Here is a 109,849-nt window from a genome sequence, read left to right on the forward strand (position 1 = left end):
GGCTGCAGGACCCGGAACTCCAGCTCACGCTCGCCGATGGACATGTGGTCGGCCTCGACGACGGACATCAGGGACGGCAGGTCCTCGGGGACGGTCAGGCCGAGCAGCGTCTCGACCCGGCCGTCGAAGTCCGCCGGGTCGAGACCGAACAGCTCCAGGATGTCGTCGCCGATCTCGACGCGACCGCTGTCCATGGCGAGGCTGAACTCGCCCGAGGGCAGTTCGCCGCCTTCGGCGGACGCCGTCGGCACGGGAGAGACGACGGCGTCGGCGATCAGCTCGAGGCAGGCCCGGTCGTCGGTGTCGTAGCCGTCGGGGTTGTCACTCAGGGCGACGAGCGCGCCACCGCCGTCGCCGTGCACGGGCAGGGCGGCCAGGAAGAACTCCCGGGAGGGCACGCGCCGTGACTCGGCTCCCTCGGCGAGTTCCTGCGGGCCGAGCCACACGGCCCGCCCGGAGCGGTGGGCGTCGGCCAGCGGGGACCGTCCGGACACCGGATAGCTGTCGCGCAGTCCGTACAGCGTCCTGGGCACACCTGCCGACTCGACCAGGCACAGCGTTTCGCCGTCCCCGCTCGGGGTGTACACGGCGGCGAACGAGGCCCGCGCGAAGACGAGGATCTGTTCGAGGATCCGGCGCAGCCGGTCGGGGGACTCGGCATCGGCCGTCAGCGTCTTGAGGGCGGTTTCGGCACGCAGGGTTCGCGTGCCGCGTTCCGCATCGCCCTCAGTGACCACGTCCGTCATTACAGCGCGTATGGGGCGCGTGCGCAGCCCCTTGTGACCGTTCGGCGGCTACGCGCCGTCCCCTGCGCGTGCCGCGCCCGGCTCGTGGGGCGCTCGCCGTGCGCGACGGCCCGGCAGGAGAGAGATTTGATCCCGGGAACCCGTCCGCGCGGCCTGCGAGGAGGTGGTCGGCGTGTCCGAGGGCCAGCGGCCGCCCGCACAGGCGCCGGCGGCCGCCAGGACGCGGGTCGGCCGACCGCTGCTGTCGCTCGCGCTGGCCTCGATGATGGACGAGGTCCACGCGCACTCCGGCGCGGTGTATCTGCTGGCCGCCGACGAGCCGGTGCTGGAGATGGCGGTCATGGCAGGGCTGCCCCGGGCGTTCGCCGCCCCGTGGGAGCGGGTCGGCCTGAGCGCCCCCATCCCGGTGGCGGACGCGCTGCGGGAGCGGCGGCTGGTGTGGGTCGGCGGCGAGGAGGAGATGGCACGCCGCTATCCGCGTATCGCCGTGGTGCTCCCCTATCCGTTCGCGCTGGCGGCGCTGCCGGTGGCGACGCCGACCACCCAGTACGGGGCCGTGTTCGTGACCTGGCCCGGGGCGCACGCGCCGGAGCTGTCCGACCGGGAGCGGGACCACTTGACGGCCGCCTGCGACCGGCTCGCGGTACGTCTGGAGCGTGCCGTGCAGGACAGCCGCCCGCCCCATCCCGAGCCGGATCTGCTGGCGGCGCCGCTGCTCGGCGGGCCGGCGGGCACGCTCGGCACGGTCGAGGCGGCGCGGATGGTGGCGCGGCTGCCGTACGGCCTGTGCTCGCTCGATCTGCACGGCCGGATCTGCTTCGCCAACGCGGCGGCCGCCGAGCTGATCGGGAAGCCGGTGAGCGGGCTGCTGGGCACGCAGCTGTGGGCGGCGGTGCCCTGGCTGAACGACCCGGTGTACGAGGACCGCTACCGGGCCGCGCTGTTCAGCCAGCAGTCCACGTCGTTCGTGGCGCTGCGCCCGCCGGGCGACTGGCTGTCGTTCCGGCTGTATCCGAGTACGACCGGGCTGAGCGTGCGCATCAGCCGGGCGCGGGCGGTGGCCGAGATGAGCAGGGCCGGGCCGAAGCCGGGCGGTGCGCCGGCCCGGCTGGTCACCATCTCCCAGGTGCTGAGCCTGGCCGGCGCGCTCACCGAGGCGGTGAGCGTGCAGGACGTGGTGCAGCTGGTCGCCGACGAGATCGCGCCGGCCGTGGGCAGCCAGGCCCTGGTGGTCCTCGGCTCACGCGGCGGCCGGCTGCATGTGCTGGGGCATCGCGGCTATCCGGACCCGCACGTCGTGGAGCGGTTCGACGGGCTGCCGATGACCGAGCGGACGCCGGGCACCCACGCCCTGACCAGCGGTGTGCCCGCGTTCTTCGAGTCCCGGGAGCAGCTGGAGCGCCTGTACTCGCTGCCGCACCCGCCCCCGGACACCTTCGCGGCCTGGGCGTATCTGCCGCTGATCGCCTCCGGCCGGCCGGTGGGCACCTGTGTGCTCGCCTATGCCGAGCCGCACCCCTTCCCCGCCGACGAGCGGGCGGTGCTCAACAGTCTGGGCGGGCTGATCGCGCAGGCGCTGGAGCGGGCCCTGCTCTACGACGCCAAGCACCAGCTCGCCCACGGACTGCAGGCGGCGCTGCTGCCGCACACGCTGCCGCGGCTGCCCGGCATCGACGCCGCCGCGCGCTATCTGCCCGCGACGCGGGGCATGGAGATCGGCGGCGACTTCTACGACCTGGTGCCCAGCCTGCCGCTGGCCGCAGCGGTGATCGGGGACGTGCAGGGGCACAACGTCACGGCGGCGGGGCTGATGGGACAGCTCCGTACCGCCGTACGTGCGTACACGGCCGTCGGGCAGGCGCCCGAGGAGGTCATGCGCAGCACCAACCGGCTGATGATCGACCTGGGCGCCGATCTGTTCGCCAGCTGTCTGTATCTGCGGCTCGATCCCGCGCGCGGGCGGGCCGTGATGGCGCGGGCGGGACATCCGCCGCCGCTGCTGCGCCGGGCGGACGGCCGGGTCCGGGTGCTCGACCTGGCGGGCGGTCCGCTGCTGGGCATCGACGCGTCGGCCACGTATCCGACGACGGAGGTAGACCTCGCCCCCGGCTGTGTCCTCGTCCTCTACACCGACGGGCTGATCGAATCCCCCGGCATCGACATCGAGGACGCGCTCGCCGATCTCGGGGAGCGGCTCGGCGAGGCCGGGGACCTGCCCCTGGACGAGCTGGCGGACCGGCTGGTGGAGCGGAGCGCGGCGACGGAGGAACGCCTGGACGATGTGGCGTTGCTGCTGTTGCGGGCGCGGGGGTGACGGGGCCTGTGCCCCGCCCCTGCGCACAGGCGGTCCGGCCCTCCCGCCGGAGGGCCGGACCACGTTCCTGCGGATCGGCTCGGATCCGTGCGCCGGAATCGGTGCGTCAGTTCACGCCGACGCCGTTGCCGACAATCTCACCGAGGCCGTTGCCCGTGCCCTCGGCGTTGCCGGCACCGGCTTCCTCACCGGCTCCGGCCTCTTCACCGGCACCGGCTTCCTCACCGGCGCCCGCTTCCTCGCCCGCTCCGGCACCCTCACCGGCACCGGCGTCCTCGCCCGCTTCGTCGCCGGCGCCCGCGCCGCCGCCCGCGGCGTCGCCGAGGGTCGCGCCGACCGCTTCCAGCGCGGTGGTGACCGGCTGGAAGAACGTCTCGCCGCCGACGGTGCAGTCACCGCTGCCGCCGGAGGTCAGGCCGATGGCGCTGCCGTCCTGGGTGAACATCGAGCCGCCACTGTCGCCGGGCTCGGCGCAGACGTCGGTCTGGATGAGCCCGGTGACGGTGCCCTCCGGGTAGTTCACCGTGGCGTTCAGGCCGGTGACGGTGCCGTCGGCGAGGCCGGTGGTGCTGCCCATCCGGAAGACTTCCTGGCCTACGGCGGCCTCCGCGGCCTGGGCGATCGGGACGGTCTGGTCGCCGAGGTTGACCTCGCTGGGGGCCTCGGTCGCCGGGTCGTCGTACTTGACGAGCGCGAAGTCGCCCTCACCGGGGAAGACGGCCTGGTCGACGGTGGCGATCGGCGCCCCGGCCTCGGAGTCCGACCACGCCTCGGCCGCGACCCCGCAGTGACCCGCGGTGAGGAAAGCGGGGGTGCCGTCGCCCGCGGTGACGTTGAAGCCGAGGGAGCAGCGCGAGCCGCCGGCGAAGATGGCGTCGCCGCCCGACGCGAACGTCTTGAAGGTGCCGGCGGACTTCTTGATGGTCGCCATGTCTCCGCCCAGGTCCTGGACGGTCGACTCCAGTCTGTCCCAATTGGCGCCGGTGACCGTGGAGTCGGCGGTGACCTGGATCTTGTTGGTGCGCGGGTCGACGGCCCAGGCCGTGCCCGGGATGGTCGCCTCGGACTTCAGCGTCGCCGCGCCGGACTCCAGCTCGGCCATGCTGTTGTCGACCTGGCGGACCTCCGCGCCGGCCTTCTTGGCCTCCACGATCACGTTGTTGTTGTCGCCGACCACGTTGACGACCAGCTGCTGATCGGCTTCGTCGTAATAGGAGCCGGCGAAGGCGTCGCCGAGCAGCCCGGCGAGCTGCGAGGCGAGATCCGAGGCGTCCGCCGCCTTCAGAGTCTTGGGCGCGGCGCCGTCCGACGCGCCGTCCTGGGACGCGTTCGCGTTGGGCAGCAGGATCGCGGCCGCGCCGAGCGCCACGACGCTGCCCGCCGCTATCGCGGCCTTGCGCTTCGGAATTCGCTTGTGACTCAAACTTCTCGACCTCCCGGGGACGGGGTCTGTGCTGCCGTGCGGCAACTGTTGGGGCGCCTGGATGGCCATGGGTACGCAGAGGGCGCTCGGGGCGTTCAATTCCGCTTACCGGGTACGCCGATTCGGCCACGGTCGGCGTCCCGCACGCCGACGCCGGGAACAACACCCCATATGACGATGACAACCGCCGAAGCCGACAAGATCCTCGCCGACAACTTCGCGCCCTGGGTCCTCGAACTGGGCCTGTCCGTGGAGACGTTGGGCGACCACCGCGCGATCCTGCGACTTCCCTGGTCACAGCGGCTGGCCCGGGAGGGCGGCGCGCTGTCGGGGCAGGCCCTGATGGCCGCCGCCGACACAGCCACCGTGATCGCCGTGTCCGCGGCGCGGGGCGGCTACGGGCCGATGACGACGGTGCAGCAGTCCACGTCGTTCCAGCGCGCGGTGACCGGCGCGGATGTCTTGATCGAATCGGTGGTGACCAAGCTGGGCCGCCGGATGGCGTTCGCCGACATCACGATGACCGACGGGAGTTCGGGGGAGCTCGCGGCCCGCGCGAGCACCGTGTACGCCCTCCTGGGCTGACACGGTCAGTATTCGATCAATTACGGTCTGCTTGGAATCACGATCGGAATCCCGGCTTCAGCGAATCTGCACATTGAATACGCAACCAAGTCACGGTGGGCGAGGGTTCTGCACATACCCGCGCCCCCCGGCACGCCTTTGTGGCCGGAGTGTCGGATTCTGCCGCGCGACCGGAAGGGGGTCGTGCGCGCCGATGCGGTGCCGGATGTGAAGAACTCGCCGCCGAGCCGTGCGCACGCCTGCACGGAACGGGGCTTGTGGGACTCAAGTGCCCTGGTGAGGCCAATGGTTGATTGGAAGCCCACGGTGGCCGCGTGCTTTGATCCGTTGCACCGCGGGGGCCGCGAAGGGACCTCGGAAACGGGTGCCCGGCACCTGCGGTTTGCGGCCTTCGGTCTGTCCCCAGAAGGGGGCCGCTCCCCCCTTGTGAAATATCCATACGAAGGGAAGTTCCATCATGAACTCCACCCCCCAGGTTGAGACCGTCGAGATCTCCGACGCCGAGCTGGACAACGTCTCCGGCGGTCTGTCCGTGAACGCCCTTGGCACCGTCACCGGCATCGTGGACGGCATTGCTCCGGTTTCCGGCCTGGTCGACACGGTCGTCGGCACCGTCGAGGGCGCCACCGGCCTGAACACCGCGCCGGTCACCAGCCTGGTCGCCGGTCTCTGATCGCAGCCTGTGCCGTAGAGTCCCGGAGCCGTACACCGGTTCCGGGACTCTCGGATGCCATCCTTCAGCCGGTTCGGGAGAGCCGGTCCGTTGTCGTTTGCAGGTGAGGGAAAGTTCCGTGCAGTTCCGCCAGCAGGCCCTCGCCAAGCTCCAATCGCCGGAGGAACTCGACCTTCCGGTGCGTTTCGCCCGCCCCCAGGGCTGGCTCGTCCTCTCCGTGACGGTGATCGTCATGGCGGCCGCCTCGGTATGGGCGGTGACCGGCTCGGTGGCCTCCACGGTCAGCGCGCCCGCCATCCTCACGCACGGACAGGGCAGTTACATCCTGCAGAGCCCGGTCGCCGGCCAGGTCACCGCGATCCTCGCCGAGGAGGGCGAGCAGCTGCCCGCGAACTCGCCGGTGCTGAAGGTCCGTACAAGTGAGGGCGACACCGTCGTCCGTACCATTGCCGCCGGCCGGCTCACCGGGCTCGCCGCCACCATCGGGCAGATCATCTCGACCGGCGCGAACGTCGCCGCCGTAGAGAAGGTCGCCCGCGCCAAGGACCCGCTGTACGCGACGGTGTACGTGCCCGCCGAGAACGCGGCCTCCATCCCCGCGAACGCGGCCGTCGACCTCACCGTCCAGTCCGTGCCGACCCAGGAGTACGGCGTGCTGCGCGGCCATGTGAAGTCGGTGGACCGCTCCGCGCAGTCGGCGCAGCAGATCGCCGCGTTCCTCGGGGACAGCCAGCTGGGCGAGCAGTTCACCAAGGACGGCAGGCCGGTGGCCGTGCTGGTCAGGCTCGACAAGAAGAAGAGCACGAAGAGCGGTTACAAGTGGTCGTCCGCGGACGGTCCGCCGTTCGCCCTCACCTCCATGACCGCGGCCGAAGGCCAGATCCGGCTGGACGATCAGCGTCCCGTGGATTGGCTGCTGCCGTGAGCGCCGCGCAGGAGACGCGCAGCAGGCGCCGGGCCGCGCCGCCGAAGCGCCGGCCGGTGCCCAAGGGCCGGGGCAAGAGCGTCCGTACGCCTACCGTGCTCCAGATGGAGGCCGTCGAGTGCGGCGCCGCCTCCCTCGCCATGGTGCTCGGCCACTTCGGTCGGCATGTCCCGCTGGAGGAGCTGCGCATCGCGTGCGGCGTGTCCCGGGACGGCTCGCGCGCCAGCAACCTGCTGAAGGCGGCGCGCAGTTACGGCCTGACCGCCAAGGGCATGCAGATGGACACCGCGGCCCTCGCCGAGGTGAAGGCGCCCGCGATCCTGTTCTGGGAGTTCAATCACTACGTCGTCTACGACGGCATGGGGCGCCGCTTCGGCCGCCGCGGGGTGTACATCAACGACCCCGGCAAGGGCCGCCGTTTCGTGCCGATGGAGGACTTCGACTCCAGCTTCACGGGCGTCGTCCTGGTCATGGAGCCGGGCGAGGAGTTCGCGATGGGCGGCCGGAAGCCGGGCGTCCTGGGTGCGATGCCCGCCCGGCTGCGCGGCACCGCGGGCACGATGCCCGCCGCGGTGCTGGCGAGCCTGCTGCTGGTGGTGGTCGGCGCGTCGGTGCCGGCGCTGAACCGCACGTACATCGACATGTTCCTCATCGGGGGCCAGACGTCCCTGCTCGGCGTGCTGTTCGCGTCGATGGGGACGTGTGTGCTGCTCACGCTCGTGCTGACGTGGCTGCAACAGGCGAACCTGCTGCGCGGCCGCATCATCTCCTCCACGCTCTCCAGCGCCCGCTTCCTGCGCCATCTGCTGCGGCTGCCGGTGACGTTCTTCTCCCAGCGCAGCCCGGCCGACCTGGTGCAGCGCCTCCAGTCGAACGACCAGGTGGCCGAGACGCTGGCCCGCGACCTCGCTGCGGCGGGCGTGGACGCGGTGGTCGTGGTCCTCTACGCCATCCTCCTCTACACGTACGACCCCCAGCTCACCTTCGTCGGCATCGGCGTCGCCCTGCTGAACCTGGTGGCCATGCGGGTCGTCATCCGGGCGCGCGCGACCCGGACGGCGAAGCTGCGCGCGGACAGCGCCCGGCTCACCAACACCGCGTACACGGGCCTGCAGTTGATCGAGACGATGAAGGCGACCGGCGGTGAGGACGGCTACTTCCGCAAGTGGGCCGGGCAGCACGCCACCACGCTGGAGGAGCAGCAGCGTCTCGGTGTGCCGAGCGCCTGGCTGGGCGTGGTCGCGCCGACGCTCGCGACCCTCAACAGCGCGCTGATCCTGTGGATCGGCGGCATGCGGGCGGTCGAGGGCGGTATATCCGTCGGCCTGCTGGTCGCCTTCCAGGCGCTGGTCACCCGCTTCACCGCGCCGATCACCCGCCTCAACGGCGTCGCGGGCCGCATCCAGGACTTCGCGGCCGACGTGGCCCGTCTGAAGGACGTCGAGAACTTCCAGGCGGACCCGCTCTACGGCCGCTCCGGCACCGGCGACTCGACGCGCCGCCTGCACGGACACATCGAACTGCAGAACATCACCTTCGGCTACAACCCGCTCGACAAGCCCCTGCTCACCGGCTTCGACCTGACCGTGGGCCCGGGCCAGCAGGTCGCGCTGGTCGGCGGCTCCGGCAGCGGCAAGTCCACCGTGTCCCGCCTCATCTCGGGCCTCTACACCCCCTGGGACGGCGTGATCCGCATCGACGGACAGCGCCTCGACGACATCCCGCGCGGCGCGCTCGCCGCCTCCGTCTCCTTCGTCGACCAGGACGTCTTCCTCTTCGAGGGCACCGTCCGGGACAACGTGGCGCTGTGGGACCCCTCGATCCCGGACGAGGCGGTGGTGGACGCGCTGCGGGACGCGGCGCTGTACGACGTCGTCATGCGCAGGCCGGGCGGGATCCAGAGCCGGGTCGAGCAGGACGGCCGGAACTTCTCCGGCGGACAGCGGCAACGCCTGGAGATCGCCCGGGCGCTGGTGCGCAGGCCGAGCATCCTCGTCCTCGACGAGGTGACCAGCGCCCTGGACGCCGAGACCGAGCTGACGGTGATGGACAACCTGCGCAAGCGCGGCTGCGCCTGCGTGGTCATCGCCCACCGGCTCAGCACCGTGCGCGACAGCGACGAGATCGTCGTACTCCAGCACGGCACGATCGTGGAACGCGGGCGGCACGACGCCCTGGTGGCGGCGGGCGGCGCCTACGCCGCGCTGGTCAAGGAGCGGTGAGATGACGTCCGTTCACGAGGGCGACCTGGTCCTCGGCGCGCTGGGTCAGATGGGCACGCCGATCGACTGCACCGGGCTCAACCGCCTCGATCTCGAAGGCCCGCAGGTGCTGTGGCTGGTCGCGTCCGGCGCCATGGACCTGTTCGCGGTCGACGCCGAGCAGCAGGGCCACTGGCACCACCTCGGCCGCCTGGAGACCGGCTCGCTGCTGCTCGGCCCGGTGCCGGGGCCCCAGCACACCCTGGTCGCCCGCCCGTCCCGCGGCTGCGTCGTCCACCGCATCGGGCTGCGCGAGCTGTACCAGCCCGCGAACACCCAGACCTGGTCGTACGACGAGTACGGCAACCCCCAGTACGTCCCGCCCACGACCAGCCCGCTGGAGTACGCCCTCGCGCTCGGCGTCGGCCGCAGCCTGTCGATCCTCTTCCAGGCGCCGATGGCCGGCGACAACGCCGCAGCGCCCACCGACGACGACGTGTTCTGGATGCAGGTGCCGCCGGGCAGTGTGCAGTACGGCTCCCTGTACGGCGCGGAGGCCGCCGCCGACCTGCTGATGGACCCGGGTGTCTGGCAGGGCATGGTCGACCAGCAGTACCGGCTGCTGGCGACGCTCGACCGCTGGATCGAGCAGCTGGAGCGCACCCACGAGACGCGGACGGCGGCCGGTATCAAGGCCGGTGAGGCGGTTCGCGCCGAGGCCGACCGGACGCTGCTCGCGTCGATCGGCAAGTCGTCGGCGAAGCGCGCGACGGCCGCCGACGCGGACGCCTCCTACGCCGCGTGCAAGCTGGTCGCCCAGGCCTCCGGGATCACTCTCGCGGAGCCCGCGCAGACCGGCACCGGAAGTGACCGGCTCGATCCCGTCGAGCAGATCGCCGTGGCCTCCCGCGTCCGCACCAGGGCCGTACGCCTGGACGGCCGCTGGTGGCGGGACAACGTCGGCCCGATGGTCGGCCACCGGGCGCTGTCCGGAGCGCCGGTCGCTCTGCTGTGGCGGCACGGCGGCTATGTCGCCGTCCATCCGGCGACCGGCCGGGAGACGCCGATCGAGAAGGCAAACGCGGAGGAGTTCGAGCCGCGTGCGGTGATGTTCTACCGTCCGCTTCCGGACCGCGGGCTCAGCCCCCTGCGGCTGCTGCGGTTCAGCATGCGGGGCACGAGCGGCGATCTGACGAGCCTCATCATCAGCGGACTGGTCACGGTGGCCATCGGCGCGCTGGTGCCGATCGCGACCGGCAAGGTGCTCGGTGAGTTCGTGCCGAAGGCGCAGACCGGGCTGATCGTGCAGGTCTGTCTGGCGGTGATGGTCAGCAGCGTGGTGGCGGCGGCGTTCATGCTGCTGCAGAACCTGACGATCCTGCGCCTGGAGGGCCGTATCGAGGCGACGCTCCAACCGGCCGTGTGGGATCGTCTGTTGCGACTGCCGACCAAGTTCTTCACCGAGCGGTCGACGGGCGAGCTGGCCAGCGCCGCCATGGGCATCAGCTCGATTCGCCGGCTCATGGCGGGAGTCGGCCCGGTGGTCGCCCAGTCGCTGACTGTCGGCGTGATGAACCTGGCGCTGCTGTTCTGGTACAGCGTCCCGATGGCCCTCGCCGCGATCGGCATGCTCGTGGTCATCGCCGCGGTGTTCCTGGGGCTCGGGCTGTGGCAGGTGCGCTGGCAGCGGCGGCTCGTCGTACTCGGCAACAAGCTGAACAACCAGGCCTTCCAGACGCTGCGCGGGCTGCCCAAGCTCAGGGTCGCGGCGGCCGAGAACTACGCGTACGCCGCCTGGGCGTCCGAGTTCGCCCGCAGCCGCGAGTTGCAGCAGAAGGCGGGCCACATCAAGAACCTCAACGCGGTGCTGAGCGCGGTGTATCTGCCGCTGTGCACCCTGCTGATGTTCATGTTGCTGGCCGGCCCGGCGCGCGGCGAGATGTCGGCGGCGGCCTTCCTCACCTTCAACACGTCGGTGACGATGCTGCTGACCTCCGTCACCCAGCTCACCGGCGCCTTCGTCTCGGCGGTGGCCGCGCTGCCGCTGTTCGAGGAGATCAAGCCGGTGCTCGACGCGACACCCGAGGTGCGCACGGCGAGCACCCGGCCGGGACCGCTGACCGGAGCGATCGAGACCCGACGGCTGTCGTTCCGGTACTCGGACGACGGCCCACTGGTCCTGGACGATGTGTCGTTCGAGGTGCGGCCGGGCGAGTTCGTGGCGATCGTCGGCCCCAGCGGCTGCGGCAAGTCGACGCTGCTGCGGCTGCTCATCGGCTTCGACAAGCCGGTCTCGGGCAGTGTGCTGTACGACGGTCAGGACCTGGCGGCGCTCGACCAGTCCGCCGTACGCAGACAGTGCGGGGTGGTGCTCCAGCATGCGCAGCCCTTCACCGGCTCCATCCTGGACGTCATCTGCGGCACCGAGCCCTACACGCCCGAGGAGGCGATGGCCGCCGCGGCGATGGCGGGGCTCGCCGAGGACATCCAGCGGATGCCGATGGGTCTGCACACGATCGTCGCGGGCAACGGAGCGATATCCGGCGGCCAGCGGCAGCGGCTGATGATCGCGCAGGCGCTGATCCGCCGGCCCCGCATCCTCTTCTTCGACGAGGCGACCAGCGCCCTCGACAACGAGACGCAGCGCACGGTCATCGAGAGCACGAAGGCCCTCAACGCCACCCGCATCGTCATCGCGCACCGCCTGTCGACGGTGCTGGACGCCGACCGCGTCATCGTGATGGAGGACGGGAAGGTCGCCCAGCAGGGCCCGCCCGCGCAGCTGCTGGCGGACACGGGCGGGCGGTTGCATGAGCTGGTTCGGCGGCAGATGGCGTAGCGGTCCGCTGGGTGGTGCCGCGTTGTGCCGTCTGTCGTCTGCGGCTGCGTCGTGGCTGGTCGCGCAGTTCCCCGCGCCCCTGCGGGGCGCGGTTCAGTCCGTACCTGGGATGAGCGCGCCAGACGGAACCCCAGCCTCGACCCAGCTCGCGTAGACCTCCTCCCAGGGTGCGTTCACCCCGGCGTGCGGGCCCTCGAAGTGGTCGCCCCTGGCTCGGGCGTCGAGGGCGGCGAGGCAGACGTCCCAGCCGGCGCCGTTGCGGGCGGCGGTGTTTTCGGCGGCGAGGATGTTGGTGAGCGTGAAGCGGGTGCGCTTGTCGTCCAGGGCTTCGAGGTCGAAGTGGAGTTCGTCGCCGCCCCACTCGAAGGAGAGGTGCCGGGGCTCGTCTACGGCTAGCACGGTGCCCGTGGTGTCCTCCATGGCCGGGTCGCCGCTGAACTTGATCGTGCCGCCGGGGCGCAGCTCGATCTCGGCGCGGGACGGGAACCAGTGGACGAGTTCGTCGGCGTCGGTCACGAACTGCCAGACGCGGTCGACGGGATGGTCGTAGGTACGGGTGAAGCGGACGGCGGGGCGGCCGTCGTCCAGGGTCAGATAGGTTCCGGTGCGTTCGACGGACATGGTGGATCAGTCCTTCGGAGAGGGTTCCTCGGTGGAGTCGTCCGACGTCTCGTCCAGGCGGCGGCCCAGGGCGTCCAGGCTGCGGTTCCACAGCTTGCGGTACGGGGCCAGCCAGGCGTCGAGTTCCTCGATCGGCGCCGGGTCGAGGGCGTAGACCCGCCGCTGCGCGTCCTGCCGGACCCGCACCAGACCAGCATCACGCAGCACCCGCAGATGCTTCGACGTGCTCGGCTGGCTCAGCCCGCATGCCTCCACGATCTCCCCGACGGGCCGCGGCCGCTCCAGGAGCAGCGCGACGATGGCCCGCCGGTGCGGATCGGCGAGGGCGGTCCAGAGGGCGGCGTCGGACATGAGTCCAATATGCCTCTGCGGTTATATTCCCGTCAAGGAATGTACGTGCCATCGCTTCCGGGTGCGGGCTCCCGTTGCGCACGTCACACGCCCCCTTCCCAGCGAAACGTTGCCGTTTCGCAGAAACGGATCTAACCTCGACGTGTACGAAACAGTTTCGTTTACGGACTCTTGACCTTCGACGATCCTGTTGACCTTCGAACGACTTCCCTGGGTGGTTCCCGATGTCCCAGAAGACCCTGTCCCAAGGCGCCCGCGCGGGTGCCGCGGCGACGACCGAGGCGGCCTCCGGCAAGCGGTGGTGGATCCTCGCGATCGTCGCGCTCGCCCAGTTGATGGTCGTCCTCGACGCCACGATCGTGAACATCGCCCTGCCGTCGGCCCAGGCCGACCTCGGCTTCTCCGACGGCAACCGGCAGTGGATCGTGACGGCGTACGCGCTCGCGTTCGCCTCCCTGCTGCTGCTCGGCGGGCGGATCGCCGACCTGTTCGGCCGCAAGACCGCCTTCCTCGTGGGGATCGTCGGCTTCGGTGCCGTCTCCGCACTCGGCGGCGCCGCGACCAGCTTCGAGATGCTGGTCGTCGCCCGTGCCCTCCAGGGTGTCTTCGGCGCCCTGCTCGCGCCCGCCGCGCTCTCCCTCCTCAACACCACGTTCACCGACGCCCGCGAGCGCGCCAAGGCGTTCAGCGTGTACGGCGCTATCGCGGGTGCCGGCGGTGCGGTGGGCCTGCTGCTCGGCGGCATCCTGACCGACGCGTTGGACTGGCGCTGGACGCTGTACGTCAACGTGGCCATCGCCCTGGTCGCCTTCGTCGGCGGCTGGATGCTGCTGAGCAACCACCGCGACGCGGCCGGCTCCAAGCTCGACGTGCCGGGCACGATCCTGGTCGCCGGTGGTCTGTTCGGGCTGGTCTACGGCTTCTCCAACGCCGAGACGCACGACTGGTCCTCGCCGCAGACCTGGGGCTTCCTGCTCGCGGGCGGCGTTCTGCTGACGGCCTTCGCCTGGTGGCAGACCCGTGCGTCGCACCCCCTGCTGCCGCTGCGCATCCTGCTGGACCGCGACCGTGGGGCCTCGCTCCTCGCCGTGCTGATCAGTGGCGCCGGGATGTTCGGTGTGTTCCTGTTCCTCACCTACTACCTCCAGCTGAACCTGGGCTTCAGCCCGACGAAGACCGGCGTGGCCTTCCTGCCGATGGTCGCGGCACTGATGGTGTCGGCGCAGGTCGGCACCACGATGCTGGTGCCACGGCTGGGCCCCAAGGCCGTGATCCCGCTGGGCTTCGCGATTGCCACGGGCGGCATGGCCTGGCTGACCGGCATCGGGCTCGGCTCGGACTATGTGAGCGCGGTGCTGCCGCAGCTGATCGTCATCGGCGTGGGCCTCGGCCTGGTGATGCCGCCGGCCATGCAGATGGCCACCGGCGGGGTGGCCGCCGAGGACGCGGGCGTGGCCTCCGCCACCGTCAACGCCATGCAGCAGGTGGGTGGTTCCATCGGTACGGCGCTGCTCAACACGCTCGCCGCGAGCGCCGCGACGAACTACCTCTCCGGCCGGGACGCCACGAACAAGCTGGTACAGGCACAGTCCACGATCGAGAGCTACACCACCGCGTTCTGGTGGTCGGCGGGCTTCTTCGCGGCGGGCACGGTGATCGCGTTCCTGCTCTTCCGCCGCGGGGTGCCGCAACAGGACCCGGACGCCGCGCCGGTCGTCCACATGTGAGCTGTACCGCCTCCCTACCGAGGGGCCGCCGTCTGCAGGGAGACGGCGGCCCCTCCCCGCCGTCAGAGTGGCAGGATGCGCAAGCGGACGGCGGCACTTGGCAGCACGCTCTTCCTCGCGCTCGCCCCCGGCACCGTGGCCGTGCTGATCCCGTGGTGGCTCACCGGTTGGCGGGCCGGTGACTGGTGGCCGCCCGTGCGGCTGCTCGGCCTCATCCCGCTCGCCGCGGGGACGGCCGTCCTGCTCCTCGCCTTCACTCGGTTCATCGTCGAGGGCCTGGGCACGCCCGCTCCGGTCGCGCCCACCGAGCATCTGGTGGTGGGCGGGCTGTACCGGTTCGTACGCAATCCGATGTACGTCGCGGTGGACGCGACGATCGCCGGCCAGGCACTGCTGCTGGCCCGGCCGGTGCTGTTCTGGTACGGGGCCTTCGCCGGGCTCGGGATGTGGGCGTTCGCGCGATGGTATGAGGAGCCCGCCCTCGCAAGCCGGTTCGGCGCCGAGTACGAGCGCTACCGACAGGCCGTCCCGGGCTGGTGGCCGCGGCTGATGCCGTGGCGCGCGGAGTGATCCCGTTCGTCCCACCGCCGGCTGGGTACTCGTCAGGCCATGCGAATCAGCGTGGTGGATGTGGGGTCGAACACGGTCCGGCTGGTTGTGGCGGATGCGATGGGTGGGGCGCCGCTGCCGGTCCACACCGCCAAGTGGCGCCTGAGGTTGTCCGACGAGGTCGGGCCCGGCGGCCGCATTCCCGAGGCGGCCGTGGAACGACTCGTCGGCGCGGTGGCAGAGGCGAGCGCGACCGCCTCGAAGTGGGGCGCCGCGGGTCCGCTGGCCTTCGCCACGGCTGTGGTGCGCAACGCCCCGAACCGGCAGGACATCCTGCGCGCCGTGCGGACACGTACCGGGGTCGAGCTGTGCACCCTGCCGGGCGAGCTCGAGGCCGAGCTGACGTTCCTGGGCGCCCGGCGCTGGATGGGCTGGCAGTCGGGGCCGCTCGCGCTGCTCGACATCGGCGGCGGCTCCCTCGAAGTGGCCTTCGGCCGCGGCCGGTTGCCGGACTTCGCGGCCTCACTGCCGCTCGGCGCGGGACGGCTGACGCGTGAGTTCTTCGACGGCCAGGATCCCCCGCCGCCGGAGCAGGTGAAGGCGCTGCGCCGCAAGGTCCGGCACCAGCTGCGGGACGTGGCGGCCCGGATCCGCTGGGAGGGGCCGCGCAGCGCGGTCGCCACCTCCCGTACGTTCCAGCAGTTGGGGCGGCTGTGCGGAGCCGCGCCCGGCCGGAAGGGCCCGTTCACCGAACGGCTGCTGCACCGCTCGGACCTGCGCGCGGCGATCGACCGGCTGGCCGCGCTGCCTGCCGCCGAACGCGCCGAGCTGCCCGGCATCTCCGCGCCGCGCGCCGAGCAGAGCCTGGCAGGCGCGGTGGTCGGGCACACCGCGATGAAGCTGACCGGCCTCAAGGCGGTCACCCTCTGTCCCTGGGCACTCCGCGAGGGCATCCTGCTGCGGCACCTCGAGGACGGCTCCGCCTGGTGGGCGGAGATCACCCGCCGCGCCGAGGAGCCCCCTCCCCCGGAGCCGGTGCCCTTGCGGGTCGCGACCGCGACGGACTGACGAGCCGAACGAACAGCACAGAACCGTACCGACCGAGGAGACACCGTGCCCCAGCACGATCACCGGCCCGACGAACCCCCCGAGCGGGCACTCGACGAGGTCCTCCGCGAGATCAGGGAGGCAGAACAGCGCGTCGAGGACCCCGAGGAATCCGAGCGGCAGCGCCACCGCAGGGGTGAGGCCGGCGAGGCCATCACCCCCAACACGCAGGCGCAGGAAGAGTCCCAAGGCGACTGACCTGCAGCCGACTCCAGCCGGACGGGTCGTACAGCACCGCCGGGGTACCCGGGCCGCATGGAGCAGCACCGTACGGAACCCTCGCTGCCGTCGGCACGCGGCCGGATCTCCGCAGCCGTCGAGGAGTACCTGCTGGGCGCCGGACCGCTGCCGCGCGCCGAGGACATCACCGCCGCACCCGTCTACGGCGACGACCTCCAGCTCGCCCTGTACCTGTGCTACGAACTGCACTACCGAGGCTTCGCGGGTGTGCCCCCGGACCGTGAGTGGGACCCGGATCTGCTGCGCGTCCGCGCGGCGCTGGAGCACCGGTTCCTGTCCGCCCTGCGCGCGGACACCCCGGTCCACGACACCGTCGACGGCTCGCTGGCGGAGCTCCTCGTCGAGCCCGTCGACGGCTCGGGGGTCACCCATTACCTCTGCGACGAGGGCGAGTTGTGGCAGCTGCGCGAGTACGCGGCCCAGCGTTCCCTGTACCACCTCAAGGAGGCCGACCCGCACGCCTGGGTGCTGCCGCGGCTGTCGGGCCGGGCGAAGTCGGCGATGGCGGCGGTGGAGTTCGACGAGTACGGCGGGGGCCGCCCCGAGCGGCTGCACGCGCGGCTGTTCGCCGACCTGATGACGGACCTCGGACTGGACCCGACGTACGGCCGCTACCTCGACGCGGCCTCAGCCGACACCCTGGCCACGGTGAACCTGATGTCCCTCCTGGGCCTGCACCGGTCCCTGCGGGGCGCCCTGGTGGGCCACTTCGCTGCGGTCGAGATCACCTCGTCGCCCGGCTCCCGGCGACTCGCCGATGCCCTGCGCCGCACCGGAGCCGGTCCCGCCGCCGTGTTCTTCTACGACGAGCACGTCGAGGCCGACGCGGTCCACGAGCAGGTCGTACGCCACGACGTGATCGGCGGGCTGCTGGAGGCGGAACCGCACCTCGCGGCGGATGTGGCCTTCGGTGTCGATGTCACCGGACACCTGGAGGACCGTCTCGCCACCGCCCTGCTCACCGAGTGGCGCGCGGACCGGTCGTCGCTCCGTCGGCCGCTGAAGCATGACATTTCCGGTATCTCATGACATGAGGGGTACCTGGAGTGCATGGACGCTCTGGCGTTTCCGCTCGCCCCGCCCGGCGTGTACGCCCCGCAGGACGACACCGCGCTACTGGCCGGAGCCCTGGCCCAGGAACGGCTCCCGCCGGACGCGGAGGTCCTCGACGTGGGCACCGGGACGGGTGCGCTGGCGCTCCAGGCCGCACGCCGGGGCACCCGGGTGACCGCGGTGGACGTGTCCTGGCGGGCGGTGTGGACGGCACGGCTGAACGCCTGCCTGGCCGGACTTCCGGTCCGTATCCGGCACGGGGATCTCTTCGCCCCGGTGCGCGAGCAGACGTTCGACCTCATCCTCGCCAACCCGCCGTACGTACCGGCACCCGACGCTCGCCCGCGGCCTCGTGGCAGGGCGCGGTCGTGGGACGCGGGCCGCGACGGCCGGTTCGTCCTCGACCCGCTCTGCCGGGAGGCACCCGCCCTGCTGCGCCCCGGCGGAGTCCTGCTGGTCGTGCACTCCGCGCTGAGCGATCCCGGCCGCACCCTCGCGCATCTGCGTGCATCGGGCCTGAGGACCGCCGTGACATTGCGGCGGCGCATCGCGTTCGGCCCGGTGCTGCGCGCCCGGCAGGGCTGGCTGCGTGAGCGGGGCCTGCTGACCGCGGCCCAGGACAAGGAAGAGCTGGTGGTCATCCGTGCCGAACGCCCCCGCTGACAGAACGCGTCGCCTCACCTTCCACGAGCCCGGCCCACTCCTCGTGGACGGACCGGTCGAGGTGGAACTGGAGGACGGCACCACCGTCACCTCCGACCGCTTCCGGGTCGCCCTGTGCACCTGCCGGCGCAGCCGCCGTTACCCCTGGTGCGACACGAGCCACCGCAGGCGGGTTCGGCGTACGGCCGCGGACTGACGGAAAGTCAATGCCCTCAAGCGAAATTCACCGGGTCGGGTGAACCAGATCTTGCGGGCCGCTCCACAGGGATGGTCAAGACCGCGGCGGGGTACCTACCGAGATCGAATGCGCCCCCCGTCGAGGTGGAGCGGACATGACGCCGGAAGCAGACGACCGCGCCCGAGAGCGGGCCGAGGGCACGGTCATGGACGCCTTCAGGGCGGCGCGGCCCGCGCCGAGCGCCCATGCCCGAACCCGCCCGCACGGCCCGTTCGCCGTGGTCGAGGCGGCCGGTGACATCGATCTGGCGACCGCGGGGTTCCTCGCGGAGCATCTCGACGCGGCGACCGCGGGGCCGGAGCCGGACGTGCTGGTCGATCTGCGGAGCGTGGACTTCTTCGACTGCTCCGGCCTGCGTGTGCTGTGCCGGGCCGAGGAACGCGCCGCGGCGCGCGGTGGCCGGCTACGGATCGTCGCGGACGATCCACGGCTGCGCCGGCTGCTGCGCGCATCGGGCTTGCTGGACCGGTTCCCTCCGCTTCCCGGTGTCCCGGAGGAACGGGAATGAACTTGAGGGCCGGCGGGCGGCCCCACTCCGCCCGCCGGCCTTGTGCGAGATCACAGGGGCCCCGTCACAGGGTCCGCACTCCCCAGCTACGTGCCCTGCTGGTGATCACGGGGGCCGTGCGATCCCGGTCTCTCAGAACGCGAAGACACCAGTCCCGTAGGAGTTCTTCACGCACTCGTTCCCGAAGGTGCGCTCATAGGAGACGCGCTTGCCCTGCCAGACGCCCTCGACGGTGACGACCACCGGGTCGTACTGCTTGGTGCACAGCACACCGTCCTTGCTCTTCAGTGCGTCGAAGTCACCGTCCGTGCCGCGCAGTTCGGCGCAGGCGTCGGCGGCCGCCGGATGGGTGCCGGAGGCCTTCGGGGCGCAGGTCAGGGTGACCGCGCGTTCCGGGATGACGGTGGCCGCGCTCTCGCCGTGGCCGGCGGTGAGTACCAGCGCCGAGGGGGCGTAGAGCGAGGCGGGGGCGGCCGGGGTGGCGATCGCGGCCCCGGTAAGGGGTCCGCAGACGGCGGTGGCCGTAAGGCCGAGAGTCGCTGCCCAGCGCGCGGTGTTCCGCATTGTGTGCATCCTTCCGCTCGAAAAAGAGGGTGTGCCTCAGCCGGCTCGATCGGTGCCGGATCGGCGAGCGCGAGTCTGCCGAGTCCGCCGCCGGAGGTCACATCGGACCCACGGGTTTCAGTAACCTTGCGTATTGAATCAGTGGCGTGAAGTAACGGAATTCGAACGTTTCATGCCCATGACTAAGCCACTCTTGATCGCTGAAAGCGCTTGAGTGGCCGATTTCCCGGTGCTCGTTAATCGTCCTGAAACATTCCGGTTCAGCCCGGGGCGCACTCCGCCGTGGCCCCTTGCCTTCCTGTCAGAACGGAGTAATGGTCATTACATGATTACGACAGAGCAACGAGAGAAGCTGCGCGGCTGGTTCGCCGGCCGGCTGCCCGACGACCTGTTCGAAGAGCTGGTCGAGGTGGCGGTGGACCGCGAGGAGATCACCGTGATCGGCCGTATCCCCGAACCGCGCCTGGCGGAGGACGCCCCGGCGGCCGAGCGGGAAGCGGCCGTGCAGGGCCGGATCGAGGAGTTCCGGGAGCGCACCCGCGAGGCCCGGATCGCGGTGGCCCGCGAGGCCGAGCACCGGTTCCGCCGGAAGGTGTCCTGGGGCGTGGAGTGCGGCGGTGAGCGCACCCTGTTCACGCATATCGCCGCGCCGGTCATGACCCGGCTGCGCCAGCCCGAACGTCAGGTCCTGGACACGCTCATCGCCGGCGGCGTCGCCCGCAGCCGCAGCGACGCCCTCGCCTGGTGCGTCCGCCTGGTCCAGCGGCACACCGACGACTGGCTCGCCGAACTCAGGGACTCCCTGGAACACGTCCAGCGGGTGCGGGCCCAAGGACCCGACACGGAACCCGAGGACACCCCGGCCGACGGCAAGTAGGGAGGCAATGGAGAAAACATCCAGCCACACCCCGAAACGTGGATGAACCGTCCTCTGGTGCCCGTCACGCACACCGCCTTACCGTCTGCTGACCCCAAGAGGACGGCATCCGTTCCGCGCCGCACACCCCAGCGACCGCGACCGCCCGCCCCTCCCCCGTGCCGCCGCGCCACCCCACGCGCTCCACCGCCATCCCCCTCGCTGGAGCCCCCTTGTCCCCGCAGCCCGAGCCCGCCCCCTCCCCCACGACCCCCCCGTCCCTCACCGAAGTCGAGACCCATGGCGTCGACCGCATCCCCGACGCGGACCGCAGCGCGACCCCGCTCGACCTGTTCCGGCTCGCCTTCGGCGGCGCCAACACCTTCTCCACCTGTGTCCTCGGCGCGTTCCCGATCCTGTTCGGCCTGTCCTTCTGGCAAGGGCTCGCCGCCACGCTCCTCGGCGTCGTCGTCGGTGCGCTGATCCTGTGCCCGATGGCCGTGTTCGGCCCCGTCAACGGCACGAACAACGCCGTCTCGTCCTCCGCGCACCTGGGCGTGCACGGACGCGTGGTCGGCTCGTTCCTGTCCCTGCTCACCGCCATCGCCTTCTTCTCGATCTCCGTGTGGAGCTCCGGCGACGCCCTGGTCGGCGGCGCGCACCGGCTGTTCGGCCTGGAGCGCTCCACGCCGTCGTACGTCGTCGCGTACGCGCTGTTCGCGGGACTGGTGCTCGCGGTCTGCGTCTACGGCTTCCGGTTCATGCTGTTCGTCAACAAGGTCGCCGTGACCTCGGCCACCGCGCTCTTCCTGGTCGGCGCGATCGCGTTCGCCGGTGACTTCGACCCGTCGTACGCCGGTGTCTTCACGGACTCCGCGGACGCCGCGACGCAGTCGCTGTTCTGGCCGTCGTTCATCGGCGCGGCCTTGATCGTGCTGTCCAACCCGGTGTCGTTCGGAGCGTTCCTGGGCGACTGGTCGCGCTACATCCCCGCGAGCACACCGCGCCGCAGGGTGATCGGCGCGGCGTTCCTGTCGCAGATCGCGACGCTGCTGCCGTTCGTCTTCGGTCTGGCGACCGCGAGCATCATCGCCACGAAGGCGCCGGAGTACGTCGATCCGGCCGCCCCCGACTTCGTGGGCGGGCTGCTGGCGATCTCGCCGGGCTGGTTCTTCCTGCCGGTCTGTCTGCTGGCGCTGATCGGCGGCCTGTCGACGGGCACGACGGCGCTGTACGGCACCGGGCTCGACTTCTCCTCCGTCTTCCCGCGGCTGTCCCGGGTGCAGGCGACGCTGCTGGTCGGCGCGTCGTCGATCGCCTTCATCTTCATCGGCCGGTTCGGGTTCGACATCGTGCGGTCCATCTCGACCTTCGCCACCATGATCGTCACCTGCACCACACCCTGGATGGTCGTGATGATGCTGGGCTTCTACACCCGGCGCGGCTGGTACGACCCGGACGCGCTCCAGGTCTTCAACCGGCGCCAGCGCGGCGGCCGTTACTGGTTCGCGCACGGCTGGAACTGGCGGGGCATGACCGCCTGGTGGGTCTCCGCGCTGCTCGGCGTGCTGTTCACCAACATCCCGGGCCAGTTCGTCGGCCCGCTCGGCGATCTGGCGAACGGCGTCGACATCAGCCTGCCGCTGGCCCTGGTCGTGGCGGCTGTGCTGTTCCTGACGCTGCTGCGGCTGTTCCCGGAGCCGCGCGCGGTGTACGGGCCCGAGGGTGCGCGGCTCGCGCGGACGGTCGACACGCCGGTGCCGCCGATCACCGGGCCGGGAGCACCGGGAGGCGACACCCCGTTGTCAGACCCCTCGACTACGTTGCGGACATGACTCAATTCGTGTTGGTGGCAGGAGCCCGGCTCGGAGCGTGGGCGTGGGACGAGGTGGTGGCCGAGCTGCGTGCGGCCGGTCATGCGGTGCATGCGCTGACCCTGAGCGGCCTCGCGGAGAAGCGGGGTGTCCCGGCAGGGCAGCAGACCCATGTCCAGGACATCGTCGCGGAGGTCGAGCGCCTCGATCTGCGGGATGTCGTCCTGGTCGGGCACAGTTACGCGGGAATCCCGGTGGGGCAGGCCGCCGAGCGCATCGGCGACCGGCTGGCCCGTGTGGTGTTCGTCGACTCCAATGTCCCGGTCGACGGGGAGAACTTCCTGTCGGGCTGGCCGAGCGATCAGGTACGCCAGGAGATCGCCGCGCACGACGGCTTCTGGCCGTCGGCGGGTGCCGACGACTACGCGGGCCAGGGCCTGACGGACGAGCAGATCGCCCGCATCGTCGCCGTCCAGACACCGCACCCGGGCGCGACCGTGACCGAACCGGCCGTCCTGAAGCGCCCGATCTCCGAGCTGCCGGCGACGTACATCAAGTGCCTGCTCGACGGCGAAGAGCCGTTGGACGCGGTGGCCGAGGCACTCAAGAGCGACCGCTGGGAACTGGTGCGGATGGACACCGGCCACTGGCCGATGTTCTCCCAGCCCCGCGAACTCGCCCGCATCCTGCACGAGTCGGCGACCCGGCCCTGATCGTCCCGTCCTGCCTACCGGTCGGTATGGTCTGCGTACTGCGCGTTCTCAGCGACGAGAGGCGGGATGCAGGAGATGGCCAAGCACTGGGCCGACTTCCAGTACGAGATCTACCTCAACGGCATGTCGGGCGCCGTACCCCGGCTGCCCACCGATCTGACCCGGCTTGAGGAGCTGACCGAGCAGCGGCTCGGCCCCGGCCCCGTCGGCTATGTGGCGGGCAGTGCCGGCGACGGGAGCACGGCCCGTGCCAACCGGGCAGCTTTGGAGCGCCGCCGGATCGTGCCGCGCATGCTGCGGGACGTGCACGAGCGGGATCTGTCGGTCGAGGTGCTGGGCCGCGCGCTGCCCGCCCCGTTGGCGCTGGCGCCGGTCGGCGTGCTGTCGATCATGCACCCGGACGCGGAGTCGGCCGCTGCCCGCGCCGCCGCCGCGCAGGGCGTGCCGTACATCCTGTCGTCCGCGTCGAGCACGCCGATCGAGCAGGTCGCCGAGGCGATGGGCGACGCCGAGCGCTGGTTCCAGCTGTACTGGGCCAAGGACCGCGAGGTGACCCGGAGTTTTCTGAACCGGGCCAAGACGAGCGGGTATTCGGTGCTGGTCGTCACGCTGGACACGCCGATGCTGGCGTGGCGTCCCCGCGACCTCGACCAGGCGTATCTGCCGTTCCTGCACGGTGTGGGCACCGCCAACTACTTCTCGGACCCGGCGTTCCAGGCGGGCCTGGCCAAGCCGGTGCACGAGGATCCGAACGCGGCGGTGATGCACTTCGTCGGCATGTTCGCGGATCCCGGCAAGACCTGGCCGGACCTTGCGTTCCTGCGAGAGAACTGGGACGGCCCGATCGTCCTCAAGGGCATCCTGCACCCCGACGATGCCCGGCTCGCCGCCGACGCCGGGATGGACGGGGTCGTGGTGTCCAACCACGGCGGGCGCCAAGTCGCCGGGTCCGTCGCCGCGGCCGACGCGCTGCCCCGGGTCGTCGAGGCGGTCGGCGACCGGCTGACCGTCCTCTTCGACAGCGGGGTGCGCACCGGCGACGACGTCTTCAAGGCGCTCGCCCTCGGCGCGCGGGCGGTGCTGGTCGGACGGCCGTACGTCTATGGGCTCGGCCTCGACGGACAGGCGGGCGTCGAGCATGTGATCCGCTGTCTGCTCGCCGAGCTCGACCTCACCCTCGCCCTGTCCGGACACGCCACGCCCGCCACGGTGGGCCCCGCCGATCTCATCGAGGACCCCGCATGACCGACGCGAAGAAGAACGTCCTCGCCGTCGTCGCACCCCACGTCGGCGGCCGCGCGACCGGAGCCGGACTCGCCGGCCTGCTCCCCGGCGAGGCGCACGTGACCGTCGTCGAGGCCACCGACGAGGACCCCGCCGCCCTGCGCGCGGCGCACGTCATCGTGACGGCGCTCGCACCCGTGACCGCCGAACACCTCGCCGCCGCACCGGAGTTGGAGCTGGTGCAGTGCGCCAGCCACGGCTTCGACTACGTCGACGTGAGCGCCGCCCGCGCCCGCGACGTGCCCGTCTGCACGATCGGTTCCAGCGGCGCCGAGGCGCAGAACGTCGCCGAGCAGACCTTCGCCCTCATGCTCGCCCTGGCCAAGCAGCTGATCCCCGCGCACACCGCCCTCGTCGAGGCCGACTGGGCGCTCCCCCGGCTGCAGCGCTCCCTCACCGAGCTGTCCGGCAAGACCCTCGGCATCGTGGGCCTGGGGCAGATCGGGCAGGAAGTCGCCCGGCGCGCGGTCGCGTTCGACATGACCGTCGTCTACGCCGGGCGGCGGCCCGTACCGCTGGAGACGGCGGCCCGCCTCGGCGGCGCCCGTCATGTGCCGCTCGACGAGCTGCTGCGCACCGCCGACTACGTCTCCCTGCACACGCCCCTCACCGAGGAGACCCGGCAGCTGCTGAACGCCGAACGCCTCGCGCTCCTCAAGCCGACCGCGTTCGTGATCAACACCGCCCGGGGCGCCCTGATCGACCAGGACGCCCTCGCCGACGCGCTGGAGCGCGGCGCCCTGGCCGGGGCGGGCATCGACGTCTTCGACCCCGAACCGCCCACCCCGGCCCTGCGTCTGCTCAAGGCCCCGAACGTGGTGCTCTCCCCGCACACCGCGGGGGTCACCCGGGAGACGCTGATCCGCATCGCGCTGGCCGCCGTCCAGAACGTGGCCGGGTTCCTGGCGGGCAACCCCCCACAGGACGTGGTGAGTTAGCCGGGAACCGCGCCCCCTCAGGCAGTCCGGCCGGAGAGCCGGGTGGGCGGCACGGAGGGGGCGTCGGTCCCGGCGATCGACAGCGACCCGGTGTCGGCCGACGCCTGGTCGGTCAGCCAGCGCTGCTCGGCGGAACCGTCACGGACCTTGACGACGATGTCGGCGCCCTCGTCCTTGGTGGTGGACGTCAGCGCGAGCCCCTCCTGCCAGCGGGCCAGCAACTCGCCCCGCACGGTGAGGTCGTAGCGGACGTCGTCGCCGCGCTCGGAGTCCTCGGGGGCACAGATGCCGAGGATGACGACACCGGCGTCCGCACGCGAGTCCAGGCACAGGCTCGGATCCGCCACGCTGCGCAGCAGTCCGTCGACCTCGTACGACCACTGCTGGGTCGCGTCGGACGAGCAGGCGGCCAGTTCGGTCCCGGCGCCGGCCTTGACCTCCCCGTGGATGCCCAGGCACAGGTTCGCGGCCTCGTTGCGCAGCGTGGACTGCAGGGGTGCGGTGGGGAGTTGGGCGGTGCCCGGCCGGGTGGTCGTTTCCGGGGCACCGGTCGCGGCGGCGGACTCGGTCGGGTCGGTTCCGCCGTCCGGAGCAGCCCACAGACTGGAGACGAGCACGCCCGCCAGGAGCCCGGCAGAGGCGATACCCACGCTCGTGAGCAGCGCCCGGGTGGGCCGAGGCACCTCGGCGATACGACGACGGGCCGGCGCGGGGACACGGGACAGGATCCGCTGGCGCGCTCTGCCGTGCCGACCGGAGCCGCGTGCCCGCGTGGCCTGCTCGGCGCGGCCGGGACGGGAGTCGAGATAGCGGCGCGCTCCCCAGCCGAGCACGGCCTCGGCGAGCAGCACACCCAATCCGCTCTCGAAATGACTCAGTTGTTCGGCGGCGAAACGGCAGTAGCGGCACTCTCCGAGATGCTTCTGCACATCCGGAAGCAGTGCGCCGCCGCGGCGGATCGGGACATCGAGGAGTCGGTTGTAGAAGCGGCAATCCTTGCTCGGCGCGAGTTCCCGATGAGCATGTACACAACCCTCGCGGAATTTTTCACGTGCCTGTTCGAGAGCGGCCGTCGCGGTGTCGATGTCCATGCCCAGCAGTCCGGCGGGAACGGTTATCGGTTCCGCCTCGACCTCGGTGTGCCACAGCAGACACCGGGCGAGTCCGGGAAGGGCGTGGAATGAACGCTCGGCCAGCTTGCGATTTTCCGGCGTCATGGACTTCGCGGCACGCATGCCGCGCCCCCCGGCGGGTTTCACCAAATCCGGCAGAACACCGGATATTCGCTCCTGGGTCGACCACTGTCCGACGGTGTCCCGCACGGCCACGAGGAACCGCGGGCGCACCGCGTCGGCCGGCTCGCCGAGCGCCAGCCGGTCGAGAACCTGGTGAAACGCGGCGGCGGTGACCATGGAGGCGACGTCCGACTTCGCGGCGAGGCAGATGACCGCGTATTCATGAGCGGGCCGCCAGTGCCGCGCCATCAGCAGCGCGACGGAAGGAGAGGCCTCGGCGTCCGTACGGCCTCTCAGCCGGGTGGCGAGGCCCTCATCGGATTCTGCGGGAACCCCGCCGGGCGGGGGGTAGGGCGGGCGAGGAGGGTGGGGGGTGGGCACTGAGCGGATTCCTTCCCACGCGCAGGTGACTCTCAGATGTTCCGGCCGCCGAAAAGGGAACTCAGTGTTGGTGCGTACCTTTTGGGCGACGACGCGGGGAGCATGAATTCACGCGCGCCGATCCGGACCTGTTCCCCCCAGGACGAATGCGACTCCGCCAATGCCCCCCACATGCGCTGTTCACCCTTGCACAACACACTCATGACCAACAAGGCACTCGAGCAACATCCGCCTCATTGAAAGAAAGTCAGAAGGGGCCGCAACTCGCCTCTGGGCACCTGTTTTCCCGTTTTTCCCCGCGCCCCGTGTGAATCAGGCGCACTCGCCGGTGCGCCGCGCACGCTCCCCCACGCACGCCCCCGCGTAGTCCACTGGGGGCGGCCCACCTCGGAAGGCCGCGCGCAGGACGGCGGCTCTCTTGCGCGAACCCGGCCGCCGGCCCTGTTCCTCCCGCCCTCGGCCGGCGGCCCCGGGGCGGGCGGCGTTGCGTCGTCCGGCCGTGTCAGATCTGCCAGGAACGCAGCCGGTCGGCCGCGCCGTAGATGTCCGCCTTGCCGGAGATCAGGTCGCGGGCCAGGTCGACGAGGGCTCCGTAGGGCGGGTCGATGCCGACGTCGCTGACGAACATGTAGGCCACGGCGGTGGCGCAGGCGAAACGGGCGTTGGCCGCCGGCAGCGGCTTGAGCAGGGCGAGGGTGTGCAGCAGGGCGGCGGCCCGCCAGGCCGGGTCGGAGTCCACGCCGAGGCGCGGCGGATCGACACGATGGCGGGCGACGGCGGCGACCAGGGCCGAGAAGTCGTTGATGGTCGGCTGGTCGGGCAGGACCTCTTCGTGGCGCTGGAGCAGCCACGGGACGTCGATATGGACGACGGGAGCCATCGGTCAGGCGACCCGCCCCTCGCTCTTGATGGCTGGTTCGTCGTCGGGGAAGGCGGCCGCGAACTCGTCGGCGTGGGACGCGAAGAACCGGCGGAAGGCCTCCGCGCCCTCCTGCAGGGCACGGTGGCGGGCTATGTCGGCGGCTGCGGCCTCACGCACGAGGGCCTTCATCGACGTACCCCGCTCCTTGGCGATCTGCCGCAGGTCCTCCAGTTCGCGGTCACTGAACTCCACGTTGAGGGCTGGCATGCATTTCAGCGTACCGCGCGGGTACTGACTCGTAAATACCACCAGGTCACAGCGCGAATACCCCGGTACCCCAAGGTCGGAACGCCATGTCCGATTCCCGCCGGACGCGCCATGGGCGGGGCGGCAGACTCGGAAGCGAGAGCACGACGAACGAACCGCACAGGACGGTGACCCTCTCATGACGCTCACCACGGACCGGGCCCGCCGCCGCGTCGACGGGACGGACTGGGCCGCCCTCGCCGAGGAACTGGACACGTACGGCAGCGCGCGGACGGGCCAGCTGCTGACCCCGGCGGAGTGCAGCGACCTGGCGGCGCTGTACGAGAAGCCGGAGCTGTTCCGGACCACCGTCGACATGGCACGGCACCGCTTCGGCTCCGGCGAGTACCGCTACTTCACCCATGACCTGCCCGCTCCGGTGGCCGCTCTGCGCGCCACGCTCTATCCGCGCCTGCTGCCCATCGCCCGTGACTGGGCGGCCCGGCTGGACCGCCCGGCGCCCTGGCCGGACTCGCTCGACGAGTGGCTGGAGCGCTGCCACGCGGCCGGGCAGGACCGGTCGGCGCAGATCCTGCTGCGCTACCGGCAGGGCGACTGGAACGCGCTGCACCGTGATGTGTTCGGCGAGATGCTCTTCCCGCTCCAGGTGGTCGTCGGACTCGACGCGTACGGCACCGACTACACCGGCGGCGAGTTCCTGATGGTGGAGCAGCGGCCCAGGGCCCAGTCGCGGGGCACCGCCACCGCGCTCGAGCAGGGTCACGGTCTGGTCTTCACGACCCGGGACCGGCCCGTGCGCACCCGGCGCGGCTGGTCTGCCGGGGCGATGCGGCACGGGGTGAGCCCGGTGCGTTCCGGCCGCCGGTACTCGCTGGGGCTCGTCTTCCACGAGGCGTCCTGACTCCGGCACGGGCGGGCGGTGAGACGTAGGTCACAATCCGGCCGTCGATGTCACAATCCGGCCCCCTGCGGCCCTCGCAGTAGTGAGCGCACCACTGCGGAGGCCTGTTCATGTCCGAGTTCCCTGTGCCCGACACCGACGAGCGACTCAGCGAGGCGACCGGAGTCTTCGTCGACCACCGTGAGCTGTTGTTCGGCCTCGTCTACAACATCCTGGGCAGTGTCGCGGACACCGAGGACGTGCTCCAGGAGACCTGGCTGTCCTGGACGGCCCGGGGCCGGGGCCGCGATCTCGACGGGATCGACAATCCCCGGGCGTATCTGGTCCGGATCGCCGTCAACCACGCGCTGGGACGACGGGCCGCGATCAACCGCTCCCGTGAGACCTACGTCGGTCCCTGGCTGCCGGAGCCGCTGGTCGCCGACGACGGCGCCGACGATCCCGCGCTGCGCACCGAGTCCGTGTCGCTGGCGATGCTGGTGGTGCTGGAGTCGCTCACGCCACTGGAGCGCGCGGTGTTCGTGCTCAACGAGGTGTTCGGGTACGCCCACACCGAGATCGCGGAGCTGATCGATCGCACCCCGGCGGCCGTACGGCAGCTGGCGCATCGGGCGCGGGCGCATGTGCACGCGCGACGGCCGCTGTACCAGGCGCATCCACGGGTGCGCCGGGAGGCGACCGAGCGGTTCGTACAGGCCGCCCTCGGCGGGGACATCGCCGCGCTGATGGAGATCCTCGCACCGGACGTGACGGTGTGGTCGGACGGCGGCGGCAAGCGCAGGGGCGCGGCACTGCGCCCGGTGCGCGGCCGGGACAAGGCGGTCCGCCTCATCGGCTCGCTCAGCGCCCGGGGTGCCGCACAAGGCCTCGAACTGCGCTACCGCCGGGTCAACGGCGACGAGGCGATGGTGCTGTTCCAGGGCGACGAGCCGTACGCGGTGATGGTCATGGACCTCACGCCCGAGGGCGACCGGGTGTCCGGCGTCTACATCGTCGCCAATCCCGACAAGCTCACGCACGTCCACAAGGAGGAGGCGTGACCACCACCGTGCGGCCCGGGAAGGGCGAGCGGCTCGCCGACTGGTTCGACGGCCGCCTCGGCACCCACACGCTCGGCAAGAAGTACCTGCGGAAGGTCTTTCCCGACCACTGGTCGTTCCTGCTCGGCGAGGTCTGCCTGTACAGCTTCATCGTGCTGATCCTCACCGGCGTGTGGCTCACCTTCTTCTTCCATCCGTCGATGAACGAGGTGGTGTACCACGGCAGTTACGTCCCACTGAACGGCGTCCGGATGTCCGAGGCGTACGCCTCCACCCTGGAGATCAGCTTCGATGTGCGCGGCGGGCTGCTGATCCGGCAGTTGCACCACTGGGCGGCGCTGATCTTCGTGGCCGCGATGCTGACGCACATGATGCGGCACTTCTTCACGGGTTCGTTCCGCAAGCCGCGGGAGATCAACTGGCTGTTCGGCTGGTCCCTGCTGTTCCTCGGCCTGTTCGAGGGCCTGATGGGCTACTCGCTGCCGGACGACCTGCTGTCGGGGACGGGGATGCGGTTCGTCGAGGGCGCGCTGCTCTCGGTGCCGATCGTGGGGACGTATCTGACGATGTTCCTGTTCGGCGGCGAGTTCCCCGGCGACGACATCGTGGCCCGCTTCTACTCGCTGCACATCCTGGTGGTCCCCGGCATCATGGCCGCGCTGGTGGTGGCGCACATCCTGCTGGTCTTCTACCACAAGCACACGCAGTTCGCGGGCCCCGGCCGGACCGAGCGCAATGTCGTCGGCTCGCCCTTCATGCCGGTGTACATGGCGAAGGCGGGCGGCTTCTTCTTCCTGGTCTTCGGCGTCCTCACCCTGATCGCGGCGATCGCGACGATCAACCCGGTCTGGCAGTACGGCCCCTTCCGCGCCGATCAGGTCTCCACGGGCGCCCAGCCGGACTGGTATCTGGGGTTCGCCGAGGGTCTGGTCCGGGTGATGCCGGGCTGGGAGATCAATCTGTGGGGGCACACGCTGGTCATGGGTGTGCTGATCCCGGTCGTCGTCTTCCCGCTCCTGTTGCTCTTCATCGGCGTGTATCCGTTCCTGGAGGCCCGGATCACCGGCGACAAGCGGGAGCACCACCTCCTGGACCGGCCGCGCAACCGCCCTGTGCGTACGGGCATCGGCGCGGCCTGGATCAGCCTCTATCTGATCCTGCTGGCGGGCGGCGGCAATGACATCGTGGCGACCCGGCTCCATCTGTCGATCAACACGGTGACGTGGGCGGTGAGGATCGCCGTGTTCGTGGTCCCGGTGCTCGTCTTCGTCGTCACCCGGCGTATCTGCCTGGGCCTCCAGCTCCGCGACAAGGAGCTGGTGGCGCACGGCCGGGAGACCGGTGTGATCAAGCGGCTGCCGCACGGCGAGTACGTCGAGGTGCACCAGCCGCTCGATCAGGCCCGGCTCCACACCCTGACCGCCCATGAGCGGCCAGGGGAAATGGTGGAGGTCGAGCGGGCGAGCCTCAGCCCTGATCCGCCACGAAGGACGCCATCCGGGTCAGGGCGGAGTTCCAGTTGATGGTGTGCTCGTTCGTCGACCAGGACTGGATGTCGTCGATGTAGCAGAACTGGCCGACGCAGCCCTGGAGTTTGCTCTGTGCGTAGGGGTCCTGGATGCTCGAGTTGGGGCCTCCGGCGAGCGTGCCCTTCGGCGGGTTCGGCAGATTCGGGTCGAGCTGGCGGGCGTACCAACGGCTGTGCTGGTTACGGGCGTCGACCTCGCCGTAGCCGGTGACGTAGGAGATGTTCAGCGCGTTGCGGCCGAGGATGTAGTCCATGCTCTGCAGCGCGCCGTCCCGGTACTTCGAGGCGCCGGTGAGGTCGTAGCCGGTGGCGATGACGACCGCGTTGTGCAGGATCTGGTGGTTGGAGCCCCAGTCGTAGAGGTTGCCTTCGGGGGCGTACGGCATTCCGTACGGGTGTGACTTCAGGGTGGCCAGGTAGGTGTCGGCGCCCTTGATCACCGACTGGCGCACCTTGTCCCGGCCGGGCAGCTTGCTCGGGACGGTCGCCAGGTCCAGTCGGCCGGCGGCGGCCGTCCTGGCCCAGTCGTAGCCGAGGGGCCCGAAGATGTCGGCCGTGTGGACCGGCGAGTTCAGGATGTGCTGCTCGAAATCCTTCTGCCCGGTGGTGAGGTACAGCTCGGCGGCGGCCCAGTAGAACTCGTCGGTCGCGTCGGTGTCCGGGTAGGCGCCGCCTCCGGTGCCGTCGTTGGGGTCGGGGTGGACCGCGGGGTGCGCGAGCGCCGCGGACCAGGCCTTGCGGGCTGCTGCCAGTGCCTCGGTCGCGAACTGGCGGTCGTACGGCCGGTACAGCCGGGCCGCCTGCGCGGCCGTCGCCGCCAGGTTCAGGGTCGCCTCGGTCGTCGGCGGGTGCAGTTCGCGCTTCTGCGGATCGTCACTGGGCAGCAGGGGCAGGCCGGTCCACTGCTCGTCGTGCATCTTGTGGTGGGCCATGCCCGCGAGCGGCTGCCCGTCCGGCACCTGCATCTTCAGCAGGAACTCCAGCTCCCAGCGGGCCTCGTCGAGGATGTCCGGCACCTTGTTGCCGCTCTCCGGTATGGCGAGCGAGCCGTCGCCGAGCTTCCCCGGGTGGCCGGTGCGGGCCAGCAGGGAGCGTTCGTAGGTGCTGAGCACCTCCCAGGTGGAGATGCCGCCGTTGACGACGTACTTGCCGTGGTCGCCGGCGTCGTACCAGCCGCCGGTCACGTCGAGCGTGTAGTCGCAGACGCCGGGCTGGCAGGGGACGTTGGCGTCGCCCTGGTTGGGTGCGACGTTCACATGGCCGGCGGGGCGTCCGTAGCCGGGCCGCAGGTCGTCGCGGATCGCGATGCCGCTGCGCTGCGTGTAGTAGTACTTCACCGCGTCCACGCGCAGTTGCTCATAGGCGCGCGCGTCGATGTCGAACGGGCGGCTCGTCTCCCCGTCGGCGACCAGCGTGAAGCCCTGACCGCGCCCGCGGTAGCGGCCGAAGTCGATCGAGTGGACGTTCTGCGCGGACGACACGTCGGTGCCGCGCGGCACGGTCCAGCCGTGGGCGACCGTCGTCCCGGCGGCGTTCTTCACCTGCCAGGGCAGCTTGCCGGTGGCGTCGGTGACCAGCGTGGCGTTCTTGGGTCCTGCGGGCAGATAGGCGACCTGGTTGACCCGCACGCGCGGCCCGGTGTCCGGCTCGTACGGCTCCGGCTCCACCCCGCCCAGCAGCGACACGTCGTCCATGCAGAACCGCCAGTCGTCCGCCTGGCCGCCGAGTTGGAAGCCGACCTGGCCCTGGGTGGTGTCGACGGGCGAAGTGAACGTGTAGGCATACGAGTCGCCGGAGACGCTCAGCTGCGGGCTCACCTCGAACCAGGTGTCGTACGGAGCCACCGACAGCCCCACGATGGCACGCACCACATGACCCGCGGGCGTGCCGTTGGCGGTGAAGGAGATCCGGTACGACTCCCCCTTCGCCAGGGTGACGTCGTTCTGGCCGACGGCCGCGTCCCAGCGGTTGGCGGTGCCTCCTGGCACGTCCGCGCAGAGCTGTCCGCCGGACAGACCGGCGGTGACGTTGCTCGTCGTCCACCAGGGATCGGTGGTGGTGTCGAAGGTGCCGTTCTTGAGTTGCTCGACCTCGTCGGCGGCGGCGGGCAGCGCGGTGAGCGCCGCCGCCAGCAGGGCCGTCAGGGACAACAGGGCGGTTCTGCGTCTTTTCACGTCTGGGCTCCTCGGGAGAGGTACGGGTGACGCTACCGGCGTGGGAGCGCTCCCAGATGCGGGCGCGAACCATGCTTGTGGGTGAGTTGACGGCACGTCAACGGTCCGGACGGGACTGGCTGGACACCGTCCCGCCCGGACCACGCGGGCCGATCAGCCGGCCGGGGCCTCCAGCCTGCTGATGCGTACCGCCCCTCGGGCCTCGCCCGGATGACCACTCGTCATGGTGAGCCGCAGCCGGGAGCCCCGTACGGCGTCGAAAGTGATCACGGTCGGCTCGTTGGAGGCGCCGGCCCAGTCGACGGCCGCCCCGTCGACCGGCTCATACCGGCGCCCGTCCCACACCGCGACCTCGACCGACGCGGGCAGCGAGTGCGTCGAGTCCACGGTGAACGAGGCCTCCACCCGGTCCAGGGTCCGGGACCGCCCCCAGTCGACCGAGACCCAGTCCGCCTCCCGGGCCCCGTCGAAGGCGGGCAGCAGGGGCGTGGCGGCCTTGAAGAAGCCGTTGGACCAGCCAGTGGCCGGGTCGCCGTCGAGCATCGCGGCGGGCAGGGTGTCGGGGCGGCCGGAGTAACTGGCGTCCGCGTAGGGGTAGTTCGGGGGCGCCGGATGGTCGGGCTTGAAGGTCGCCGCGGGGGTGGTCGCCGCCGACGGGGCGGGAGTGGTGCGCACAGCCGCCGTACCCGTGCGCAGGCCTTGCGCCCGCGCCGTCACCTTCAGCGTGCCCGCCTTCGTGCCGGACCGGACGATCGCGAGCGCCTTGCCGTGAAAGGCGGTCCGGGTACTGGCCTGATAGCGCTCGGCGCTCTCCTGCCGGCCGTTGTCGAGCCCGGCGAGGGAGCCGCCGGTCACGTCGAAGGCGATCAGATGCTCGGCGTCGGGCACGACCACGCCGCGGGCGTCCACGACCTCCGCGGTGAGGAAGACCAGCGAACGACCGTCGGCGGCAAGGGACTTGCGGTCCGGGGTGAGCCGTACGGCATACGGCTTTCCGGCCGTACGCAGCACATCCGTGGCGACCACCTTGCCGTCGCTGCGGGCCACCGCCTTCAACTCGCCGGGTGCGTACGGCACTTTCCAGGTCAGATGGAGCTTGCCCGCACTGCCGTTCGGGCTGGTGTAACTGCCGGGGTAGGGGCCGTCGGTGAACGTCTTGTCGTCGCCGGTGGCCTCCGTGGTCTCCAGGTAGGCACGGCCGTCGACGGTCTTCTTCGTGTCGAAGCGCCGTACGCCCTGGGAGGTGCCGTTGAGGAACAGCTCGACGGTGTCGACGTTGGCGTACGCCCACACCTCTACGACATCCCCCGGTGCGTGGTTCCAGGTCATGGGCAGCAGATGCACCATCGGCTTGCTGATCCACTGGCTCTGGAACAGGTAGTACATGTCCTTCGGGAAGCCCGCCGTGTCGACCGCGCCGAAGAAGGACGCCTTCACCGGGAAGACGTCGTACGGCGTGGGCTCCCCGATGTAGTCGATGCCCGACCACAGGAACTGGCCCGTGAACCACTTCCGGTCCCGGTCCTTCTTGTGGCCGTACTCGCCGCTCATCGTCCAGGAGGCGAGGTTGTTGTCGTAGGAGGAGGTCGCCCGCTTGCCGGGGGTGTAGTTCTCGCCGGTGTTGAGGCGCTCGGGCTCCTGGTAGGTGCCGCGGGTGGAGGTCTCGGACGAGGACTCCGACTCGAAGAGGAACAAGTGGGGGTAGGCGGCGTGGAGTTGGTCGACGGACTTGGCGGTGTTGTAGTTCAAGCCGAGCCCGTCGAGCTTGGCCAGCATCAGGTCGGCGGCCGAGCCCTTGGCCGGGAGGCGGCGGTATTTGTCGGAGCCGATGACGAGGGGGCGGGTGTCGTCGGCGGCCTTGATGGCGGCGATGATGCGGTCCGCCATGGCGAGTCCGGCGGTGGTCGTGGAGTCGGGGACCTCGTTGCCGATGGACCACATGATGACGGCGGGCGAGTTGCGGGCGGCGCAGACCATTTCGGTGGTGTCCTTCTCGCACCACTCGTCGAAGAACCGGCCGTAGTCGTAGCGGTTCTTGCCGGTGCGCCAGCAGTCGAAGTTCTCCACCAGCATCACCACGCCCAGCTCCTCGCAGACCTGGATGACCTCCGGCGCGGGCGGGTTGTGCGAGGTGCGCAGGGCGTTGACGCCCATCGACTTCATGATCACCATCTGTCTGCGCACCGCGTCCTCGCTGACCGCCGCGCCGAGCGCGCCCAGGTCGTGGTGCAGGTCGACGCCCTTGAGCTTGGCGGGGACGCCGTTGAGCTGGAATCCGTCGTCCGGGTCGATGCGGAAGGTGCGGATGCCGAAGGGGGTGCGGTAGGTGTCGACCGCCTTGCCGTCGATACGGAGTTCGGTGTGGAGGGTGTAGCGGTGGGGGTCCTTGAAGTCCCACAACCTGGGTCTGTCGACGGTGAGTTCATGCGTCTGTGTCGTCCGGTCGTCGACGGTGACGGTGGTGGACGTCCGGGCGACCGTACGGCCGTCGGCGTCGACGGCCCGCGATCTCACCTCGACCTCCCGCACGTCTCCCGACTCGTTCACCACGGACGTCCGCACCCGTACGACGGCCCGCTCCTCGGTGATCTCCGGCGTGGTGACATAGGTGCCCCAGCGCTCCACATGCACCGGCTCGGTGACCACCAGCCGGGCCTCGCGGTAGATGCCGCTGCCCGAGTACCAGCGGCTGCTGGGGAGTTGGTTCTGCACTTTGACCGCGAGGACGTTCTCGGTGGTGCCGTCGGTGTGCAGGAGGTCCGTGAGGTCGAAGGCGAAGCCGGTGTAGCCGTAGGGGTGGCGGCCGACTTCCTTGCCGTTGCAGTAGACGTACGCGTCCATGTAGACGCCGTCGAACTCCACCGAGATCCGGCGGCCGGCGAAGGCGGGCGGCAGGGTGAAGGCGAGGCGGTACCAGCCGAGGCCGCCGGGGAGGAAGCCGGTGCCGCTGGTCGTGCCGTGCTCGGTGGTCGGGGTCTGCTCGATGCTCCAGTCATGGGGGACGGCGACCTCGCGCCAGTCCGAGTCGTCGTATGCGGGCGCGGCGGCGTCGCCGTAGGCGCCGGCCGGGTCGGTGATGCCGCCCGGGTTGACCAGCGCGAAGCGCCAGCCGTCGCGCAGGGCGACGGTACGGCGGCCGGACGCGCCCGCGACCGCCTCGGCGGCCCGTGCCACCGGGGCCAGGAGCACCCCGGCGGCGGGTGCGGTCGTAGAGGCGATCAAAACCGATCTGCGAGTGACCGTCATGGCGGCTCTCCCTCATCAGGGCCCAGAAGTACTCACAACTGATCGTGAACAAACAGATTCTGACGGTGACCCACGTGAGGCCGTCAAGGGGCGCGTGAGGTGCTTCTGTCCCAGGGGCCACATCGGCCGGAACTCTCTCTTGACCCAGGGTGCCGGACGACTCACGGTTCCCGTTCGCGCGGGGGCGCGACGCACTAGGCTGGAACTGAAGTGACCCATCTGTTCACTGTGCGTACGCGCGATGGAGCGACGACGATGAGCCCGGTGTATCCGTTCGACGAGGCCGCCACGGCCCGGGCTGTCCTCGACGGCGACGGCACGGTGACCGAGTGGAGCGAGGGGGCCCGGCGGCTGCTGGGCTGGACGGCCGAGGAGGTCGTGGGGCGCCCCGCCGCCGAGCTGATCCAGGGCCCGCCGCCCACCGTCCGCCCGCCCCGCTGGAACGGAACGGTCACTTTGCGCCACCGCGACGGCCATACGGTGACCGTGTGGCTGCTCGTCCACCACCGGAAGCCCAAGAACGGCGGCACCGGCGACTGGCTGGCGGTCACCCCGCTGGAGGGCGACCGGCCGCAGCAGCCCGACGATCCGCTGGAGCAGGCCGGCCTCATCCAGTCCCCCTGTGCCGTCGCGATCTACGACGAGCGGCTCCGGCTGCACCGGATCAACGACGCCATGGCCGAGGTGATCGGGCTGCCCGAGGAGCGGATCCGCGGACTGCGCGTGCCCGAGCTCAGCGGCCGGCTGGACGGCGAGCGGATCGAGCAGCGGCTGCACCGGGTCCTCACCACCGGCCGGGGCGACGACGTACGGGCCTATGTGCCGATCGGCGTGCACGGCCGGGTCAATGCCTGGCTGGCCCGGATGGCACCGATCACCGACGCCGCGGGGCGGGCGCGCGGGGTGTGTGTCGCCGTGCACGACTTCACCGAGCAGTACGAGTCACGCGAGCGGCTCCAGCTGGTCAACGAGGCGAGCGTCCGCATCGGCACCACCCTGGACATCACCCGCACGGCACAGGAACTCGCGGACGTGTGCGTGCCCGCGCTCGCCGACTTCGTCAGCGTCGACCTCCTGGACCCTCCCGAGCCCACGGGCGAGCCCGCCACCGGGCCGGTGACCGCGCCGGTCACGCTGCGTCGGGCGGCCCATCAGTCGGTCAACCCCGGCAGCCCCGAGGCCGTCCTCAAGCCGGGCCAGCTGGACGTGTACCCGGCCACCTCGCCCCAGGCCGACTCCTTGCTGGCCGGCCGGACGATCGTCGCGGCGGTGCCCTCCGGCGACCTCACCCAGTGGCTGGCCTGGGACGAGGCCCGCATGGAGCGGGTCAGGGAGTACGGCATCCACTCCACGATGGCCGTGCCGATCCGGGCCCGCGGCGCGACCCTCGGCGTCGCCGTCCTCACCCGCTTCCGCCGCCCGGACCCCTTCACGCCGGACGACGAGCTGCTGGCCGAGGAGATCACGGCCCGCGCCGCGGTCTGCATCGACAACGCCCGCCGCTACTCCCGCGAACGCGAGACGGCCATCGCCCTGCAGCGCAGCCTGCTCCCCCAGTCACTGCCGCGCACAGCGGCGCTGGACGCGGCCTCGCGCTATCTCCCGGCGGCGCGGGCCGGGGTGGGCGGCGACTGGTTCGATGTGATCCCGCTGTCCGGGATGCGGGTCGCGATGGTCGTCGGGGACGTCGTCGGCCGCGGCATCCAGGCCTCGGCCACCATGGGCCGGCTGCGCACCGCCGTGCGCACGCTCGCCGACATCGACCTGGCCCCGGACGAGCTGCTCACCCACCTCGACGACATGGTCGTACGGCTGTCCGCGGAAGCCGGCGGCGACAGCAGCACCGCCGCGGTCGGCGCCACCTGCCTGTACGCCGTCTACGACCCGGTGTCCCGGCGCTGCACGCTGGCCCGCGCCGGGCATCCGCCGCCCGTGATGCAGCCGCCCGGCGGCCGGCCCCGGCAGGTCGACCTGCCGGCGGGGCCGCCGCTGGGCCTGGGCGGGCTGCCGTTCGAGTCGGCCGAGATCGAACTGCCCGAGGGCACGGTGCTCACGCTCTACACCGACGGGCTGATCCAGTCCCGCGACCGTGACGTCGACGCCGGGCACGCGCTGCTCTGCGAGGCGCTCGCCGCCCCCTCCGGCTCCCTGGACGAGACCTGCGACCGCATCCTGCACACCCTGCTCCCCACGGGCGGCGCCTCCGACGACGTGGCCCTGCTGCTCGCCCGTACCCAGGGGCTGCCCGCCGCCCGCGTCGCGACCTGGGACATCCCGGCCGACCCGGCGCTGGTCGCCCCGATCCGCAAGCAGGTCGTCGGGCAGCTCGACCTCTGGGGGCTGCCGGACGCCTCGTTCACGGCGGAGCTGGTGGTGAGCGAGCTGGTCACCAACGCCATCCGGTACGGCACCCATCCGATCAGGCTGCGGCTCATCCATGACACGGCCACGCTGATCTGCGAGGTGTCCGACACCAGCCATACGGCTCCGCATCTGCGGCGCGCCAAGACCTGGGACGAGGGCGGGCGCGGTCTGCTGCTGGTCGCCCAGCTCACGCAGCGCTGGGGCAGTCGGCACACGGCGGACGGCAAGACGATCTGGGCGGAGATCGGGCCCCTCAACGCGTAAGCGCTCCGCTGGTTGTGCCGCGATATGCCGTCGTTCGTCTGCGGCGGCGTCGTGGCTGGTCGCGCAGTTCCCCGCGCCCCTTTGGGGCGCCATCCCTCAGGGCGTGTCGGCCAACCACGGTCGGACCTGCTTGCGGGCCTCGTGCAGGCGGGACTTCAGGGTGCCCAGTGGGACGCCGGCGCGTTCGGCGGCCTCGGCGTAGTCCAGCTGGCAGATGTCGCGGTACACCAACGGCGCGACCAGATGGGGGTGTTCACGCTCGAGCCGGTCCAGCGCCTCCAGCAGGTCGACGCGGGAGCCGGCGATGACACTCGTCGTGCGCGGGTCGACGTACTGTGCGTCGTCGATCGGGGCGGGCTGTTCGGCGGCCCTTCGCTTGAGTTCGCGGTATTTCTGGCGGGCGCAGTTGGCGACGACGGTGTAGAGCCAGGTGCTGAAGCGGCTGCGGCCCTCGAACCCGGTGATCTTCCGGGCGACCTGGAGCAGCACGTCCTGCGCGGCCTCCTCGGCGTCCTCCCGGTTGGGCAGGAACCGCCCGCAGCGCCGGACGACCTCGGGCCGGATCGCGTGCAGCAGATCGTCCAGGGCGGCGCCGTCGCCCGCGGCCGCGCGCCGGGCCAGGTCCTCGGTGGGCGCGGCGTCGGACACGGGGGCTCCCCTCGGTCTCGCGTCAGCAGATCCTCGGCACGGGTCCTCGGTGTGGATCTGAGGCCAGGCATGATAGTCGTATGCACTCCGTCGAGCGGATCGGGCGCTACCGCCTCGAACGCCGCCTGGGTACCGGGGCGTTCGGCACCGTCTGGCTCGCCCACGACGACGAGCTCGACGCCCTCGTGGCCGTCAAGGTGCTCGCCGACAACTGGGCGCACCGGCTGGACGTCCGCGAGCGCTTCCTGTCCGAGGCGCGGATGCTGCGCCGGGCCGGCTCCGACCGGGTCGTCCAGGTCTACGACATCGGCGAACTGTCCGACGGCAGGCCGTACTTCGTGATGGAGTACGCCGACGGCGGCACCCTCACCGACCTGCTCACCGAGGGTCCGCTCCCCGTGCCGGAGGCGCTGCGGCTGACGGCATCGGCCGCCCGGGGCGCCGCGGCGCTGCACGCGGCGGGGATCGTGCACCGGGACATCAAGCCGTCCAACGTGCTGCTGCGCACCTCCCCCGGCGGCGCCGCCCGGGTGCTGCTGGCCGACCTCGGGCTGGCCAAGAGCCTGGCGGAGGCATCCGGTCTCACCCTCGCGGCGGGTTCGGCGGGATACCGGCCGCCCGAGCAGGCCGGGCCCGGCGCGGGTATCGACGAGCGGGCCGACGTGTACAGCCTGGGTGCGGTCGGCTACCACCTCGTCACCGGCGCCGTGCCCGGCGAGCCCGGACACGTCGTACCGCCCGGGCGGCTGCGCCCCGGCCTCGACCCCGGCGTGCAGCAGGCCCTCCTGCACGCACTGGAACCGGACCGCGGGCGCCGCTGGCCCACGGCCCAGGCCTTCGCCGAGGAGCTCGAGCGGCTGGCGTCCCGGGCGCCACGCCCCCGGCGGCCCCGCAGGGCCATCGTGCTGGCCGCCTCCGCGCTGCTGCTAGCGGCGGCTGTCGGTGTGACCCTGGCGCTGGTGACCCGTGAGTCCCCGGCCCCCGGCATCCGCGTCGAGGACTCCACCGGCCGGGTGACGGTCGAAGTGCCCGGCGAGTGGGGCCGGCAGGTACGCGACTCGGGGTGGGATCCCGCGTCGATCGGCCTGCGTCCGGGACGCGAGCCGGGGTTCGCCGTCGCGGACGATCTGGCCAAGTGGCAGGACCTGACGTCGGACGTGAACGGCGTGTTCGTCGGCCTGAGTGAACACGGCGACGTCACCGGGCGGGTGAACGCCCTCGCCCACGCCGGATGCCACTACGACGGCGGCCGTTCCTACACCGGAGAGCGGTGGCACGGGCGGGTCCGCACCTGGACCGACTGCCCGGGCGGCGGAGGGTCGGTCACGGAGGCCGGGCTCGCTCCGGCAGGCGGCGACACGCAGCCTCAGGTGTATGTGCAGATCCGCCAGAACGGCGATCCCTCCCAGTCGGAGCGCATCCTGGACTCGGTAGGAGCGAAGGGATGAAAGGCGCGAACTTTTCCCGCTCCGCGCGCATCGGACATGAGTGACGGGGCACAAGGCGCCGTACGCACGCGTCATGACGGGTGCGGGACACCTCAGGAGCGTTGAGAACCATGGCGAACACCCACCGGTCCGTACGCCGGGCGACCCTGCTGGCGAGCGCCGTCGCCGTGCTGGGACTGCTGACCGGCTGCGGCAACGGCAGCGACAGCAGCAACACCGCGAGCACTCCGGAGACGCTGCCCGGCACGGCAGGTCCCGCGACCGGCACCAGCACCCCCGCTTCGGTCTCCCCCACGACCACACAGCCGAGCGCCACGCCTGAAGTACCCGAAACACCTGGGACGCCCTCCTCGTCCGCCCCCGCCGAGCAGACCCGGCCCGCCACGAGCACCCGGTGCCACACCTCCGAGCTGCGTGCGTCCGTCGGGCGCGTCAACCCGGGGGCCGGGCAGCGGAACTACCCGATCGTGCTGACGAACACCTCGTCCGGCACCTGCACGGTGCGCGGCTACCCGGGCGCCGCCTTCGTCGACGCCTCCGGCAAGCAGTTGGGCCCGGACCCGAAGCGCTCCGAGGGCTCTCCCACCACTGTCACGCTGGCGCCCGGCAGCAGCGCCTGGGCCGGGCTGTCGTACTCCAGCCCCGAGATCAGCGGGGCCCGTACAGCCACACCCGACGCCCTGCTCGTGACGCCGCCCGACGAGCGGGACCCGCTCAAGGTGGCGTGGACGGCCGGTGAGGTTCCGGTGGGCGGCAACGAGTCCTCGGTGTGGCTGTCGGTCTTCAGCCCCGGCACCGGCGCCTGACCCTCCGCCGTGCCGCTCAGCGACCCCAGCCGTCGTACCCGTGGCCGCCGTACCCGTAGCCGTACCCCTGCCCGTATCCGTACCAGCCGTACTGGCCGTTCCAGGAGCAGTAGTACCCGTAGCAGGATGGATTCGAGGTCGGCGTCGGCTGTGCGGTCGACGGGGTCGCGGTGGGCGTCGGCTCGGGAGAAGCGGTGGGCGTGGGTGTGGGCGTCTTCGAAGGCGTCGGCAAGGCGGGCGGCTTCGAGGTGACTGCGGCCGCCTCCCAGTTGACGACCTCCATCTGGAGGTCGGTCTTGGCGGTGTCGATCACCCAGCGCTGGGCCGTGCTGTCGTCGCGGTTCTTGAGGACCAGCGCACCGGCCCCGTCCTCGGCGGAGGTCAGAGCGAGGTCCTGGTTCCAGCGGGGGACCAGGCTGCCCTGGAGGGTGAAGTCGTAGCGGACGTTCTTCGTGTCCGGCTGGGACGTCCCGGTGCAGGGGGCGAGCCGGATCGAGTAGCCGAGGTGGGAGTCGAGGCAGAGGTCGGGGTCGGCGACGTTGCGCAGCAGGCCGTCGGTCTCGTACGTCCACTGCTGGCCGGCCGCGGCGGAGCACTTGGTGACCTCGGCCTCCGCGCCGTCGACGGCCTTCTTGCCCTCGATGCCGATACAGAGACCGGAGTCGACGTTGTGCAGCCGGCCGCTCAGGGCGCCGTCCGCCGCCTCGCCCGACCCGACCCAGGAGGGGTTGCCGGGCGTGGTGCCCGTAACGGGCGCGTCGGAGGAGCGGTCGCCCTCGGACGGGGTGGTGTCGTCCCCGGAGCCGAACGCGGACCACAGGACGAGGGGGAGGACGATCAGGCCGCCCACGATCGCGACGGCCATGGTGACGTTACGGCGGCGGGCGGCGCGGCGGGCGGCCTTGTGGGCCGAGCGAGGGGAGGGCGGGCGATGGGAAGGCATCGCGGGTGCGAACTCCTCGCCCGCGAAAGGCGGTTGTGCCGGGGGCTCCTCCCCGAGGGACACCTCTTCGACTGCCTCGGGCGCCTCCGCCCAGTACTCGCGGTAGGCCCGCGCGCCCCAGCCGAGGACCCCTTCGGCGAGTGCCTTGCCGAGCCCGCCGTTGAAGTGGTCGAGCTGGCAGGCGGTGTAGCGGCAGTGCTTGCAGCCGTCCAGGTGCGTGCGCAGATCGGGGTCGACGTCGACTCCGCCGCGCCGGTAGGTGACGTCGAGCATCCGCTGGAAGCGCCGGCACTCCTGCTCGGGGGCGAGTTCGCGGTGCACCTGGAGGCACTCCTCGCGCAACCGCTCCCGGGCGCGCTGCAGTTCGACGGTCGCGTCCTCTTCGTCGAGGCCGAGCAGTGCGGCCGGTGTCCGAAGGGGCTCGCCCTCCACCTCGACGTGCCAGAGCAGGCAGCGGGCCGATTGGGTCAGCCGCTGGAAGGCCCCGGAGATCAGGCGCCGGTCCTCCGGCGGCAGCAGGCGGGCCGCGACACGGCCGCCGCCCCCGGCCTCGGCTCTCAGCTCGGGGTGGAGCTGTTCGCGTCTGCGGTCGCCGTCCCACTCGGCGGCGATCCGGCGCACCGTGACGAGCAGATGGGGCCGCCACGCGGCCGTCGGCCCGGTCTGTCGCAGGGACTCGCCGAAGAGCCTCGTGAAGGCCGCCGTGGTGAGCATGCCCGCGGCCCGCGGACCGTCGGTGCAGAGTCGCGCGTAGGCGAAGGCCGCTTCCCAGTGCCGGTCGAGGAGTTCACCGACGGGGTGCAGCGCGGGCGCCGTTCCCGTCCATTTCCTCAGCTCGGTGCTGAGTTGTTCGTCCGTCACCTCGAACAGGGGCGCGGACGTGGGGGAATTCGGCAGGCCAGCGTCTTTCAAGGCTGCATTTCCTCTCAAGGGCATCCGGCGTAAAGTCCATACCAAGGGGTATGTGGGCTGCATGTTCTGACTGCACGCCGACAGGGCTCACCTTTGCACAGCTCAGCGAAGCGGAACAAGAGATCTCGTTGATTTGTGGATTACCTTGCCTTGACGGAGACTTGACAGAACGTCAATCCAGGGTGCTATTGGGATCCATTTCCGGCTGACGCCGTACCGACATGGAAATGGCGGCCTTCATTCACCCGGCCGCGGGCCCGCCCCGGTACGCTCCGGGCGGCACCCCGTACCGCTCCCGGAACACCCGATTGAAATGGAACGGGCTCGCGAAGCCCGAAGCCGCGGCCACCCGCTCCACGGTCAGATCGGTACTCTCCAGCAGCCGCGCGGCATGCCGCAGCCGTGCCTCGCGCAGCGCCCGCATCGGCGACTGCCCGAGCGTCCGCGTGAACAGGTGCGCGAAGCGGGAGGGCGACAGCGCGACCCGCTCGGCGAGCGAGCGGACGGTGTGAGGGGCCCCGGGGTCGGCATCGATCAGCTCCTGCGCTCTGCGCACCCTCGGGTCCACGCCGGGCCGTGGCGACGTCCGTGCGGTGGCCGCCGTGAGCAGCACGATTTCCTCCAGGGAGCACAGGGCGAGCTCCCGGGCCGCGGTGCCGTGCGCCACGGCCACCCGGTCGTCCTCCGGCCCGGTCGCCGGCGGTGTCCCGGTGCCCGTCCAGCGGGCGTCGGCGAGCATCCGGCGGAACGCGGCGCCGAGGCGGCCGTGCAGCCCGGTCGGCGTGGGCGTGACGACGTACATCCCGTCCCCGGTGTCGTACGGCCGCAGCCAGGACGGCCAGGACGGACGCGCCTGGCAGTGCACCCACCAGAACTCCCAGTGCCCGGCGACCGGTTCGACTCCGTAGCCGTGCCGGACACCCGGCGCGAGCACGACGAGGTCCCCGGCCGCCGCCCGTGCCCGCGCGCTCCCCTGGCGCAGCTGTCCCCGTCCGCCGGTCGTCCAGGTGAACAGCCAGCTGTCGGCGCCGCGCGGGCGCTGGACGGCGTAGCCCTCGGGCTGGTCGAACCGGCCGACCACCACCAGGCCCGGGGGCGGTGCGGGGACGCCGGGCGCAGCAGTCCCGGGCAATCCGTCAGCGCTCATGGGCATCCTCCTGAAGCACCCTGCGGCCTAGCGTGTTGTACCGAGGACATCCGACCGAGGAGTGGACGTATGACAGCCACGGACATCGGCGCCGCCGGCGCTTCCATCCTGACCGAGGCAGGCCTGAATCGCTTCCGGGAGGACGGCTGCACGGTCGTACGGAAGCTGTTCGGCCACGACGAGATCGACCGGTTGTGCGCGCAGTTCACGGCGCTGCACGCGGCCGGGCCGGTGCCGGGGCACTTCGAGCCGCGCCCGTCCACCGACCCGCTGCTCACCCACCCGAGGGTGATGCACCCGCATGTGATCAACGACCTGGCGCGGAGCGTGCTGCTGGATGCCCGGCTGCGTGAGGTGCTGGAGGTGCTGCTGGGCGAGGAGGTGCTGGCCGCGCAGAGCATGTTCTACTTCAAGCCGCCGGGCGCCCGGGGTCAGGCGCTGCACCAGGACAACTTCTATCTGCGGGTCGAGCCGGGCACCTGCGTGGCCGCGTGGATCGCCTGCGATGTGATCGACCGGGACAACGGCGGGCTGGAGATCGTGCCGGGCACGCACCGGATGGACATCTTCTGTCCCGAGGAGGCGGACGAGGAGCTGTCCTTCGCACGGGAGTACGTGCCGCCGCCGCTCGGTCTGTCACCGGTGCCCGTCGACATGGAGCCGGGGGACGTCCTGTTCTTCAACGGCAGCCTGGTGCATGGCTCGCAGCCGAATCGCACCGCCGATCGGTTCCGGCGGTCCTTCATCGCCCACTACGTCGGCCGGTCGGCCGAGCGCATCGGGCAGCACTACCGCACGCTGACGATGAGCGGGGAGCGGGTGCGGCTGCCGGAGAGTGAGGGGGCGGGGCCGTGCGGTACGGAGTTCGCACCGCACGGGCCGCACTAGGCCGTAGGCCGCGCTTCAGTGACCGACGATCGGATGCGGAGCGTACGGCTGCTCCAACTCCTCGATCTCCTTGTCGCTGAGCCGGAGTTCGACTGCCGCCGCCGCGTCCTCGATGTGCTGCGGCTTGGCCGCGCCGACGATCGGTGCCGCCACGGTGTCCTGGTGGAGCAGCCAGGCGAGGGCTACCTGGGCGCGCGGGACGCCGCGGTCGTTCGCGATGCGCGTCACCGCCTCGACCACCGTGCGGTCGCTCTCGGGATAGAGGCGGCTGCCGAAGTTGTCGTTGGCGCTGCGCTCGGTGACCGTGCCCCAGTCGCGGGTGAGCCGGCCGCGGGCGAGGGGGCTCCAGGGCAGTACGCCGACGCCCTGGTCGGCGCAGAGGGGCAGCATCTCGCGCTCCTCCTCGCGGTAGAGGAGATTGTAGTGGTTCTGCATGGCCACGAACTTCGTCCAGCCGTGCTGCTCCGCCGTGTACTGCATCTTCGAGAACTGCCAGGCGTACATCGAACTCGCCCCGATGTAGCGGACCTTGCCCGCCTTCACCAGGTCGTGCAGCGCCTCCATCGTCTCCTCGACCGGCGTGTGCCGGTCGAAGCGGTGGATCTGGTAGAGGTCGACGTAGTCGGTGCCGAGGCGGCTGAGGCTGTGGTCGATCTCCGCCATGATCGCCTTGCGGGAGAGGCCGGCGCCGTTGGCGCCGGGCCGCATCCGGCCGTTGACCTTCGTCGCCAGCACGATCTCGTCGCGCTGGGCGAAGTCCCGCAGCGCCTTGCCGACGATCTCCTCGCTCGTGCCGTCGGAGTAGACGTTCGCCGTGTCGAAGAAGTTGATCCCGGCATCCAGCGCCTGCCGGATCAGCGGGCGCGACGCCTCCTCGTCGAGGGTCCACTCGTGCACGCCGCGGTCCGGCAGGCCGTAAGTCATGCAGCCCAGACAGATCCGCGAGACGTCCAGGCCCGTCGAACCGAGCTTCACGTACTGCATCGTTGCTGCTCCTGCCTTCGGGGGTGGCTGGCTACAGAGGGGAGCGTACGTCGTTCGTCCCGCCCGCCCCTGTCTCACCGTTCCCCTCCGGACAGCGTGATCCCCGCTTGACGGCCCTGGCCCGCGGGCGATTTGATCACCGGCGTGCTGCAGAACGGAATGGCTGTCCCCCGCGTCGCGGCTCTCGCCACCGTCGCGGGCCTCCTCTCCCTCGCCATGACGGCCTGTGGGTCCTCAGAAGAGGCCACGTCCTCAAAGGTGCGGCTCCCGCCACGCAACGCCGGCTTCGACTACCAGATCGGCGGCCCCTACAAGCCCCCGTCCGGCGTCCGCATCGTCGGCCGCGACCGTACGGCGTCCCCGGCGCCCGGCCTGTACAACATCTGCTACGTCAACGCCTTCCAGGCCCAGCCGGACGCCGACCGGTTGTGGCCCGCCGACCTGCTGCTGCACGACGCGGACGGCGAGGTGGTCGTCGACGAGGACTGGGACGAGGCGCTCCTCGACATCGGTACCGCGGCCAAGCGCGAGCGGATCGCCGCGCGGGTGGGCGAGTGGATCGACGGCTGCGCCGAGAAGGGCTTCGACGCCGTCGAGCCGGACAACTACGACAGCTACACCCGCTCGGACGGCCTGCTCACCGCGAACGACGCGACCGCTTTCATCGCCCTCCTGTCGCAGCACGCCCATGCCCGGCACCTCGCCATCGGCCAGAAGAACACCGTGGAGCTGGCCGGGCAGCGGAAGAAGGCCGGGCTCGATTTCGCGGTCGCGGAGGAGTGCGGTCAGTACGACGAGTGCGGGGTGTACGCCGAGGCCTTCGACGACCGGGTGGTCGACATCGAGTACACCGACAGCGGCCTGCGGAAGGCCCTTTCGGGCTTCGGCGACCGGCTGAGCATCGTGCGCCGGGACGTGCTGGTGTCGACTCCGGGCAGCGAGGGCTACGTCCGCCGGACGCGCTGAACACCCGTTGCTGCCTGCAGGTGACCGCCCGGCGTGGGAGCCGTCGGGCGGTCCGCAAGCTCCCGCATTCTCGGCGCAGACGACCGGCGTCCGGCCGGTCGGGGCCGTGCGGGAGGCACAGGGTGCGAACACGTCCGACAACGCTGAGGACACTGATCGGGGCGGCGGTGCTGGTGCTCGCCGCCGTTTCGCCCGCATGGGGGCGGCCGATCCCGGAGCAGGCCCCGGCTGCCGATCCCCCGGCCACCCTGTGCGCGCCCGCGGGAACCCTGCGCGGACCGGGCGGACAACGGGCCTCCGTCAGCCTGTGCACGGGCAGCGGCACCCCGATGATGGCCGTCTCGGCGCCCGCGACCTGCCGCCGCTCCGCCTGTCTCACCTCGGGCACCTGGACGGCCCGCCGCGACGGGGCGACGGTGGCGTCCGGACCGCTTCCCGGTTCGCACGCCTACCCGGGCCCGGGGACCTACGACATCGAGGCCGACGTCCGGGTACGGTCCGCGCCCGCAGGTGTGGACCTGCGCGGCACCGTCCGCGCCACGCTCACCCTCACCGCGCCGAAGCCGGAGCCGACGCACAGCGTCCGGGTCGACCGCACCACGTTGCGGTCCGGCTCGGTGACCACGCTGACGTACACCGTCTCGCGGGACAGTGACCGCGGCGACGGCAGCGCGCGTTTCGGACTCATCGGGGAGGAGGCGTCAGGGGTGGAGCTGACCACGCCCGATGCTCGCTGCGTCAATCCGCTGGTCGGCCGCCATCCGTCGACGACCCGTCAGCCGCACGCCCTCGACTGCGCGCTCACCGACCTTCAGCCCGGGCGTCCGGCCAAGGTCGTCGTGCGTGTCGCGGTGCCGGACACGTGCTCCACCGTCGTCTCCAAGCTGGGCTACTGGATGCCGCAGGGCCAGGCCGTGTACACCGGCGGCATGCTCGTGGGGCCGGCGGTCGGCTGCCGGTAGGTCAGCGCTCCACGAGGTCGAGTGCGTGCTCCCAGCGGAACTCCGGCCGCCTGCCGTCCTCGTCCGCCTCACCCGAGTAGGGCTCGCCGAAGCGGACGCCCATGCCGCGCAGCCGGATGAGGCTGTCGTGGTAGGCGGGGTGGGCGGCCAGCGCGTCGGACACGCAGGGCAGGGCGGCGATCGGGACGCCGAGGCCGTACGCCTCGCACAGGGTGGCCACGGCGAGGGTGTCGGCGAGGCCCGCCGCCCACTTGTTGACGGTGTTGAAGGTGGCGGGCGCGACCACGACGGCGTCGGGCGGTGGGAAGGGGCGGGGGTCGCCCGGGGTCCGCCAGGCGGAGCGGATCCGGCGTCCGGTCTGCGCCTCGACCGCGGCGGTGTCGAAGAAGCCGTTCATGGCGACGGGGGTCGCGAAGACGCCGACCTCCCAGTCCCGTTCCTGCGCGGCGGTGATCAGCTTGCTGACCTCCGCGGCGATCCCGGCCGCGCAGACGACGACGTAGAGGAAAGGCTTCCCGTCCTGTTCGGTCACCCGGGAACCCTACTCAACCGGGAAGGACCGCCCGCGTTCGGTTTCGGGCCGGGCGCCGAAGATGCGCCGGTCCCGTTCCTCGATCCGTACGTCGTTGATGCTGGCCTCCCGCCGGGTCATCAGCCCGTGTGCGTCGAACTCCCAGAGTTCGTTGCCGTACGAGCGCCACCACTGGCCGTCCGCGTCCCGGCACTCGTACTGGAAGCGGACCGCGATGCGGTCGCCGTCGAAGGCCCACAGGTCCTTGCGCAGCGCGTAGTCCCGCTCGCGCTCCCACTTGGCGGTGAGGAGGTCGATGATCTGCGCGCGGCCGGTGACGAAGGTGTCGCGGTTGCGCCAGACCGAGTCCGGCGAGTAGGCGAGCGAGACCCGCTGCGGGTCGCGGGTGTTCCAGGCGTCCTCGGCCGCCTGGACCTTCTGTGCGGCGGTCTCCCGGGTGAACGGCGGCAGGGGCGGACGGTCGGTCACGAGGCCTCCTCGATCAAGTGGAGAACGTGCGTTCTCCGAGCTGGCTGCTACGGTAGGAGAACGTTCGTTCTCACGTCAAGGAGTGGTCGTCTCATGGACAGCGCAGCCGCCCGGGAGCAGGCACTGGACGCCGCGGAGGAGCTGTTCTACGGGCGCGGCATCCAGTCCGTCGGCATGGACGACATCCGTGGTGCGTCGGGCGTCTCACTCAAGCGGCTCTACCAGCTCTTCCCGGCGAAGGAGCAGCTGGTCGAGGCGTATCTGGAGCGCCGGGACGCGCGCTGGCGCGGGCGGCTGGCCGCATTCGTGGCAGGGCACGAGGATCCCGAGCAGCGGATCCTCGCCGTCTTCGACTGGCTGGAGCGGTGGTTCGGCGAGCCCGGTTTCCGCGGCTGCGCGTGGATCAACTCGTACGGCGAGCTGGGCGCGACGTCCACCCGGGTGGCCGAGCGGGTCCGGGCGCACAAGGAGGCGTTCCGGGACTACGTCGGGGAGCTGGTGGCCGACGCGGGGCGGGACTCCGCGTTCGCCTCGGCCGTGTATCTGCTGGCCGAGGGCGCCATGGTCACGGCGGGGATCACCGGGAGCACGGCGCCCGCGGCTCAGGCGCGGGAGGCGGTACGGCTGTTGCTCGCCTCCTGCGAGTGACGGCGGGCCGGGTTCAACTCCCCGTGTCGGACACCGTGATGGCGCTGACCGGGCAGGCCCGGGCCGCCTCCCGCACCAGGGGGTCGCCGCCTCCGTCCTCCTTGCCCGGCAGCAGGGTGCTGAATCCGTCGTCGTCCTGGGTGAAGACGTCCGGGGCGGTCAGGGCGCACATGCCCGCGCCGATGCAGACGTCCGTGTCGATGTCGATGTGCATGAGGGGAGCCTCTTACCAGGTCACGGGGAGTTCCAGCATCCCCTGGACCGTGTCGCCGGGTTTGAAGGGGATGGCGTCCGCCGGGGCGGCGAGACGCAGCTCGGGCAGGCGGTCGAGCAGGGCGTGCAGGGCGATCTCCAGCTCGGCGCGGGCCAGGTTCTGCCCCAGGCACTGGTGGATGCCGAAGCCGAACGCGACGTGGTGGCGGGCCGGGCGGTGCCAGTCCAGGGTGTCGGGATCGGCGTAGACGGATTCGTCGCGGTTGATGACGGAGGTCGAGAAGAGGACGCCGTCGCCTTCGCGGATCTTGGTGCCGTCCACTTCTATGTCCTCGGTGGCGCGGCGCAGGAGCCCGTCCGCGATCGACAGCAGGCGCAGCAGTTCCTCGACCGCGGTGGGGAGCAGAGCCGGATCGGCACGCAACTCGGCCAGGCGCTCGGGGTGTTGGAGGAGGGTGTAGGTGCCGAGCGAGATCATGTTGGCGGTCGTCTCGTGTCCCGCGACGAGCAGGATGACCGCCAGGGAGATGAGCTCCTGCCGGGTCGGTGTCCCGTCGTCCAGGTGGACGAGGTCGTCGACGAGGCCGTCGCCGGGCTCGGTCCGCTTGCGGTCGATCAACTCGTCGAAGTACGCCTCCAGTCGGGCGCGCGCGTCCTGTGTGTCGGCTGCCGTCGGGCCGCGCAGCAGCCGTCGTGACTGTTCTTCGAAGAAGTCGTGGTCGGCGTAGGGGACGCCGAGCAGGGCGCAGATCACCATCGAGGGCACGGGCAGCGCGAAGGCGGTCACCAGGTCGGCGGGCGGTCCCTGCGCGATCATCGCGTCGAGCCGCTCGTCCACGATCTGCTGGATGCGCGGGCGGAGTTCGGCGGCACGCCTGAGGGTGAATCCGGGGATCACCATGCGCCGCTGGGTGCGGTGCTCGGGGTCGTCGACGCCCAGCAGTGCGGACCTGCGGTCACGGACCCCCGCGAAGCGGGCGGTGGGCGCCGGGAAGTCGGGGTGGGTGCGGTCGGTCGACAGACGGGGGTCGGCGAGCAGGTCGCGGGCGAGGGCGTGGCCGGTGACCAGCCAGGCCGGGCGGCCGTCGTAGAGCGTGATCCGGGCGAGGGGGCGGGCGGCGCGCAGCGGGTCGTAGGCGGTGGGCGGCTGATAGGGGCAGGTCCGGTCCTGCGGGAAGGCGACGGGTTCCGTTTGCGTCATGGGGGCCTCGCAGACGATGGAGTGCCTCGTTCCGTCCGCCATTGGATGCCCTGGGCATCTACTGCGGCCACATCAAGTTCGGCCAGATCACCCGGCGGCGCGATATGGCCGGGGATCGCCGTCATCCCCGGCGCCATGCCGTGGCATCGCGGGGAAATTCGCTTGTCGGGGTGCGGTCGTCGCCCGCAGAATCCGGCCATGTCTATGACCCGTTCCTTGCTGCCGTCGACCGCCGCCGTTCGTCCGGTGCGGTACCAGCAGCAGCCCGGCTGCCCCCGGAGGTCGACGCTTCCCGCGTCGTGACCGGCGCACTCGTCGCGGGGCTGGTCGCGGGCTACGGCATCGCCGTGCCGGTCGGCGCCGTCGGGGCCTATCTGGTTTCGCTCTCCGCCCGTACCTCGCTGCGTATCGGCTCCTGCGCCGCGCTCGGCGTCGCGACGGCCGACGGGATCTATGCGCTGGCGGCCATGGTCGGGGGCTCCGCGCTCGCCCTCGCCCTGGAGCCGGCGCTGGTGCCTCTGCGCTGGGCGTCCGTGCTGGTGCTGATCGCGCTGGCGGTCTGGGGCGCGGTCACGGCCGTACGCCGGTACCGGGGCCGTCGGCTCACCACCCGGTCGGCGTCCCCTCCCCCGAGCCCCGCGCGGGCGTATCTGGGGCTGCTCGGCATCACGCTGCTCAACCCCACCACCGTCATCTACTTCGCCGCCCTCGTGCTCGGCACCCGGACGGCGGACCCGGTGCCGCCCCTCGATCAGGCGGTGTTCGTGCTGGCCGCCTTCCTCGCGTCCGCGAGCTGGCAGTTGCTCCTCGCCGGGGGCGGCGCGCTGCTCGGCCGGGCACTGACCGGGCGGCGGGGCCGGCTGGCGACGGCGCTTGTGTCGAGCGCGGTGATGCTGGCGCTCGCCGTACGGATGCTGGCGACCCCCGCGTGACGGCCACAGGCGTCACGGCGCGAAGGCACGGGCGACGGCGAGACTGTCCTCGTACACGTGATGCCGGACGACCAGCCCGTCCTCGACGGTGAGGTGCAGGGCGAATCTGGCGCGATACGGGCGCCCGGTGGCTTTGGCGGTCTGCCGGATCTCGCCGAGCACCACGGCGTCGGCGCCGTCCACCAGGATGCGCTCGATCTCCGTGGCGGCCTCACCGGGGACGTGATGTGCGGCGAGCTCCCGGTAGTGGGCGGCGGCGTCGGCGCGCGTGGAGCGGGGTCGGATCCACGGGGTGGCGGTGCGGCCGTGCTCGTCCTCGGGCCAGCTCAGCTTCCAGTCGGACCGTTCGGCGTACAACTCGGCGATGCGCTCCGCGTCGCCCTGACCGATCCGCAGCAGCAGTTCCTCCACCACGGCGCGGGTCGTCGTGTCGGTGCTCTTCGTCATGGCGGGCCTCTCGTCCGGCGGGGTGGGTCACGACTGTGCCGGATGAGGCCGATCCGGGGCGATTACCGGCGAAGTAATGGACGCGGCGGGTTCAGGGCACGGGGTATGGATGAAACGCGTGCGGACCGGTGTTGACTGGGCTGCACATGAGTTGGCCGACCGAGGAGCGGAATGCCATGCCTCTTGAGGGTGAGTACGAGCCCAGCCCGGAGCAGTGGGTGCGCGAGCAGGTGGAGCTGTACGAGAGCTCCGGCGGCACCAAGGGAACGACCCTGATGGACACGGGAATGCCCGTCATCCTGCTGACGACCCGTGGCGCGAAGAGCGGGAAGCTCCGCAAGACGCCGCTGATGCGGGTGGAGCACGACGGAAGTTATGCCGCCGTCGCCTCACTCGGCGGCGCTCCCAAGCACCCCGTCTGGTACTTCAACGTCAAGTCCGACCCCCATGTGGAACTCCAGGACGGCCCGGTCAAGCGGGACATGACGGCCCGTGAGGTGACCGGCGCGGAGAAGGCCGATTGGTGGGAGCGCGCGGTGGCGGCATATCCGCCGTACGCCGACTACCAGAAGAAGACCGACCGGGAGATTCCCGTGTTCGTGCTGGAGCCCGCCGACGGCGGGTGACCGCGCGAAAAATCTTGCCCGGCGTGACGCATGAACCCGTGTCCGCCGGGCACCCGAGCCTCAGGCCCCGCCGCGCTCCCCCGTCGCGGCGGGGCTTTCGCGTGCCTCCTGGGCGGACCGGTCGGTCACGTCGAGGAAGATCTCGCCCGCCTCGGGCACGCTGCGGGCGAGGGTGCGCTTGATGCGGACGGCGACCTCCTCGACCCGTTCGCTGTCCATGCCCGGCACCAGGTCGACGCGGGCGGCGACCAGGGTCGCGTCGAGCCCGACCTTCATCGTGTACAGCGCCTCCACGCTGTCGATCTCGGGCTGCTCCCGCAGCAGGGCCCGGATCCGCTCGGCCGCCTCCGGGGCGGCGGCCTCCCCGATCAGCTGGTCGCGCGCGTCGCGTCCCAGCCGGTAGGCGACGTACACCAGCAGCGCGCCGATCGCGAACGACGCGGACGCCTCCCACACGACCTGCCCGGTGGCCAGGTGCAGCAGCATGCCGGCCGCGGCCAGGCTCACGCCCAGCACCGCCGTGCCGTCCTCGGCGATCACCGTGCGCAGCGCCGGGTCGCGCAGTCGGTCCCGGCCGCCCTGACGGTGCGCCTGGTACAGCGCCCGCGCCAGCGAGACGCCTTCGGCGGCGAAGGCGACGCCCAGCACGATCAGGCCCGCCACATAGCCGCTGAGCTTCTCCTCGGTGCCGTTCCTGAGGGCCTCGAAGCCCTGGAAGAAGGAGAAGCAGCCGCCCATCACAAAGATCCCGACGGCCGCGAGCAGCGACCAGAAGAAGCGCTCCTTGCCGTAGCCGAAGGGGTGGCGCCGGTCGGCGGGGCGGCGGCTGCGGCGCAGCGCCGCGAGCAGGAAGACCTCGTTCAGGCTGTCGGCCACGGAGTGCGCCGCCTCCGACAGCAGCGCGGGCGAGCCCGCCGCGAGGCCGCCGACCGCCTTGGCCACCGCGATGACCAGGTTTGCGGCGAGCGCCACCAGCACGGTGACGCGAGTTCTGCGGTCGGCTTTCCGCTTGGCGGGTTTCGACGCGTTCGAGGGTTTCCCACTCACCTACGCCGACTGCCCTTCTCGGTCCGGCTCACACCGTCTCGTCTGCGGAAATCGGGGAAACCGGGGAGGTAGTCGGCAGTGAGGAGCCGGGTGATGAGCGGCGACGACGGAAACCGCGCCTACGGCAGGAAGCCCTTCAAGCGGTCCAAGGCCCACTTCACGGACCGGATCACCGAAGACGCCCGGGACGGCTGGCCGGTGGAGCCGGGCCGCTACCGGCTGGTGGCGAGCCGTGCCTGTCCCTGGGCGAGCCGGGCGGTGATCTCCCGGCGGCTGCTGGGCCTGGAGGACGCCCTGTCGCTGGCCATCGCCGACCCGATCCAGGACGACCGCAGCTGGCGCTTCACCCTGGACCCCGGCGGCCGTGATCCGGTCCTCGGCATCCGGTTCCTCAGTGAGGCGTACGATCGGCGCGAGACCGGCTACCCGGGCGGGGTGAGCGTGCCCGCGATCGTGGACGTACCCAGCGGGAAGCTGGTCACCAACGACTACCAGCAGCTCACCCTGGACCTCGCCACGCAGTGGACGGCTCTGCACCGGGACGGGGCGCCCGATCTGTACCCGCGGGCGTTGCGCCACGAGATCGACACGGTCATGGCGGATGTCTACGAGGACGTCAACAACGGTGTGTACCGGGCCGGGTTCGCCGCCGACCAGGAGACCTACGAGGCGGCCTGCACCGCCCTGTTCCGGCGGCTGGAGCTGCTGTCGCGGCGGCTGGAGGAGCGGCGCTATCTGGTCGGCGACACGATCACCGAGGCGGACGTCCGGCTGTTCACCACGCTGGTGCGTTTCGACGCCGTCTATCACGGCCACTTCAAGTGCAATCTCTGGAAGCTGTCGGAGAGTCCGGTGCTGTGGGCGTACGCCCGTGACCTCTACCAGACGCCCGGCTTCGGTGACACCGTCGACTTCGACCACATCAAGCGGCACTACTACCAGGTGCACACCGGCATCAACCCGACGGGCATCGTGCCCCTCGGACCGGACCTGTCCGGCTGGCGGACCCCGCACCACCGGGAGAGGCTGGGCGGCCGGCCGTTCGGCGAGGGCACACCGCCCGGGCCGGTGCCCACGGCCGAGCAGGTTCCGGCGCGGGGGCGGCCCTGACCACACAGGAGGCAGACGTGGCCAAGAAGCAGCAGAAGCTCAAACTCCCCCTCGCCTACAAACCCCTCGGGTTCGTGATCGGCTGGGCGGGCGGCGCGCTGGCAAGCCTCGCCTTCCAGAAGACATGGAAGGCGATCCGGCACGAGGACGACGCACCCGACCCCCTGGACCGCGAGCGCGGCTGGGGCGAGATCCTGCTGGCCTCCGCCATCCAGGGCGCCATCTTCGCCGTGGTCCGCAGCGCCGTGAACCGCACGGGCGCGAAGGCCGTCGAACGCTCAACCGGGGTGTGGCCGGCCGGGGACACGAGCAAGAAGGCGGACAAGAAGGCCGAGGTGGCCTGAGCAGGTCGGGCGAAGTCCGCTGCGGCTCGGCAGCGCCCCAAAGGGGCGCGGGGCTGTATCGATTTGCGGCTCCGCCGCGTGGGCGCGACCAGCCACGACGGCGCCGCAGACGAACGACGGACAGTTCCGGCACTTCCCGCGGAGCGCCTAGCTCTGCTTCGGTGCCGGAGGCGGAACGCAGCGCAGGGTGAAGGAGTGGCCGGCCGGGTCGGCGTAGCCGCGTTCCTCGAAGGGGCCCGAGGCGTCCTTGGTCTCCAGCGGGCGCCCGCCGAGACCGACGACCCTGCGTTCGGCCTCGTCGAGATCGGACACGACGAAGTCCAGGTGGGCCTGGAGGGAGTTCTCGGGACGCGGCCAACTCGGCGGCGTGGCGTTCACATCGCGGCGGAACGCCAGCCGTGTGCCGCCCGCGCCCTTGATCTCCACCCGGTTGGCGGTCGCGTGCGTCTCCTCCGCCTCCAGGAGTTCCTTGTAGAACACGGCGAGCTTCTCGGGCTCGGCACAGTCGAGCACCACGAGGCCCGCTTCCACCAGTGCCATGTCTCCTCCGTAAGGGTCGGGGACGTACGGTTCCCCGCACGTCCCGGTTAACCCCGTTCCGCGGATTCAGTCGGCCACGAGCCACTCCCCGTCCCGCATCAGGTCGCGTCCGACGAGTTCGTCGGCCTCCCGCCAGGCCTGCACGCGCCGCGGGTGGACGCGGAAGTACAGGTAGGGCGTGGACTGGCGGCGCGGCTCGAAGCCGGTCCTGGCCGCGAAGCGGTCGGCCTCCTCCTCGGGCAGGTCAGCGGGCTCCACCGGCTGCACCGTGCCCTCGACGATCACCACGTCCCGGGTCGGCCCGAACCCGAGCCGCGCTCTGCCCGTCTCGCGCAGGTTCCGGCCCGTCGGGCTCGTGGGCGGGGTGGCGAGGAGGACCGTCGTGCCGTCCCAGAGGTAGGACAGCGGCACGAGATACGGGATGCCTCCGGCGCCGTCGGCCGTGGCGACCCACGTGTCGACGTCGTTCTCCAGACGGTGAAGCGTGTCCTGCAGGCGCTGCTTGGCGGAGCGTGCGGGCGGTGTGCTCATCGTCGGTCGGCCTCCTGAAGAAATGTCGTACGGGGATGACGTGCGCTCAGTCTGGCCGGGCCGAGCCCTGCCGCGCCCGGACCTCCGTCAAACGGGCCGCCGATGCGGAGGCGAGCAGATCCCCGAACTCGTCGAGAAGCGGGAGGCGTTGACGCACGGGCGATGCCCTTCCTGGTGAACCGGGTAGCGCCGGGCGCGGACACCGCCGTTTTCCTGCCCGCCGAACGCCTCGCTCTCGCCGAGGCGTTGACCGCGTACACCGCGGTCTCGGCGTGCATCTCTCACTTACGTCGAAGGCGCGCGAGTATACGCAGCTCAGTGAGTGCGAGCAGTAACACAGATCACCGTCCGGTTACGGTATAGATCATTTACGCTCGGGGCAGCCTCGTACCGCTTACCGGTTCAACTTTCGTACCGCGAAGCCGAGTTCGAGTGCGCGGGCGGTCGCGGCGACCGCCCGCTCGCAGGGGCGGGGGGCTCTGCGTGCCGACCCCCGAAAGGAAGCGCATGCCTCAGGACGTCCGGTTCGACCTCCCCTTCGAGACTCCCGTCAGCGAGCACCTCGAGTACGCCCGGGCACGTCACCTCCGCTGGATCTGGGACATGGGTCTGGTGCGCAGCCAGGCCGGGTTCGAGGAGTACAAGTCCTGGGACCTGCCGCAGGCCGCCGCGCGCACGTATCCGTACGCCTCGGCGAGCGACATGGTCGTCCTGATGAACTGGTTCTCCCTCGCCTTCCTCTTCGACGACCAGTTCGACGCGAACCAGCCGGACCGCGCCGACCCAATAACCGAGGTCGCCCGCGAGCTCATCATCACGCCGCTGCGGCCGGCGGGCTTCCGGCCCCGGGTCGTCTGCCCGATCACCCTGGCCTGGGCGGAGGTCTGGAAACACCTCTCGGATGGCATGTCCCTGACCTGGCGGACCCGGTTCGCCGCGTCCTGGGGACGGTTCCTCGTGGCGCACTGCGAGGAGGTCGACCTGGCCGCCCGGGGTCTGCAAAGCACGCTGGACCTCGACGAGTACGCGCTGTTCCGGCGCCGTACGGTCGGCATCCACCACAGCATCGACGCGGGTGAGCGCAGCCGGGGTTTCGAGGTGCCCGCTCAGGCGATGGCGCATCCGGTGATGGAGCGGATGCGGGATCTGGCCTCGGACACCATCGGGTTCATGAACGACATCCACTCCTTCGAGCGCGAGCGGCGCCGTGGGGACGGCCACAACCTGATCGCCGTGCTGCACCGGGAGCGGGGGTGCTCATGGGAGGAGGCGGCCCAGGAGGCGTATCGGATGACGACCGGCTGCCTCGACGAGTACGTCGAACTTCAGGCGCGTGTCCCTGAGATGTGCGACGAGTTGCGCCTCGATGAGGGTGAGCGGGCGCGGGTGCGGATGGGGGTGGAGGCCATCCAGCACTGGATCAACGGCAATTACGAGTGGGCGCTGGTCACTGGCCGTTATGCGGCTGCGAAGGAAGGGCCCGCCGCTGCGGCCGAGTTGGCGGGGCGGGGGTCGGTGGACGATCTGCTGGCCGTGTGACCAGACACTGCGGGCCGGTGGGGGCTGGTCGCGCCCACGCGGCGGAGCCGCAAATCGATACAGCCCCGCGCCCCTTCGGGGCGCTATCAGCCCCCTCAGACTGCGAACTCCACCGGCAAGCTGTCCAGCCTCGACTCCCACGTCGACGCCGTCGACGTGAGGGCCTCCGGCGGTACCGACAGGCGTAGGCCCGGGAGTCGGTGGAGGAGGACGTCCACGGCTGTTTCGATGATGGCCTGGCCGATGTTCTGGCCCGGGCATTCGTGGGGTCCGCCGCTGAAGGCCAGGTGGGACTGGTTGCCCTGGACGGAGACGCCGGCGTCCGGTCTGATCTCGGGGTCCAGGTTGCCGGCGGCGAGGCCGAGGAGCAGGAGGTCGCCCTCCTTGACGGGGCAGCCGCCGAGTTCGAGGTCGGCGGTGGCGAAGCGTCCCGGCAGCACGGCGAGCGGCGGGGTGTTCCACATGACCTCCTCCACGACGCCGGAGATGTTGAGCTGGCCACTCACCAGCCCGGAGAGCCAGGAGGTGTCGGTGAGGATCAGCTGCAGCACCCGGGCCAGCAGGTTGCTGGTGGTGGTGTGCGCGGTGATCAGCACCAGCCGCAGATGCTGGACGATCTCGTCCTCGTCGAGACCGGAGTGGTGCCCGATGAGGCCGGTGGTGAAGTCGGAGCCCGGCTCCACGCGCTTGCGCTCGGCGAGTTCGGTGAGGATGCCCACGATGCGGTCGTTGTGCTCGAGGGCGTCCGCGCCGCCCTTGATGACCTGGGCGCAGGACTCGGCGAGCGTGCGTCCCTCGGCCTGGGCGAGCCCCAGGACGCGGGTGAGCGCCAGCATGGGCAGATACTCGGCGAAGTCGGCCACCAGATCGGCGCGGCCCTCACCCGCGAACGCGTCGATCTGCTTGTTGGCGAAGTGCGTGACATGGCGGCGGATACCGCGGCCCGAAACGGCCTGCAGATTGTCGGTGACGGCACCGCGCAGCCTGCGGTGCGGCTCGCCGTCCTGCGAGACGCAGTCGGGGCGCCAGCCCACCATCTGGAGGAGCGGGGAGGTGGCGCTGATCCGGCCCTCGTTCCAGTCCCGCCAGATCCGTGAATCACGGCTGAACTGAAGGGGGTTGTCCAGCACCCGCCGGTTCTCCCGGTAGCCGAGCACCAGCCAGGCGGGGACGTCGCCCTCCAGCAGGACCGGCGCGACGGCACCGTACTCCTTGCGCAGCCGCGCGTAGATGCCGTGCGGGTCGGTCGCGGACTCGGGGCCGTAGAGCCGGGTGATGCCGTCGCCGTGGGCGACGGGGCAGCCGGTGGGCGCGTCGGGATCGTTCAGGGGCTGGTCGTTCATCGGGGCTCCCCTGCGACGGCCGAGCGTTCCTTCAAGTGACGTATCAGGGCGACGAGTACGTCACGGCTGGAGGCCCGGTCGCGGGCGTCGCAGGCCACGATCGGGATGTGCGGGGCGATGTCGAGGGCGTCCCGGATCTCGTCGACCGGGTGGTCCTTGGAGTCGGGGAACACGTTCAGCGCGATGACGAAGGGGACGTCCTGCCGCTCCATCTCCTCGATCGCGCGGAAGCTGGAGGCGAGGCGGCGGGTGTCCACCAGGACGACCGCGCCGAGCGCGCCCTTGAACAGGCCGTTCCACAGGAACCAGAACCGCTCCTGGCCCGGGGTGCCGAACAGGTACAGGACCAGCTCGTCGTTGATGCCGATCTTGCCGAAGTCCAGGCTGACCGTGGTCTCGGCCTTGTCGGCCACACCGATGAGGTGATCGACGTCGGCGCTGGCCTGGGTGAGGGTCTCCTCGGTGGTGAGCGGCTTGATGTCGCTGACCGAGCGGACCATGGTGGTCTTCCCGGTGCCGAAGCCCCCGGCGATCATCACCTTCACCGAGCGGGTGCCGTCACCGGCCGTCCGGCCGGGATGGTCAAAGCCTTTCAAGTCCACTGAGTACCTCCTCAAGGAGCGCGAGGTCGGGCCCGCGACCGGCGTCGTGCGCCGGGATGGGGTCACGGGCTTCGACGCGGCCTGCCTCGAGCAGATCCGTCAGCAGCACCGCGAGAATGTTGAACGGCAGTCCGAGGTGGGCGCCGAGTTCGGCCACCGACAGCGGATCGCGGCAGCGCCGGAGGATGTCCTCGTGCTCGTGCTGCATGCCCGGTACGGGGGCGGAGAGGGAGACGATGAGGGTCGCCACGTCGAGACTCGACGCCGAACCGCCCGGTCCGCTACGTCCCCGGGTGACGACGTAGTAGCGCTCGAGACCGGAGGGGTCCGCGGGCCGGCGGGGAGCACTCATCCAGAGTGCTCCTCCAGGCGCGGAGTGGTGCCGAGGAGCTCTCCCATCCTGCGGGCCAGATCCCTCATCTGGTGTCCGAGCAGGCCCTGGTCGAGGCCCTCGCGGGCCAGGACTCCGAGATACGTCTCCACACCCGCGCGGACGACGAAGAGATGACCGCCGTCGACCTCGATCATCGCCAGCCGCAGCTGCCCCGCGTACTTGGGGAACTGCTCGGCGACCGGCTGGGCCAGCGCCTGCAGGCCGGCCACCACGGCGGCGAAACGGTCCACGTCGTCGGGGTCTTCGGCGCCGTAGGAGGTGATGGCCTTGCCGTCACTGGAGGCCACGAGGGCGAAGCGGATCTCCGGGATGGACTCCACCAGATCGCGGAGCGCCCAGCTCACGTCGGTTCCCTGTTGCGTCATGTGGACTAGTCGCTCTCTTCAGTGCGGGGCTCGGTGGACTCGCGGCCATCGGCCGAACCGACGGCCTGGCCGGGCTCTCCGGGCTCACGTCCGGCGGTGGCGAAGGCGGCCAGACCGGCGAAGGACGCGTCCGGCGGTACGGCGACGACGGCACGCTCCCCGGTCCGCTCGGCCGGCTGGTGCCGGTCCGCCTCGCCTCGCTTGCTCCGACGCCGGGGCAGCCCGCCCGGCGTCGTGTCGACGTCATCGCCGACGGGCTCGGCCACGGCTTCGGCGGGGGCCGCTTCACGGGCCGGTGCGGTCACGGCGGCCTGCGCCGTGGGAGCGGCCGGGGCCTGGGTCTGCGGGGTCGCGGGGAGCGGGCTGAAGTACTTGTGCGGGACCACGACGACCACCGAGGTGCCGAGCCAGGGCGAGTCCGCGAAGGTGACACGGATGCCGTAGCGGCGGGCAAGCGCACCGACGACGCGCAGGCCGATGTTGGCGTCCTCCGAGATACCGCCGAGGCCCGGACCGGCCTCGGTACCGGTGAGGGCCTGCTCGGCCTCGAGCTTCTTCTCCTCGCTCAGGCCCTTGCCGGAGTCCTGGATCTCGATGCCGACGCCGTTCGGGACCTCCTTGCCGGAGACGAGGACGGGTTCGGTGGGCGGCGAGTAGCGGGCCGCGTTGTCCAGGAGGTGCGCGAAGATCAGCGTCAGGTGGTCCACCAGGCCGCCGTCTACGCCGAGTTCGGGCAGATGGCGTACGTCGACGCGGTGGAAGTCCTTGATCCGGCCGATGCCGCCACGCACCACGCTCAGCAGCCGCTGCGGCTCCTGCCACTGCCGGCCGGGCCGGTCCGAACCGCCGAGCACGCCGATGCTGGCGGCGAGGCAGTCGGCGGGGCCGATCTCCTGGTCGAGTTCCATCAGGCCGCGCGCCACGGCCGGCAACCTGCCGTGCTCGCCCTGCAGTTCGTGCAGCCGGCCGCGCAGTTTGCTGGTCAGGACGTGGATGCGGTTGCCGATGCTGATCACGGCGTGCTCGGCGGAGGTCGAGCGGTCGAATTCCCGCTCGACGCCGATCAGCGCGGTCCGCAGCAGCTTGCGCAGTTCGGCCTGGAGGTCGGCGCCGACCTTGGCGCACTGGGCGACGGTCGGCAGGATGTCGTCGATGGCCTCACCGGAGCGCAGCCGGTCCAGGGACTCGGGCAGTTGCTCGTCGGCGAGCCGGGCGACCGCGGCGAGCTGGTGCGCCAGCTGCTCCTGCCAGACCGTGGCCTGGTCGGCGAGCTGTGCCTCGTACGACGTGATCTGGTCCGCGATCCGGGCCTCGTACGCCTCCGCCTGCTCGGCCAGCCGCGCCTCGTAGCCGTCCCGCAGCTCGCCGAGCCGGGCCTCATAGGCGCCGGCCTGGTCCGCGAACTGCGCCTCCTGGGAGGCGCGTTCGGCGGAGTACTTCCGCTCCAGGCCCGCGACATGCTGCTGCCACTGCTGAGAGTGCTCGGCCTGTGTGGTGCGGAAGGAGCTCTCCGCGCGGCGCAGTTGGGCGCGGGTGCGGAGCAGCAGGCGTACGCACACGGAACTCGCCGCCGTCGCCGCGACACCGGCGACAGCCACGGTTATTCGCTCGGAGCTCATGAACGTGGCGGCAACCGTCCCGCCTCCCAGGGACAGCGGCATCAGCCACCAGCTGTACCAGGTGACAGGGGCCCGCGCCGCCGGCGGCGGAGTGGCGAGTTCCATCTGCATCCTTCGAGCAACACGTCGAACAACGGGGGGGTGTGCAGGGGCGCCGCACTCATGAGTACGCACCGCGAGACGACGGATCGTGACCGCGTCAACTCGCAGCGCCGATGGGGAGCTTATCGGGTCCTCACCCGAAAGGATCAACCTCACGGCCTCCCGGAAGTGAGGATTCCGTCACTCTCCGACAGCAGGCGTTTCCTGGACAGGCGTCCAGCTATAGTGAACAGGCGTCCAGAAAATTGAGGTGGGGCATGGAGACTGTCGCGAGCGTGCTGGTCGGACTGGTGGCCGCGTTGCACGCGTACATCCTGGTGTTGGAGATGTTCCTGTGGCAGAAGAAGCCAGGCAGGTCCTTCCATGGCTTCGACCGTGAGATGGCGCGGGCGACCGCGCCGATGGCTGCCAACCAGGGGCTCTACAACGGGTTTCTCGCGGCCGGTCTGGTGTGGGGGCTGATCGCCGCGGATCCGACCGGGTTCAGGGCGCAGGTGTTCTTCCTGTCCTGCGTCGTGGTCGCGGGTGTGTACGGCGCGGTCACCGCGAACATCCGCATCCTGGTCGCGCAGGCACTGCCCGGCGCGCTCGCCCTGGCCGCCGTCCTCGTCGCGCAGTGACCCGCGGCGCACCCGAGGATCCCCGGGCCGCCCGCACCAGGGCGCGGCTGCGCGAGGCGCTGCTCGCGGAGTGCGCCGAGCGGCCGTTGGCGGAGGTCGGGGTCGCCGCGCTGGTACGCCGGGCCGGTGTCGGCCGGGCCACGTTCTACGTCCACTACGCCGACCTGGAGGCGCTGGCCGTGGACGCCTGCGCGGATGTCGTACGGGACGCCGTGGATGCGCTGCACGCCTGGCGGGGCCGCCCCAATCCGGTCCACGCCCCTACCGCGCTGCTGGAGTTCTTCGCAGGCCTCGCCCCGCATGCGGCCCTGTACCGCGCCCTGTTGACCCCGGGCGGCGGCGGCCCGCTCGGCCGCGTCCTCCACCGGGACCTACGGGCCCGCAGCCTGACCGAGCGCCACCTCGCAGGCGCAGCGGACGCCCCCCTGGTCGCGTCCGCGGTCTCCGCGACCTTCGCCGGAGTCCTGGCCGACTGGCTGCACGGGCTCCTCGAAGGGCCTCCCGAGCAAGTCGCCGACCAGGTCTGGCAGTTGCTGGTCGCCCTGCACGCCAGCCGATGAAGGTCTGGCGTCGGCAACGGATCAGTGCGCCGCCTGGAATGTCCGCCGGTACGCCTGCGGTGAGACGCCGATCGCGGCGTGCAGGTGCTGGCGTAGGGAGGCTCCGGTTGCGAAGCCGACGTGGGCGGCGATCTGGTCGACGGGCAGGTCGCTGGCCTCCAGGAGATGCCGGGCTCTGGCGACGCGCTGCTGGATCAGCCAGCGGCCGGGGCTGAGGCCGACCTCGTCGTGGAAGCGGCGGGCGAAGGTGCGCAGGCTCATGCGGGCGTGGGCGGCGAGGTCGGCCAGCGTGAGCGGCTCGTCGAGGTGTTCCAGGGCCCAGGCGCGGGTGGCGGAGGTGCTCGCGGCCCCGGCCTCCGGGACCGGCTGCTCGATGTACTGCGCCTGGCCGCCGTCCCGGAACGGCGGGACCACGCAGCGGCGGGCGACCGTGTTGGCCAGTTCGCTGCCGTGGTCCTTGCGCACGAGATGCAGGCAGACGTCGACACCGGAGGCGGCCCCGGCCGAGGTGAGGATCCGGTCGTCGTCCACGAACAGCACGTCCGGGTCGAGCGCGAGGTGCGGGAACATGCGCCGGAAGGTGTCGGCGAGGTGCCAGTGCGTGGCCGCCGTCCGGCCGTCGAGCAGTCCGGCCGCGGCGAGCACGAACGCGCCGGTGCAGATGGAGACGATGCGCGCCTCCGGCCGGATCAGCGCGAGTGCCGCCGCCACCTCGTCGGGGAGTTCCGCGGTCACGAGGGACGGTGAGACCGGCGCGACGATCACGGTGCCGGCGGTGGCCAGCACCTCGGGACCGTGCTCCACGGTGATCGAGAAGTCCGCGTTGGTGCGGACCGGACGCCCGTCGACGGTGCAGGTCAGCACCTCGTACCGGCCGTCCGCCGCACCGAGGATCCGGCTGGGGATGCCGAGTTCGAAGGGATAGACGCCGTCGAGGGCCAGGACCACCACCCGCTCCACATGTCGCATGGCACGATCCTATCGAAGGGTGGCCATCATGCCATTGTCCCGAGGGGCGGTCCCCGGCAGGCTGGACGACCATGAGCACTGTGAACACGATGCGAGCCATCAGCCAGGACGTCCTCGGCGGTCCCGAGGTCCTCAAGGAAGTTCAGATCGAGCGGCCCGTGCCGCGGACCAACGAGGTACTGATCCGGGTACGCGCCGCCGGCATCAACCCGACCGACTGGAAGCACCGCGCCACCGGCGGTTTCCTGGGCGAGCCGCCCTTCGTCCTCGGCTGGGACGTCTCCGGCACGGTCGAGGCGGTGGGGATCGGCGTCGCCCGCTTCCAGCCCGGCGACGAGGTCTTCGGCATGCTGTCGTACCCCTTCGGCCACGGCTCGCACGCCGAGTACGTCGCCGCCCCGGCGCGCTGGTTCGCGCACAAGCCGGCCTCGCTCGACCACACGCAGGCGGGCGCGCTGCCCCTGGTGTCCCTGACCGCCTGGCAGGCACTCGTCGAGTACGCGGACGTGCGGGCCGGGCAGCGGGTGCTGATCCACGCGGCGGCCGGCGGGGTCGGGCACGTGGCCGTGCAGATCGCCAAGGCGCGGGGCGCGTATGTGATCGGCACGGCGAGCGCGGGCAAGCACGAGTTCCTGCGCGGGATCGGCGTGGACGAGGCGGTCGACTACCGGGAGACGGACTTCGCCGAGGCCGTGAAGGACGTCGACGTCGTCCTGGACACGATCGGCGGCGACACCTCGACGCGCTCGCTGCGTGTGCTGCGCCCGGGCGGGATCGTCGTGTCGATCCTGCCCGTGGGTTCGGACGACTTCCACGAGGAGGCCGAGCGGCTCGGTGTCCGGTCGCTGCGGATGCTCGTGGACGCCTCGTACAGCGGTCTGAAGGCGATCACGGAGCTGGTGGAGGCGGGGAAGCTGCGCCCCGTGATCGCCGGTACCTTCCCGCTGGCCGATGCCGCCGAGGCACACAGGCTCGGCGACACCGGCCGGACCACGGGGAAGCTGGTCCTGCTGGTCGACTGACGTCGCTCAGAACGTGAGCACGGGCTTGATCGTCTTGCCCGCCCTCATGTCGCGCACCGCCTGGTCGATGTCGGCGAACGGGTACGTGCTGATCAGGCGGTGCAGCGGGAGGCGGCCCTCCTTCACCATGCGGACCAGCGCCGGGATGAGGGTCTGTGTCTCGCTGTCACCAAGGGTGAGGCCGACGATCTGCTTGCCCCCGAGCAGCCCGTTCACGTCCAGCGACACCTCCGTGCCGAACGGCGGGGCGCCGACGACCACCAGGGTGCCGCGGGCGGCGAGCGCGTCGACGCCCTGACGCAGCACGGCGACGCTGCCGGTGGTCTCGACGATACCGTCGGCGCCCTGGCCCCCCGTCAGCGACGCGATCGCCTCGCCGAGGTCGGCCTCGCCGGCGTTGACGGTGTGAGTGGCGCCCAACTCCTTGGCCAGGGACAGTCGTTCGCCGACCTTGTCGACCGCGATGATCGTGGTGGCCGGAGTCAGGGCGGCGGCCATCACCGCGGACAGGCCGACGGCTCCTGCGCCGAGGACGACGACCGTGCTGCCGGTGACCGGCTTCAGGACGTTCCAGACGGCCCCCACTCCGGTCTGCACACCGCAGCCCAGGGGTGCGATGGAGTCCAGCGGTACGTCCGCGTCGACCTTGACGAGGCTGCGCTCGTCCGCCAAGGCGCGCTCGGCGAAGGAGGACTGGCCGAAGAAGTGGCCGCCGAGCGGTTCGCCGCCCCGGCTCACGGTGCTGCTGCCGTCCGCCCGCCGGCCCCCGATGAGGTTCAGCGGCAGCCAGGTCGCGCAGTACGCGGGGTGCCCTCCCCGGCAGTTGCGGCAGCCGCCGCAGGAAGTGAAGGACAGCAGGACGTGGTCACCGGGAGCAACCCCGGTGACGGCGGAACCGACGGCCTCGACGACCCCGGCCCCCTCGTGTCCCAGAACTCCCGGGAGCGGGAAGGGCAGTCCGCCGCTCGCGACGCCGAGGTCGGTGTGACACAGACCGGTCGCCACCATGCGGACGAGCGCCTCGTGCGGGCCGGGCTCGTCGAGGACCACGTCGGAGAGGGTGAAGGGTGCGCCGCCGGACTCGACGACCGCGGCGCGGGTGGTGATGGACATCGCAGGAACTCCTTGAAGGCGGCGCTCAGTCGAGCGAGACGACGACGGACTTGACCTTGGTGTAGGCGGTGAGCGCCTCGGGGCCGTACTCGCGGCCGAACCCGGAGTCCTTGACACCGCCGAAGGGGACCGCGGGGTCGAGCATCGCCCAGTCGTTGACCCAGACGATGCCGGCCTGGAGCCGGTCGGCGACGCGGTGCGCGCGGGCCAGGTTGCCGGTCTGGATGCCCGAAGCCAGGCCGTACGGCGTGGAGTTGGCAAGCTCGACGGCCTCGTCCTCGGTGTCGAAGGGCTGCACCGTGAGGACCGGGCCGAAGACCTCCTCCTGGACGACGCGGGAGTCGTTCGGCAGGTCGGCGATCACCGTGGGCTTGTAGTAGTAGCCGCCGTCCAGGTCGAGCCGCTCGCCGCCGCAGACGATGCGACCGCCCTCCTTGCGGGCCAGGTCGACGTACTCCTCGACCTTCGCCAGGTGCTTCGGCCCCGCCATCGGCCCGACGACGGTCTCGGGATCGCGGGGGTCGCCCACCGGGACGCCGGGGACGGCCTGGGCGAGGATGCCCAGCAGGGTGTTGTGGACGGAGCGGGCCACCAGCAGGCGCGGGCCGCCCATGCAGAACTGACCGGTGTTGAAGACAAAGGCCTTGATGACCGCGCCGACCGCCTTCTCCAGGTCGGCGTCCTCGAAGACGATGTGGGCCGCGTTGCCGCCGAGTTCCATGGTGACCGGCTTGAGTGCCTCGCCCGCAGCGCTCGCCACGTGCCGGCCGACGGTCGTGGAGCCCGTGAAGGCGACCTTGTCCACGCCGGGGTGGCGCAGCAGTGCCTCGCCGGCCACCGGGCCGCTGCCGGTCACGACGTTGACCACGCCGTCCGGGACGCCCGCCTCCTGGAGCAGCTTGGCCATGTACAGGGCGCTGAGCGGGGTCTCGTCGGCCGGCTTGTGGACCACCGTGTTGCCGGCCGCGAGGGCGGGGCCGAGCTTCGAACCGGCCAGGATCAGCGGGAAGTTGAAGGGCGTGATGGCCGCGACCACGCCGAGCGGCTCGCGCCGCGTGTAGGCGAGGGCATTCATGGGGGTGTCGCGGTTGGCGCCGTGCAGGGAGTGGGCGAGGGCCGCGTAGTGCTCGTAGTCGTTGGCCGCGTTGGTGATGTCGACCGCGTGGCACAGGGTGATCGGCTTGCCGACGTCGAGGCTCTCGAGCCGGGCGAGTTCGTCGGCGTTCTCACGGATCAGCTCGGCGACGCGGTGCAGGATCCGGCCCCGTTCCCGGCCGCTCAGACCGGACCAGGAACCCTCGTCGAAGGCCTCCCGGGCGGCGCGTACGGCGGCGTCCACATCGGCGGCGCCTGCCTCCGCGACGGTGGTGACGACCGTGCCCCGGGACGGGTCGACCACCTCGGTGCGCGCTCCGTCGGCGGCATCGCGCCACTGCCCCCCGATGAACAGCCGTCCGGGTTCGATCTCGAAGGTGGTCATCGCCACTCCTCAGCTCCATTGCCAAGATTTCAACCAACAGGATTCCTGTTGGTGCGTCGTCTGGTTCGCAGTCTCTTTACAGACAGGTTTCCTGTCAATGCTCTAGGCTCGATCTCATGGTCGGCACCCAGGCAACCAAGGCACCCCCGTCCCTGCTGTACATGGTCAAGCAGGTGGAGCTCGTCGTGCGCTCACACCTGGACGAGCTCGTCAAGCCGTCCGGGATCACCGCTCTCCAGTACACCGCGCTCACCGTCCTGGAGCGACACGACGGACTGTCGGCGGCGCAGCTGGCCCGCGACTCGTTCGTCACCGCCCAGTCCATCGCCGACCTGGTCCGCTCCCTGGAGAACCGCGGCCTGGTCCGCCGGGAACGCAACCCGCGCAATCGGCGCGAGCTGCTGATCCTGCTGACCGACGCCGCCCGGGAGCTGCTCGAGCGGCATGCCGGGCCGGTGCGGGAGCTGGAGGAGCGGATGGTGCGCGATCTCACGGCACACCAGACCGAGCAGTTCCGGCAAGCGCTCTCCCGGGCCTGGCACGCGCTGTCGTAACGCTGGAGCGCGACACGAAGACATATGTCAATCGAACTTGCGCAGATTCGCTCGATCGGGGGTAACTTGCTGGGCGGGAAAAGGAATTGCCGCCCAGGGAACCGGTTGGAGGCGACGTCGTCGTGCCGCAGGAACCCGCACCTCTCACGCGGTATCTGCGTATCCGGCAGGACCGCGGCTTCACGGTGCTCGAGTTTCGCGGCGAGATCGACATCGCGGCGTCCGTGGAGATCATCCCGCTCCTCGACCGGGCGACCACCGGAGCAGGCCCCCGGGTCGTGCTCGACCTCAGCGGGGTCGAGTTCTTCGACTGCTCCGGGCTGCGCCTCCTCTACCGGGCCAGGAGCAGGGTGCACGACCGCGACGGACAGCTCCATCTCGTGTGCACGCATCCGCTGACGCTGCGCGTCCTCCGGGTGACCGGACTGGCCCGGCTGCTGCCTCCGGCGCCGACGCTGGACGCGGCCCTGGGCCAGCCCGAGGCCACGTCCGGTCAGGTCTGACGGCGACCGTGTCTGCCGCGTCCCTCGCTATTCGCTCCGCGGCGCGTCGAACAGGGCGCTGACCGACTCACCGTTGTGAATGCGGCGCACGGCCTCGGCGAGGGCGGGGGCGATGGACAGGATCCGCAGCTTGTCCGTGTGCTCCTCGGCGGGCACCGGCACGGTGTTGGTGCATACGATCTCGTCCACGTCGGGCTGCTCGCTGAGCCGCTTGAGCGCACCGGCCGCGAACAGGCCGTGCGTACAGGCGACCTTGATCGACCGCGGCCCCAACTCCCGCAGCCGGTCGAGGAGTTCGAGCACGGTGCTGCCCTTGGCGATCTCGTCGTCCAGCACGATGACATCGCGCCCGGCGACATCGCCGATGACGGAGCTGATACTGACCCGGTCGTCCGCGTACCGCTGCTTGGCGCCGGCCGCGACCCCGGCGCCGATCAGCCGGGCGAAGGCCGCCGCCTCCTTGGCGTTGCCGAGGTCCGGTGAGACGACGGTGGTGCGGGTCAGGTCGTACTGCCGGAAGTGCGCGGCCAGCTCGCGCAGTGCGTGCAGGTGGTCGACGGGCACCGAGAAGAAGCCGTGGACCTGCGGCGAGTGGAGCGTCATGGCGAGGACCCGGCTGGCGCCGGCGGCGACCATCAGGTCCGCGACCAGCCGTCCGCCCATGGAGATACGGGGCGCGTCCTTCTTGTCGGAGCGGGCGTAGGCGTAGTGCGGCATGACGACGGTGATCCGGCGGGCGGACGCGCCACGGGCCGCGTCGCACATCATCAGCAGCTCGACCAGGTGCTCCTGGACGGGGGTGACCAGCGGCTGGACGAGAAAGACATCCCGCTCACGGCAGTTGGCCTGGAGCTGCACCTCCAGACAGTCGTTGGCGAACCGGCTGACCCGGATCGGGTTGAGCGGCACGCCGAGATGCCGGCAGACCTCCGCCGCCAGTTCGGGGTGGGCGCTACCGCTGAACACGGCGATGTCTCGCACGTCCGCTCCTCGCATGATCATTCCGGGCTGCCGCCCTCATGCTACTGACCACGGAAATCCCGGTGCGGACCGCATCTCGGACCGAGAACTGCGCCTTGGGTACCGCGTGCGCGGGTGCGCGCCTCCGTCAACTGGCGTGGTTGCCCAACAACCCTGTCTGACACGGATTTTGGAGGGCATTCGGTCAGGGAGGAAGGGAGGACCGTCGCCATGACGACTTCCATCAAGCGCTTACCCAGGCGCATGCCCGGCTGGGCGAAGCTGGTGACCGCCGTCGTACTGGTGCTCGCCGTGATGTTCGCCGGGATCCGGCTGAGTCTGCTCCCGGGCCTGAAGGACTTCTTCGGTACGGAGACCCACGACCGCTCGGGCCCCGCACTGCTGGAGTCCATTCAGGACATCAGCCGTTACGACGCCGCCTCCGGCAACTTCCAGGTCGTCGTGGACCTGGAGAAGGACGCCAAGTACCTTCCCGACGCGATCCGCGGCACCCGCACGCTGTACGTCGGCGCGGGCACCGTGGACGCCTACGTCGACCTCGGACAGGTCGGCAAGCAGGACGTGACGGTCAACGAGGACCGTACGTCCGCCACGCTCCGGCTGCCGCACGCGGCACTGGGCGAACCGGCCCTCGACCCCGAGCGCTCCTACGCCGTCTCCAAGCAGCGCGGTCTGCTCGACCGGCTCGGCGACCTCTTCTCCGACAACCCGAACAGCGAACAGGCCGTGCAGAAGCTCGCGTCGCGGCACATCGGCGACGCCGCCAAGGGCAGCGGGCTGACCAAGCGCGCCGAGTCCAACACCACCGACATGCTCGAAGGACTGCTGCACTCCCTCGGCTTCAAGGAGGTGGAGGTCTCGTACGGGTCGGGGCCGAAGAACGGCGCCTGATCAGGCGAGGATCCCCGGCAGGGCGAGCGCCGCGAGCAGTGCGGCGCCGACCAGCATCCATGCCACGTAGTCGCCGACGTGCCCGGACTGCAGACGCCGCAGCGGCAGTGCCCACTCCGGTGCGGCGAGCAGCCCGGGACGGGTGACGGCGACGGCCGCGAGGCCCGCCGCCAGAAGCGTCGAGAGGAGACCGAGCAGCACGCCGACCGGGGTCCAGTGCACGGAGACATGCGCACCGCCGGACCCGGCCTCGTTCACGGAGTGCGCCACGACGTCACCGAATCCGGGGGCCACGCCGACGGTCAGCGCTCCGGCGAGCAGCAGCGCGGGCACGGCCGTCATCGTGTCGGGGACCCGGCTCAGCCGCTGCCCGGTCTCCGGCTCCTCGCCGGAGCCGGTCGTCTCGTACTCGGCGCCGTCCTCGGGATGAGGGCCGAGCCCGAGGAACACCCTCGCGCCGACCCGCAGCACCGCTCCGGCGGTCACCGCGGTCGCCGCGACATAGAGCATGGTCAGCGGGCCGCCCACAGCCTCCTCCGTGACGGCCTTGCCGAACGCCGTACCGAAGGGCGGCAGGCCGGCTAGGGCCACGGCCCCCGTCGCGAACAGCACGGCGACGCCCCGCAGTTGCCGGGCCCGTCCGTGCAGGGCGTGTTCGTCGACGCTGCCGTAGCGGTCGAGCAGGATGCCCGCGCAAGCGAAGAGAGAGGCCTTCACCCCGGCGTGGCCGAGCATGTACAGCGCGACCCCGTCGTCCGCCTTGGGCGTCAGAACTCCGATGCCGATGAGGAACAGCCCCATGTGGGCGACGGTCGAGTAGGCGAGCAGCCGCTTGATGTGCCGTTGGTACCAGCACATGACGGCGCCGATCACGGCCGTCACCGCCCCCAGCGTCACCAGGACCTGCTCCAGGTCGGCCGCGGGAACCCCGCCGGGTCCGGCGAAGACCGTGCCGTACACCCGCCAGACACCGTACGCGCCGAGCTCCACCATGACGCCCGACAGCAGCATGCACACCGGCGTGGGCGCGACGGCGTGCGCGTCCGGGAGCCAGAAGTGGAAGGGCACGGCGGCGGCCTTCACCAGCAGACCGGTCAGCACGAGGACGAACGCGGCGAGCACCAGCGCGTCGGGCCCGCCGTGCGCGTCGATCCCCCGCCCGATCCGCGTCATGGCCAGCTCGCCGGTACGGCCGTACAGCAGCGCGATGCCCATCAGCATCGCGTACGCGCCGAGCGAGGTGACGACCGCGAAGGTCAGCGCGCCCTGCACGGCCTTCGCCTCCTCGACCCGGTGCCCGGTCAGCGCGTACGCGACCACGCTCATCAGCTCGAAGAACACGAACGCGTTGAACAGGTCGCCCGCGACGGCGAAGCCGCACATGCCCGCCTGGAAGAGCAGCATGAGGCCGGGGAACGACCCGGCGTGGCGGCGCGGCGGTTCGTCGAAGTAGTGCCAGGAGTACGCCAGGGCCGCGAGCGTCAGCAGCGAGGCGAGCGCGGCCATCCCGAGCCCGGGCCCGTCGCCGGTCAGCACGATGCCGACGCTCACCCCGTCCTTCGGCCGCCAGCCGCCGACCCATTCGACGTGCGGCGGCGAGGAGTTGAGAAGCAGCACGATCGCGAGTCCCGCCGTGCCGGCGGAAACGGCGCAGCCCACGGACTCGGCGGCGACCCGGGGCAGCCGGCGTCCGCCCGCGACCAGCAGCGCGGCGCCGAGGACGGGTACGGCGACGAGCAGCGGCAGCAGGTCGTTCATCAGCCGCGCAGCTCGGAGAGCTCGTCGGGGTCGACCGTGCCGTGCCGTTTGGAGATCTGCACGACGAGCGCGAGCAGCAGCGCGGTGACGGTCGCGCCGACCACGACGTCGGTCAGGGCCAGCGCCTGGACGACGGGGTCGACGACCGGCCGTGCACCGGGCCGTACGTCGGAGAAGACGGGCGCGGTGGCGTCGTCGCGGTAGCCGACGGCCAGCAGAAGGACGTAGGTGGCGGACTGGCACACGGTCAGACAGCCGACGGCGTGGATCAGATTGCGGCTGGTGGCCAGGCCGTAGCAGCCGGCCAGGAAGACCCACATGGCGATCAGGTAGGGCAGTACGTCCATCACTTCCCGCTCTCCTCCTCGATCTCGACGGCCTGGTCCAGGAAGCGGGCGAGCAGGACGACGACCGCGCAGGCCACCTCCATGCCGATGGCCGCGTTCAGCAACGGGACCGTGCCTCCGGAGGACAGTGTGTTGAACGTGCCGTACGGCAGCGTGTTCGCCAGGAAGGCCGTGCCGCCGATCAGGGCCGCGAGGCCGGTGACGACGTAGGCGGAGACGGCGAGCGCGTCGCCGACCTCGTACAGGCCCACCGGACGGACACGCTCCAGGGCGCGGTAGTCGGCGCCCAGGTAGAGCAGGTGCAGGGCGGTCGCGGCGACGACGCCGCCCTGGAAGCCGCCGCCGGGGGTGAGCTGCCCGTGGGCGATGACGTACAGGCCGGTGAGCAGGGCGACGGGCAGCACCACGAGGGCGTAGCGGCGTACGGGGAGGGCGACTTCGGCGGGCTCGGGGCGGGCGCGGTGCTCGTCGCGGGTCTGGCGCAGCAGCACGACGCAGCCCAGGACGGCCGCGAACAGGATGCTCATCTCGCCGAGGGTGTCGAAGGCGCGCTGGTCGAAGTTGACGGACGACACGGTGTTGGCGGCGTCCCGGGCGAGCGCCTCGCGCACGGCACGGTCGCCGTAAGGATGCCGGTCGCCGCCGAAGCGGGGCAGGTCCAGACAGGCGGCGACCAGCAGGACGGCGAGGCCGGCGCCGGCCGCGAGGACGAGCCACAGTCGGGTGCGGGGGCTCATCGGTCGCGTCCCTTGGGCCGTTTGACCTTGCGGACGGTGAGCAGCAGCAACAGCGGAGTGAGCGCGGATCCGACGGCGAGCTGCGACAGGGCCACGTCGGGTGCCTGGAGCACGGTGAACAGGACGGCGAGGACGACACCGAGGACGGCCAGCACGAGGGCCTGGCGCACCGGGTCGCGGACGGCGACGGCGATGGTCGCGGTCGCGGCGACCAGCAGCAGGGCGATGACGATGACCGCGTCAGCCACGGCGGGCTCCACCGAATCCGCCGGACAGCGCGTGGGAGGCGACGACGTTCCCGCCGATCAGCAGCGCGCCGGTCACCAGCAGCTTGACCATGGCGCGGCTCGGTCCTACGGCCACGCACAGCACCAGTACGACCACCGCGCCGACGCCCGCCGCCACCCACGTCACGCTCCAGGCTCTCGGCGGATCGGCGGTCAGCTCGTCGGCGAGCAGCCGGGCGAAGACCAGCGTGCCGACGGGGCCGAGCAGGGCGAGGACCAGGGCGACATCGACGTAGGACGGGCGGTCGTAGGCCTGGGAGAGCAGGAGGAGGGCCGGGCAGGCGAACGCGGTGGCCAGGTTCTGCGCCACGACCGCGCGCCGCAGCGGTCCGGTGGCGACGCCCCAGAGGGTGGCTCCGACGCCGCCCGCGAGGACGACGGCCGCCGCCGACATCCAGCCGTTCACCGTCCTGCCACCGCCCTGCGCGCGGCTCGTGCGGCGAGGGCGGCCACCGCCGCGGCGCCCGCGCCGACAGCGAGTTCCAGGGCGTCCACGGTGCTGACGAGGACCAGCCACAGCACGGAGAGCGCCGCCCACCACGCCAGGATCTCGGCGGTGGCGAGAAGTGTCGTACGCCGGTTCATGCGCCACACCTCCCGAGCTTCGACCGCCGACCGACGCGGCGATACGTCCGGTTACGCCGCTTTCGCGCCATCCAAGCACCGTGTCCGCCATGCGCTGTGACGGCGCGCGGGTCTCCGCCCGGAGTGCCCCTGCAGCACGCGGGGAAACCGGCGGCCCGGGATCGCGCGGCGGCATCTTCGGCCGGTTCGCGGGTAACCGCCCTACGACAAGGGGAAGTTGAAGACTGGAGGACCGCATGGCCCGTACAGCCTCACGATCCCGTGCCGGGTTACGGCTCCGCTCAGCCACGTCCGCGTCCGTGGGGGTACCCAAGGGGAAGCGGGCGTCCAAGACGAAGCGGGAGCCGAAGCCCGAGGAGCCGTCCCCGTCCAAGCGCGGCCCCAAGGCGGCCTGGATTCCCAAGCTCAAGCGGGCATCCAAGGCGGCCGGGGCCGCGAAGACCAAGCAGGCTCCAAAAACCCAACAGGCCCCGAAGTCCAAGCCGGCGCCGCGGTCCGCCCCTCGGGGACGCGATCCTCTTCGCCTCCTCGCGCGGCTGCTGGCGGTGCTGTGCGCGTTCGTGCTCATGGTGGCGTTCGCGGTCATGCTCGCCCGGCTGACCCTGCAGCCCTCCCCCGCGTCGGAGGCGCTGACGCACACCAACCTGCGGCCGGGCCGCTCCCTCAAGGCCTATCTCGACCAGCCGGAGCTACGTGACGCCGTGAAGCAGATCGGCGGCAACCTGCTGCTCGGCATCCCGTTCGGCATCCTGGCCCCCGTCGTCGCCCCGCGCACCCGCGGGCCGCTGCGCATCCTCCTGCTGACCGCGAGCGTGATGCTGCTGGTGGAGCTGGTGCAGGGCCTGATGGTCGCCGGGCGCGCCTTCGACATCGACGACGTCATCCTCAACACCACGGGCGCGCTGATCGGTTACTTCCTCCTGGGGCGGCGTATGAGCCGTGCCGTGCACGCCCGGGAGCGTCGCTCCTAGCCGCCGGCGCGACACCGGAACGACACGGTGCCGCGCCGGGCAATTTTTGGTCCATACCAAGGTATTGACGCCCTGTTATCTCACTCCTTAAATCAAGAGGCGACACCCTTACCCCCCACCTCGGTCGGCGCACCCGTACGCCGGGACGCCGTACGGAAGGGACAGCCGTGGTCGCCCCACGTTCACTCCGCATCTGCCTCCTCACCGCCCTGTCCGCCGGACTGGTCGCGTCCGCCACCGTCGCCCCCGCCGGGGCGGAACCCGCCGACGTCCGAGCCGTGACGTTCTCCGACACCTTCGACGGGCCCGCCGGCGCGGGCGTCGACTCCTCGAAGTGGCAGCTCGAGACCGGCGACAACGTCAACAACCACGAGCGGCAGTACTACACCTCGGGCACCAACAACGCGGCCCTGGACGGCCAGGGGCATCTGGTGATCACGGCCCGCCGTGAGAACCCGGCCAACTACCAGTGCTGGTACGGCACCTGCGAGTACACGTCGGCACGGCTCAACACCGCCGGCAAGTTCACGGCCCAGTACGGGCATGTCGAGGCACGGATCAAGGTGCCGCGCGGGCAGGGCATGTGGCCCGCGTTCTGGATGCTGGGCAACGATCTCGGGCAGGTCGGCTGGCCCGCCTCGGGCGAGATCGACGTCATGGAGAACGTCGGCTTCGAGCCCTCCACCGTGCACGGCACCATCCACGGACCCGGCTACTCCGGCTCTGGCGGCATAGGCGCGGCCTACTCACTGCCGAGCGGTCAGGCCTTCGCCGACGACTTCCACACCTTCGCCGTCGACTGGGCACCCGACTCCATCACCTGGTCGGTGGACGGCACCGTCTACCAGCGGCGCACACCCGCCGACCTCGGCGGCAACGCCTGGGTCTTCAACAAGCCGTTCTTCCTCATCCTCAACCTCGCGGTCGGCGGCTACTGGCCCGGCGACCCGGACGGCTCCACGGTCTTCCCACAGCAGTTGGTGGTGGACCACGTCTCGGTGACCACGGGCGACTGAGCGCTCCGCCGGCTGTGCCGATATGCGGCTCCGCGCCCCTTCGGGGCGCGGCCGTAATTCGCTTGCCTTCGCCACGGGTCGACGCTGCACTGTGGCCAGACATCACGAGTCGTGGTGCCGGTATCCCGGGAGGCAGCGGCAATGGAGATCCGTACCACGACCGACAAGGATCTCGACGTCTTCGTCGACACAGTCCATGCCGCGTTCGGGCGCTTCCCGGAAACGCCGGTCGAGGGCGGCGGGCTCTGGTGGTCGGCGCTCGAGACGGACCGCTGCCTGCTCGCCCTGACGGCGGACGGGCGGCCCGTCGGCACCGCCGCCACGCACTCGTTCGAGCTCACTCTGCCCGGTGAGACCCTCGTCCCGGCCCCCGGGGTGACCGCCGTCGGCGTCCTGCCCTCGCACCGGCGCCAGGGCGTGCTCAGCGCGATGATGCGGCATCAGCTCGCCGAGCTTCGGGACCGCGGGGAGTGCCTTTCCGTGCTGCTGGCCTCTGAGGCACCGATCTACGGCAGGTTCGGCTACGGACCGGCGACCTACACGGCGCGGCTGAAGGTACCGCGCCACAAGGCCGCCCTCGCCGTTCCCCGGGCGGGCGGAGTGGCCCAGGAACCGGCGACCGGCTCGGACAACGGCTCGGTCGAGGTGCTGCGTCGGGCCGAGTGCGGCGAGATTCTGGAAGAGGTCTACGACCGCTATCGCCGCGCCCAGCCCGGCGCGCTGTCCCGGCCGCACCGCTGGTGGGCCTTGCGCGCGGGGCAGCCCCCGATCTCGCCGGCGCCGCGCCACGTCGCTGTCCACCGGGACCCCGACGGCGTCCCGGACGGGTACGCCAGCTACGCGGTCGAGTCCGGCACCCTGACGGTCGACGAGACCATCACCACCGACGACGCCGTCTTCACGGCCCTGGCCCGGTTCGTACTCGGTCACGACCTGGTCTCTCAGATCGTGTTCCAGCACGTCCCGCCCGATCACCAGCTGCGTTGGCAGCTCGCGGACTTCCGCGCCGGCGAGGTGAGCGGCGACATGGACTGGCTCTGGGTGCGGCTGCTGGACGTCCCGCGTGCGCTGACCGCGCGCGGCTGGTTCATGGACGGCGAGCTCGTCCTCGACATCGACGACCCGTTCCTCGGCGAACACGACCGCTACCTGCTGACCGTCCGGGACGGCAAGGCCGACTGCGTCCCCACGGACCGGAGGCCCGACCTGTCCCTGGACATCAGCGACCTGGGCTCCGTCTACCTCGGCGGCACCGCCCCGAGCACGCTCGTCCGTGCCGGACACATCCGGGCCCACCGCCCAGGTGCAGCCACCCTCGCTGACGCGCTCTTCCGCACCGAGCGCTCCCCGCACTGCCTGCACTGGTTCTGACGGTGAGATTGATCTTGTTCAGGGATTCCAGAAGACCGAGGTGAACGCGCGGTCGAAGTGCCGTGCGGTCAGGTCCTCGCGCTGGATCACCCAGTGGACCGTGGCGCTCTCCCAGCCCGGCACGTCCATGCCGGTCTGCCAGTCGGCCAGGAGGACCCAGTCCGAGACGTCGCCCGAAACCGGTCCGTCCCACCGGCCCGCTTCCGCCGCTTCCACGGCCCTGGTCACGGCAACGGCGAGCGGGTCGGTGTAGATCGCCTCTTCATCGGCGTATCCCCCGATCTGCAGCGGCCCCTCGGGGGCGATGTCGTCACGGAGGCTCTTCCAGACCGCGGCGAGTTCCTCGGAGCGGGGATGCCCCGGAAGCGGACCGCTCCCCGGCTTGTCGAGGAATTCGACCGCGTGGTGGTGGGGCAGCGACACCTGGGGCGTCGCCCGCAGTGGGCCCTGCGGGAACGCCTCGAACATCGCCTCGTCGTCGTCGATGTCGAAGGAGTTCCAGGCGTGTCTGTCCCGTTCCACCACGGCCGAGCCTGCGGGGACGTACACCACGCTGCCCATGGTCTCGGGATCGTCGGCGGTCTCGGGGAAGGCGAACAGCAGCAGGCGGCCGTCGGGAGGCAGGGGCAGGTCCGTCGCGTGGGCGGGCAGGGCCGCGAGGTCGAGGGAGGCGACGAAGGGGTGGGCGGGGTCCGGGGTGTCGGCCGGAAGCAGGAGCGGACCGCCGAAGTGGCCCACGACCGGCCCCTCCCCGTCCCGTGTCAGCGTCGCGCAAGGGCGGGCGGTGGCCAGCCATCGCTCTACGTCGCCGGCGGGGATGCCCCGCGCGATCGCCTCGTCACGGAAGGGACGTAACCGGTCACGCGTCTCAGGAGTCATGGGCAAACCGTAGAGGGAGGCACTGACACAGGCGTGGCGCGGGTGCCTCCCAACCGCGGCCTACCGCGGCGGGCGCCCACGAGGTCGCGCTTCTAGTGCATGCGCCAGGTGAACTTGTCGCCGCCCACCCAGCGGACCACGTCCGGGTCGTCCAGGTCGTGAACCGTGATCCCCCAGGCGGCGGCTGCCTGGAGTACGTCGGTGACGGTCTTCGCCTCACCGACCACCTGTCCGTCGATCTCCACGATGCGGAACGGCGGCGTGCCCGGCTGTACCCCGAGCACCATGATCCGTGGGTGGGAGATATAGGGGCTCGCTGCTTCGGTCATGCAATAGAGCGTAGAGCGGATCCGGCCATCGCGAACCATATGAGCCGCCCTTGAAGCGGGGCGAAACGACCGGTCGCGTTCCCTGCGGCACTGGGCAACCCTGGAGGAGGAGGTGGCGATGGATCCCGTGGAGGCCCTGGAACGGATCGCCTTCCTACTGGAGCGGTCCCTTGCGCCGACGTACCGCGTACGCGCCTTCCGCACCGCCGCCGAGGTGCTGTCCCAGCTTTCCGAGGACGAGGTGCGTGCGCGGGCGGACGGTGGGTCGCTGGAGAAGCTCAAGGGGGTCGGCCCCAAGACGGCGCAGGTGGTGCGGGACGCGCTGGCCGGCGGCGTGCCCGGATATCTGCGGAAGCTGGAGGACGAGGCCGGAGGTCCGCAGGGCGAGGGCGGTGAACGGCTGCGGGCGCTGCTGCGCGGTGACTGCCATCTGCACTCCGACTGGTCGGACGGCGGCAGTTCGATCAGGGAGATGGGCCGGACCGCGGCACGGCTCGGGCATGAGTGGGCGGTCCTGACCGATCACTCACCCCGGCTGACCGTGGCTCGCGGCCTGTCCGCCGACCGATTGCGCGCCCAGTTGGACGTGGTGGCGGAGCTGAACGAGCAGTGGGCGCCGTTCCAGCTGCTCACCGGCATCGAGTGCGACATCCTCGAGGACGGCTCGCTGGACCAGGAGCCGGAGCTGCTGGAGCGGCTCGACGTCGTGGTGGTGTCGGTGCACTCCAAGCTCCGGATGGACGCCCGCGCGATGACGCGCCGCATGGTGGCCGCCGTACGCAATCCGCTGTCGGACATCCTCGGGCACTGCACGGGACGGCTGATCATCGGGCGGGGTAGCAGCGACCCACGGCCGGAATCGCGGTTCGACGCGGACGAGGTGTTCGCCGCGTGCGCCGAGACGGGTACGGCGCTGGAGATCAACAGTCGTCCGGAGCGGCTCGACCCGCCGCGGCGGCTGCTGCGCCGGGCCGTGGAGGCGGACGTGCTGTTCTCGATCGACACCGACGCGCACGCACCGGGCCAGCTGGACTGGCAGATCCTCGGCTGCGCACGGGCCGAGGAGTGCGGGGTGCCCGCGGAACGGGTGGTCACCACCTGGCCGGTGGACGACCTGCTGACCTGGGCGCGGGAGCGTCGGCTGCCCGGGTGACCCAGATCACCGCGGGCACCGGAACACCCCAAGGTAGTTCCCCGTTGAACAGACCGTGGGTGCGGATGGGACAGTGTCCCCGGGCCTCACCTTTTGCCCACAGGGACGATCGTTCGGCTGAAGCCCTGTGGAGCCTTTCGCCGAGAGGCGACCGCCATCCGTGCCCACCCTTTGGCCGCCCCGACCGTGATTCCCCCGTCCGGTCGGGGCTTTCCTTTTGCCCAGGTTCGTTCCGCAGTGCGCTCGCCTTGACTTCGAGAGCACTCCAATTCGTAGCGTTCAAGGCATGAACACTGCACAGCACAAGATCGGCTCGGGTTTCGGTGCCACGAGCACCGCGGACGACGTCCTCCAGGGCATCGACCTGACCGGGAAGCTCGCGATCGTCACCGGCGGCTACTCGGGCCTCGGCTTGGAGACGACCCGCGCGCTCACCAAGGCCGGCGCCCGGGTCGTCGTACCCGCCCGCCGCCCGGCCGCCGCGCGGGAGGCCCTCGCCGGTGTCGACGGCGTCGAGGTGGACGAGATGGACCTCGGCGACCTGGACAGCGTGCGCGGCTTCGCCGAGCGGTTCCTCGCCTCCGGCCGCACGATCGACTTCGTCATCGACAGCGCCGGGATCATGGCTTGCCCGGAGACCCGGGTCGGTCCCGGCTGGGAGGCGCAGTTCGCCACCAACCACCTCGGCCACTTCGCCCTGGTGGGCCGGCTGTGGCCGGCCATCGAGCCGGGCGGCGCCCGCGTCGTCTCGGTCTCGTCGCGCGGCCACCACTACTCCGGGATCCGCTGGGACGACCCCCACTGGCACGACGGCTACGACAAGTGGCTGGCATACGGACAGGCCAAGACGGCGAACGTCCTGTTCGCGGTGCACCTCGACCGGCTCGGCCGGGAGCGCGGCGTACGGGCCTTCTCGCTGCACCCGGGCGGCATCCTCACGCCGCTCCAGCGCCATCTGCCAAAACAGGAGATGGTCGAGCGCGGCTGGATCGACGAGGCCGGCAATCCGCTGAACCCCGAGGACTTCAAGACACCGGAGCAGGGCGCGGCCACCCAGGTGTGGGCGGCGACCTCGCCCCAGCTGGCCGGCATGGGCGGCGTGTATCTGGAGGACTGCGACATCGCCGAGCCCGCTCCGGCCGACGGCGAGTTCGCGGGCGTCAAGGACTGGGCACGGGACCCCGAGGAGGCGGCGCGGCTGTGGGAACTGTCGGTGAAGCTGACCGGCGTGAACCCGTTCGCGGCGTAAGCGCTCCGCGGGGTGCCGTGATGGGCCGTCGTTCGTCTGCGGGTTCGTTGTGGCTGGTCGCGCCCGCGCGGCGGAGCCGCATAGTGACACAGCCCCGCGCCCCTTCGGGGCGCTGCCGAACCGCAGCCGACCAGGGCCGCTTAGGGCCCGCGGGTCACCTGACTGGCTCACGCCGAGTGCGGCCCGCGCGGAATGTGCACAGGGCCCGTCGCGGGTCACCCGGAGGGCTCGTCCGGTACCGGCTGTTCCGGGTGGACGCCGGCCGACTGCGGGGAGCCCTGGCGGCCGGTGCCCGCCTCGTCGGTGTCGGGCAGAGCCTCGTCGGTGTCGGCGGTCGTGTCCTCGGGCGGCACCTCCCACGGGTCGTCGCCCGTGTCGGCCTGCTGGTCCTGCGGATCCCGCGGTACGGGACCTTCGCGTCGGTCGTCGGCCATGGCGCCCTCCCTTCGCGTGGTCCGAGCGCTCCCGAGTACCTCCGCCGGTCACCGGCGAAACCTCAGTGCGGAGCCCGCTCCCGAAGCGCCGCGCGCCAGGCGGGCGCCGGGCCCTCGGGTACGGGCTCGGCGCGGCGGCCGCCGCGGGCGAAGAAGTCGGCGAGCGGCAGGATCGCGGCGCCCACGGTGACCGCGTCGGGACCGAGCCTGCCGAGGTCGATGGTGACCCGCTCGGCCGGGTGGCGCAGCGCGTACGACACGGCATGGCGCCGTACGGCGGGTAGGAACCGCGCGCCGAGCTGGAGCCCGGCCCAGCCGCCGATGAGGATGCGCTCGGGCTGGAAGAGGTTGATCAGGTCGGACAGCCCGGCGCCCAGGTACTCGGCGGTCTCCTCCAGGACGGCGAGCGCCACCGGATCGGCCGCACCGCCCTCGGCGGGATACGCGGCGGCCAGCATCGCCGTCAGCGCCGTCTCCTCGTCGGTGCCCTCCGGCGGGCGCCCGCCCCGCTCACCCCACCGTTCGAGCAGCGACTCGGCACCGGCGTACGCCTCCAGGCAGCCGAGCGCACCACACCGGCAGCGGCGCCCCCTGACCCGTACCGTCAGATGGCCCCACTCCACCGCCCGCCCGTGCTCCGCCTCCGGCGTGACCAGGCAGGCGCCCACCCCCGAGCCGAAGAGCACGACGACCGCGTTGCGGGCGCCGCGTCCGGCGCCGAACCACATCTCGGCCTGGCCGAGGGTCTTGGCGCCGTTGTCGATGAAGTACGCGACGGTGTCGGGCAGGGGAGAGCCGTCACGGAGCAGCGCTTCGAGGGGGACCGCGTCCCAGCCGATGGTCTGCCCGTGGACCACGGTGCCGCGATCCGGCGTGCGTTCGACGATGCCGGGGACGCCGATGCCGACGCCCAGCAGCCGTTCGGGCGCGATCCCTGCGGTGGCGAGCACCTCGGTGATGCCGTCGCGGATGTGACCGACGATGACCTCGACGTCGTAGCCCTGATGGGTCAACGGGCGTTCGGTGCGGGCGAGTTCGGTGAGGGTGAGGTCGAACAGCTCGATGCGGACCCGGGTTTCGCCGACGTCGACGCCGATCATGTGGCCGCTGCCGGGTGCCACGCGCAGCAGGGTGCGCGGGCGGCCGCCGTCGGAGTCGACGCTGCCGGCCTCCTCCAGCAGGCCGTCGGCGACCAGGTCGGCGACGACGTTGCTGACGGAGCCGGAGCTGAGCCCGGTCACCGGGCCGAGTTCGAAGCGGCTGAGGGGTCCGTCGAAGTAGAGCCGTTCCAGTACGGCCGTACGGTTGGCCCGTCTGAGGTCGCGTACCGTGCGCCCGTTCCGCCCCGCCATGTGGCTCCCTCGATCTGAATTGAGGACCCTCGTCGGGTCAGCGAGCGGCCAGTTCCTGGATCTCGTCGAGGGCGAGGAGGAGTTCGGGTGCGACCGCGGTCTGGACCCAGCCGTCACGCTCCTGGCCCGTCGCCCGTGGGACCGTCTCGGTGATCATGATCAGGTAGAGGTAGCTGCGGTAGAGGGCCAGGCGGAGGCGGGCCGGCGTGTCGAAGACGGCGCGGCCCCCGGCCTCCCGGTAGCCCGCCAGGAAGTCCTCGTCCTTCTTGATGTCACCCAGCAGCGCCAGGGAGACGAAGTCGGCCAGCGGGTCGCCCCAGAACATGCGCTCCCCGTCGATGAGGCCGCCGATACGGGCCACCCCCGTCGAGCGGTCCACCAGGATGTTGCCCTGCCAGAGGTCGAAGTGGACGAGGTACGGGACGGCGACCTCGTCGAGGGCGGGGAAGGCGGCCCCAAGGATGCGGGCCACCTCGTCGGCGGGGCGGGGCAGCCGGGCGCGGTAGTCGCGGGCGTCGTCGAGTACGGCGTCGAGCATGCCGGTGAAGGCGGTCCGCCAGTCGTCGGCGAGGGGGCCCAGGGCGCCGGACGGGTAGCCGAAGCCGGGGCCCGTGACCCGGTGGAGCCGGGCCACCTGACGTCCCAACTCCGCGCGCAGGGCTACCCGTTCGGCAGCGGTGAGCGCATCGTCCCACGGGTCGCCCGGGCAGGCGGTCATCAGCAGATGACGAGCGCCCGCGTCCCCGCCGACCGCCACGACGCGCGGCGCTGATACGTCGGCCTTGGCGGCCCCGTCGTAGAACTCGGCCTCGGAGACGAGGAGTTCACGCTCGTGGCGCAGGCCGGGCGTGGTCTCCGCGGGCGGGATCTTCAGCACGTAACGGGTGCCGTCGGTCAGCCGGAGTTCCTCGACCGTGTTGTACGTGCCGCCGTGCAGCGGGCGGAGGTGGGCGAGGCGCTCGGGCGGGATCTCCGCCGCCTCCAGGACGTTCCGCGCCCGCTCCCAGGAGTCCACCACCGTGCGCCCACCCCTCCCCTTCGACCACCCTGCGGCGTACACGTCCTCGACGTAACGCCCCTCGCCCATCGGCCCGTTGAGCCACCGCTCGGCAGCCGCCACGTCGGCGTCCGGTGTGCGTTCCCGGTACAGGGTACGGAACGCGCCCCGCACGGCACTGGTCGCCCGCCCCTATGCGCTGGGCGTCCTCGCGTCAGCGACGCCGGCCGTGCCGGAACAGGCTGTGCCGGCTCCCTCCGGGGCGCCGAAGCGGGCGAGGGTGTGCCACACCATTTTCAGGTCCTGGAGTTCGTGGTGTCCCGTGCGCGCCGCGTTTCCGATGATCCGCGGGTCGAGGCGGCCCTCCTCGGCGATCCGGGCGCCCAGGTCGGCGTACTCGGGGCCGCGGTAGTCCGCGTGGCTGCGCACCTCGGCCGCGGTGAGCCGGTAGCCGGGGTGCCATTCGAGCAGGAAGGGCAGCGCGCGGGCCGCCGCCTCGATCGCGGTGCCCCGGTAGCTCGCGTCCAGGACGAGCGCCTCCACGTCGCGGGCGAGGACGACGCCGCCGTGGACCTGGGCCTCGATGTAGTCGTTGAGCGGGTCCTGCCGGTCCGCCTCGGCCAGGGCGATCAGGGACATTCCGGCGGCCACGCCGAAGTCGGCTGGCTCGGCCGCGCTGTCGGGGTAGCAGAAGGTGGCGCGGGCGAGCGTGGCGCCGGTCAGCCGGAGGTGCGAGGACCCGAACCGTGGGGCCGCGCCGACCACTTGGCGCCGGAAGTTCAGAGCGCCGTACACGGGCCGGTCCTGCGGATCGGCGTCGTCGTACGCTCCGCCGAAGATCCGGCTCTCCCAGCGCCAGCGGTCGCCGCCGGGATGTGCGGTGAGGCCGCCGTTGCTCACGCCCGTGACGAACTGCGAGTGGTACGTGCCGTCCCGGGCCAGCGCATCGAGGATGGGGACGCCGCCGACCAGCCGGTCCGGGTGGAAGTTGAGCGTGATGCACAGATCCGGGTCGACGGCCGGACCGGCGGAACGGCCCGCCACATGCCCCAGCGCCGCCCGCGCCCGCGGTGACCCGACGTCCCGGAAATCCACTGGCTTCCCCTCCCCTGGGCTACCTACCCTAGGCTCAAACCTAATACCCCTAGGAAAACCCTAGGAATCCGATCCGCAGTCCCAGGAGACCTCCCCATGAGATCACTCACCGAGCAGGACATCCGCAACTCATTTATCAACTGCTCGAAGGGCGAGGCCAAGCGGCTGGCCATACCCCGGGATCTCGACGAACGCCCCTGGGGCGACCTCGACTTCCTCGGCTGGCGTGATCCGGGAGCACCCGATCGCAGCTATCTGGTCACCGAGCGGGAGGAGCGGTTCGTCGGCGTGACACTGCGGTTCCCGTCCTCGCAGCGCGGCTTCCTGCACCGCAGCATGTGCTCGCTCTGTCTGACGACCCACCCGGGAGGCGGCGTCTCCCTGATGACCGCCCGCAAAGCGGGCACGGCGGGCCGCGAGGGCAATACGGTCGGCGTGTACATGTGCACCGACCTCGCCTGTTCGCTGTACGTACGCGGCAAGAAGATCCCGCAGTCCGGGATCCGCATCGAGGAGAGTCTGACCATGGACGAACAGATCGCCCGCACCACGGGCAATCTGTCCGCGTTCCTCGACAAGCTGTACGTCTAGACGTCCCGCTAGTTGTCCCGCAGCGTCGAGGCCTCCACGTCATGGAGGTGGATCAGGACGTCGTGCGAGCGGCTCAGCGCAATGTCGTTCGGGCCGTCCGGATACGCGGTGCCGATGGTGCGCGTCGGCCGGGCCTTCGCCAGCCACTCGCGGGCCGGCGATCGGACCGACCGCAGGTCCACGACGTAGTCGCGGTGACGCACCCGGTCGAGGGTCCGTTCGTTGCTGCCGGGGCCCGCCGGTCCCAGCGTCCAGCGGCGGACGGCTTCTTCGTCGAGGCCGGTGGCGTTGAACGAGCCCCGGTCGAAGGTCACACCGACGCTCACATACCCGGCGCCGAGGCTCTCCCGCAGAAACGCGCCCTGCATCTTCGGGTTGGACGCGGGATCGACCGCCACATAGCCGACGTGCTCGTCATGCGCCGAGAGCAGCACCTTCGTATCGGTGTGCCGCTGCCACCACACGACGTTGGCGGCCATCGCCCCGTCCCGGTAGCGCATGGCCTCGGCGATCTGGGCGGGGTCCTCGAAGTCGAAGGCGTACTGCCGGGCGGTCTGGTCGATCACCGTCGCGTTCTGGACGGCCCGGTCGTACGCCGCCCGGTCCGCGTCGGGGCCCTGGCCGCGCAGCAGATCCAGCGCCTCGCCGGTGCGCTCGGCCATCTCCCGGCGTTCCGCATACGGCTTGCTCATGTACTGCTCGATATAGGCCTTGGTCGCCACAGTGGGCCGTAGCCCTCGGTAGAGCTCGGCGAAGCGGGGGCCGAGCTCCGGGCGGGTGGCGGCCACATGGTCCGTCACCGCGTCGTACAGCTCGGGTCCGGTCCAGGCGATGTCGTCGCCGATGAAGCGGACGGGATCGCTGGGATGCCGGACGTTGTACGCCCGCATCCACTCGACGAGCCGCAGATAGTCGGTGTTGTTCCACCACAGGTAGTCGCGCTGGAACTCCTCGCGCATGATGCGCCGCGGGTCGCCCTTGCCGTACCGCACGTAGGCGTCGAGACGCAGGCCGGTGCTCCAGGGGGCCTCCAGGGCGAAGGTGCGGAAGCCCTTCTCCTCGACGAGGTGGCGGAAGACGCGGTCCTTGAGGGCGAAGAAGTCGTGCGAGCCATGGGTGGCCTCCCCCACGCCGACCACCTGCGCGTCGCCGATCATCCGGTCGAGGGGACGCAGATCGCCGGTGCTGCCGCCGGGTTCGACGGTGCGCAGCGGATGGGCGGCGTGGTCGAGGGCCTGGACAACGGTGGTGGCCGGTGCGGCCGTGACCGGAACGGCGGCCGTCGCCGTACCGAGAGTGATGAGCAGGGTCAGGACTGTTCCGGTCCGATGCCATGTCATGATCCAATGCTGTCGCGCCCGGTCCGGCGGGCACCATCCGGCGGTCCACCGTCCTCGGGCGCGGACATCCGGAGCGCGACAGCGGGGGTTTTCCTCAGTACGTTCGATGCGCCTGAGGAAGGGAAGATCCCAAGGGATGCGAGATGTGCGTGAGCGGACGGAGTCCCTCGAGCGCCTGGTGAAGAAGCAGCGCCGGGACCCCGTCGTCGTCCAGACGCTGCGGTCGGCCGCCGCCGCGACGATCGCCTACGTCATCGCGCTGCGCCTGAGCCCCGAGCAACTGCCGCTCACCGCGCCGCTGACCGCGCTGCTGGTCGTCCAGGTCACCCTCTACGCCACGCTCACCAACGGCATCCGCCGGGTGAACTCGGTGGTGGCCGGGGTCCTCGTGGCCATCGCCTTCAGCCTGCTGGTGGGGCTGACCTGGTGGAGTCTCGCCCTGCTGATCCTCGCCGCGCTGGCGGTGGGACATCTGGTGCGGGTCGACGAGTACGTCCCCGAGGTCGCGATCAGCGCCATGCTGGTCCTCGGCGTGACCACCGTCGGGGACACGGCATGGGCGCGGGTGGTGGAGACGCTCATCGGCGCGGTCGTCGGTCTTGGCTTCAATCTGCTGCTGGCGCCGCCGGTGTGGGTCGACCAGGCGGGTGAGTCCATCGAGGGGCTGGCGCGCCGGCTGCGGCAGCTGATGCTGAGCATGGGTGGGGAGGTGGCCGGCCGTACCCCGGTCGAGCAGACGGCCGCACGGCTGCACGAGGCACGTCGGCTCGATCACGACATCGTCGAGGTGGACGCGGCGCTGCGGCAGGCCGAGGACAGTCTGCGGCTCAACCCGCGCGTGCGGGAGGGCCTGCTGCACCGGGTCGTGCTGCGCACCGGCCTGGACACGCTGGAGATCTGCACGGTCGTCCTGCGCGTCCTCGCCCGCAGCTTCACCGACCTGGCCAAGGAACGCGACCCCGAGCCGCTGTTCACGCCGCCGACGGGCGCCGCCGTGGAACAGCTGCTGGCCGAGATCGCCGACGCCGTGGTCAGCTTCGCCGTCCTGGTCACCACCAGCGTCAGCGCCAACGCCGAGTCGGCGGAGGCCCGGCTCACCGCCGAGCTGCACACCGCTGCGGCCACCCGCGACAAACTCGCCCAGCTGCTGCGCGAGGAGGCCGAGCGCGAGACCCGGCACTGGCAACTGTTCGGCGCCGTCCTGACCGAGGTGAACCGCATCCTCGACGAGCTCGACACCGAGCACCGCACACGTCGTCTGCTGGAGGAACTGGACCGCGTGTCGCAGGATCAGCGCGCCCGGATGCCGCGTCTGACCCGGCTGCGCGAACGTCTGGGCGTCCAGGAGCAGCTGTGGCGGAACCGCACCGGTATGGGCGGGCGTTTCCGGTAGAGGACGCCGGGACGGGCCGGCACCGGATGCAAGGGAGCGGGCCGATGACCGATGCCGACACGACCGTACGGATCGACGGGAACACGCTGCGGCTGCCGGGCGGGGTGGCGGTGCGGTTCATCCGCACGCTGCGTCTGCCCGAGACGGGCACGCACGCGTTGCCGCCGGGGCTCGGCGAGTTCCCGGTCCGGCGTGTGGCGGACTATCCGGACACCGTGCCCGAGCAGTGGCGCTCGCGCGGCGGTGTGATGCTGCCGGTGTATCTGCGTGAGGCGATGTGGCTGAGCTTCGCGGGCACCACCGAACCGGCCGCCCTGCAGGTCGGCGTGGGCAAGGTGTGCGCCGTCTCGGGCCGACCGTGGAGCGACCGGCTCTCCCGCAAACCCCAGAACTACGTGGTCCTCCCCCGCCAGCCCTGGCTGGACGGCATCAACTCCGGGAAGGGCACGGTCCGCCAGTTCGTGGCGGTGCCGCTGGGGATGGGCGCGACCGTCGAGGGCCAGGTCACGGGCGAGGAGGTCTGGGGCGGCGTACAACTGCAGTCGTTCCCGCTGAACAAGGGGGCGCTGGCCGTGTGGCGCGAGGAGCAGCGGCTGCGGGCCGAGCGTGAGATGCGGTCCCGGAACTCGGCCGGGGGCTTCGGCGCCGCGCTGCCGATGTCGGCACCCGCGGCACCCGGCGCCGCTCCGGCCGGCCGGGCGCGGCCCGCCGCGGCGATGGGGCTCGGCGTCGGCGGCTCCATGCGCCAGGAGGTCTACGAGGACGACCGGCCGGCGACGGACTGGTCCGAGGAGCCCGCCGGGCGGGTGTACGTCCATCTGGTGACGCCCCCGGAGTGGCGCCGTATCACCGGCGAAGCCCCGCCGCCGTCCCCGGTGGACCGGGCGGCCTACACGAGCGCGGGACTTCCGTGGTTCGACTACTACGACCAGGACGCGGAGGATCTCGCTCCCACCGACACCCTGGAAGGGGTGAAACCGGTCGGCGACTGGATCGGTGACGACCACGAACCCTGGCAGGAGCCGTCGCCGGGCCAGGTGAAGCCTCTCAAGGACGCGCCCGGCAAGGCGGTGGAGGACGGCGACTGGTGACCGTTGCGGCTGCTGCAACGCGCGGTGCTGTTCTTGCACGCCGAGGGTGATCCACGCGAGGGTGGCTGTCGGGACGACCGACGACCTGAGGTGTGGACATGAGCAGTGGTGGCTTGAGCAGGCGCCGATTCGTCGGCGCCCTCGCGGGAACGGGCGCCGCGGTGGCCCTCCCGGCATGTGACAAAGCCTCGGCGCCCGCCGCGGACACGACACCCCCCGAGACGACCGCGAGCACACCCCGCGAGGCCGCCAAGCCCTCCGGCCCCCGCCCCCTGTACCTCGGCACCTACACCTCCGTCGACGGCGGCGGCAAGGGCATCGGCCTGGCGACGTATGACGCCGCCACCGGCCGGATCACCGGCGAGGAAACCATCGAGGACGTCGGCGATCCGTCGTATCTGGCGCTTCATCCGAACGGCCGCACGCTGTACGCCGTCAATGAGCGCGAGGACGGTGCCGTGACCGCCGTCCGGCTGTCCGACCACAAGATCCTAGGTAGCCGGAGCACCGGCGGCGGGGCTCCCTGTCATCTGTCGGTGCATCCGGGCGGGCGCTGGCTGCTGAGCGCCAACTACGCCTCCGGCAGTGTGGCCGTGCACTCCATCGACGCCTCCGGCGCTCTCGGCGAGCGCACCGACCTGGTCACGCACACCAGTCCGGCACCGGGCCCGGGTCAAGAGGGCCCGCACGCCCACCAGTTCGTCACCAGTCCCGACGGCGGCCATGTCCTCGCCGTCGACCTCGGCACGGACACCGTCTACACCTACCGCCTCGACACCCGCGCGGGCACCCTCACCGAGGTCTCCCAGGCCCAGACGCACGCCGGCGCGGGCCCCCGGCACCTCACCTTCCACCCCGGCGGCCGGTACGCCTACCTGGCCAACGAGGTGGACGACACCGTCTCGGTGTGCGCATACGACCGCGCCTCCGGTCGCCTGACGATCGGCGAGCCGCAGTCCACGGGCACCGGTGAGGGCACCAGCTACCCGGCGCAGATCGTGGTGACACCGAACGGCGCGTACGCCTATCTCGCCAACCGGGGCCACAACAGCCTCGCGCGCTACGCGGTGGAGGCCGACGGCGCCCGGCTCAGGCTGCTGGGCACGGTGCCGGTGTCCGGTGACTTCCCCCGGCAGATCGCCCTCGCGCCGGACGGCACCCTGCTGTTCGCGGCGAACCAGAGGTCGAGCACGGTGAGCGTGTTCCACGTGGACGCCGGCAGTGGTGAACTGCGGCTCGCGGGCGACCCGTTCGCCTCACCCGTCGCCGTCTGTGCGCTGCCGCTGTAGCGCGCGGGGGCAGGAGGCTGCGCTGGCCTGCGAGAGCAGGATGTGCATGCGCTCGGTGAGTTGCGCTACGTCGTCGGCGGGCCGGTGGAACGCCAGTCGTACGTCGCCGTGGGCGCGGGTGCGTTCGATGCGCAGTGTCAGTCCGTGCCGGTCGACGGCGAGGGGCTGGACCTTCACCGCGCCGTGCAGGCTCTCGGGCTCGACGAGCCGGGTGAGCCGCTCGACGGCGTCGCCGTGGCAGTCCGCGAGGTGCGTCAGCAGCCGGGACTCCGCCGTGGCCAGCGGGTCCGGTGCGGCGGCGGCGAACTCGTCGAGGTCGACGACCACGGCACCGGTGGACTGCCGCAGCACCACGCGTGTGGCGTGGAACGCGAGGAGGTCACCCTCGGGGGCGAACCAGCCGGCGAGCCAGAGCCGGGCGCGGATCCGGCTGCGTACGGGGACGGGGGCGACGTCGGCGAACTCCAGGACGGCGGACGGCTCGCCGCGGGGCGCGCAGATCGCCGCCGCGAGCAGCGCGCTGTCCTCGGGCACGCTCAGGAGCACCCGTCCGTCGTCGTCCACGGAGTGCGCGCCGACGAACTCCTCCCGTCCGCCGTCCGCGGTCACCGCGCAGGACCACGCGGTGGCGAGCAGCGAACGGGCCCGCTCCGCCGCGGCAGGCGCGGCCGTCCAGGATTGGCTGTCACCCATCCCCAAACCTCCTTAGGTAAGCCTTGCCTAACTTACCCAAGATCGGGGCGCACGCCAACCAGGTCACGCGAACCTGTGCGACGGTGAGGAGAATTCAGGGCCCGAGCACGCCCAGCAGGGCCCGTGCGCAGAGGTCCCGTACTTGCTCCCGCGAAAGGTCCGAGCCCCGCAGCCACTCCAGACAGACGGCCGTCGTGAACGCCAGCCAACCGCGCACGGCGAGCCGGACATCAGGGCGCTCCCGCGTGAGGGGGCCGAACTCGGGGTCCTCGGCCAGCACCGCCAGGATCTGCTGCTCATGGGCGCGCAGGGCGCGCTGATAAATACGGCGCACGCCCTGGTCCCCCGCCGCGTCGGCCCGATGGAAGGCGCGGAAGCCGTGCGCGTGCGCCTCGACGTAGGCCAGATACGTGTCGAGGTTGGCCGCCAGTTGCTCGCGCACCGGCACCCCCGGCACCGCCGCGGTCATCCGCAGCATCCGCTCGCTCTCCCGTGCCACGACCGCCGCGAAGAAGTCACGCTTCGTCGGGAAGTAGTGGTAGAGCAGTCCACGCGAGACCCCGGCGATCTCGGCGACCTGCTCGATCCACACGTCGTCGTACGGACTCTCCGAGAACAACCGCGCCCCGACACCGAGGAGTTGCTCACGGCGCTCCTCGGTACTGAGCCGGCGGCGTATCGGCCCGCTCTGATTCGCGGTCATCCCCGAACTTTACTTGACGTCGATTCAATAGCGGGACCAGACTGGATCGCGTTGTTGAACCCGCGTACAACACGCTCAACGCACCGCTGGACCAAGGGAGATCGCGTCATGGCGGAGACGACGACCAGGGCCGCGGTGCCGAAGGGGTTCCGCAGCGCCGAGCAGGGCTGGCCTGAGCTGCACCGCATTCCGCATCCTCCGCGCAGGCTCCCGCTGCTCGGCGATGTGCTCGGCGCCAGCAGGACCAAGCCCTTGCAGGACTCCCTGCGCTACGCCCGGCAGTTGGGGCCGATCTTCCGGCGCAAGGCGTTCGCCAACGAGATCGTGTTCGTGTGGGGCGCTGGCCTCACGGCCGACCTCTCCGACGAGTCCCGCTTCGCCAAACACGTGGGCCTCGGGATCGCCAACCTGCGGCCGATCGTCGGGGACGGGCTGTTCACGGCGTACAACCACGAGCCCAACTGGCAACTGGCGCACGACGTCCTGGCCCCGGGCTTCAGCCGGGAGGCCATGGCGGGCTACCACCCGATGATGCTGGACGTGGCCGGGCGGCTCACCGACCACTGGGACCGGGAGCTCGCGGCGGGCCGGGCCGTGGACGTGCCCGGGGACATGACGAAGCTGACCCTGGAGACGATCGCGCGCACCGGATTCGGGCACGACTTCGGCTCCTTCGAACGATCCCGGCCGCACCCCTTCGTCACGGCGATGATCGGCACGCTCTCCTACGCCCAGCGGCTCAACACCGTGCCGCCGCCGCTGGCTCCGCTGCTGCTCAAGCGCGCCTCCCGGCTCAACGACGCCGACATGGACCTCCTCAACCGCACGGTCGACGACATCGTGCGCGCCCGCCGCGCTTCCGGACGCGGGAACGGCGACCTGCTCGACCGGATGCTGGAGACGGCCCATCCGGAGACCGGCGAGCGGCTGTCGCCGGAGAACGTCCGCCGCCAGGTGATCACCTTCCTGGTGGCGGGCCACGAGACCACGTCCGGCGCGCTCTCCTTCGCCCTGCACTATCTCTCCCAGCACCCCGAGGTCGCGGCCCGTGCCCGCGCCGAGGTGGACCGCGTTTGGGGCGGCTCCGTGGCCCCCGGCTACGACCAGGTGGCCAAGCTGCGGTACGTGCGCCGGGTGCTGGACGAGTCGCTGCGGCTGTGGCCGACGGCGCCGGCCTATGCCCGGGAGGCCCGCCAGGACACGGTGCTGGCCGGAGAGCATCCGATGCGGCGGGGGGCCTGGGCGCTGGTGCTCACGCCGATGCTGCACCGCGAGCCCGAGGTGTGGGGCGCCGACGCCGAGCGGTTCGACCCGGACCGCTTCGACGCCACGGCCGTACGGTCCCGTCCCGCGCACACCTTCAAGCCGTTCGGCACGGGGGCGCGGGCCTGCATCGGCCGCCAGTTCGCGCTGCACGAGGCCACGCTGGTGCTGGGTTTGCTGCTGCGCCGCTACGACCTACGGGCCGACCCCGCGTACCGGCTGCGGGTGACGGAGCGGCTGACGCTGATGCCGGAGGGGCTGCGGCTGCACCTGGAGCCGCGGCGCAAAGCTGTGCCGGCTCCTCGGTCAGAGGCTCCCTGTCCAGTGCGCGGGACGGGCGACTGACTCCGGCAGCTTCGTGCCCGCGCTGCCCCTGGCCGCGTTCACCTGGGGCTGGGTGAGGAAGAACGCGCCGGTCAGGTCGGCGTCGGTGAGATCGGCGTCCCGCAGGTCGGCACCGATCAGATCCGCCCCGCGCAGGTCGGCGCCGGTCAGGTCGGCCGCGATGAGGTAGGCGCCGCGGAGGCTGACGCCACGCAGGTCGGCGCCCTTGAGTCGGGCGCCCATGAGGTCCGCGCCCCGGCGGTCCTTCCGGCGACCGCGCGTACGCGCCCGCACCAGTTCGCTGGTCCGCAGCAGCAGGGCGTTGACGTCCTGCCGGTGGGCGCCGACGTCCAGCGCGCCGAGTTCCTCCGGCGTCAGGCGGGTCAGCTCCTCGGTCTTCTCCAGGGCCCGGCGCAGATCGGCGTGGACGGGGCGGGCGGCGGGCAGGGTGAGCGCCTCGGTGAGATACCAGAGCAGTTCGTGGAGCTGGCGGACGACCGGGAACACGTCGAACATCCGGCGGGCCTGATCACGCGGGCCCGTGCGCCAGTCCTGTCCGCCGAAGGTGACCTGGGAGACCTTCTGCCCGGCGCCGAAACAGTCGTAGACCGTGCAGCCGGTGAAGCCCTTCTGCCGGAGGCGGGCGTGGATGCCGCAGCGGTGGTCGTCCTGAAGGTTCCGGCAGGGCGTCCCGGCGGCCTTGTCGACCGCGAAGTCCGCCGAGGCGGTGAAGGGCAGCGCGACACAGCACAGGCCGAAGCAGTTCGCGCAGTCTCCGCGCAGGTCGACGAGGTCGCCGGGTTGATCTTCCATGCGACCAGCCTAATGTCCGCCCCGAAAGGAAAGCTCACCGATGAATTTCCGGCGGTGTGGGGGTCTCCACATACAACAGAAAACAAGCTCGGCTACCAAAGAGATACGAGCCGGCAAGGCAGGAGCCAACGGATCGAGGAGAGACATCATGTGCAGCCATCAGCCCCCGTGCCCCACCGCCGACAGCGCGGACCACCACGCCGCCGTGATCGTCTCGGCCCACCCCGAGCAGGGCTGGAGCCTCCTGTGCAACGGCACGATCGTCTTCGACGACACCGGTGAACTGCTGCCGGACGGGCGGGTCGTGAGCCCGCACCGCATCCTTGGCACGCTGGCCGTCGCGGCGTGAGGCCTCCGGCGCGGTTGGAACACTGCGGCGCCGTCGTGGCTGGTCGCGCAGTTCCCCGCGCCCCTTCGGGGCGCTGCTGCACCGCAGCCGAAACCGCGCCACGTCCGGTCAGCGGGCCGCCAGGCTGGAGCGGCGTACTACCAGTTCTGGCTGGAGTACGACGCGGCGGTGCTCGTGTCGTCTCGGGCCGGTGCTTTCCGCCTCGGATTCCTCCAGGAGCAGTTCGGCGGCCAGGGCGCCCATGGTGACGGCGGGCTGGCGGACCGAGGTGAGGGGGACGGCGGCGGCTGCGGCGAACTCGATGTCGTCGTAGCCGACGATCGCGAGGTCGTCGGGGACGGAGACCCCGGCGGCGAACATGGCCTGGAGGACGCCGAGGGCGAGCAGGTCGTTGGCGCAGAACACGGCGGTGGGGCGGTCGGCGAGGCCGAGGAGGCGGGCGCCCGCGTCCCGGCCGGCGGCGACGTCGAGCCGCTCGGTGGGCAGTTCGCGCAGGGCGCCGGGGCCGAGACCCGCCTCGGTGAGCGCGTTGAGCGCGCCGGTGCGGCGGTCGCGCACCTGATTGAGGCCGGGCGGCCCGCTGACGTACGCGATGGAGCGGTGCCCGGCGTCCACGAGATGGCGCACGGCCAGCGCGCCGCCCGCGACGTCGTCCACCGAGACCGAGCACTCGGTCGTGCCCTCGGCGACACGGTCGACCAGCACGAAGGGGATGCCGTGGCGGCGGAACGCGTCGATGTTGCGTCCGCTGGCATCGGTCGGCGTCAGCAGAACGCCGCGTACCCGCTGCTCGGCGAAGAGCGACAGATAGTCGGCCTCCTCCCCCGCGCTCTGCGCGCTGTTGCAGACCATCACGCCGAGCCCGGCCTGGCGCGCGGCCCGCTCGGCGCCGCGCGCGACGTCGACGAAGAAGGGGTTGCCCATGTCGAGGACGAGCAGGCCCATGATCCGGCTGCGGCCCGCGCGCAGTTGGCGCGCGGACTCGCTGCGGACGTAGCCGAGCCGGTCGATCGCGGACAGCACCCGGGCACGGGTCTCCGTGGCGACGGAGTCCGGGCGGTTGATCACGTTCGACACCGTGCCGACGGAGACTCCGGCGGCGCGGGCGACGTCCTTGATACCCACCGACTGGGCCATCAGGCAGGGACCTCCAGGGAAACGAGGGGCGGCGGGAAGGTCTTCACATTACCGTCATGCCGCCCCATCAGTGCTGCGGTGGTGCGTCAGTCACGCGGGGAGCCGGAAGTCGACGACTCGGAGGGCCGAGGGCGTCGTACCGCTGGACTTCTCCTGGTACATGACCGACAGCACGTTGTCCTGCGCGATACGCATCTCGTCGATCACGACCTCGCCGAAGGCGTTCAGCCCGGCGCCGTCGAACAGGATCCTCCAGTCGGTGTGTCCGGAGGCCGCGGAGGCTCCGGCGATCCGGCCGAACGGGAAGATCGCGTAAGCGTTGTTGTACTTGTCCATGACCAGCTTGGTGCGCTGACTGGAGTTCAGCGGGACCGGGATCTCAGTCTTCTGCCAGGGGCCGGAGGCGCTCTTGCGGACGAGGAAGGCACGGCCGTTGGCTGTGCGGTTGGCGACGTAGTTCGTCGTGCACTGGCCGAAGCGGCCGGGTACGTAGCTGATGATGGCGTGCGGGCGGCCGGCCATGTCGATGAACTGGCTCTCCTGGTTCATCAGGGAGTGGTCCGGGTTGAGCGGGTCCACGACCAGTCCGGCGTCGTTGACGGAGACGCGGTCGGAGCTTCCGGTGGTGCCGACCACCGTCCCCGCGTTGTTGCGCCAGGTGCGGCCACGGTCGTCGGAGTAGACGTAGCCGGTGTCGTGGTTGGTGATGCCGCCGCTGTTGCACATCACGGCGTTGTTCTGCTCGCGCCAGGTGAACATGGCGTGCAGGCGCCCGTTGCGGTCGTAGTCGATGCCGTGCAGGTACATGTTGCGGGCCGTGCTGGAGCCGTGCTCGCTGGTGTAGGTGCCTGTGGAGCTGGTCCATTCGCCGAGGTTGGTCCAGCGCGTGCCGTCGTACTCGGCGAGCGCGTTGCGGCCGTTGCCGGAGATCGCCACGCGGTAGCTGAGCTGGAGCCTGCCCTCGGGGGTGGAGATGAACTGGGGGTACGTGAACTGCGAAGTGAGCGCGAGTCCATCCAGCGTCGACTGGGGTGCGCCGAAGCGGCTCGCGGTCCAGCTGAGACCGGCCGGGTTGTCCAGGAGCCCGGCGACCGACTTGACGTAGGTGAAGCCGTCGCTGTGGGAGTCCATGTTGAGGTGCAGCCGGCCGTCGGTCCTGGACACGCCCATGGAGATGACGTTGTGGGAGTCGTTGTAGCGGAGCGTGTGGCCGACCTTGACCGTGGACCAGGTGGTGGCGCCGAGGGCACGGCGGCCGACGACGGCGTTGCGGTCCGCGGTGTACCAGACGGCGTACTGGTAGCCCTTGTAGGTGAGCAGGCCGTTCTTCTGGAAGGAGTTGTTGTTGACCAGGCCGTCGTAGGAGACGAAGAAGATGGCCTGGGTGTCGAGGGTGGTGGTGCCGGTCCGGGTGACGGAGGGGCCGGGGTCGGCTGCCCTCGCGATGCCGGCGCCGAGGCCGGGTCCGGCGACAGAGGCCAGCAGGGCCGTACCGAGCAAGGCACGTCTTCTCATATCAGCGACTCCGGCTCAGGCTAGGTGGAAGACTTCGGTGAGGGGTTTCATCGCTTCGTCGGGTCGGGCGCCGTCCAGGGACTCGAAGAACGGCGCCATCTCCGCCTGCCAACGGGCGTTGACCTCGGTGGCCTCCATGCCGGCCTGGGCGACGGCGAAGTCCTCGGTCTCCAAGTAGCCGACCAGCAGGCCGTCTTCACGCAGGAAGAGCGAGTAGTTCTGCCAGCCGGTGGCCGAGAGTGCGTCGAGCATCTCGGGCCACACGGCGGCGTGCCGCTCGCGGTACTCGTCGAGGCGGTCCGCCCGGACCTTCAGCAGAAAGCACACACGCTGCATCAACAGCCCCCCGGATATCAGAAGTTGAACTGGTCGATGTTCTTGGCGTCGAAGACGGTCGGCTTCCCGAGGCTGATCACGCCGTCCTTGCCGATGGTGTACTCGCCCATGTCACCGGCCTTGAACGTCTCGCCCTCCTTGCCGGTGATCTGGCCCGACACCAGCGCCACGGCCGTACGGGCGGCCAGCTCGCCGAGCTTCGCCGGGTCCCACAGCTCGAACGCGTCGACAGTGCCGTTCTTGACGTACTTGCGCATGTCGTTCGGGGTGCCGAGGCCGGTCAGCTTGACCTTGCCCTTGTACTTGGAGCCCGACAGGTACTGGGCCGCCGCCTTGATGCCGACGGTGGTCGGGGAGATGATCCCCTTCAGGTTCGGGTACTCCTGGAGCAGGCCCTGGGTCTGCTGGAAGGACGCCTGCGCGTCGTCGTTGCCGTACGCGACCTTCACCAGCTTCATGTTCTTGTACTTGGGATCCTTGAGCTCGTCCTTCATGAACTCGATCCAGGTGTTCTGGTTGGTCGCGGTCTGCGCGGCGGACAGGATCGCGATCTCGCCCTTGTAGCCGATCTGTTCGGCGAGCAGCTGCACCTCGGTCCGGCCCAGGTCCTCGGCGGACGCCTGCGAGACGAAGGCGTTGCGGCAGTCCGCCTTCGTGTCGGAGTCGTACGTCACGACCTTGATGTCGTTCTTCATGGCCTGCTTGAGCGCCGTGCACAGCGCGCCCGGGTCCTGCGCGGAGACGGCCATCGCGTCGACCTGCTGCTGGGTGAGCGTGTTGACGTAACTCACCTGCCCGGCGGTGTCCGTCGCGCTGCTCGGACCGACCTCCTTGTAGCTGGACCCCAGCTCCTTCAGAGCCGCCTCGCCACCCTTGTCGGCCGAGGTGAAGTACGGGTTGTTGACCTGCTTGGGCAGGAACCCGACGGTCAGCCCCTTCTTCAGCTCGGCATTCGGGTCGGCCTTACCGGCGGTGGCAGCGGAGGCGTCCTCATTGGCGACGTCCTTCTTGGTGGTGCCGCCGCACGCCGTGAGGGCAAGGGCGAGCGAGGTGGCGGCGGCGAGGGCCGCACAGGAACGGCGGAGGGATGACTTACGCATGACGGTTTCCTTTGGAAAGAAGGTGAGCGGAAGCGCCCCGAAGGGGCGCGGGGAACTGCGCGACCAGCCACAACGGCCCCGCAGCCATACGACGGCCCTACGACGTGAGCCTCTGCGCCCGTGCCACCGCGATCTGGCGTGCGACTCGCGGCCCCAACACGGACAGCACCAGCAACACACCGGTGACGAGAATCTGCGTCTGCGCGGAAACGTCCTGAAGACTCATCACGTTCTGCAGCGCACCAAGCAGGAAGACACCGGCGATCGCACCGCCCAATGTCCCCTTGCCACCGTCGAAGTCGATCCCACCGAGCAACACGGCAGCGACAACCGACAGCTCAAGCCCTGTGGCGTTGTCATACCGAGCGGACGCGTAGTGCAGGGCCCAGAAGATCCCGGTCAGCGAAGCCATGAGCCCCGTCACCGTGAACAGGATCAGCTTCTGCCGCTTGACCCGGACGCCGGCGAATCGCGCCGCCTCCTCGCTCGCCCCGGTCGCGAAGACCGACCGGCCGAACGGGGTGGCATGCAGAACGACCACGCCGATCGCGAGGAACACCAGGAAGGGCAGGAAGGCGTACGGGATGAACGTGTCGCCGATGCGTCCGGCCGCGAAGTCCAGGTACTGCGTGGGGAAGTCGGTCACCGCGTCGGAGCCGAGCACGATCTGTGCGATGCCCCGGTAGGCGGCGAGGGTGCCGATGGTGACGGCGAGGGAGGGCAGCCCGAGCCGGGTGACGAGCAGACCGTTGATGAGGCCGCAGACCACGCCGAGCAGCAGGCAGATCGGGATGATCGCTTCGATCGTCATGCCCTCGTTCCACAGCGCGCCCATGACGGCGCCCGAGAGACCGGCCGTGGAGGCGACCGAGAGATCGATCTCGCCCGAAACGACCAGGAGGGTCATCGGCAGGGCGATCAAGGCGATCGGAAGGGTGTTGCCGATCAGGAACGACAGGTTGAGAGCGTTTCCGAAACCGTCGACCGTGCCGAAGGAGAGCAGCAGCACGACGATCAAGAGTGCGCCGACGACCGTGTCCCAGCGGATCGCGCGCGTCAAGGACTCAGGCATGGCGGGCGTTCCTCTTCTTCAGGGCCGAGGCCACGCGCAGCGCGACGACCCGGTCGACCGCGATGGCGAGGATGAGCAGGATGCCGTTGATGGCGAGCACCCAGACGGAGCTGACGCCGAGGGCGGGCAGCACGCTGTTGATGGAGGTCAGCAGCAGCGCGCCGAGCGCGGCGCCGTACACGCTGCCGGAGCCGCCGGTGAAGACGACACCGCCGACCACCACCGCGCTGACGACGGTGAGTTCGTAGCCGTTGCCGGTGCCGGAGTCGACGTTGCCGAACCGGGCCAAGTACATCGCACCGGCGAGCCCGGCGAGGGCGCCGCAGAAGGTGTACGCGGCCAGGATCCGCTTGCGGACCGGGATGCCGGCGAGCCGGGCGGCCTCGGGGTTGGAGCCGAGCGCGTACAGCTCGCGTCCGCTGCCGTAGTGCTTGAGGTAGTACGCCGTCGCCACCAGGACCGCCAGCGCGATCAGCGCCAGCCACGGCACCGCCCAGATGCCGCCGGAGCCGAAGTCGACGAAGCCGTCCGGGAGGTCGGCGGCCGTGATCTGGCGGGAGCCGACCCAGATCGAGTCGATGCCCCGGATGATGTAGAGCGTGCCGAGCGTGACGACGAGGGCGGGCACCTGGCCGAGGCTGACGAGCAGGCCGTTCAGCAGGCCGAAGCCGATGCCGAGCAGGACGGCGAGCAGGATGGCCACGACGGAGTTGCCGCCGCTCTGGAGGTAGGTCCCGGCCGCGAAGGCGCTGATGCCGAGCGTCGAGCCGACCGAGAGGTCGACGTTGCGGGTGATCACGACCAGGGACTGGCCGGTGGCGACCAGCACCAGGATGGTCGCGTTGAGCAGCAGGTCCTTGATGCCCTGCTCGCTCAGGAACTCGCTGTTGCCCAGCTGGGTGATGACGATCATCACCAGGAACACGGCCAGGATGGCCAGTTCCCGCATTTTGAAGACGCGGTCGACCAGCCGGGTGCCGCTGGACTTGGGCACCTCGGTCACGGGAGCCGGGTTGGTGGTCACCGTCATGCGGCGGCCCTCCCCGTGGCTGCGGCCATCACGGTTTCCTCGGTGGCGTCGGAGCGCGGGATCTCGGCGGTGAGCCGGCCTTCGTGCATCACCAGCACGCGGTCGGCCATGCCGAGGATCTCGGGCAGGTCGGAGGAGATCATCAGGACGGCCACGCCGTCGGCGGCCAGCTCGCTGAGCAGCCGGTGGACCTCGGCCTTCGTACCGACGTCGATGCCGCGGGTGGGCTCGTCGACGATCAGCACCTTGGGGCCGGTGGCCAGCCACTTGGCGAGGACGACTTTCTGCTGGTTGCCGCCCGAGAGGGTGTTCACGGTATCGGCGATCCGGGCGTACTTGACCTGGAGCTTGACCGCCCAGTCGAGGGAGCGGCTGCGCTCGGCCCCGCGGTCCATGAGGCCCGCCTTGACGGTCGTACGGAGCCCGGTGAGGCCGATGTTCCGCTCGATGGACATGTCCATCACCAGGCCCTGAGCGCGCCGGTCCTCGGGGACGAGGGCCAGCCCGGCGGCCATGGCGGTGGAGGGTGCGCCGTTGGTCAGCTTCCGTCCCTGCACCTCGACCCCGCCGGCGTCCCAGCGGTCGATGCCGAAGACCGCGCGGGCGACCTCCGTACGACCGGCGCCGACGAGCCCCGCGAGGCCGACGATCTCGCCGGTGCGGACCTCGAAGGAGACGTCGGTGAAGACGCCCTCACGGGTCAGCCGCCGGACGCTGAGCGCGACCTCACCGGGCCGGACGTCCTGCTTCGGGTACAGCTCGTCGAGGTCGCGGCCGACCATCCGCCGGACGAGGTCGTCCTCGGTCATGCCGTCCAGCCGCTCGCTGGCGATCCAGGCGCCGTCGCGCAGCGTGGTCACCGTCTGGCAGATCTGGAAGATCTCCTCCAGCCGGTGCGAGATGAACAGCACCGCGGCACCCTGTTCGCGCAGGGTGCGTACGACGCCGAAGAGACGGGCCACCTCGCTGCCGGTGAGGGCGGCGGTCGGCTCGTCCATGATCAGGACGCGGGCGTCGAAGGAGAGCGCCTTGGCGATCTCGACGATCTGCTGGTCCGCGATGGACAGGCCGCGGGCAGGGCGGTCGGGGTCGAGTTCGACGCCGAGACGTTGCATCAGCGCGATGGTGGCGGCGTGCGTGGCCTTGTGGTCGATCCGGCCGAGGGTGCGCCGCGGACGGCGGCCCATGAAGATGTTCTCGGCGATCGACAGGTCGGGGAAGAGCGTGGGCTCCTGGTAGATCACGGCGATGCCGGCGTCGCGGGCGTCGCCGGGGCCGTGGAAGACGACGGGCTCACCGTCGAGCAGCACCTGGCCGGCGTCCGGCCGGTGCACTCCGGCGAGCGTCTTGATGAGGGTCGACTTGCCGGCGCCGTTCTCACCGGCGAGTGCGTGCACCTCGCCGGGGAACAACTCCAGGGAGACGTCCCGCAGAGCGCGCACGGCGCCGAAGGACTTGGAAACGTCCTTCAGTGCCAGCACCGGGGCCGGACCCGTGTCGGACGGGTGGGTCATTGGGGGCTCCTCGACGACACCGGCGGGACGTGCCTCGCCGCGTCGTGAAAGGTTTCAACTGGGTTGCCGGGACGTTAGGCATGGGAGCCATGTCACGTCAATGGGTCTGTGTCGAAAAAATTTCGATAGCCGAAGGTCACGGAGCAGTCACGGACATCGGGGTTGGTCAGAGGGGTTGACACCCTTTCGGAGGCGCCATAGCTTCCCGTTCTGAATCGTTTCATGCAGCAGTCGTTCCGCAGTAGTTACGACCCGATGCCACAGGAGTCCTGAAGTGACCGAACTCGCCGCGGTGAAGGCCGCCCTGAAGACCCAGGCCGTCGAGACGCCGTCGTGGGCGTACGGGAACTCGGGTACGCGGTTCAAGGTGTTCGCGCAGCGAGGCGTGCCACGGACGCCGCGGGAGAAGCTGGACGACGCGGCTCAGGTGCACGCGTTCACCGGTGTCGCGCCGACCGTTGCCCTGCACATTCCGTGGGACAAGGTCGACGACTACGCGGCGCTGGCGAAGTACGCCGAAGAGCGCGGCGTGAAGCTGGGCGCGATCAACTCCAACACTTTCCAGGACGACGACTACAAGCTGGGCAGCATCTGCCATCCGGAGGCGGTGGTGCGGCGCAAGGCTGTCGATCACTTGCTGGAGTGCGTCGACATCATGGATGCGACGGGCTCCGCCGATCTGAAGCTGTGGTTCGCGGACGGTACGAATTATCCCGGGCAGGATGATCTACGGGAGCGGCAGGACCGGCTGGCCGAGGGGCTGGCCGAGGTGTACGGGCGACTCGGTGAGGGGCAGCGGATGTTGCTCGAGTACAAGTTCTTCGAGCCTGCCTTCTATTCGACCGATGTGCCGGACTGGGGTACGGCGTACGCGCACTGCCTCAAGTTGGGGCCGAAGGCTCAAGTCGTGGTCGACACCGGTCATCATGCGCCGGGTACGAACATCGAGTTCATCGTGGCGACGCTGCTGCGGGAGGGGAAGCTCGGGGGGTTCGACTTCAACTCGCGCTTCTATGCGGACGACGACCTGATGGTGGGGGCCGCCGACCCGTTCCAGTTGTTCCGGATCATGTATGAGGTGGTGCGTGGGGGTGGGTTCACGTCCGACGTCGCCTTCATGCTCGATCAGTGTCACAACATCGAGGCGAAGATTCCGGCGATCATTCGGTCGGTGATGAATGTGCAAGAGGCTACCGCCAAGGCTTTGCTGGTGGATCGGTCGGCGTTGGCTGCCGCACAGGCGTCGGGTGATGTCCTGGAGGCAAATGCCGTGCTGATGGATGCGTATAACACTGACGTGCGGCCGTTGCTTCGTGAAGTGCGCGAGGAGATGGGGTTGGACGGGGACCCGATTGCTGCGTATCGCCGGTCCGGGTGGGCCGAGAAGATCGTCGCTGAGCGAGTTGGTGGGGAGCAGGCCGGTTGGGGCGCTTGAGCGGCTGCCGGGTTCTGTTCTCTGCGGGGTGCGGGCCCGTTGTGGCTGGTCGCGCAGTTCCCCGCGCCCCTGAGTACGTGCACTCGCCCTTTCTCAAGTAAGGATTGGAAGTTCATGGCACCGCATCCCGAAGCCGCCTCCCTCCTCGCCCGGTCTAATCGGCTCGGCGCTGATCCTCGTAACACCAACTACGCCGGCGGGAACACGTCCGCCAAGGGGACCGACACTGATCCCGTCACCGGTGGTGATGTGGAGTTGATGTGGGTCAAGGGGTCCGGGGGTGACCTCGGGACTCTCAAGGAAGCCGGGCTGGCCGTGTTGCGGCTGGATCGGATGCGGGCGCTCGTCGATGTCTATCCGGGGGTCGAGCGCGAGGACGAGATGGTGGCCGCGTTCGACTACTGCCTGCATGGCAAGGGCGGGGCGGCTCCGTCGATCGACACGGCGATGCACGGGCTGGTCGAGGCCGCGCATGTGGATCATCTGCATCCGGACTCCGGTATCGCGCTGGCCTGTGCCATCGACGGGGAGAAGCTGACCGCCGAGTGTTTCGGGGACAGCGTGGTGTGGGTGCCGTGGCGGCGGCCGGGATTCCAGCTCGGGCTGGACATCGCGGCCGTGAAGAAGGCCAATCCACAGGCCATCGGGTGCATTCTCGGCGGGCACGGGATCACCGCCTGGGGTGACACCTCCGAGGAGTGTGAGCGGAACTCGCTGCACATCATCCGTACCGCCGAGGCGTTTCTCGAGGAGCGCGGGAAGGCCGAGCCGTTCGGGCCGGTCATCGAGGGGTACGCCGCCCTCAGCGCCGCCGAGCGGCGGGAGCGGGCGGCCGCGCTGGCGCCTCATGTGCGTGCCCTCGCGTCCCAGGACCGCCCCCAGGTGGGTCACTTCAACGACTCCGAGGTCGTCCTCGACTTCCTCGCGTCCGCCGAGCATCCTCGGCTCGCCGCGCTCGGTACGTCCTGCCCCGATCACTTCCTGCGCACGAAGGTACGGCCGCTGGTGCTGGACCTGCCGCCGACTGCGCCGCTGGACGAGGCGATCGCGCGGCTGAAGGAACTGCACGCCGCCTATCGCGAGGAGTACGCCGCCTACTACCAGCGGCACGCCCTGCCCGACTCCCCCGCGATGCGCGGTGCCGACCCGGCGATCGTGCTGGTTCCCGGGGTGGGGATGTTCAGCTTCGGCAAGGACAAGCAGACCGCACGGGTGGCCGGCGAGTTCTATGTCAACGCCATCAATGTGATGCGCGGGGCCGAGGCCGTGTCGACGTACGCGCCGATCGAGGAGTCCGAGAAGTTCCGTATCGAGTACTGGGCGCTCGAGGAGGCCAAGCTTCAGCGGATGCCGAAGCCCAAGGCGCTGGCGACGCGGGTCGCGCTGGTGACCGGTGCGGGCAGTGGGATCGGGAAGGCGATCGCCGGGCGGCTGGTGGCCGAGGGGGCGTGTGTCGTCGTCGCGGATCTGAATGCCGAGAACGCGGCCGCCGTCGCCGAGGAGCTGGGCGGGCCCGACAAGGCCGTCGCCGTGACGGTGGATGTGACGTCCGAGGAGCAGATCGCCGACGCCTTCAAGGCGGCCGTGCTCGCCTTCGGCGGGGTCGATCTGGTGGTCAACAACGCCGGTATCTCCATCTCCAAGCCGCTGCTTGAGACTTCGGCGAAGGACTGGGACCTGCAGCACGACATCATGGCCCGGGGGTCGTTCCTCGTCTCGCGCGAGGCGGCGCGGGTGATGATCGCGCAGGGGCTGGGCGGCGACATCGTCTACATCGCCTCCAAGAACGCCGTCTTCGCCGGGCCGAACAACATCGCGTACTCCGCGACCAAGGCCGATCAGGCGCACCAAGTGCGGCTGCTGGCCGCCGAGTTGGGTGAGCACGGGATCCGGGTCAACGGGGTCAATCCCGATGGCGTGGTGCGTGGGTCCGGGATCTTCGCCGGTGGCTGGGGTGCGCAGCGGGCGGCCGTGTACGGGGTGGAGGAGGCGAAGCTGGGCGAGTTCTACGCGCAGCGGACCATCCTCAAGCGCGAGGTGCTGCCCGAGCATGTCGCGAACGCCGTGTTCGCGCTGACCGGTGGGGAGTTGACGCACACCACCGGGCTGCATGTCCCGGTCGACGCCGGCGTCGCGGCCGCGTTCCTGCGATGAGCACGGCTGTGAAGTCGTACGCCGCCGTCGACCTCGGCGCGTCCAGCGGGCGCGTCATGGTCGGCCGCGTCGGGGCCGACTCGCTGGAGCTGACGGAGGCGCACCGGTTCGTGAACCGGCCGGTGCGGGTGCCGGAGGGGCTGCGGTGGGACGTGCTCGGGCTGTATGCCGGGGTGCTGGACGGGCTCAGGGCGGCGGGGCAGGTGGACTCCGTCGGCATCGACAGCTGGGCCGTGGACTACGGGCTGCTGGACGCCGACGGGGCGCTGCTCGGAAACCCCGTGCACTACCGGGACGCGCGGACCGAGGGCGTCGCGGAGAAGGTGTGGGCGACGGTGCCCGCCCCCGAGCTGTATGCGGCGACGGGACTGCAGTACGCGCCCTTCAACACGCTGTACCAGCTGGTCGCCGCCCGTTCCACCCAGCAACTGGCGTACGCCAAGCGCCTGTTGCTCGTCCCGGATCTGCTCGCCTACTGGCTCACCGGCGAGCAGGGCACCGAGCTGACCAACGCCTCGACGACCCAGCTGATCGATCCCCGGACGCGCGACTGGTCGTACGACGTCGCCTCCCGGCTCCGGATCGACCTCGGCCTGTTCGCGCCGCTCAGACAGCCCGGGGATCCGGCGGGCGTGCTGCGGCCCGAAGTGCTGGAGGAGACCGGGCTGACCGGGCCGGTGCCGGTGACAACGGTCGGCTCGCACGACACGGCGTCGGCGGTTGCCGCTGTGCCGGCCGAAGGTGAGCGGTTCGCCTACATCTGCACCGGCACCTGGTCCCTGGCGGGCCTTGAGCTGGACGCGCCCGTGGTGAGCGAGGCGAGCCGCGCCGCCAACTTCACCAATGAGCTGGGGCTGGACGGCACGGTTCGGTATCTGCGCAACATCATGGGGCTGTGGCTGCTTCAGGAGTGTGTACGGGCCTGGGGTGGGCCGGAGTTGGGCGGGCTGCTGCTCGACGCGGCCAAGGCGCCGGCGCTGCGGTCGGTCGTGGACGCGGGCGACTCGGCGTTCCTCGCGCCAGGGCGGATGCCGGAGCGGATCGCCGAGGCCTGCCGGGTCTCGGGGCAGCCGGTGCCCGAATCGCCCGCCGAGATCACGCGCTGCATCCTCGACTCCCTCGCGCTCGCCCATCGCCGGGCCATCGAGGAGGCACAGCGGCTGGCCGGGCACCCGGTCGACGTGGTGCACATCGTGGGTGGCGGCACGCGCAACGCGCTGCTGTGCCAGCTCACCGCCGACGCCTGCGGACTGCCGGTCGTGGCGGGCCCGACGGAGGCCGCCGCCCTCGGGAACGTCCTGGTCCAGGCGCGGGCCCACGGGCTCGTCGGCGACCTCGCGGGAATGCGGCGCCTGCTCACCCGTACGCAGCCGCTCACCCGATACGAACCCCGCGGCGACATCGCACGCTGGCGCGAGGCGGAGGCCCGGCTCACCCGGCGGTGACCGGGGACTCCCCCACGTCCTGTTGCCGGACTACGCTGCACTCATCCGATGATCAACCACAAGGAGCCGCGATGCGTGTCGCCCTGTTCCTGACCTGTGTCAACGACACGCTCTATCCGGACACCGGGCGCGCCGTGGTGAAACTGCTGACCAGGCTGGGCGTCGAGGTCGACTTCCCGATGGCCCAGACCTGCTGCGGGCAGGCGCACTACAACACCGGCTACCGACATGAGGCGGAGCCACTCGCCCGGCATTTCTCCGATGTCTTCGGGGAGTACGAGGCGATCGTGACCCCGTCCGGGTCGTGCGGGGCGATGGTGCGGGAGCTGTATCCGCGGATGGGCGAGCGGGCGCGGGCCGAGGGGCGCGGGGACACGCTCGCGGCCACGTTGGCGCCGGTGATCCCGAAGACGTATGAGCTCACGGAGTTTCTGGTGGACGTGCTCGGGGTGACGGACGTCGGCGCGTACTACCCGCACCATGTGACATACCACCCGACCTGCCATGG

At 71.0% G+C, this 109,849-nt stretch carries 109 protein-coding genes (1 of these 109 cut by a window edge); 55 read left to right on the plus strand and 54 right to left on the minus strand.

The genetic code is table 11. The features are described 5' to 3' along the window. Window positions 1-746 (minus strand): GAF domain-containing protein (locus tag AB0I98_RS17805; protein ID WP_362942204.1); only part of this gene is annotated, 746 nt, incomplete at its 3' end. 163 nt (window positions 747-909) lie between these two features. Between AB0I98_RS17805 and AB0I98_RS17810 the strand changes: the two genes are divergently transcribed. Beyond that, the gene (locus AB0I98_RS17810; protein WP_362942207.1) at window positions 910-3,060 is read left to right on the plus strand and encodes a SpoIIE family protein phosphatase; all 2,151 of its coding nucleotides are present in this window, start codon (window positions 910-912) and stop codon (window positions 3,058-3,060) included. A gap of 106 nt (window positions 3,061-3,166) precedes the next feature. Here AB0I98_RS17810 and AB0I98_RS17815 read toward each other — a convergent pair whose 3' ends face one another. Beyond that, complete coding sequence (locus tag AB0I98_RS17815; protein WP_362942210.1) at window positions 3,167-4,483, minus strand: S1 family peptidase; 1,317 nt, start codon at window positions 4,481-4,483, stop codon at window positions 3,167-3,169. A gap of 171 nt (window positions 4,484-4,654) precedes the next feature. Between AB0I98_RS17815 and AB0I98_RS17820 the strand changes: the two genes are divergently transcribed. The 5 genes from AB0I98_RS17820 (at window position 4,655) to AB0I98_RS17840 (ending at window position 11,706) form a co-directional block, all read left to right on the plus strand. Continuing rightward, window positions 4,655-5,068 carry a PaaI family thioesterase gene (locus AB0I98_RS17820; RefSeq protein ID WP_362942213.1) on the plus strand — a complete coding sequence of 138 codons (414 nt, stop codon included), beginning with the start codon at window positions 4,655-4,657 and terminating at the stop codon, window positions 5,066-5,068. Between the two features lie 457 nt (window positions 5,069-5,525). Further along, window positions 5,526-5,741: a type A2 lantipeptide gene (locus tag AB0I98_RS17825; protein WP_210570002.1), complete on the plus strand. Its 216-nt coding sequence runs from the start codon at window positions 5,526-5,528 to the stop codon at window positions 5,739-5,741. Between the two features lie 118 nt (window positions 5,742-5,859). Beyond that, window positions 5,860-6,666 carry an HlyD family efflux transporter periplasmic adaptor subunit gene (locus tag AB0I98_RS17830; protein ID WP_362942216.1) on the plus strand — a complete coding sequence of 269 codons (807 nt, stop codon included), beginning with the start codon at window positions 5,860-5,862 and terminating at the stop codon, window positions 6,664-6,666. Beyond that, entirely contained in the window at window positions 6,663-8,888 is a 2,226-nt protein-coding gene (locus tag AB0I98_RS17835) for an NHLP family bacteriocin export ABC transporter peptidase/permease/ATPase subunit (protein WP_362942219.1), read from the plus strand. The genes AB0I98_RS17830 and AB0I98_RS17835 overlap by 4 nt, the downstream gene beginning before the upstream one ends. A 1-nt stretch (window position 8,889) precedes the next feature. Then, window positions 8,890-11,706, plus strand: coding sequence for an NHLP bacteriocin export ABC transporter permease/ATPase subunit (locus tag AB0I98_RS17840; RefSeq protein WP_362942222.1), 2,817 nt, complete (start codon window positions 8,890-8,892; stop codon window positions 11,704-11,706). Window positions 11,707-11,799: 93 nt separating this feature from the next. On the opposite strand, the gene AB0I98_RS17845 is transcribed toward AB0I98_RS17840, so the two are convergent. Both AB0I98_RS17845 and AB0I98_RS17850 read right to left on the minus strand, forming a co-directional pair. Further along, complete coding sequence (locus AB0I98_RS17845; protein WP_362942225.1) at window positions 11,800-12,327, minus strand: SRPBCC family protein; 528 nt, start codon at window positions 12,325-12,327, stop codon at window positions 11,800-11,802. Window positions 12,328-12,333: 6 nt separating this feature from the next. Beyond that, window positions 12,334-12,678, minus strand: a complete 345-nt coding sequence (locus AB0I98_RS17850; RefSeq protein WP_362942228.1) for a metalloregulator ArsR/SmtB family transcription factor — start codon at window positions 12,676-12,678, stop codon at window positions 12,334-12,336. 224 nt (window positions 12,679-12,902) lie between these two features. On the opposite strand from AB0I98_RS17850, the gene AB0I98_RS17855 reads away from it, so the two are divergent. The 8 genes from AB0I98_RS17855 to AB0I98_RS17890 all read left to right on the plus strand — a co-directional run bounded on the left by AB0I98_RS17855 (window position 12,903) and on the right by AB0I98_RS17890 (window position 18,763). After that, complete coding sequence (locus tag AB0I98_RS17855; RefSeq protein ID WP_362942231.1) at window positions 12,903-14,405, plus strand: MFS transporter; 1,503 nt, start codon at window positions 12,903-12,905, stop codon at window positions 14,403-14,405. 75 nt (window positions 14,406-14,480) lie between these two features. Then, window positions 14,481-14,975, plus strand: coding sequence for an isoprenylcysteine carboxylmethyltransferase family protein (locus AB0I98_RS17860; RefSeq protein WP_362942235.1), 495 nt, complete (start codon window positions 14,481-14,483; stop codon window positions 14,973-14,975). A gap of 39 nt (window positions 14,976-15,014) precedes the next feature. After that, window positions 15,015-16,022, plus strand: coding sequence for a Ppx/GppA phosphatase family protein (locus AB0I98_RS17865; protein ID WP_362942238.1), 1,008 nt, complete (start codon window positions 15,015-15,017; stop codon window positions 16,020-16,022). A 45-nt stretch (window positions 16,023-16,067) separates the two neighbouring features. Then, window positions 16,068-16,259 carry a hypothetical protein gene (locus tag AB0I98_RS17870; protein WP_362942241.1) on the plus strand — a complete coding sequence of 64 codons (192 nt, stop codon included), beginning with the start codon at window positions 16,068-16,070 and terminating at the stop codon, window positions 16,257-16,259. A gap of 57 nt (window positions 16,260-16,316) precedes the next feature. Further along, window positions 16,317-17,330 carry an iron-containing redox enzyme family protein gene (locus AB0I98_RS17875; protein ID WP_362942244.1) on the plus strand — a complete coding sequence of 338 codons (1,014 nt, stop codon included), beginning with the start codon at window positions 16,317-16,319 and terminating at the stop codon, window positions 17,328-17,330. Window positions 17,331-17,351: 21 nt separating this feature from the next. Then, a complete protein-coding gene (locus AB0I98_RS17880; protein ID WP_362942247.1) occupies window positions 17,352-18,017 on the plus strand; it encodes a HemK2/MTQ2 family protein methyltransferase in 666 nt (221 codons plus the stop codon). After that, entirely contained in the window at window positions 17,998-18,213 is a 216-nt protein-coding gene (locus tag AB0I98_RS17885; RefSeq protein ID WP_362942250.1) for a CDGSH iron-sulfur domain-containing protein, read from the plus strand. Before AB0I98_RS17880 ends, AB0I98_RS17885 begins: the two co-directional genes overlap by 20 nt. A gap of 136 nt (window positions 18,214-18,349) precedes the next feature. Further along, window positions 18,350-18,763: an STAS domain-containing protein gene (locus tag AB0I98_RS17890; RefSeq protein ID WP_362942253.1), complete on the plus strand. Its 414-nt coding sequence runs from the start codon at window positions 18,350-18,352 to the stop codon at window positions 18,761-18,763. 132 nt (window positions 18,764-18,895) lie between these two features. Here AB0I98_RS17890 and AB0I98_RS17895 read toward each other — a convergent pair whose 3' ends face one another. After that, a complete protein-coding gene (locus AB0I98_RS17895; protein ID WP_362942256.1) occupies window positions 18,896-19,327 on the minus strand; it encodes a protease inhibitor in 432 nt (143 codons plus the stop codon). A gap of 325 nt (window positions 19,328-19,652) precedes the next feature. On the opposite strand from AB0I98_RS17895, the gene AB0I98_RS17900 reads away from it, so the two are divergent. The 5 genes from AB0I98_RS17900 (at window position 19,653) to AB0I98_RS17920 (ending at window position 24,932) form a co-directional block, all read left to right on the plus strand. Further along, complete coding sequence (locus AB0I98_RS17900; protein ID WP_362942259.1) at window positions 19,653-20,204, plus strand: hypothetical protein; 552 nt, start codon at window positions 19,653-19,655, stop codon at window positions 20,202-20,204. Between the two features lie 212 nt (window positions 20,205-20,416). Then, complete coding sequence (locus AB0I98_RS17905; protein ID WP_362942262.1) at window positions 20,417-22,018, plus strand: cytosine permease; 1,602 nt, start codon at window positions 20,417-20,419, stop codon at window positions 22,016-22,018. Beyond that, window positions 22,015-22,710, plus strand: coding sequence for an alpha/beta hydrolase (locus AB0I98_RS17910; protein WP_362942265.1), 696 nt, complete (start codon window positions 22,015-22,017; stop codon window positions 22,708-22,710). The genes AB0I98_RS17905 and AB0I98_RS17910 overlap by 4 nt, the downstream gene beginning before the upstream one ends. 75 nt (window positions 22,711-22,785) lie before the next feature. Next, entirely contained in the window at window positions 22,786-23,955 is a 1,170-nt protein-coding gene (locus tag AB0I98_RS17915) for a lactate 2-monooxygenase (RefSeq protein WP_362942268.1), read from the plus strand. Continuing rightward, window positions 23,952-24,932, plus strand: a complete 981-nt coding sequence (locus AB0I98_RS17920; protein WP_362942271.1) for an NAD(P)-dependent oxidoreductase — start codon at window positions 23,952-23,954, stop codon at window positions 24,930-24,932. The genes AB0I98_RS17915 and AB0I98_RS17920 overlap by 4 nt, the downstream gene beginning before the upstream one ends. Window positions 24,933-24,949: 17 nt before the next feature. On the opposite strand, the gene AB0I98_RS17925 is transcribed toward AB0I98_RS17920, so the two are convergent. The 3 genes from AB0I98_RS17925 to AB0I98_RS17935 form a co-directional block, all read right to left on the minus strand. Beyond that, a complete protein-coding gene (locus tag AB0I98_RS17925) occupies window positions 24,950-26,548 on the minus strand; it encodes an RICIN domain-containing protein (protein WP_362942274.1) in 1,599 nt (532 codons plus the stop codon). 502 nt (window positions 26,549-27,050) lie between these two features. Further along, window positions 27,051-27,428 (minus strand): toxin Doc, encoded by a 378-nt coding sequence (locus AB0I98_RS17930; protein WP_210569979.1) that lies wholly within the window; start codon window positions 27,426-27,428, stop codon window positions 27,051-27,053. Window positions 27,429-27,431: 3 nt separating this feature from the next. Next, window positions 27,432-27,677 carry a hypothetical protein gene (locus AB0I98_RS17935; RefSeq protein WP_210569977.1) on the minus strand — a complete coding sequence of 82 codons (246 nt, stop codon included), beginning with the start codon at window positions 27,675-27,677 and terminating at the stop codon, window positions 27,432-27,434. Between the two features lie 178 nt (window positions 27,678-27,855). On the opposite strand from AB0I98_RS17935, the gene AB0I98_RS17940 reads away from it, so the two are divergent. From AB0I98_RS17940 to AB0I98_RS17950, 3 genes are all read left to right on the plus strand, one after another. After that, window positions 27,856-28,578, plus strand: a complete 723-nt coding sequence (locus tag AB0I98_RS17940) for a 2OG-Fe(II) oxygenase (RefSeq protein ID WP_362942277.1) — start codon at window positions 27,856-27,858, stop codon at window positions 28,576-28,578. A gap of 110 nt (window positions 28,579-28,688) precedes the next feature. Then, window positions 28,689-29,618 carry an RNA polymerase sigma factor SigJ gene (sigJ, locus tag AB0I98_RS17945; RefSeq protein ID WP_362942280.1) on the plus strand — a complete coding sequence of 310 codons (930 nt, stop codon included), beginning with the start codon at window positions 28,689-28,691 and terminating at the stop codon, window positions 29,616-29,618. Beyond that, the gene (locus AB0I98_RS17950) at window positions 29,615-31,141 is read left to right on the plus strand and encodes a cytochrome bc complex cytochrome b subunit (protein ID WP_362942283.1); all 1,527 of its coding nucleotides are present in this window, start codon (window positions 29,615-29,617) and stop codon (window positions 31,139-31,141) included. The genes sigJ and AB0I98_RS17950 overlap by 4 nt, the downstream gene beginning before the upstream one ends. Here the strand turns inward: AB0I98_RS17950 and AB0I98_RS17955 are convergent. Beyond that, complete coding sequence (locus tag AB0I98_RS17955; protein WP_362942286.1) at window positions 31,086-33,320, minus strand: glycoside hydrolase family 9 protein; 2,235 nt, start codon at window positions 33,318-33,320, stop codon at window positions 31,086-31,088. The genes AB0I98_RS17950 and AB0I98_RS17955 overlap by 56 nt on opposite strands. 153 nt (window positions 33,321-33,473) lie before the next feature. Further along, window positions 33,474-36,566, minus strand: a complete 3,093-nt coding sequence (locus AB0I98_RS17960) for a glycoside hydrolase family 2 TIM barrel-domain containing protein (protein ID WP_362942289.1) — start codon at window positions 36,564-36,566, stop codon at window positions 33,474-33,476. A 255-nt stretch (window positions 36,567-36,821) separates the two neighbouring features. Between AB0I98_RS17960 and AB0I98_RS17965 the strand changes: the two genes are divergently transcribed. Beyond that, the gene (locus AB0I98_RS17965; RefSeq protein WP_362942292.1) at window positions 36,822-39,194 is read left to right on the plus strand and encodes a SpoIIE family protein phosphatase; all 2,373 of its coding nucleotides are present in this window, start codon (window positions 36,822-36,824) and stop codon (window positions 39,192-39,194) included. 96 nt (window positions 39,195-39,290) lie between these two features. Here AB0I98_RS17965 and AB0I98_RS17970 read toward each other — a convergent pair whose 3' ends face one another. Beyond that, a complete protein-coding gene (locus AB0I98_RS17970; RefSeq protein ID WP_362942295.1) occupies window positions 39,291-39,842 on the minus strand; it encodes an RNA polymerase sigma factor in 552 nt (183 codons plus the stop codon). 80 nt (window positions 39,843-39,922) lie between these two features. Here AB0I98_RS17970 and AB0I98_RS17975 point away from each other — a divergent pair, with 80 nt between their 5' ends. Continuing rightward, on the plus strand, window positions 39,923-41,290 hold the full coding sequence (locus AB0I98_RS17975) for a serine/threonine-protein kinase (protein ID WP_362942298.1): 1,368 nt from the start codon (window positions 39,923-39,925) through the stop codon (window positions 41,288-41,290). Between the two features lie 110 nt (window positions 41,291-41,400). Beyond that, window positions 41,401-42,096 (plus strand): DUF4232 domain-containing protein, encoded by a 696-nt coding sequence (locus tag AB0I98_RS17980; protein ID WP_362942301.1) that lies wholly within the window; start codon window positions 41,401-41,403, stop codon window positions 42,094-42,096. Between the two features lie 16 nt (window positions 42,097-42,112). Here AB0I98_RS17980 and AB0I98_RS17985 read toward each other — a convergent pair whose 3' ends face one another. Both AB0I98_RS17985 and AB0I98_RS17990 read right to left on the minus strand, forming a co-directional pair. Next, window positions 42,113-43,951: a ricin-type beta-trefoil lectin domain protein gene (locus AB0I98_RS17985; protein WP_362942304.1), complete on the minus strand. Its 1,839-nt coding sequence runs from the start codon at window positions 43,949-43,951 to the stop codon at window positions 42,113-42,115. A gap of 241 nt (window positions 43,952-44,192) precedes the next feature. After that, complete coding sequence (locus AB0I98_RS17990) at window positions 44,193-45,098, minus strand: helix-turn-helix domain-containing protein (RefSeq protein ID WP_362942307.1); 906 nt, start codon at window positions 45,096-45,098, stop codon at window positions 44,193-44,195. Between the two features lie 69 nt (window positions 45,099-45,167). Here AB0I98_RS17990 and AB0I98_RS17995 point away from each other — a divergent pair, with 69 nt between their 5' ends. Beyond that, window positions 45,168-45,986, plus strand: coding sequence for a phytanoyl-CoA dioxygenase family protein (locus tag AB0I98_RS17995; protein WP_362942310.1), 819 nt, complete (start codon window positions 45,168-45,170; stop codon window positions 45,984-45,986). 15 nt (window positions 45,987-46,001) lie between these two features. Here the strand turns inward: AB0I98_RS17995 and AB0I98_RS18000 are convergent, their stop codons facing one another. Continuing rightward, on the minus strand, window positions 46,002-46,970 hold the full coding sequence (locus AB0I98_RS18000; RefSeq protein WP_362942313.1) for an aldo/keto reductase: 969 nt from the start codon (window positions 46,968-46,970) through the stop codon (window positions 46,002-46,004). A gap of 216 nt (window positions 46,971-47,186) precedes the next feature. Between AB0I98_RS18000 and AB0I98_RS18005 the strand changes: the two genes are divergently transcribed. Continuing rightward, window positions 47,187-47,936, plus strand: coding sequence for an endo alpha-1,4 polygalactosaminidase (locus AB0I98_RS18005; RefSeq protein ID WP_362942593.1), 750 nt, complete (start codon window positions 47,187-47,189; stop codon window positions 47,934-47,936). A 122-nt stretch (window positions 47,937-48,058) separates the two neighbouring features. Continuing rightward, entirely contained in the window at window positions 48,059-48,898 is an 840-nt protein-coding gene (locus AB0I98_RS18010) for a hypothetical protein (RefSeq protein ID WP_362942316.1), read from the plus strand. Between the two features lies 1 nt (window position 48,899). Here AB0I98_RS18010 and AB0I98_RS18015 read toward each other — a convergent pair whose 3' ends face one another. Both AB0I98_RS18015 and AB0I98_RS18020 read right to left on the minus strand, forming a co-directional pair. Next, entirely contained in the window at window positions 48,900-49,430 is a 531-nt protein-coding gene (locus AB0I98_RS18015) for a flavoprotein (RefSeq protein ID WP_362942319.1), read from the minus strand. Between the two features lie 9 nt (window positions 49,431-49,439). Beyond that, window positions 49,440-49,898, minus strand: a complete 459-nt coding sequence (locus tag AB0I98_RS18020) for a nuclear transport factor 2 family protein (RefSeq protein ID WP_362942322.1) — start codon at window positions 49,896-49,898, stop codon at window positions 49,440-49,442. A gap of 93 nt (window positions 49,899-49,991) precedes the next feature. Between AB0I98_RS18020 and AB0I98_RS18025 the strand changes: the two genes are divergently transcribed. Then, entirely contained in the window at window positions 49,992-50,546 is a 555-nt protein-coding gene (locus AB0I98_RS18025; protein ID WP_362942325.1) for a TetR/AcrR family transcriptional regulator, read from the plus strand. 13 nt (window positions 50,547-50,559) lie between these two features. Here AB0I98_RS18025 and AB0I98_RS18030 read toward each other — a convergent pair whose 3' ends face one another. Next, window positions 50,560-50,760 carry a ferredoxin gene (locus AB0I98_RS18030; protein WP_362942328.1) on the minus strand — a complete coding sequence of 67 codons (201 nt, stop codon included), beginning with the start codon at window positions 50,758-50,760 and terminating at the stop codon, window positions 50,560-50,562. Between the two features lie 12 nt (window positions 50,761-50,772). Beyond that, a complete protein-coding gene (locus tag AB0I98_RS18035; protein WP_362942331.1) occupies window positions 50,773-51,960 on the minus strand; it encodes a cytochrome P450 in 1,188 nt (395 codons plus the stop codon). A gap of 299 nt (window positions 51,961-52,259) precedes the next feature. Between AB0I98_RS18035 and AB0I98_RS18040 the strand changes: the two genes are divergently transcribed. Continuing rightward, a complete protein-coding gene (locus tag AB0I98_RS18040) occupies window positions 52,260-52,892 on the plus strand; it encodes a LysE family transporter (RefSeq protein ID WP_362942595.1) in 633 nt (210 codons plus the stop codon). Between the two features lie 12 nt (window positions 52,893-52,904). Here AB0I98_RS18040 and AB0I98_RS18045 read toward each other — a convergent pair whose 3' ends face one another. Further along, on the minus strand, window positions 52,905-53,339 hold the full coding sequence (locus AB0I98_RS18045) for a nuclear transport factor 2 family protein (RefSeq protein WP_362942334.1): 435 nt from the start codon (window positions 53,337-53,339) through the stop codon (window positions 52,905-52,907). Between the two features lie 176 nt (window positions 53,340-53,515). On the opposite strand from AB0I98_RS18045, the gene AB0I98_RS18050 reads away from it, so the two are divergent. After that, a complete protein-coding gene (locus AB0I98_RS18050; protein WP_362942337.1) occupies window positions 53,516-53,965 on the plus strand; it encodes a nitroreductase family deazaflavin-dependent oxidoreductase in 450 nt (149 codons plus the stop codon). Window positions 53,966-54,025: 60 nt separating this feature from the next. Here the strand turns inward: AB0I98_RS18050 and AB0I98_RS18055 are convergent, their stop codons facing one another. Continuing rightward, window positions 54,026-55,012 (minus strand): cation diffusion facilitator family transporter, encoded by a 987-nt coding sequence (locus AB0I98_RS18055; RefSeq protein ID WP_362942340.1) that lies wholly within the window; start codon window positions 55,010-55,012, stop codon window positions 54,026-54,028. Window positions 55,013-55,105: 93 nt separating this feature from the next. Here AB0I98_RS18055 and AB0I98_RS18060 point away from each other — a divergent pair, with 93 nt between their 5' ends. Further along, entirely contained in the window at window positions 55,106-56,122 is a 1,017-nt protein-coding gene (locus AB0I98_RS18060; protein WP_362942343.1) for a glutathione S-transferase C-terminal domain-containing protein, read from the plus strand. 17 nt (window positions 56,123-56,139) lie between these two features. Next, the gene (locus AB0I98_RS18065; protein WP_362942346.1) at window positions 56,140-56,466 is read left to right on the plus strand and encodes a DUF4235 domain-containing protein; all 327 of its coding nucleotides are present in this window, start codon (window positions 56,140-56,142) and stop codon (window positions 56,464-56,466) included. Window positions 56,467-56,613: 147 nt separating this feature from the next. On the opposite strand, the gene AB0I98_RS18070 is transcribed toward AB0I98_RS18065, so the two are convergent. Both AB0I98_RS18070 and AB0I98_RS18075 read right to left on the minus strand, forming a co-directional pair. Further along, window positions 56,614-57,006 (minus strand): VOC family protein, encoded by a 393-nt coding sequence (locus tag AB0I98_RS18070; protein WP_362942349.1) that lies wholly within the window; start codon window positions 57,004-57,006, stop codon window positions 56,614-56,616. 66 nt (window positions 57,007-57,072) lie between these two features. After that, window positions 57,073-57,537, minus strand: a complete 465-nt coding sequence (locus AB0I98_RS18075) for a pyridoxamine 5'-phosphate oxidase family protein (RefSeq protein WP_362942352.1) — start codon at window positions 57,535-57,537, stop codon at window positions 57,073-57,075. Window positions 57,538-58,044: 507 nt separating this feature from the next. Between AB0I98_RS18075 and AB0I98_RS18080 the strand changes: the two genes are divergently transcribed. After that, complete coding sequence (locus AB0I98_RS18080; RefSeq protein WP_362942355.1) at window positions 58,045-59,076, plus strand: 7-epi-alpha-eudesmol synthase; 1,032 nt, start codon at window positions 58,045-58,047, stop codon at window positions 59,074-59,076. 95 nt (window positions 59,077-59,171) lie between these two features. On the opposite strand, the gene AB0I98_RS18085 is transcribed toward AB0I98_RS18080, so the two are convergent. The 5 genes from AB0I98_RS18085 to AB0I98_RS18105 are packed head-to-tail and all read right to left on the minus strand — an operon-like array spanning window position 59,172 to window position 63,504. Next, the gene (locus AB0I98_RS18085; protein WP_362942358.1) at window positions 59,172-60,419 is read right to left on the minus strand and encodes a cytochrome P450; all 1,248 of its coding nucleotides are present in this window, start codon (window positions 60,417-60,419) and stop codon (window positions 59,172-59,174) included. Beyond that, the gene (locus tag AB0I98_RS18090) at window positions 60,416-61,021 is read right to left on the minus strand and encodes an ATP/GTP-binding protein (protein WP_328436645.1); all 606 of its coding nucleotides are present in this window, start codon (window positions 61,019-61,021) and stop codon (window positions 60,416-60,418) included. The genes AB0I98_RS18085 and AB0I98_RS18090 overlap by 4 nt, the downstream gene beginning before the upstream one ends. Next, window positions 61,002-61,373 (minus strand): DUF742 domain-containing protein, encoded by a 372-nt coding sequence (locus AB0I98_RS18095; protein WP_362942360.1) that lies wholly within the window; start codon window positions 61,371-61,373, stop codon window positions 61,002-61,004. The genes AB0I98_RS18090 and AB0I98_RS18095 overlap by 20 nt, the downstream gene beginning before the upstream one ends. Continuing rightward, window positions 61,370-61,780, minus strand: a complete 411-nt coding sequence (locus AB0I98_RS18100) for a roadblock/LC7 domain-containing protein (protein WP_015655861.1) — start codon at window positions 61,778-61,780, stop codon at window positions 61,370-61,372. The genes AB0I98_RS18095 and AB0I98_RS18100 overlap by 4 nt, the downstream gene beginning before the upstream one ends. Window positions 61,781-61,785: 5 nt before the next feature. Continuing rightward, on the minus strand, window positions 61,786-63,504 hold the full coding sequence (locus AB0I98_RS18105) for an ATP-binding protein (protein ID WP_362942363.1): 1,719 nt from the start codon (window positions 63,502-63,504) through the stop codon (window positions 61,786-61,788). 254 nt (window positions 63,505-63,758) lie between these two features. Between AB0I98_RS18105 and AB0I98_RS18110 the strand changes: the two genes are divergently transcribed. Both AB0I98_RS18110 and AB0I98_RS18115 read left to right on the plus strand, forming a co-directional pair. Next, a complete protein-coding gene (locus AB0I98_RS18110) occupies window positions 63,759-64,121 on the plus strand; it encodes a DUF1304 domain-containing protein (protein WP_362942366.1) in 363 nt (120 codons plus the stop codon). Further along, window positions 64,118-64,681: a TetR/AcrR family transcriptional regulator gene (locus AB0I98_RS18115; protein ID WP_362942369.1), complete on the plus strand. Its 564-nt coding sequence runs from the start codon at window positions 64,118-64,120 to the stop codon at window positions 64,679-64,681. The genes AB0I98_RS18110 and AB0I98_RS18115 overlap by 4 nt, the downstream gene beginning before the upstream one ends. Before the next feature lie 21 nt (window positions 64,682-64,702). On the opposite strand, the gene AB0I98_RS18120 is transcribed toward AB0I98_RS18115, so the two are convergent. Continuing rightward, on the minus strand, window positions 64,703-65,650 hold the full coding sequence (locus AB0I98_RS18120) for a helix-turn-helix domain-containing protein (protein ID WP_362942372.1): 948 nt from the start codon (window positions 65,648-65,650) through the stop codon (window positions 64,703-64,705). A 71-nt stretch (window positions 65,651-65,721) separates the two neighbouring features. On the opposite strand from AB0I98_RS18120, the gene AB0I98_RS18125 reads away from it, so the two are divergent. Beyond that, the gene (locus AB0I98_RS18125; protein WP_362942375.1) at window positions 65,722-66,672 is read left to right on the plus strand and encodes an NADP-dependent oxidoreductase; all 951 of its coding nucleotides are present in this window, start codon (window positions 65,722-65,724) and stop codon (window positions 66,670-66,672) included. Window positions 66,673-66,678: 6 nt separating this feature from the next. On the opposite strand, the gene AB0I98_RS18130 is transcribed toward AB0I98_RS18125, so the two are convergent. Continuing rightward, on the minus strand, window positions 66,679-67,785 hold the full coding sequence (locus tag AB0I98_RS18130) for an NAD(P)-dependent alcohol dehydrogenase (RefSeq protein WP_362942378.1): 1,107 nt from the start codon (window positions 67,783-67,785) through the stop codon (window positions 66,679-66,681). Between the two features lie 25 nt (window positions 67,786-67,810). After that, window positions 67,811-69,265 (minus strand): aldehyde dehydrogenase family protein, encoded by a 1,455-nt coding sequence (locus AB0I98_RS18135; RefSeq protein ID WP_362942381.1) that lies wholly within the window; start codon window positions 69,263-69,265, stop codon window positions 67,811-67,813. Between the two features lie 116 nt (window positions 69,266-69,381). Between AB0I98_RS18135 and AB0I98_RS18140 the strand changes: the two genes are divergently transcribed. Next, window positions 69,382-69,819, plus strand: coding sequence for a MarR family transcriptional regulator (locus AB0I98_RS18140; protein WP_362942384.1), 438 nt, complete (start codon window positions 69,382-69,384; stop codon window positions 69,817-69,819). 122 nt (window positions 69,820-69,941) lie between these two features. Continuing rightward, entirely contained in the window at window positions 69,942-70,322 is a 381-nt protein-coding gene (locus tag AB0I98_RS18145) for an anti-sigma factor antagonist (protein WP_362942387.1), read from the plus strand. A 27-nt stretch (window positions 70,323-70,349) separates the two neighbouring features. Here AB0I98_RS18145 and AB0I98_RS18150 read toward each other — a convergent pair whose 3' ends face one another. Further along, a complete protein-coding gene (locus AB0I98_RS18150; RefSeq protein ID WP_362942389.1) occupies window positions 70,350-71,303 on the minus strand; it encodes a ribose-phosphate pyrophosphokinase in 954 nt (317 codons plus the stop codon). A 210-nt stretch (window positions 71,304-71,513) separates the two neighbouring features. Here AB0I98_RS18150 and AB0I98_RS18155 point away from each other — a divergent pair, with 210 nt between their 5' ends. Next, window positions 71,514-72,194, plus strand: coding sequence for a DUF4230 domain-containing protein (locus AB0I98_RS18155; protein WP_362942392.1), 681 nt, complete (start codon window positions 71,514-71,516; stop codon window positions 72,192-72,194). Here AB0I98_RS18155 and AB0I98_RS18160 read toward each other — a convergent pair whose 3' ends face one another. The 6 genes from AB0I98_RS18160 to AB0I98_RS18185 are packed head-to-tail and all read right to left on the minus strand — an operon-like array spanning window position 72,195 to window position 75,908. Beyond that, a complete protein-coding gene (locus AB0I98_RS18160) occupies window positions 72,195-73,952 on the minus strand; it encodes a complex I subunit 5 family protein (protein WP_362942395.1) in 1,758 nt (585 codons plus the stop codon). Beyond that, window positions 73,952-74,299, minus strand: a complete 348-nt coding sequence (locus tag AB0I98_RS18165) for a cation:proton antiporter subunit C (protein WP_362942398.1) — start codon at window positions 74,297-74,299, stop codon at window positions 73,952-73,954. Before AB0I98_RS18165 ends, AB0I98_RS18160 begins: the two co-directional genes overlap by 1 nt. Continuing rightward, a complete protein-coding gene (locus AB0I98_RS18170; protein ID WP_362942401.1) occupies window positions 74,299-75,036 on the minus strand; it encodes an MnhB domain-containing protein in 738 nt (245 codons plus the stop codon). Before AB0I98_RS18170 ends, AB0I98_RS18165 begins: the two co-directional genes overlap by 1 nt. Further along, window positions 75,033-75,284, minus strand: a complete 252-nt coding sequence (locus AB0I98_RS18175) for a hydrogenase subunit MbhD domain-containing protein (protein ID WP_362942404.1) — start codon at window positions 75,282-75,284, stop codon at window positions 75,033-75,035. Before AB0I98_RS18175 ends, AB0I98_RS18170 begins: the two co-directional genes overlap by 4 nt. Beyond that, window positions 75,277-75,729 (minus strand): MrpF/PhaF family protein, encoded by a 453-nt coding sequence (locus AB0I98_RS18180; protein ID WP_362942407.1) that lies wholly within the window; start codon window positions 75,727-75,729, stop codon window positions 75,277-75,279. Before AB0I98_RS18180 ends, AB0I98_RS18175 begins: the two co-directional genes overlap by 8 nt. Beyond that, window positions 75,726-75,908: a hypothetical protein gene (locus AB0I98_RS18185; protein WP_301986386.1), complete on the minus strand. Its 183-nt coding sequence runs from the start codon at window positions 75,906-75,908 to the stop codon at window positions 75,726-75,728. The genes AB0I98_RS18180 and AB0I98_RS18185 overlap by 4 nt, the downstream gene beginning before the upstream one ends. A 395-nt stretch (window positions 75,909-76,303) precedes the next feature. Between AB0I98_RS18185 and AB0I98_RS18190 the strand changes: the two genes are divergently transcribed. The 3 genes from AB0I98_RS18190 (at window position 76,304) to AB0I98_RS18200 (ending at window position 79,266) form a co-directional block, all read left to right on the plus strand. Beyond that, on the plus strand, window positions 76,304-76,879 hold the full coding sequence (locus AB0I98_RS18190) for a VanZ family protein (protein WP_362942598.1): 576 nt from the start codon (window positions 76,304-76,306) through the stop codon (window positions 76,877-76,879). Window positions 76,880-77,046: 167 nt separating this feature from the next. Further along, a complete protein-coding gene (locus AB0I98_RS18195; RefSeq protein WP_362942410.1) occupies window positions 77,047-77,895 on the plus strand; it encodes a glycoside hydrolase family 16 protein in 849 nt (282 codons plus the stop codon). A 141-nt stretch (window positions 77,896-78,036) separates the two neighbouring features. Continuing rightward, the gene (locus tag AB0I98_RS18200; RefSeq protein WP_362942413.1) at window positions 78,037-79,266 is read left to right on the plus strand and encodes a GNAT family N-acetyltransferase; all 1,230 of its coding nucleotides are present in this window, start codon (window positions 78,037-78,039) and stop codon (window positions 79,264-79,266) included. 18 nt (window positions 79,267-79,284) lie between these two features. Here the strand turns inward: AB0I98_RS18200 and AB0I98_RS18205 are convergent, their stop codons facing one another. Together AB0I98_RS18205 and AB0I98_RS18210 are read right to left on the minus strand one after the other, a co-directional pair. Then, on the minus strand, window positions 79,285-80,145 hold the full coding sequence (locus AB0I98_RS18205) for a DUF1963 domain-containing protein (RefSeq protein WP_362942416.1): 861 nt from the start codon (window positions 80,143-80,145) through the stop codon (window positions 79,285-79,287). Window positions 80,146-80,237: 92 nt separating this feature from the next. Continuing rightward, a complete protein-coding gene (locus tag AB0I98_RS18210; RefSeq protein ID WP_362942419.1) occupies window positions 80,238-80,474 on the minus strand; it encodes a hypothetical protein in 237 nt (78 codons plus the stop codon). A 118-nt stretch (window positions 80,475-80,592) separates the two neighbouring features. On the opposite strand from AB0I98_RS18210, the gene AB0I98_RS18215 reads away from it, so the two are divergent. Together AB0I98_RS18215 and AB0I98_RS18220 are read left to right on the plus strand one after the other, a co-directional pair. Next, a complete protein-coding gene (locus tag AB0I98_RS18215) occupies window positions 80,593-81,627 on the plus strand; it encodes a PHP domain-containing protein (protein ID WP_362942422.1) in 1,035 nt (344 codons plus the stop codon). Window positions 81,628-81,913: 286 nt separating this feature from the next. Further along, complete coding sequence (locus AB0I98_RS18220; protein ID WP_362942425.1) at window positions 81,914-82,876, plus strand: SDR family NAD(P)-dependent oxidoreductase; 963 nt, start codon at window positions 81,914-81,916, stop codon at window positions 82,874-82,876. 215 nt (window positions 82,877-83,091) lie between these two features. Here the strand turns inward: AB0I98_RS18220 and AB0I98_RS18225 are convergent, their stop codons facing one another. The 4 genes from AB0I98_RS18225 to AB0I98_RS18240 form a co-directional block, all read right to left on the minus strand. Next, window positions 83,092-83,310, minus strand: a complete 219-nt coding sequence (locus AB0I98_RS18225; RefSeq protein WP_362942428.1) for a hypothetical protein — start codon at window positions 83,308-83,310, stop codon at window positions 83,092-83,094. A gap of 62 nt (window positions 83,311-83,372) precedes the next feature. Beyond that, complete coding sequence (locus tag AB0I98_RS18230) at window positions 83,373-84,662, minus strand: ROK family protein (RefSeq protein WP_362942431.1); 1,290 nt, start codon at window positions 84,660-84,662, stop codon at window positions 83,373-83,375. Between the two features lie 37 nt (window positions 84,663-84,699). Beyond that, window positions 84,700-85,680: an aminoglycoside phosphotransferase family protein gene (locus tag AB0I98_RS18235; RefSeq protein ID WP_362942600.1), complete on the minus strand. Its 981-nt coding sequence runs from the start codon at window positions 85,678-85,680 to the stop codon at window positions 84,700-84,702. A gap of 171 nt (window positions 85,681-85,851) precedes the next feature. Beyond that, window positions 85,852-86,754 carry a DUF3626 domain-containing protein gene (locus AB0I98_RS18240; protein WP_362942434.1) on the minus strand — a complete coding sequence of 301 codons (903 nt, stop codon included), beginning with the start codon at window positions 86,752-86,754 and terminating at the stop codon, window positions 85,852-85,854. Window positions 86,755-86,850: 96 nt separating this feature from the next. Here AB0I98_RS18240 and AB0I98_RS18245 point away from each other — a divergent pair, with 96 nt between their 5' ends. Then, window positions 86,851-87,345, plus strand: a complete 495-nt coding sequence (locus AB0I98_RS18245; RefSeq protein WP_362942437.1) for an FBP domain-containing protein — start codon at window positions 86,851-86,853, stop codon at window positions 87,343-87,345. An 8-nt stretch (window positions 87,346-87,353) separates the two neighbouring features. Here AB0I98_RS18245 and AB0I98_RS18250 read toward each other — a convergent pair whose 3' ends face one another. Beyond that, entirely contained in the window at window positions 87,354-88,685 is a 1,332-nt protein-coding gene (locus AB0I98_RS18250; protein WP_362942440.1) for an erythromycin esterase family protein, read from the minus strand. 136 nt (window positions 88,686-88,821) lie between these two features. On the opposite strand from AB0I98_RS18250, the gene AB0I98_RS18255 reads away from it, so the two are divergent. The 3 genes from AB0I98_RS18255 to AB0I98_RS18265 all read left to right on the plus strand — a co-directional run bounded on the left by AB0I98_RS18255 (window position 88,822) and on the right by AB0I98_RS18265 (window position 92,458). Continuing rightward, window positions 88,822-90,078 carry an FUSC family protein gene (locus tag AB0I98_RS18255; RefSeq protein WP_362942443.1) on the plus strand — a complete coding sequence of 419 codons (1,257 nt, stop codon included), beginning with the start codon at window positions 88,822-88,824 and terminating at the stop codon, window positions 90,076-90,078. 44 nt (window positions 90,079-90,122) lie between these two features. Further along, entirely contained in the window at window positions 90,123-91,169 is a 1,047-nt protein-coding gene (locus AB0I98_RS18260) for a hypothetical protein (RefSeq protein WP_362942446.1), read from the plus strand. Between the two features lie 98 nt (window positions 91,170-91,267). After that, on the plus strand, window positions 91,268-92,458 hold the full coding sequence (locus tag AB0I98_RS18265; protein ID WP_362942449.1) for a lactonase family protein: 1,191 nt from the start codon (window positions 91,268-91,270) through the stop codon (window positions 92,456-92,458). Here the strand turns inward: AB0I98_RS18265 and AB0I98_RS18270 are convergent. Together AB0I98_RS18270 and AB0I98_RS18275 are read right to left on the minus strand one after the other, a co-directional pair. Next, entirely contained in the window at window positions 92,426-93,151 is a 726-nt protein-coding gene (locus AB0I98_RS18270) for a DUF2470 domain-containing protein (protein WP_362942452.1), read from the minus strand. The two genes, AB0I98_RS18265 and AB0I98_RS18270, sit on opposite strands and share 33 nt — an antisense overlap. A gap of 94 nt (window positions 93,152-93,245) precedes the next feature. Further along, window positions 93,246-93,854, minus strand: coding sequence for a TetR/AcrR family transcriptional regulator (locus AB0I98_RS18275; RefSeq protein ID WP_362942455.1), 609 nt, complete (start codon window positions 93,852-93,854; stop codon window positions 93,246-93,248). Window positions 93,855-93,962: 108 nt separating this feature from the next. Here AB0I98_RS18275 and AB0I98_RS18280 point away from each other — a divergent pair, with 108 nt between their 5' ends. Then, a complete protein-coding gene (locus AB0I98_RS18280; protein ID WP_362942458.1) occupies window positions 93,963-95,462 on the plus strand; it encodes a cytochrome P450 in 1,500 nt (499 codons plus the stop codon). On the opposite strand, the gene AB0I98_RS18285 is transcribed toward AB0I98_RS18280, so the two are convergent. Beyond that, window positions 95,424-96,254 carry a pentapeptide repeat-containing protein gene (locus tag AB0I98_RS18285; protein ID WP_362942461.1) on the minus strand — a complete coding sequence of 277 codons (831 nt, stop codon included), beginning with the start codon at window positions 96,252-96,254 and terminating at the stop codon, window positions 95,424-95,426. The two genes, AB0I98_RS18280 and AB0I98_RS18285, sit on opposite strands and share 39 nt — an antisense overlap. A gap of 148 nt (window positions 96,255-96,402) precedes the next feature. Here AB0I98_RS18285 and AB0I98_RS18290 point away from each other — a divergent pair, with 148 nt between their 5' ends. Continuing rightward, window positions 96,403-96,603, plus strand: coding sequence for a DUF5999 family protein (locus AB0I98_RS18290; protein WP_362942464.1), 201 nt, complete (start codon window positions 96,403-96,405; stop codon window positions 96,601-96,603). A gap of 108 nt (window positions 96,604-96,711) precedes the next feature. On the opposite strand, the gene AB0I98_RS18295 is transcribed toward AB0I98_RS18290, so the two are convergent. The 7 genes from AB0I98_RS18295 to AB0I98_RS18325 all read right to left on the minus strand — a co-directional run bounded on the left by AB0I98_RS18295 (window position 96,712) and on the right by AB0I98_RS18325 (window position 104,307). Then, a complete protein-coding gene (locus AB0I98_RS18295; RefSeq protein ID WP_362942467.1) occupies window positions 96,712-97,740 on the minus strand; it encodes a LacI family DNA-binding transcriptional regulator in 1,029 nt (342 codons plus the stop codon). A 90-nt stretch (window positions 97,741-97,830) separates the two neighbouring features. Further along, window positions 97,831-99,255, minus strand: a complete 1,425-nt coding sequence (locus AB0I98_RS18300; RefSeq protein WP_362942470.1) for a BNR repeat-containing protein — start codon at window positions 99,253-99,255, stop codon at window positions 97,831-97,833. 15 nt (window positions 99,256-99,270) lie between these two features. Then, window positions 99,271-99,591: an L-rhamnose mutarotase gene (locus tag AB0I98_RS18305; RefSeq protein ID WP_362942473.1), complete on the minus strand. Its 321-nt coding sequence runs from the start codon at window positions 99,589-99,591 to the stop codon at window positions 99,271-99,273. A gap of 17 nt (window positions 99,592-99,608) precedes the next feature. Continuing rightward, window positions 99,609-100,691, minus strand: coding sequence for a rhamnose ABC transporter substrate-binding protein (gene rhaS / locus AB0I98_RS18310; RefSeq protein ID WP_362942476.1), 1,083 nt, complete (start codon window positions 100,689-100,691; stop codon window positions 99,609-99,611). Window positions 100,692-100,788: 97 nt separating this feature from the next. Further along, a complete protein-coding gene (locus AB0I98_RS18315) occupies window positions 100,789-101,763 on the minus strand; it encodes an ABC transporter permease (RefSeq protein ID WP_362942479.1) in 975 nt (324 codons plus the stop codon). Next, a complete protein-coding gene (locus AB0I98_RS18320; protein WP_362942482.1) occupies window positions 101,756-102,793 on the minus strand; it encodes an ABC transporter permease in 1,038 nt (345 codons plus the stop codon). The genes AB0I98_RS18315 and AB0I98_RS18320 overlap by 8 nt, the downstream gene beginning before the upstream one ends. After that, entirely contained in the window at window positions 102,790-104,307 is a 1,518-nt protein-coding gene (locus AB0I98_RS18325; RefSeq protein WP_362942485.1) for a sugar ABC transporter ATP-binding protein, read from the minus strand. Before AB0I98_RS18325 ends, AB0I98_RS18320 begins: the two co-directional genes overlap by 4 nt. Window positions 104,308-104,581: 274 nt before the next feature. On the opposite strand from AB0I98_RS18325, the gene rhaI reads away from it, so the two are divergent. The 4 genes from rhaI to AB0I98_RS18345 form a co-directional block, all read left to right on the plus strand. Further along, window positions 104,582-105,742 (plus strand): L-rhamnose isomerase, encoded by a 1,161-nt coding sequence (gene rhaI / locus AB0I98_RS18330; protein WP_362942488.1) that lies wholly within the window; start codon window positions 104,582-104,584, stop codon window positions 105,740-105,742. A 114-nt stretch (window positions 105,743-105,856) separates the two neighbouring features. Continuing rightward, window positions 105,857-107,896, plus strand: a complete 2,040-nt coding sequence (locus tag AB0I98_RS18335; protein WP_362942491.1) for a bifunctional aldolase/short-chain dehydrogenase — start codon at window positions 105,857-105,859, stop codon at window positions 107,894-107,896. Continuing rightward, window positions 107,893-109,341 (plus strand): rhamnulokinase family protein, encoded by a 1,449-nt coding sequence (locus AB0I98_RS18340; RefSeq protein ID WP_362942494.1) that lies wholly within the window; start codon window positions 107,893-107,895, stop codon window positions 109,339-109,341. Before AB0I98_RS18335 ends, AB0I98_RS18340 begins: the two co-directional genes overlap by 4 nt. A gap of 71 nt (window positions 109,342-109,412) precedes the next feature. Next, window positions 109,413-109,849 carry the 5' portion of a (Fe-S)-binding protein gene (locus AB0I98_RS18345; RefSeq protein ID WP_362942497.1) on the plus strand. Its footprint extends 319 nt past the window's final position, so 437 of the gene's 756 nt are visible here — the first part of the coding sequence; it begins with the start codon at window positions 109,413-109,415; its stop codon lies beyond the right edge, outside the window.

This window comes from Streptomyces sp. NPDC050211 (assembly GCF_040656035.1).
Classification (GTDB): Bacteria; Actinomycetota; Actinomycetes; order Streptomycetales; family Streptomycetaceae; genus Streptomyces.

Excerpts from the sequence above, each read along its gene's own strand:
- AB0I98_RS18335 (WP_362942491.1), top strand. The coding sequence starts at position 105,857 with ATGGCACCGCATCCCGAAGCCGCCTCCCTCCTCGCCCGGTCTAATCGG.
- AB0I98_RS18060 (WP_362942343.1), top strand. The coding sequence starts at position 55,106 with ATGAGCGGCGACGACGGAAACCGCGCCTACGGCAGGAAGCCCTTCAAG.
- AB0I98_RS17960 (WP_362942289.1), bottom strand. The coding sequence starts at position 36,566 with ATGACGGTCACTCGCAGATCGGTTTTGATCGCCTCTACGACCGCACCC.
- AB0I98_RS18215 (WP_362942422.1), top strand. The coding sequence starts at position 80,593 with ATGGATCCCGTGGAGGCCCTGGAACGGATCGCCTTCCTACTGGAGCGG.
- AB0I98_RS17910 (WP_362942265.1), top strand. The coding sequence starts at position 22,015 with ATGACTCAATTCGTGTTGGTGGCAGGAGCCCGGCTCGGAGCGTGGGCG.
- AB0I98_RS18125 (WP_362942375.1), top strand. The coding sequence starts at position 65,722 with ATGAGCACTGTGAACACGATGCGAGCCATCAGCCAGGACGTCCTCGGC.
- AB0I98_RS18220 (WP_362942425.1), top strand. The coding sequence starts at position 81,914 with ATGAACACTGCACAGCACAAGATCGGCTCGGGTTTCGGTGCCACGAGC.
- AB0I98_RS17920 (WP_362942271.1), top strand. The coding sequence starts at position 23,952 with ATGACCGACGCGAAGAAGAACGTCCTCGCCGTCGTCGCACCCCACGTC.
- AB0I98_RS18260 (WP_362942446.1), top strand. The coding sequence starts at position 90,123 with ATGACCGATGCCGACACGACCGTACGGATCGACGGGAACACGCTGCGG.
- AB0I98_RS18025 (WP_362942325.1), top strand. The coding sequence starts at position 49,992 with ATGGACAGCGCAGCCGCCCGGGAGCAGGCACTGGACGCCGCGGAGGAG.
- AB0I98_RS18325 (WP_362942485.1), bottom strand. The coding sequence starts at position 104,307 with ATGACCCACCCGTCCGACACGGGTCCGGCCCCGGTGCTGGCACTGAAG.
- AB0I98_RS18080 (WP_362942355.1), top strand. The coding sequence starts at position 58,045 with ATGCCTCAGGACGTCCGGTTCGACCTCCCCTTCGAGACTCCCGTCAGC.
- AB0I98_RS18135 (WP_362942381.1), bottom strand. The coding sequence starts at position 69,265 with ATGACCACCTTCGAGATCGAACCCGGACGGCTGTTCATCGGGGGGCAG.
- AB0I98_RS18005 (WP_362942593.1), top strand. The coding sequence starts at position 47,187 with ATGACGGCCTGTGGGTCCTCAGAAGAGGCCACGTCCTCAAAGGTGCGG.
- AB0I98_RS17995 (WP_362942310.1), top strand. The coding sequence starts at position 45,168 with ATGACAGCCACGGACATCGGCGCCGCCGGCGCTTCCATCCTGACCGAG.
- AB0I98_RS18050 (WP_362942337.1), top strand. The coding sequence starts at position 53,516 with ATGCCTCTTGAGGGTGAGTACGAGCCCAGCCCGGAGCAGTGGGTGCGC.
- AB0I98_RS18030 (WP_362942328.1), bottom strand. The coding sequence starts at position 50,760 with ATGCACATCGACATCGACACGGACGTCTGCATCGGCGCGGGCATGTGC.
- AB0I98_RS18280 (WP_362942458.1), top strand. The coding sequence starts at position 93,963 with ATGGCGGAGACGACGACCAGGGCCGCGGTGCCGAAGGGGTTCCGCAGC.
- AB0I98_RS18290 (WP_362942464.1), top strand. The coding sequence starts at position 96,403 with ATGTGCAGCCATCAGCCCCCGTGCCCCACCGCCGACAGCGCGGACCAC.
- AB0I98_RS18270 (WP_362942452.1), bottom strand. The coding sequence starts at position 93,151 with ATGGGTGACAGCCAATCCTGGACGGCCGCGCCTGCCGCGGCGGAGCGG.
- AB0I98_RS18255 (WP_362942443.1), top strand. The coding sequence starts at position 88,822 with ATGCGAGATGTGCGTGAGCGGACGGAGTCCCTCGAGCGCCTGGTGAAG.
- AB0I98_RS17855 (WP_362942231.1), top strand. The coding sequence starts at position 12,903 with ATGTCCCAGAAGACCCTGTCCCAAGGCGCCCGCGCGGGTGCCGCGGCG.
- AB0I98_RS18170 (WP_362942401.1), bottom strand. The coding sequence starts at position 75,036 with ATGAGCCCCCGCACCCGACTGTGGCTCGTCCTCGCGGCCGGCGCCGGC.
- AB0I98_RS18295 (WP_362942467.1), bottom strand. The coding sequence starts at position 97,740 with ATGGCCCAGTCGGTGGGTATCAAGGACGTCGCCCGCGCCGCCGGAGTC.
- AB0I98_RS18320 (WP_362942482.1), bottom strand. The coding sequence starts at position 102,793 with ATGACGGTGACCACCAACCCGGCTCCCGTGACCGAGGTGCCCAAGTCC.
- AB0I98_RS18205 (WP_362942416.1), bottom strand. The coding sequence starts at position 80,145 with ATGACTCCTGAGACGCGTGACCGGTTACGTCCCTTCCGTGACGAGGCG.
- sigJ (WP_362942280.1), top strand. The coding sequence starts at position 28,689 with ATGTCCGAGTTCCCTGTGCCCGACACCGACGAGCGACTCAGCGAGGCG.
- AB0I98_RS17840 (WP_362942222.1), top strand. The coding sequence starts at position 8,890 with ATGACGTCCGTTCACGAGGGCGACCTGGTCCTCGGCGCGCTGGGTCAG.
- AB0I98_RS18230 (WP_362942431.1), bottom strand. The coding sequence starts at position 84,662 with ATGGCGGGGCGGAACGGGCGCACGGTACGCGACCTCAGACGGGCCAAC.
- AB0I98_RS17865 (WP_362942238.1), top strand. The coding sequence starts at position 15,015 with ATGCGAATCAGCGTGGTGGATGTGGGGTCGAACACGGTCCGGCTGGTT.
- AB0I98_RS18000 (WP_362942313.1), bottom strand. The coding sequence starts at position 46,970 with ATGCAGTACGTGAAGCTCGGTTCGACGGGCCTGGACGTCTCGCGGATC.
- AB0I98_RS18085 (WP_362942358.1), bottom strand. The coding sequence starts at position 60,419 with ATGAACGACCAGCCCCTGAACGATCCCGACGCGCCCACCGGCTGCCCC.
- AB0I98_RS18315 (WP_362942479.1), bottom strand. The coding sequence starts at position 101,763 with ATGCCTGAGTCCTTGACGCGCGCGATCCGCTGGGACACGGTCGTCGGC.
- AB0I98_RS17990 (WP_362942307.1), bottom strand. The coding sequence starts at position 45,098 with ATGAGCGCTGACGGATTGCCCGGGACTGCTGCGCCCGGCGTCCCCGCA.
- AB0I98_RS18285 (WP_362942461.1), bottom strand. The coding sequence starts at position 96,254 with ATGGAAGATCAACCCGGCGACCTCGTCGACCTGCGCGGAGACTGCGCG.
- AB0I98_RS18110 (WP_362942366.1), top strand. The coding sequence starts at position 63,759 with ATGGAGACTGTCGCGAGCGTGCTGGTCGGACTGGTGGCCGCGTTGCAC.
- AB0I98_RS18045 (WP_362942334.1), bottom strand. The coding sequence starts at position 53,339 with ATGACGAAGAGCACCGACACGACGACCCGCGCCGTGGTGGAGGAACTG.
- AB0I98_RS17975 (WP_362942298.1), top strand. The coding sequence starts at position 39,923 with ATGCACTCCGTCGAGCGGATCGGGCGCTACCGCCTCGAACGCCGCCTG.
- AB0I98_RS18100 (WP_015655861.1), bottom strand. The coding sequence starts at position 61,780 with ATGACGCAACAGGGAACCGACGTGAGCTGGGCGCTCCGCGATCTGGTG.
- AB0I98_RS17915 (WP_362942268.1), top strand. The coding sequence starts at position 22,786 with ATGGCCAAGCACTGGGCCGACTTCCAGTACGAGATCTACCTCAACGGC.
- AB0I98_RS18210 (WP_362942419.1), bottom strand. The coding sequence starts at position 80,474 with ATGACCGAAGCAGCGAGCCCCTATATCTCCCACCCACGGATCATGGTG.
- AB0I98_RS17900 (WP_362942259.1), top strand. The coding sequence starts at position 19,653 with ATGATTACGACAGAGCAACGAGAGAAGCTGCGCGGCTGGTTCGCCGGC.
- AB0I98_RS17890 (WP_362942253.1), top strand. The coding sequence starts at position 18,350 with ATGACGCCGGAAGCAGACGACCGCGCCCGAGAGCGGGCCGAGGGCACG.
- AB0I98_RS18035 (WP_362942331.1), bottom strand. The coding sequence starts at position 51,960 with ATGACGCAAACGGAACCCGTCGCCTTCCCGCAGGACCGGACCTGCCCC.
- AB0I98_RS18300 (WP_362942470.1), bottom strand. The coding sequence starts at position 99,255 with ATGAGAAGACGTGCCTTGCTCGGTACGGCCCTGCTGGCCTCTGTCGCC.
- AB0I98_RS17880 (WP_362942247.1), top strand. The coding sequence starts at position 17,352 with ATGGACGCTCTGGCGTTTCCGCTCGCCCCGCCCGGCGTGTACGCCCCG.
- AB0I98_RS17845 (WP_362942225.1), bottom strand. The coding sequence starts at position 12,327 with ATGTCCGTCGAACGCACCGGAACCTATCTGACCCTGGACGACGGCCGC.
- AB0I98_RS17930 (WP_210569979.1), bottom strand. The coding sequence starts at position 27,428 with ATGGCTCCCGTCGTCCATATCGACGTCCCGTGGCTGCTCCAGCGCCAC.
- AB0I98_RS18120 (WP_362942372.1), bottom strand. The coding sequence starts at position 65,650 with ATGCGACATGTGGAGCGGGTGGTGGTCCTGGCCCTCGACGGCGTCTAT.
- AB0I98_RS18305 (WP_362942473.1), bottom strand. The coding sequence starts at position 99,591 with ATGCAGCGTGTGTGCTTTCTGCTGAAGGTCCGGGCGGACCGCCTCGAC.
- AB0I98_RS18200 (WP_362942413.1), top strand. The coding sequence starts at position 78,037 with ATGGAGATCCGTACCACGACCGACAAGGATCTCGACGTCTTCGTCGAC.
- AB0I98_RS17940 (WP_362942277.1), top strand. The coding sequence starts at position 27,856 with ATGACGCTCACCACGGACCGGGCCCGCCGCCGCGTCGACGGGACGGAC.
- AB0I98_RS18160 (WP_362942395.1), bottom strand. The coding sequence starts at position 73,952 with ATGAACGACCTGCTGCCGCTGCTCGTCGCCGTACCCGTCCTCGGCGCC.
- AB0I98_RS18105 (WP_362942363.1), bottom strand. The coding sequence starts at position 63,504 with ATGGAACTCGCCACTCCGCCGCCGGCGGCGCGGGCCCCTGTCACCTGG.
- AB0I98_RS18165 (WP_362942398.1), bottom strand. The coding sequence starts at position 74,299 with ATGGACGTACTGCCCTACCTGATCGCCATGTGGGTCTTCCTGGCCGGC.
- AB0I98_RS17895 (WP_362942256.1), bottom strand. The coding sequence starts at position 19,327 with ATGCGGAACACCGCGCGCTGGGCAGCGACTCTCGGCCTTACGGCCACC.
- AB0I98_RS17965 (WP_362942292.1), top strand. The coding sequence starts at position 36,822 with ATGAGCCCGGTGTATCCGTTCGACGAGGCCGCCACGGCCCGGGCTGTC.
- AB0I98_RS18245 (WP_362942437.1), top strand. The coding sequence starts at position 86,851 with ATGAGATCACTCACCGAGCAGGACATCCGCAACTCATTTATCAACTGC.
- AB0I98_RS17825 (WP_210570002.1), top strand. The coding sequence starts at position 5,526 with ATGAACTCCACCCCCCAGGTTGAGACCGTCGAGATCTCCGACGCCGAG.
- AB0I98_RS18140 (WP_362942384.1), top strand. The coding sequence starts at position 69,382 with ATGGTCGGCACCCAGGCAACCAAGGCACCCCCGTCCCTGCTGTACATG.
- AB0I98_RS18225 (WP_362942428.1), bottom strand. The coding sequence starts at position 83,310 with ATGGCCGACGACCGACGCGAAGGTCCCGTACCGCGGGATCCGCAGGAC.
- AB0I98_RS18075 (WP_362942352.1), bottom strand. The coding sequence starts at position 57,537 with ATGAGCACACCGCCCGCACGCTCCGCCAAGCAGCGCCTGCAGGACACG.
- rhaS (WP_362942476.1), bottom strand. The coding sequence starts at position 100,691 with ATGCGTAAGTCATCCCTCCGCCGTTCCTGTGCGGCCCTCGCCGCCGCC.
- AB0I98_RS17875 (WP_362942244.1), top strand. The coding sequence starts at position 16,317 with ATGGAGCAGCACCGTACGGAACCCTCGCTGCCGTCGGCACGCGGCCGG.
- AB0I98_RS17850 (WP_362942228.1), bottom strand. The coding sequence starts at position 12,678 with ATGTCCGACGCCGCCCTCTGGACCGCCCTCGCCGATCCGCACCGGCGG.
- AB0I98_RS17980 (WP_362942301.1), top strand. The coding sequence starts at position 41,401 with ATGGCGAACACCCACCGGTCCGTACGCCGGGCGACCCTGCTGGCGAGC.
- AB0I98_RS17935 (WP_210569977.1), bottom strand. The coding sequence starts at position 27,677 with ATGCCAGCCCTCAACGTGGAGTTCAGTGACCGCGAACTGGAGGACCTG.
- AB0I98_RS18155 (WP_362942392.1), top strand. The coding sequence starts at position 71,514 with ATGACGACTTCCATCAAGCGCTTACCCAGGCGCATGCCCGGCTGGGCG.
- AB0I98_RS18265 (WP_362942449.1), top strand. The coding sequence starts at position 91,268 with ATGAGCAGTGGTGGCTTGAGCAGGCGCCGATTCGTCGGCGCCCTCGCG.
- AB0I98_RS17860 (WP_362942235.1), top strand. The coding sequence starts at position 14,481 with ATGCGCAAGCGGACGGCGGCACTTGGCAGCACGCTCTTCCTCGCGCTC.
- AB0I98_RS18130 (WP_362942378.1), bottom strand. The coding sequence starts at position 67,785 with ATGTCCATCACCACCCGCGCCGCGGTCGTCGAGTCCGGCGGCGCACCC.
- AB0I98_RS17820 (WP_362942213.1), top strand. The coding sequence starts at position 4,655 with ATGACGATGACAACCGCCGAAGCCGACAAGATCCTCGCCGACAACTTC.
- AB0I98_RS18250 (WP_362942440.1), bottom strand. The coding sequence starts at position 88,685 with ATGACATGGCATCGGACCGGAACAGTCCTGACCCTGCTCATCACTCTC.
- AB0I98_RS18070 (WP_362942349.1), bottom strand. The coding sequence starts at position 57,006 with ATGGCACTGGTGGAAGCGGGCCTCGTGGTGCTCGACTGTGCCGAGCCC.
- AB0I98_RS18275 (WP_362942455.1), bottom strand. The coding sequence starts at position 93,854 with ATGACCGCGAATCAGAGCGGGCCGATACGCCGCCGGCTCAGTACCGAG.
- AB0I98_RS18185 (WP_301986386.1), bottom strand. The coding sequence starts at position 75,908 with ATGAACCGGCGTACGACACTTCTCGCCACCGCCGAGATCCTGGCGTGG.
- AB0I98_RS18340 (WP_362942494.1), top strand. The coding sequence starts at position 107,893 with ATGAGCACGGCTGTGAAGTCGTACGCCGCCGTCGACCTCGGCGCGTCC.
- AB0I98_RS18095 (WP_362942360.1), bottom strand. The coding sequence starts at position 61,373 with ATGAGTGCTCCCCGCCGGCCCGCGGACCCCTCCGGTCTCGAGCGCTAC.